Annotated in this window: 90 protein-coding genes and 2 pseudogenes (2 of these 92 running past the window's edge); 36 read left to right on the forward strand and 56 right to left on the reverse strand. The window is 67.9% G+C overall.

Annotated elements, in window-relative coordinates:
• The 23 genes and pseudogenes from fliF to I8J32_RS12870 form a co-directional block, all read right to left on the reverse strand.
• A protein-coding gene (fliF, locus tag I8J32_RS12760; RefSeq protein ID WP_200612781.1) for a flagellar basal-body MS-ring/collar protein FliF crosses the window boundary here: on the reverse strand, positions 1-1,055 show its 5' portion. 649 nt of this gene lie to the left of the window's left edge; the window shows 1,055 of its 1,704 coding nt (coding positions 1-1,055); it begins with the start codon at positions 1,053-1,055; its stop codon lies beyond the left edge, outside the window.
• A gap of 137 nt (positions 1,056-1,192) precedes the next feature.
• Positions 1,193-1,555, reverse strand: coding sequence for a flagellar hook-basal body complex protein FliE (gene fliE, locus I8J32_RS12765; RefSeq protein WP_200612784.1), 363 nt, complete (start codon positions 1,553-1,555; stop codon positions 1,193-1,195).
• Between the two features lie 96 nt (positions 1,556-1,651).
• A complete protein-coding gene (locus I8J32_RS12770) occupies positions 1,652-3,169 on the reverse strand; it encodes a sigma-54 dependent transcriptional regulator (RefSeq protein WP_200612786.1) in 1,518 nt (505 codons plus the stop codon).
• On the reverse strand, positions 3,166-3,546 hold the full coding sequence (locus I8J32_RS12775; protein WP_200612789.1) for a response regulator: 381 nt from the start codon (positions 3,544-3,546) through the stop codon (positions 3,166-3,168). Before I8J32_RS12775 ends, I8J32_RS12770 begins: the two co-directional genes overlap by 4 nt.
• Before the next feature lie 10 nt (positions 3,547-3,556).
• On the reverse strand, positions 3,557-4,951 hold the full coding sequence (rpoN, locus tag I8J32_RS12780; RefSeq protein ID WP_200612791.1) for an RNA polymerase factor sigma-54: 1,395 nt from the start codon (positions 4,949-4,951) through the stop codon (positions 3,557-3,559).
• 204 nt (positions 4,952-5,155) lie between these two features.
• On the reverse strand, positions 5,156-5,782 hold the full coding sequence (locus tag I8J32_RS12785; RefSeq protein ID WP_200613191.1) for a response regulator transcription factor: 627 nt from the start codon (positions 5,780-5,782) through the stop codon (positions 5,156-5,158).
• Positions 5,783-6,465: 683 nt separating this feature from the next.
• Entirely contained in the window at positions 6,466-7,050 is a 585-nt protein-coding gene (locus tag I8J32_RS12790; protein ID WP_245156331.1) for a PilZ domain-containing protein, read from the reverse strand.
• Positions 7,047-7,358: a hypothetical protein gene (locus I8J32_RS12795; RefSeq protein WP_200612793.1), complete on the reverse strand. Its 312-nt coding sequence runs from the start codon at positions 7,356-7,358 to the stop codon at positions 7,047-7,049. The genes I8J32_RS12790 and I8J32_RS12795 overlap by 4 nt, the downstream gene beginning before the upstream one ends.
• A gap of 8 nt (positions 7,359-7,366) precedes the next feature.
• Positions 7,367-7,756 carry a flagellar export chaperone FliS gene (fliS, locus tag I8J32_RS12800; protein ID WP_200612795.1) on the reverse strand — a complete coding sequence of 130 codons (390 nt, stop codon included), beginning with the start codon at positions 7,754-7,756 and terminating at the stop codon, positions 7,367-7,369.
• A gap of 7 nt (positions 7,757-7,763) precedes the next feature.
• Positions 7,764-9,107 (reverse strand): flagellar filament capping protein FliD, encoded by a 1,344-nt coding sequence (fliD, locus tag I8J32_RS12805; RefSeq protein ID WP_207526604.1) that lies wholly within the window; start codon positions 9,105-9,107, stop codon positions 7,764-7,766.
• Positions 9,108-9,339: 232 nt separating this feature from the next.
• Complete coding sequence (locus I8J32_RS17885; RefSeq protein ID WP_200612799.1) at positions 9,340-10,848, reverse strand: flagellin; 1,509 nt, start codon at positions 10,846-10,848, stop codon at positions 9,340-9,342.
• A 165-nt stretch (positions 10,849-11,013) separates the two neighbouring features.
• Positions 11,014-12,231, reverse strand: a complete 1,218-nt coding sequence (gene flgL, locus I8J32_RS12815) for a flagellar hook-associated protein FlgL (RefSeq protein ID WP_200612801.1) — start codon at positions 12,229-12,231, stop codon at positions 11,014-11,016.
• A 9-nt stretch (positions 12,232-12,240) separates the two neighbouring features.
• Positions 12,241-14,124 (reverse strand): flagellar hook-associated protein FlgK, encoded by a 1,884-nt coding sequence (flgK, locus tag I8J32_RS12820; protein ID WP_200612803.1) that lies wholly within the window; start codon positions 14,122-14,124, stop codon positions 12,241-12,243.
• A 3-nt stretch (positions 14,125-14,127) separates the two neighbouring features.
• A complete protein-coding gene (flgJ, locus tag I8J32_RS12825; RefSeq protein WP_200612805.1) occupies positions 14,128-15,171 on the reverse strand; it encodes a flagellar assembly peptidoglycan hydrolase FlgJ in 1,044 nt (347 codons plus the stop codon).
• A gap of 8 nt (positions 15,172-15,179) precedes the next feature.
• Positions 15,180-16,283: a flagellar basal body P-ring protein FlgI gene (locus I8J32_RS12830; protein ID WP_200612807.1), complete on the reverse strand. Its 1,104-nt coding sequence runs from the start codon at positions 16,281-16,283 to the stop codon at positions 15,180-15,182.
• Between the two features lie 9 nt (positions 16,284-16,292).
• The gene (locus I8J32_RS12835) at positions 16,293-17,039 is read right to left on the reverse strand and encodes a flagellar basal body L-ring protein FlgH (RefSeq protein ID WP_407060968.1); all 747 of its coding nucleotides are present in this window, start codon (positions 17,037-17,039) and stop codon (positions 16,293-16,295) included.
• Positions 17,036-17,821 carry a flagellar basal-body rod protein FlgG gene (gene flgG, locus I8J32_RS12840; RefSeq protein ID WP_200612813.1) on the reverse strand — a complete coding sequence of 262 codons (786 nt, stop codon included), beginning with the start codon at positions 17,819-17,821 and terminating at the stop codon, positions 17,036-17,038. The genes I8J32_RS12835 and flgG overlap by 4 nt, the downstream gene beginning before the upstream one ends.
• Positions 17,822-17,855: 34 nt before the next feature.
• Complete coding sequence (locus tag I8J32_RS12845; RefSeq protein WP_200612816.1) at positions 17,856-18,602, reverse strand: flagellar basal body rod protein FlgF; 747 nt, start codon at positions 18,600-18,602, stop codon at positions 17,856-17,858.
• A gap of 36 nt (positions 18,603-18,638) precedes the next feature.
• Positions 18,639-19,860 (reverse strand): annotated as a pseudogene (gene flgE / locus I8J32_RS12850) (flagellar hook protein FlgE).
• 86 nt (positions 19,861-19,946) lie between these two features.
• Positions 19,947-20,615, reverse strand: a complete 669-nt coding sequence (locus I8J32_RS12855) for a flagellar hook assembly protein FlgD (protein WP_200612822.1) — start codon at positions 20,613-20,615, stop codon at positions 19,947-19,949.
• Positions 20,616-20,644: 29 nt separating this feature from the next.
• On the reverse strand, positions 20,645-21,052 hold the full coding sequence (gene flgC, locus I8J32_RS12860; protein ID WP_200612825.1) for a flagellar basal body rod protein FlgC: 408 nt from the start codon (positions 21,050-21,052) through the stop codon (positions 20,645-20,647).
• 11 nt (positions 21,053-21,063) lie between these two features.
• Entirely contained in the window at positions 21,064-21,426 is a 363-nt protein-coding gene (gene flgB, locus I8J32_RS12865; protein WP_200612828.1) for a flagellar basal body rod protein FlgB, read from the reverse strand.
• Between the two features lie 131 nt (positions 21,427-21,557).
• A complete protein-coding gene (locus tag I8J32_RS12870) occupies positions 21,558-22,478 on the reverse strand; it encodes a chemotaxis protein CheV (RefSeq protein WP_200612831.1) in 921 nt (306 codons plus the stop codon).
• A gap of 132 nt (positions 22,479-22,610) precedes the next feature.
• On the opposite strand from I8J32_RS12870, the gene flgA reads away from it, so the two are divergent.
• The 4 genes from flgA to I8J32_RS12890 all read left to right on the forward strand — a co-directional run bounded on the left by flgA (position 22,611) and on the right by I8J32_RS12890 (position 25,304).
• On the forward strand, positions 22,611-23,303 hold the full coding sequence (gene flgA, locus I8J32_RS12875; protein ID WP_200612834.1) for a flagellar basal body P-ring formation chaperone FlgA: 693 nt from the start codon (positions 22,611-22,613) through the stop codon (positions 23,301-23,303).
• Positions 23,304-23,426: 123 nt separating this feature from the next.
• The gene (gene flgM, locus I8J32_RS12880; protein WP_200612835.1) at positions 23,427-23,738 is read left to right on the forward strand and encodes a flagellar biosynthesis anti-sigma factor FlgM; all 312 of its coding nucleotides are present in this window, start codon (positions 23,427-23,429) and stop codon (positions 23,736-23,738) included.
• A gap of 1 nt (position 23,739) precedes the next feature.
• On the forward strand, positions 23,740-24,081 hold the full coding sequence (locus I8J32_RS12885; protein ID WP_200612837.1) for a flagellar protein FlgN: 342 nt from the start codon (positions 23,740-23,742) through the stop codon (positions 24,079-24,081).
• Between the two features lie 44 nt (positions 24,082-24,125).
• Positions 24,126-25,304 (forward strand): ATP-binding protein, encoded by a 1,179-nt coding sequence (locus I8J32_RS12890; RefSeq protein WP_245156332.1) that lies wholly within the window; start codon positions 24,126-24,128, stop codon positions 25,302-25,304.
• Positions 25,305-25,319: 15 nt separating this feature from the next.
• On the opposite strand, the gene I8J32_RS12895 is transcribed toward I8J32_RS12890, so the two are convergent.
• Positions 25,320-27,059, reverse strand: a complete 1,740-nt coding sequence (locus I8J32_RS12895) for an EAL domain-containing protein (RefSeq protein WP_200612841.1) — start codon at positions 27,057-27,059, stop codon at positions 25,320-25,322.
• Between the two features lie 692 nt (positions 27,060-27,751).
• Here I8J32_RS12895 and I8J32_RS12900 point away from each other — a divergent pair.
• From I8J32_RS12900 to I8J32_RS12940, 9 genes are all read left to right on the forward strand, one after another.
• Entirely contained in the window at positions 27,752-29,608 is a 1,857-nt protein-coding gene (locus I8J32_RS12900; RefSeq protein ID WP_200612843.1) for a fatty acyl-AMP ligase, read from the forward strand.
• Positions 29,609-29,653: 45 nt separating this feature from the next.
• Positions 29,654-29,953, forward strand: coding sequence for an acyl carrier protein (locus tag I8J32_RS12905; RefSeq protein WP_200612845.1), 300 nt, complete (start codon positions 29,654-29,656; stop codon positions 29,951-29,953).
• Complete coding sequence (locus I8J32_RS12910; RefSeq protein WP_200612847.1) at positions 29,950-35,079, forward strand: SDR family NAD(P)-dependent oxidoreductase; 5,130 nt, start codon at positions 29,950-29,952, stop codon at positions 35,077-35,079. The genes I8J32_RS12905 and I8J32_RS12910 overlap by 4 nt, the downstream gene beginning before the upstream one ends.
• On the forward strand, positions 35,076-39,356 hold the full coding sequence (locus tag I8J32_RS12915) for a non-ribosomal peptide synthetase (protein ID WP_200612849.1): 4,281 nt from the start codon (positions 35,076-35,078) through the stop codon (positions 39,354-39,356). Before I8J32_RS12910 ends, I8J32_RS12915 begins: the two co-directional genes overlap by 4 nt.
• A gap of 155 nt (positions 39,357-39,511) precedes the next feature.
• Positions 39,512-40,456 carry an SGNH/GDSL hydrolase family protein gene (locus I8J32_RS12920; protein ID WP_200612851.1) on the forward strand — a complete coding sequence of 315 codons (945 nt, stop codon included), beginning with the start codon at positions 39,512-39,514 and terminating at the stop codon, positions 40,454-40,456.
• Positions 40,457-40,500: 44 nt separating this feature from the next.
• Complete coding sequence (locus I8J32_RS12925; RefSeq protein ID WP_200612855.1) at positions 40,501-41,133, forward strand: hypothetical protein; 633 nt, start codon at positions 40,501-40,503, stop codon at positions 41,131-41,133.
• 102 nt (positions 41,134-41,235) lie between these two features.
• On the forward strand, positions 41,236-43,614 hold the full coding sequence (locus tag I8J32_RS12930; RefSeq protein ID WP_200612858.1) for an efflux RND transporter permease subunit: 2,379 nt from the start codon (positions 41,236-41,238) through the stop codon (positions 43,612-43,614).
• Between the two features lie 10 nt (positions 43,615-43,624).
• Entirely contained in the window at positions 43,625-44,413 is a 789-nt protein-coding gene (locus tag I8J32_RS12935; RefSeq protein ID WP_200612861.1) for an outer membrane lipoprotein-sorting protein, read from the forward strand.
• A gap of 20 nt (positions 44,414-44,433) precedes the next feature.
• The gene (locus I8J32_RS12940) at positions 44,434-45,663 is read left to right on the forward strand and encodes a DUF1302 family protein (RefSeq protein WP_200612864.1); all 1,230 of its coding nucleotides are present in this window, start codon (positions 44,434-44,436) and stop codon (positions 45,661-45,663) included.
• Here the strand turns inward: I8J32_RS12940 and I8J32_RS12945 are convergent.
• A complete protein-coding gene (locus I8J32_RS12945; protein WP_200612867.1) occupies positions 45,657-47,042 on the reverse strand; it encodes an ATP-binding protein in 1,386 nt (461 codons plus the stop codon). The genes I8J32_RS12940 and I8J32_RS12945 overlap by 7 nt on opposite strands.
• Entirely contained in the window at positions 47,039-47,770 is a 732-nt protein-coding gene (locus I8J32_RS12950) for a response regulator (protein ID WP_200612870.1), read from the reverse strand. Before I8J32_RS12950 ends, I8J32_RS12945 begins: the two co-directional genes overlap by 4 nt.
• 195 nt (positions 47,771-47,965) lie before the next feature.
• Here I8J32_RS12950 and I8J32_RS12955 point away from each other — a divergent pair, with 195 nt between their 5' ends.
• Together I8J32_RS12955 and I8J32_RS12960 are read left to right on the forward strand one after the other, a co-directional pair.
• Positions 47,966-48,448, forward strand: a complete 483-nt coding sequence (locus I8J32_RS12955; RefSeq protein WP_200612874.1) for a DUF2147 domain-containing protein — start codon at positions 47,966-47,968, stop codon at positions 48,446-48,448.
• Entirely contained in the window at positions 48,448-48,990 is a 543-nt protein-coding gene (locus I8J32_RS12960; protein ID WP_200612877.1) for a redoxin domain-containing protein, read from the forward strand. Before I8J32_RS12955 ends, I8J32_RS12960 begins: the two co-directional genes overlap by 1 nt.
• Positions 48,991-49,125: 135 nt before the next feature.
• Here the strand turns inward: I8J32_RS12960 and I8J32_RS12965 are convergent, their stop codons facing one another.
• From I8J32_RS12965 to nirK, 13 genes are all read right to left on the reverse strand, one after another.
• On the reverse strand, positions 49,126-49,842 hold the full coding sequence (locus tag I8J32_RS12965; protein ID WP_200612879.1) for a sulfite exporter TauE/SafE family protein: 717 nt from the start codon (positions 49,840-49,842) through the stop codon (positions 49,126-49,128).
• Entirely contained in the window at positions 49,832-50,035 is a 204-nt protein-coding gene (gene ccoS, locus I8J32_RS12970; RefSeq protein WP_200612882.1) for a cbb3-type cytochrome oxidase assembly protein CcoS, read from the reverse strand. The genes I8J32_RS12965 and ccoS overlap by 11 nt, the downstream gene beginning before the upstream one ends.
• The gene (locus tag I8J32_RS12975; protein ID WP_200612885.1) at positions 50,032-52,491 is read right to left on the reverse strand and encodes a heavy metal translocating P-type ATPase; all 2,460 of its coding nucleotides are present in this window, start codon (positions 52,489-52,491) and stop codon (positions 50,032-50,034) included. Before I8J32_RS12975 ends, ccoS begins: the two co-directional genes overlap by 4 nt.
• Before the next feature lie 4 nt (positions 52,492-52,495).
• Positions 52,496-53,023, reverse strand: a complete 528-nt coding sequence (locus tag I8J32_RS12980; protein ID WP_200612888.1) for a FixH family protein — start codon at positions 53,021-53,023, stop codon at positions 52,496-52,498.
• A gap of 1 nt (position 53,024) precedes the next feature.
• Positions 53,025-54,566, reverse strand: a complete 1,542-nt coding sequence (locus I8J32_RS12985) for a 4Fe-4S dicluster domain-containing protein (RefSeq protein ID WP_200612891.1) — start codon at positions 54,564-54,566, stop codon at positions 53,025-53,027.
• Between the two features lie 13 nt (positions 54,567-54,579).
• A complete protein-coding gene (locus I8J32_RS12990; RefSeq protein WP_200612894.1) occupies positions 54,580-54,870 on the reverse strand; it encodes a hypothetical protein in 291 nt (96 codons plus the stop codon).
• Positions 54,867-55,817: a cytochrome-c oxidase, cbb3-type subunit III gene (gene ccoP, locus I8J32_RS12995; protein ID WP_200612897.1), complete on the reverse strand. Its 951-nt coding sequence runs from the start codon at positions 55,815-55,817 to the stop codon at positions 54,867-54,869. The genes I8J32_RS12990 and ccoP overlap by 4 nt, the downstream gene beginning before the upstream one ends.
• Complete coding sequence (locus I8J32_RS13000; protein ID WP_200612900.1) at positions 55,814-56,002, reverse strand: cbb3-type cytochrome oxidase subunit 3; 189 nt, start codon at positions 56,000-56,002, stop codon at positions 55,814-55,816. Before I8J32_RS13000 ends, ccoP begins: the two co-directional genes overlap by 4 nt.
• 3 nt (positions 56,003-56,005) lie before the next feature.
• Positions 56,006-56,638: a cytochrome-c oxidase, cbb3-type subunit II gene (gene ccoO, locus I8J32_RS13005; protein ID WP_200612903.1), complete on the reverse strand. Its 633-nt coding sequence runs from the start codon at positions 56,636-56,638 to the stop codon at positions 56,006-56,008.
• Positions 56,639-56,647: 9 nt separating this feature from the next.
• Positions 56,648-58,075 carry a cytochrome-c oxidase, cbb3-type subunit I gene (gene ccoN, locus I8J32_RS13010; protein WP_200613195.1) on the reverse strand — a complete coding sequence of 476 codons (1,428 nt, stop codon included), beginning with the start codon at positions 58,073-58,075 and terminating at the stop codon, positions 56,648-56,650.
• A gap of 925 nt (positions 58,076-59,000) precedes the next feature.
• Entirely contained in the window at positions 59,001-59,570 is a 570-nt protein-coding gene (locus I8J32_RS13015) for an SCO family protein (RefSeq protein WP_200612905.1), read from the reverse strand.
• A 74-nt stretch (positions 59,571-59,644) separates the two neighbouring features.
• The gene (locus tag I8J32_RS13020) at positions 59,645-60,421 is read right to left on the reverse strand and encodes a formylglycine-generating enzyme family protein (protein WP_200612907.1); all 777 of its coding nucleotides are present in this window, start codon (positions 60,419-60,421) and stop codon (positions 59,645-59,647) included.
• An 8-nt stretch (positions 60,422-60,429) separates the two neighbouring features.
• Complete coding sequence (gene nirK / locus I8J32_RS13025; protein ID WP_200612909.1) at positions 60,430-61,959, reverse strand: copper-containing nitrite reductase; 1,530 nt, start codon at positions 61,957-61,959, stop codon at positions 60,430-60,432.
• 536 nt (positions 61,960-62,495) lie between these two features.
• Between nirK and fabA the strand changes: the two genes are divergently transcribed.
• The 3 genes from fabA (at position 62,496) to I8J32_RS13040 (ending at position 64,675) form a co-directional block, all read left to right on the forward strand.
• Positions 62,496-63,011 (forward strand): 3-hydroxyacyl-[acyl-carrier-protein] dehydratase FabA, encoded by a 516-nt coding sequence (gene fabA, locus I8J32_RS13030; RefSeq protein WP_200612911.1) that lies wholly within the window; start codon positions 62,496-62,498, stop codon positions 63,009-63,011.
• A complete protein-coding gene (gene fabB, locus I8J32_RS13035) occupies positions 63,011-64,231 on the forward strand; it encodes a beta-ketoacyl-ACP synthase I (protein WP_200612913.1) in 1,221 nt (406 codons plus the stop codon). Before fabA ends, fabB begins: the two co-directional genes overlap by 1 nt.
• 141 nt (positions 64,232-64,372) lie before the next feature.
• Entirely contained in the window at positions 64,373-64,675 is a 303-nt protein-coding gene (locus tag I8J32_RS13040; protein WP_200612915.1) for a DUF2249 domain-containing protein, read from the forward strand.
• A 76-nt stretch (positions 64,676-64,751) separates the two neighbouring features.
• Here I8J32_RS13040 and I8J32_RS13045 read toward each other — a convergent pair whose 3' ends face one another.
• The 9 genes from I8J32_RS13045 to I8J32_RS13085 form a co-directional block, all read right to left on the reverse strand.
• On the reverse strand, positions 64,752-65,870 hold the full coding sequence (locus tag I8J32_RS13045; RefSeq protein WP_200612917.1) for a PLP-dependent cysteine synthase family protein: 1,119 nt from the start codon (positions 65,868-65,870) through the stop codon (positions 64,752-64,754).
• Positions 65,871-66,008: 138 nt separating this feature from the next.
• Positions 66,009-67,832 (reverse strand): pyridoxal phosphate-dependent decarboxylase family protein, encoded by a 1,824-nt coding sequence (locus tag I8J32_RS13050; RefSeq protein ID WP_245156333.1) that lies wholly within the window; start codon positions 67,830-67,832, stop codon positions 66,009-66,011.
• A 170-nt stretch (positions 67,833-68,002) separates the two neighbouring features.
• Entirely contained in the window at positions 68,003-68,677 is a 675-nt protein-coding gene (locus I8J32_RS13055; protein WP_200612919.1) for an alternative oxidase, read from the reverse strand.
• Between the two features lie 157 nt (positions 68,678-68,834).
• Positions 68,835-69,236 (reverse strand): SirB2 family protein, encoded by a 402-nt coding sequence (locus tag I8J32_RS13060; protein ID WP_200612922.1) that lies wholly within the window; start codon positions 69,234-69,236, stop codon positions 68,835-68,837.
• Between the two features lie 27 nt (positions 69,237-69,263).
• A complete protein-coding gene (locus I8J32_RS13065; protein WP_200612925.1) occupies positions 69,264-70,496 on the reverse strand; it encodes an NnrS family protein in 1,233 nt (410 codons plus the stop codon).
• Between the two features lie 123 nt (positions 70,497-70,619).
• Positions 70,620-72,947 carry a nitric-oxide reductase large subunit gene (locus I8J32_RS13070; RefSeq protein ID WP_200612928.1) on the reverse strand — a complete coding sequence of 776 codons (2,328 nt, stop codon included), beginning with the start codon at positions 72,945-72,947 and terminating at the stop codon, positions 70,620-70,622.
• 77 nt (positions 72,948-73,024) lie between these two features.
• Positions 73,025-73,783: a helix-turn-helix domain-containing protein gene (locus tag I8J32_RS13075; RefSeq protein WP_200612930.1), complete on the reverse strand. Its 759-nt coding sequence runs from the start codon at positions 73,781-73,783 to the stop codon at positions 73,025-73,027.
• A gap of 18 nt (positions 73,784-73,801) precedes the next feature.
• Positions 73,802-75,202 carry an oxygen-independent coproporphyrinogen III oxidase gene (gene hemN, locus I8J32_RS13080; RefSeq protein WP_200612933.1) on the reverse strand — a complete coding sequence of 467 codons (1,401 nt, stop codon included), beginning with the start codon at positions 75,200-75,202 and terminating at the stop codon, positions 73,802-73,804.
• A gap of 99 nt (positions 75,203-75,301) precedes the next feature.
• On the reverse strand, positions 75,302-76,144 hold the full coding sequence (locus tag I8J32_RS13085; RefSeq protein ID WP_207526605.1) for a glycyl radical enzyme family protein: 843 nt from the start codon (positions 76,142-76,144) through the stop codon (positions 75,302-75,304).
• A 147-nt stretch (positions 76,145-76,291) separates the two neighbouring features.
• Between I8J32_RS13085 and I8J32_RS13090 the strand changes: the two genes are divergently transcribed.
• Positions 76,292-77,131 (forward strand): Crp/Fnr family transcriptional regulator, encoded by an 840-nt coding sequence (locus I8J32_RS13090; RefSeq protein ID WP_200612939.1) that lies wholly within the window; start codon positions 76,292-76,294, stop codon positions 77,129-77,131.
• A 13-nt stretch (positions 77,132-77,144) separates the two neighbouring features.
• On the opposite strand, the gene I8J32_RS13095 is transcribed toward I8J32_RS13090, so the two are convergent.
• The 3 genes from I8J32_RS13095 to galE form a co-directional block, all read right to left on the reverse strand.
• On the reverse strand, positions 77,145-79,124 hold the full coding sequence (locus tag I8J32_RS13095; RefSeq protein WP_200612942.1) for a PAS domain S-box protein: 1,980 nt from the start codon (positions 79,122-79,124) through the stop codon (positions 77,145-77,147).
• Positions 79,125-79,132: 8 nt separating this feature from the next.
• On the reverse strand, positions 79,133-79,873 hold the full coding sequence (locus I8J32_RS13100) for a response regulator (protein ID WP_200613197.1): 741 nt from the start codon (positions 79,871-79,873) through the stop codon (positions 79,133-79,135).
• A gap of 507 nt (positions 79,874-80,380) precedes the next feature.
• Positions 80,381-81,475: a UDP-glucose 4-epimerase GalE gene (galE, locus tag I8J32_RS13105; RefSeq protein ID WP_200612945.1), complete on the reverse strand. Its 1,095-nt coding sequence runs from the start codon at positions 81,473-81,475 to the stop codon at positions 80,381-80,383.
• Positions 81,476-81,677: 202 nt separating this feature from the next.
• On the opposite strand from galE, the gene I8J32_RS13110 reads away from it, so the two are divergent.
• The 15 genes and pseudogenes from I8J32_RS13110 to I8J32_RS13175 all read left to right on the forward strand — a co-directional run bounded on the left by I8J32_RS13110 (position 81,678) and on the right by I8J32_RS13175 (position 99,794).
• The gene (locus I8J32_RS13110; protein ID WP_200613199.1) at positions 81,678-82,955 is read left to right on the forward strand and encodes a nucleotide sugar dehydrogenase; all 1,278 of its coding nucleotides are present in this window, start codon (positions 81,678-81,680) and stop codon (positions 82,953-82,955) included.
• Positions 82,956-82,957: 2 nt separating this feature from the next.
• A complete protein-coding gene (locus I8J32_RS13115; RefSeq protein WP_200613202.1) occupies positions 82,958-83,962 on the forward strand; it encodes an NAD-dependent epimerase in 1,005 nt (334 codons plus the stop codon).
• Between the two features lie 82 nt (positions 83,963-84,044).
• Positions 84,045-84,659, forward strand: a complete 615-nt coding sequence (locus tag I8J32_RS13120) for an XrtA/PEP-CTERM system exopolysaccharide export protein (protein ID WP_200612948.1) — start codon at positions 84,045-84,047, stop codon at positions 84,657-84,659.
• A complete protein-coding gene (locus tag I8J32_RS13125) occupies positions 84,656-86,239 on the forward strand; it encodes an XrtA system polysaccharide chain length determinant (RefSeq protein ID WP_200612951.1) in 1,584 nt (527 codons plus the stop codon). Before I8J32_RS13120 ends, I8J32_RS13125 begins: the two co-directional genes overlap by 4 nt.
• Positions 86,240-86,256: 17 nt before the next feature.
• Entirely contained in the window at positions 86,257-86,988 is a 732-nt protein-coding gene (locus tag I8J32_RS13130; protein ID WP_200612953.1) for a CpsD/CapB family tyrosine-protein kinase, read from the forward strand.
• A 58-nt stretch (positions 86,989-87,046) separates the two neighbouring features.
• Positions 87,047-88,312, forward strand: coding sequence for a porin family protein (locus tag I8J32_RS13135; protein WP_207526606.1), 1,266 nt, complete (start codon positions 87,047-87,049; stop codon positions 88,310-88,312).
• A 15-nt stretch (positions 88,313-88,327) separates the two neighbouring features.
• Positions 88,328-89,464, forward strand: coding sequence for a glycosyltransferase family 2 protein (locus I8J32_RS13140; RefSeq protein WP_200612958.1), 1,137 nt, complete (start codon positions 88,328-88,330; stop codon positions 89,462-89,464).
• Between the two features lie 410 nt (positions 89,465-89,874).
• Positions 89,875-90,495: pseudogene (locus I8J32_RS18115) on the forward strand (glycosyltransferase); the annotation flags it as partial.
• Between the two features lie 121 nt (positions 90,496-90,616).
• Entirely contained in the window at positions 90,617-90,886 is a 270-nt protein-coding gene (locus tag I8J32_RS18120) for a glycosyltransferase (protein ID WP_407061029.1), read from the forward strand.
• A complete protein-coding gene (locus I8J32_RS13150) occupies positions 90,876-92,045 on the forward strand; it encodes a glycosyltransferase (RefSeq protein WP_200612964.1) in 1,170 nt (389 codons plus the stop codon). The genes I8J32_RS18120 and I8J32_RS13150 overlap by 11 nt, the downstream gene beginning before the upstream one ends.
• 148 nt (positions 92,046-92,193) lie before the next feature.
• Positions 92,194-93,411, forward strand: a complete 1,218-nt coding sequence (locus I8J32_RS13155) for an O-antigen ligase family protein (RefSeq protein ID WP_200612967.1) — start codon at positions 92,194-92,196, stop codon at positions 93,409-93,411.
• A gap of 224 nt (positions 93,412-93,635) precedes the next feature.
• Positions 93,636-95,012 carry a hypothetical protein gene (locus I8J32_RS13160; RefSeq protein ID WP_207526608.1) on the forward strand — a complete coding sequence of 459 codons (1,377 nt, stop codon included), beginning with the start codon at positions 93,636-93,638 and terminating at the stop codon, positions 95,010-95,012.
• Positions 95,013-95,023: 11 nt separating this feature from the next.
• Positions 95,024-96,406 carry a phenylacetate--CoA ligase family protein gene (locus I8J32_RS13165; RefSeq protein WP_200612973.1) on the forward strand — a complete coding sequence of 461 codons (1,383 nt, stop codon included), beginning with the start codon at positions 95,024-95,026 and terminating at the stop codon, positions 96,404-96,406.
• Positions 96,407-96,480: 74 nt separating this feature from the next.
• Positions 96,481-97,071 (forward strand): serine O-acetyltransferase, encoded by a 591-nt coding sequence (locus tag I8J32_RS13170; protein ID WP_200612977.1) that lies wholly within the window; start codon positions 96,481-96,483, stop codon positions 97,069-97,071.
• A gap of 518 nt (positions 97,072-97,589) precedes the next feature.
• Complete coding sequence (locus I8J32_RS13175) at positions 97,590-99,794, forward strand: choice-of-anchor Q domain-containing protein (RefSeq protein WP_207526609.1); 2,205 nt, start codon at positions 97,590-97,592, stop codon at positions 99,792-99,794.
• A gap of 70 nt (positions 99,795-99,864) precedes the next feature.
• Here the strand turns inward: I8J32_RS13175 and I8J32_RS13180 are convergent, their stop codons facing one another.
• The 5 genes from I8J32_RS13180 to I8J32_RS13200 are packed head-to-tail and all read right to left on the reverse strand — an operon-like array spanning position 99,865 to position 114,027.
• Positions 99,865-100,629 carry a YdcF family protein gene (locus I8J32_RS13180; protein ID WP_200616390.1) on the reverse strand — a complete coding sequence of 255 codons (765 nt, stop codon included), beginning with the start codon at positions 100,627-100,629 and terminating at the stop codon, positions 99,865-99,867.
• A 3-nt stretch (positions 100,630-100,632) separates the two neighbouring features.
• Positions 100,633-102,150: an oligosaccharide flippase family protein gene (locus I8J32_RS13185; protein WP_200616391.1), complete on the reverse strand. Its 1,518-nt coding sequence runs from the start codon at positions 102,148-102,150 to the stop codon at positions 100,633-100,635.
• A gap of 38 nt (positions 102,151-102,188) precedes the next feature.
• Complete coding sequence (locus I8J32_RS13190) at positions 102,189-103,934, reverse strand: glucosamine inositolphosphorylceramide transferase family protein (protein WP_207526610.1); 1,746 nt, start codon at positions 103,932-103,934, stop codon at positions 102,189-102,191.
• Entirely contained in the window at positions 103,931-104,773 is an 843-nt protein-coding gene (locus I8J32_RS13195; RefSeq protein ID WP_200616394.1) for an alpha/beta hydrolase family protein, read from the reverse strand. The genes I8J32_RS13190 and I8J32_RS13195 overlap by 4 nt, the downstream gene beginning before the upstream one ends.
• Positions 104,770-114,027, reverse strand: a complete 9,258-nt coding sequence (locus I8J32_RS13200; protein ID WP_207526611.1) for a non-ribosomal peptide synthetase/type I polyketide synthase — start codon at positions 114,025-114,027, stop codon at positions 104,770-104,772. The genes I8J32_RS13195 and I8J32_RS13200 overlap by 4 nt, the downstream gene beginning before the upstream one ends.
• Positions 114,028-114,183: 156 nt before the next feature.
• Between I8J32_RS13200 and I8J32_RS13205 the strand changes: the two genes are divergently transcribed.
• Positions 114,184-114,597: a hypothetical protein gene (locus tag I8J32_RS13205; protein WP_200616399.1), complete on the forward strand. Its 414-nt coding sequence runs from the start codon at positions 114,184-114,186 to the stop codon at positions 114,595-114,597.
• 155 nt (positions 114,598-114,752) lie between these two features.
• On the forward strand, positions 114,753-115,343 hold the 5' portion of the coding sequence (locus I8J32_RS13210; protein WP_200616400.1) for a hypothetical protein. 210 nt of this gene lie beyond the right edge of the window; the window shows 591 of its 801 coding nt (coding positions 1-591); the start codon lies at positions 114,753-114,755; its stop codon lies beyond the right edge, outside the window.

The following is a 115,343-nucleotide window of genomic DNA, read 5'->3' on the forward strand; positions in this document are numbered from 1 at the left end:
GGCGTGCCAGCGGCCGGAGCAGGCGCGGCGGCCGCGCCGGTGGCCGCGGCCGGTGCGGTGGTGTTGGCGGCGGTCGGGGAGTTGCTCGCACTGCCGGGCACCCCCTGCGCCGGGCCCGTGGCCGCTGCGCCGGCGGCGCCGAAGGTGCCTGACTCGGAGACCTGCTCGCTGCGCACCATCGCGCTCTGCGGGGCGTAACGCTCGCTGGCTTCCTCGGTCTGGTTGAAGTCCATGTCCACGCTGACCTGCGCGCTGACGCGTCCATGGCCCGTCATCGGTTCCAGCAGTTCCTGGATGCGCTGCACGTAGACCGCTTCCTGGCGGCGCTGCTGCTCGAACTGCCGGGCGCCCTGCGCGTCCTCGGCACTGGCCTCGTCGCTGGAGAGCATGCGTCCGAACTGGTCGACGACGGTGACCCGCTCGGGCGCGAGGTCGGGAATGCTGGAGGCCACCAGGTGCACGATGGCCTGCACCTGGCCCTGCTCGAGCGTGCTGCCGCTGCGCAGTTCCAACACGACCGAGGCGCTGGCCGGTTCGTTCTGTCGCGTGAAGGCGCTGGGCTTGGGCAGGGCCAGGTGGACGCGGGCCTCGCGGACGGGGCGCAGCGTGCTGATGGTGCGGGCCAGTTCGGTCTGCAGCGCCTGCTGGTAACGCGCGTTTTCGATGAACTGGCTGGTGCCGAAGCCCTGGTCGCCCTGCATGGATTCGAAGCCCACGCCCTTGTCGCCCTGCAGGCCGGCTTCGGCCAGCGCCATGCGCGCGGCGGCGACCTGGTCGGTGGGCACGGCCAGCGCGCCGCTGGCCGGATCGATGCGGAAGGGGATCTGCGCGCCGCGCAGCAGCTCGGAGGCTTCGTTGCTGGACTTGGCGTCCAGCCCGGCCTGCACCGGCACGTAGTCGGGCTTCTGCGTCCAGAAGAACAGCCACAGGCCCACGGCGATCGTGGCCGCCACCAGCGCGATCAGGCCCAGCTGGCGCACCGCGGGAATGTCCTGCAGGTAGCCCAGGTCGCGTAGGCCGTTCGGGGTGCCCTTGGGAAGTGCGATGACGCTCATGGGATCGAAGGCCGGGAACGGGGAACGGGGAACGGGGAAACAGCACGGATCGCGGGACGCGGGACAGCGCCGGCAGGCGGGTGCGGCAATGGATCAAATGTGCGCATCTGCTTCCGTCCCCCGTTCCCTGCTTTTCATCAGATCGGCATGTTCATGACGTCCTGGTACGCCTGCACCAGCCGGTTGCGTACCTCGACGGTGGCGCGGAAGGCGACCTGGGATTGCTGCATGGCCACCATCACGCGGGCCAGGTCCGCGCGCGGGTCGCCCAGTTCGAAGGCCTGCTGCAGTTGCGCGGCGTTGACCTGGGTCTGGTTGACCTTGTCGATCGCCCCGGACAGCGTCTGCTGGAAGCCCGACGTGCCGGCGCTGTTGCCGATCGCGCCCGGCGCCGTCCCCGACGGGCCGATCGCGGTGCCGGCCGGCACATCGCCCGCGCCGCGTGCGCGCATTTCATGCGCACGGATCTGGGAGAGGATCGAGGAGATGGCGTCGGTCATGGCGTGGTCTGCAACCCGGAGGGCTTGCGATGACTAGGCAAGAGCTGTGCCAGAAGCCTCATCCGGACGCCGCCGGAAATCCGCCACCCGCCGGTGTCAGAAGCCCGCCGCCTGCCCGGCGGAGGCCGCCCCCAGTTCGCCGGCGCCGCCTTCGCGGTCGATCCCGTACTTGCGCAGCTTTTCCACCAGCGTCGTGCGGCGCAGGCCCAGCAGCGGTGCGGCGTGCGCGACGACCCCCTGGGTCTGCGACAGCGCGGCGCGGATCAGTTCCAGTTCGATGCCGGCCATGTGGCCGCGCAGGTCGATCCCCTGCGGCGGCAGGGTGGCGTTGGGCGAGTACTTGGAGGGATCGATGGCGCTGGCGGCCTGGTGGGCCGGCAGTGCCGCGGTTACGCCCACGACCGGCTGGGGCAGGGCGATCTGCGTCGGTTCCGGTGGCGCGTCGAACAGGCCCATCGGCATCGACGCGCGGTAGCGCGCGGGCAGGTCGGCCGCGCGCACGACGCCGCCCGGATGCAGCACCGCCATGCGCTCGAGCAGGTTGCTCAGCTCGCGCACGTTGCCCGGCCAGCCGTAGTGCTGCAGGGCGACCACCGCATCGGCCGCGAGCGCGACCTGGCCGCGGCCGGCGCCGGCCAGCTGGCGGGTGATGGCGTCGATCAGGTCCGGCAGGTCGGCGGTGCGCTCGCGCAGGGCGGGCATTTCGATCGGAAAGACGTTGAGGCGGTAGAACAGGTCTTCGCGGAAGTGGCCTTCGCTGATGCGCTCTTCCAGGTTGCGGTGCGTGGCGGCGATGACGCGCACGTCGCAGCGGATGGTCTGGGTGCCGCCCACGCGCTCGAAGCAGCGTTCCTGCAGCACGCGCAGCAGCTTGACCTGCATCGGCAGGCTCATGTCGCCGATCTCGTCTAGCAGCAGCGTGCCGCCCTCGGCCATCTCGAAGCGGCCCTTGCGCTGGGTCAGCGCGCCGGTGAAGGCCCCCTTCTCGTGGCCGAACAGCTCGCTTTCCAGCAGGTCCGGCGGGATCGCGCCGCAGTTGATGGCGACGAATGGCCGCTCGCAGCGCGAGGAGCGCGCGTGGATGGACCGCGCGGCCACTTCCTTGCCGGTGCCCGACTCGCCCAGGATCAGCACGGTGGTGTCGTGCGGGGCGACCTGGTCGATCATGCGGTTGAGCAGCAGCACTTCGCCGCTGCGCCCGGTCGGCCCGATCTGCGGGATCTCGCGGCGCACGTCGTCGTCCAGGCGCTTGAGGCTGGCGCGGCGCAGGTGGTCCTGCAGTTGCGCGCGGCGGATCGGGTAGGCCAGCGGCCACACGCTCTGCGGGTGCAGGCACGGGCGCCAGGTCGCGTCGGCCGGCAGGCCGGGCAGCTCCATCACCGGCGGATGCAGGGATTCGCGGGCCAGCCATTGGCTGAAGGCCTGCCAGCCCGCGCCGTCGCCGATGTCGCCGACGATCACCGCCATCCAGTCGCTGCCGCGCGCACGCGTCAGGTCCAGGTCCGCGGCGTCGGCGGCGATGCGCGGGGTGAAGTCCATGAACTCGAGCAGGTTCGCCACGTGTTCGGCGCGCTTCATGTCCTGGTCGACGATCAGGATGCGGGACTCGCTCATGCCTTGTTCTCCTGCGCCAGCTTCTCGAGCATCGGCAGCACGTCGTGGATGTAGGAAAGCTTGCTTACGAAACCGTCGGCGCCGGCGCGCAGCGCATGGGCGCGGTGCTCGCTGTCGTCGAAATGGCTGGCGATCACGATGAAGGGCGGCAGGTCCTGCGCCTTGATCAGCCGGGTAGCCTGCAGGCCGCCCATCTCGGGCATCGCCAGGTCCATCAGCACGACGTCCGGGCACAGCGTCTCGCACTGCGCGATCGCCTCGATCCCGTTGGAGGCGGTGCCCACGACCTCCACCCAGTCCAGGCGGCGCAGGTGCCGCATGGCGGCGGAGATGAAGCCGGCGTGGTCATCGACCAGCAGTAGTTTGAGTTGGCGCATGGGAAGGGCCTCAGGCACGGGCGAGGGCGCGCTGGCGCGCGCGGACCGGACCGATGGACAGCTGGTCGCGGTACTTGGCGACGGTGCGCCGGGCGATACGGATGCCCTGGCGGGCGAGCAGGCCGGCGATGACGTCGTCGGCGAGGGGGGCGTGCACGGGTTCGGCGTCGATCAGGCGCTTGACCATCGCGCGCACGGCCACGCCGCCGATCTCCGCGCCTTCCAGGCGCACCGCGAACAGGCGCTTGAGTTCGAACGTGCCACGCGGGGTCTGCAGGTACTTGCCGTTGACGATCCGCGATACGGTGGATTCGTGCATTTCGATGGCCTCGGCCACTTCACGCAGGGTCAGCGGCGCGATGGCCTCGTCGCCGCGTTCCAGGAAGCCGCGCTGCCGTTCGACCAGCACCTGGGTGGTGCGCAGCAGGGTGTCGTTGCGCATCGCCAGGCCGCGGACCAGCCAGCGGGCTTCGTCCAGCATGCCCTTGAGCACGGCATGGTCGCCACTGGCCCCGGACAGGGCGCGCTCGCAGTGCGGGGCGATCCGCACGCGCGGCGTGGTGCGGCTGTTCAGCGCGACGCGCCAGCTGCCGCCGGCATGCCATGCCACCACGTCCGGCACGATGTGGCCGTCGCGCTCCTGCGCCGGTGCTTCCACCGGATGCGCGCGCAGGGCCAGGATCAGCGCCACGGCGGCGCGCACATGGGTCGCATCGACGCCCAGTTCGGCGGCGAGCGCGGCTTCGTCGTGGGCCGCCAGCAGCGCCAGGTGGTGCACCAGGATGCGCTGGGCGAGCGTGCGCAGCGGGCCGTCGGGTTGCGTCATCAGCTGGGCGTGCAGGCACTCGCCCACATCGGCGGCAGCCATGCCCGGCCAGTCGCCGTGCAGCAGCCGCTGGCGGACGAGCTCCAGTTCCCGGGCAGGACGCGACAGCTCGGCCGCGCCCTGCGCGAGCAGGTCCTGGAGTGGGCTCTCGCCATCGGGCAGTTCGAGATAGCCGCGGTCGTCGCACCGGTCCAGCCACCAGGCGGCCATCGCCAGTTCGCAAGGGCGCCAGGTCAGCGCCAGTTGGTCCAGCAGGCGCACGCGCGGATCGCTCGAGCCTTCGTCGGCGATGCGGGCGGTGGCGTCATCGGTTTCGCCGGTGGCATGGCCCCCGGAGAGGAAGGCGGGATCGGGCAGCTCGTCCCAGGCGGCCATTTCCAGCGCGGCCTCGTCGGCTCCGCCGGCGTCTTCGGCCTCGTCTGCGACCTCCTCCTGCTCGAGCAGGGGATTGCGCGCCAGGGTCTGCTGCAGTTCCAGCTCCAGCTGCTGCGCATTCAGCTGCAGCAGCCGGATCTGCTGGAGCAGCTGCGGCGTCAGGTTGACGGCCTGGACAAGATTGGTGCGGATGCTGGTCTTCACATGTCCCCCTGATCAGCGTGCCGATCGCGTTGGGGAATCGTGAACTTTGCGTGACGGCTATCTAATCGGGGCAAACCCGGGGTGGACTAGGGGTTTTCCCTACACGCTGTCGTAATACTGACGCGGTTTGTCGCACCCGGCCCCGGCACGTCCGGAAGCGGCAGTAGGTTTGTGTTGGGATTCAGCAAAGTAAGCGGCCGTGCTTCAACGCCGGTCGTGCAGGCGCATGGCCACGCGCAGCAGCTCGACGGAATTCCGGCAGCCCAGCACTTCCATCATCCGCGACCGGTGCGTTTCCACCGTCTTCACGCTCAGCCCAAGATCGCCGGCGATCTGCTTGGTCGTGCGGCCGGCGCCCAGCGCTTCCAGGATCTCGCGCTGGCGCTTGGACAGTCGGTCGACGTCCCCATGCAGCGAACGTGCCTGGGGTTGCGCCTGGGGCGCGAACACCTGCGGGCTGAGGAAGGTGCGCCCGGCCGCTGCCGCACGGATCGCAACCTCCAGTTCCGCCGGCGCGGCTTCCTTGACCACGAAGCCGCTGGCGCCGCGCTGCAGTGCCTCGCGCACGTGCACGGAGTCGTCGTGCATCGACATGATCACCACTGCGATTTCCGGTCGCGCCACGCGCAGTTCGGCAAGTGCGTCGAAGCCGCTGCGGCCCGGCATGGTGACGTCCATCAGGATGACGTCGGGCAGTTCCTGCTTGGCGCGCAGCACGGCCTCGTCGGCGTTGCTGGCGTCGGCGACGACCTCGATCCCGTCAAAGGAATCCACGAGCCGCCGCAGGCCCGCCCGGACGAGCGTGTGGTCATCGCAGATCAGAACTCGCACCATGCGGACCCCCGGTCACTCCCTGTTGCCCGCCAGCTTACGGCCGCGGGGGTATTTCCGCGTTCACGGAGTGTGGCCGTATGGGGTGGGGTGCGATCGGGTCACCGTGGCCCTGCAAGTCTGCATGCCGCATGCAGGCCTGCCATCACCCGGGCAGGTGAAGCGGATCGGACCACGGGCCTCGCCGTGCCCCGCACGTTCGTCCCGACCGGCGCGAGCGTCCCGTTTCGGGACGCCGGCGTCCCATTCCCTGCGCGCGCGCGGGCCCACCTCCGCCCGACAGCTACCAAAATCGGGACGGCGGCGAGTCTTTTTTGGACGCTCGCGTCCAAATCCGGGACGCGCGCGTCCAAATTTTGCTCGTCGCCGGGCAAAAATCAGACGCGCGCGTCCAATTTCGGGACGGCGCCGTCCTGGTTCGGGACGCGAGCGTCCAAAATTTGGACGCGCGCGAGTCTTTTTCGGACGCGAGCGTCCAAAAATCAGTAGCTGGCGTCCCGTTTCGGGACGCGCGCGTCCAGATTTCGGACGCGCACGAGTCTTTTTCGGACCCGAACGCCCAGGAGCAGGAGATCGCGAATGCAATCCGGACCATGGCCGGATTGCCGGGGGTCGGGCATGGGGGACGCCGCGGGCGGCGCTCATCGACGCCGGGTTTCGGCGATGGCCGGCACGCGCGGCGCTCAGCGACGCCGCGTTTCGGCGATGGCCCGACGGTGGATGCGGAACAGGTGCCGTTCCAGGGCCGCTTCCAGTGCGGGAGGCAGGCTGTCGAAGCGCAGCCAGAGCTGCCAGAGGCCGTCCACCAGCTCGCAGGCGAGCACCCGCACGGGCAGGACCAGCGTCGAGGGCAGCCAGTCCACGGGCTGCACGCGCAGGGTTCCGACGCTGCCCGCGGGAACGGGGGTGTCCACGCGCAGGCAGGCGCCGCGGGCGGACCAGCGCAGCGGGAGCAGGGCGAGGGTGTCCTGGGCAGGCACGAGGCCGGCGACGAGCGAGGTCAGCAGGTCGAGCTTGGCTTCGAGCCGGTGCATGGTGTTGTCCGAGCCCGGCTCGGGCTCCTCGGAGCGCAGGCCGTCTTCGACGATGGCCAGCGCCCGCAGCAGCGCTTCGCCATTGGCGGCATCCACGCGCAGGCGCGCGCCGCTCGTGCTGCCGGTAAGGAACGCGGCGGGGCGCACTTCGTCGCACGCCAGGGCGTCGCCGAACAGGGCCTCGTGCGCCGCGGCCTGCGATGCAGTGGGGGCGCTGCCGACCAGGATGCTCACGCCAGTTCCCGCAGCCAGGCCCGGGCGCCGCGGTGATCGGCGTTGAGACGTTCCAGCGCGGTGGAAATCTGGCCGCGCGCGGACTGCAGTTCGCCCAGCAATGCACGCTGGGCCAGCAGCAGTTCCAGCCAGGGGCCGCGGTCGCAGGTGGCCCAGTCGACCTTGCGCAAGGCGTAGGCCAGCTCGTGCTGGTGCATGGCCAGCAGCTCGGCGGCCTGGGTCCACTCGCCGCTGTCGATCGCGTGACGGATCTTGTCGGCCGGCAGGTTGGGGACGGTGTTGCGGGCGACGTTCAAGGCAGCTTCCATGGACGTGCTCAGGCCGGGTCGGGCGCGATCGCGCGCCAGGCGGACTCGATGTCGCCGAGCAGGTCGTCGACCTCGCGCAGCGGACCGGCGTCGTTGTCCAGGTTGGCCGACAGCAGGCGGCGCTGGGCGTAGTCGTACAGGGCCTGCAGTCCGCTGGCGATCTCGCCGCCGGCGTCGAGGTTCAGCGCGCCGTTGAGGCCGCCGATGATCGCGCTGGCGTCGGTGATGGCCTGCGCCTTGCGCGGCAGGTCGCCGCGGTCCAGGCAGGCGATGGCCAGGCGCGCGCGTTCCCGGGCGCCGGCCAGCATGAGGCTGACCAGCTGGTGCGGGTTGGCATCCAGCACGGCGCTGGACACGCTGGTCTGCCGGTACTGGTTGGCTAGGTGGCGGGCGTGCATCGGAACCTCACAGACTGCTGAGCTGTTGTGAAAGGAAATTGCTGGTGTTCTGCAGCTTGGTGACCATCGCGTCCAGGGCGGTGAACTGGGCGCGGTAGCGCGCCTCCACCTGGGTCATGCGGAAGTCGAGTGCGTCGCGCTGTTTCTGCAGCGATCTGGTGCGGTTTTCCAGGCCGTCGCTGCGGCTGTCGATCATGCCGCCGTCGTCGAGCAGCCGATCCAGGGCCGCGTCCAGGCGGAACGCCATCGTGCCGTCGCCGCTGCCGAACAGGCGGGCGGCCACGCCCGGGTCCTTGGCCACCGCGGCATCGAAGGTGGCCTCGTCGAGCTTGAGGGTGCCGTCCTTGTTGATCGTGATGCCGAGCGACTTGAGGTCGGTGATGTTGTCGCTGACGATGTCGCGCAGCTCGCGGCTGGCGCCGCGGACCATGGCGTCGCCATTGAGCGCGGCCGCCACCTGGGTGCTGGTGTTGTAGGCGGTGGTGGTGCCGATCGCACCCATCGCGCCGTTGTAGGCGTTGACGAAGGACTTGGCGGAGGACCGCTGCGCGGACGGATCGCTGGCGATCTTCAGCTCGCGCGTGGTGCCGGGCTCGGCCTTGGTGAGCGTCAGGCTGACGCCGCCGATCAGGTCGGTCAACGTGTTGCTGGAACTGGTCCGCTCGATGCCGTCGACCTTCACGATCGCGTCGGTCGCCGGTGCGGCCACCGTCATCTGCGTGGCCGCGGGCGGCTGGTAGGCCAGCGCCGACAGCCCGCCATCGCCGCCGCTGGCGGCGATCTTCAGCGCGCCGGCGGAACCAGAATCCACGGCGTTGAGCACCAGGTGCGCGCCGTCGTCACCGGTGACGATGCTGGCGGTGACCGTCTTGCCGCCGGCCGTGGCATTGATGGCATCGCGGATGCCGGCCAGCGTGTTCTTGCCGGCGCCGATCTCGACGCTCAGCGTGGTCTCGCCAGCGGTCAGCGTCAGCGTGCCGGTGCCCACGACGGTGTCCGCCTTCGCGAACGCCCCCGAAGCCACGCGCTGCGACGAAGCCAGTGCGCGAACCTCGACCTGGAACTGTCCGACCGCCGAGCCCGCGGTCGCGGTGGCGGTGAAGTTGTTGTCTGCAGGCAGGGTGACCTTGCGGGCCTGTGCGGCGTCCTTGGAGGACAGCGCGGCCACGGCCGTGCGCAGGCTGGAGAACGAACTGCGCAGGGTGCCGATCGCCGAGATCTGCGCCTGCAGCTGGCGACTGGTGCGGTCATGGCGCGCGTCGGTCGGCGCGCGATCGGCCGAGACCAGCTGCTGGACGATCGTGGCGACGTCCAGGCCGCTGCCGATGCCGCCGCTGCTTATGCCGGCCATGAGGACACCCGGTCAGAAAAAAGTCCCGCCCAGGCGGCCGCGAAGGACTCGATCGACGGGCGTGGAGCGGGTCGGTCGGAGCGCATGGCGGGGGCCTCGGCGGGAGGGATGGAAATGCGTGTTGCCAATTGCGTGCTGCGAAGTTGGAGCCAATCGCGTGCGATCTGAAAAGCGTCTTGCGTGCCGCGGAAAACCACCGGGCGCGGGAAACCCCGCGCCCGGCGTGGAGCGCTTAGCGGAGCAGGCCGAGCACGCCCTGCGGCGCCTGGTTGGCCTGGGCCAGCATCGCGGTACCGGCCTGCTGCAGGATCTGGTTGCGGGTCAGCTGGGCCGATTCCTTCGCGAAGTCGGCGTCCTGGATCCGGCTGCGGGCAGCCGACAGGTTTTCCGAGGTGGCCGACAGGTTGGCGACGACCGAGCTGAAGCGGTTCTGCACGGCACCCATGTTGGCGCGGGCGGTGTTGATCGCGCTGAGCGCACCGTCCATGGCCAGCATCGCGGCATCGGCGCCGGAAACGGTGGAGATGTCCAGCGAACCAAAGCCGGTCTGCGCGGTGCCCGGGACGACGGCGGTCGTGCCGGTGCTCAGGCCGGTCTGCTGCGTCACGGTCGTGCCGCTGCTGCCACCGATGACGATGTCGCTGTTCGAGGTCAGGCTCAGCGCGCCGCTGACGACCGAGGCGGTGACGCCCGTGGTGCCGGTCTGCGCGTTGATCGCCGTGGTCAGGTCGCTCAGGCGGGTGGTGGCATCGGCGGCCGCGCCGACGGTGATGTCGGTGCCGTTGATGGTGAACGCACCGGCGCCGACGGCCGAGAAGCTGGCCGAGACGGCCGGGGTGCCGGCGGTGACGGACACGTTGCCGCCCAGTTCGGCGCCCGCGCTGTCGGTGATGGTCACGGCGGCGCCGGTGTTGCTGAAGGACAGCGTGCCGGCGACCGAGTCGTCGATGGTCAGGCCGGTGATGCCTTCGGCATCGATGGCGGCCTTGACGTTGGCCAGCATCGCGTCCTTGCCTTCGGCGGCGGTGGTGGCCGTCGTGGTCGCAGCCACGGTCACGGTCGCGCCGTTGACGTCGATGTCGAAGGTGTCGTAGTTGAAGCCGTCGGCGTTGGTCGGGGCAGCGAAGCTGGCCGTCGACAGGGTGCCGGTGCCGTTGACGGCAGCCGAACCGCCGCCGCCGACCGGAGCGGCGCCCGCCACGGTGGCCGGGCCGTCCACGCTCGTCCAGCTGCCCAGCGAAGCGGAGCTGGCGTTGGCGATGGCGGAGATGTTGATCGTCTCGCCCTGGTTGGCGCCGACCTGGAAGGTCTGGTTGGCGAACGAACCGTCCAGCAGCTTGACGCCGTTGAAGTTGGTGGTCGAGGACACGCGGTCGATTTCGGCCTTCAGCTGCTGGGCTTCGGCGTTCAGCGCGGCGCGGTCGGAGGCGGAGTTGGTGGCGTTGCGCGACTGGACGGCCAGCTCGCGGATGCGCTGCAGGTTGTTGCCGATCTCACCCATGGCGCCTTCGGCGGTCTGGGCCAGCGAGATGCCGTCGTTCGCGTTGCGGGCGGCCTGGTCCATGCCGCGGATCTGCGTGGTGAAGCGCTGCGAGATCGCGAGGCCGGCGGCGTCGTCCTTGGCGCTGTTGATGCGCAGGCCCGAGGACAGGCGCTGCAGGCTCGTGGCCAGTTCGCCGCCCGAAGCGGACAGGTTGCGCTGCGAGTTGAGCGACATCACGTTGGTGTTGATGACTTGCATTTTGGCGGTCTCCGAGAAGTTTGGATCCGGCGGCACGAAAGCCTGGGCCGGCTATCGCAGGGTGTTGGCTGATGGCCCGCGCCGCTGCTGTGAGGGATAACGGCAAGGCTTTGTCAAGCTTTAGTGCCGGGATCGATCGAAGAACCGTCCGATCGGCTGAACGGGTCAGCCGAGCTTGTCGAACAGCGAATTGCCCTGGATGCGCAGCATCGTTTTCTGCGCCGCTTCCAGTGCGGTCAGCTGCAGGGTGAGGCGGCTGGCGGCCTCGGCGTAGTCGACGTCGCGCAGGTGCGACAGCGATTGCGCCAGTGAGATGTCGGTGCCTTCGCGCACGTCGGATGCCGTGTCCAGCGACGCCAGCCGGATGCCGGTGGAAGAACGCACGGCAAGCATGTGGTCCTGGGCGGTGCCCAAGTCACTGATGGCCGCGCCCACGGCGTTGTCGCGTTGCGCCATCCCGGACGGGGTGACGGCCGGTGCGTCCAGTGCGTCGGCCAGGCCCTGCAGGGTGGCGAACACGTCGCGCACGGGCGCGCGCTCGACCGTGAAGCGATCGTTGGCGGCGGGCGCGCCGGTGAGTGTCAGCTGCACGCCCGCGCTGGAGATCGTCGTACTGGCGCTGCTGGTCGGCGCGGCGTAAGTGCCGGTCGCGATGGTGGCGCCGGTGTCGTCCAGCACGCGGTAGGCGTCGGGCGCGGTGAACTCGACGGTCAGCCGGCGCCCGGCCCACGCGGTGGGATCGCTGACCGAGGTGGCCTGCAGCACGCCGTTGCCCGCGTTGGACGCGGCGGCACTGCCACGCACGAGACCGTCGCCGGTGCGCACGCGCAGGAACACGTCACTGCCAGGATCGGTGTCCTGCAGCGACAGGTCGGGCGCGACTTCGACCTGGTTGCGGCCATCGTCGCCGGCGTAGACCACGCTGCCGGCGCTTTCGGTGAACGGCACCACGCCATCGCGGTTGCCCGCGAACAGGCGGCGTCCCGTGCCGTCGTCGCGATTGGCGATGCCTAGCAAATCGGCGCGGATCGCCCGCAGGTCGTTGGCGATGGACTTGCGGTCGGCCGCGGACAACACCGGGCTGTTGGCCTGGATGGCCAGTTCGCGTGCGCGCACCAGCTTGTCGTTGACTTCCGACAAGGCCTGTTCCTGCGAACGCAGCCGGTTCTCCAGCAGTCCGGCATTGGCGCCGAACTGTTCCAGGCGCGCCACCGCGTGGTCCAGGCGTTGGGCCTGCGCCATGCCGGACGGATCGTCGGCCGCGCGCTCGAGCTTGTTGCCGGTCACCAGCTGCCGCTGGGCACGGGCGACGTCATCCTGCCGTTTCAGCAGGCCCTGCAGGCCCTGTTGGTAGAGGGCGGCGGTGGAGATGCGCAGTGTCATGGCGGACCCTTATCGGCGCACGGCCGAAAGCAGTGTCTGGAACATGTTGTCGGCGGTGCTGATCACCTGCGCGGCGGCCTGGTAGGCCTGCTGGAAGCGCAGCATGTCGGCCGCCTCCTCGTCCAGGTTCACGCCACTGACGGATTCGCGTTCGGCCGCGATCTGGCCATGGATGGCGGTCTGCGCCTCCAGGCCCAGTTCGGCGTGGCGCGCATCGGTGCCCACGCGCGCCGTAAGTCCGGCCAGGCCGTCGGTGAGCGACAGGGCGCCGCCGTCCAGCAGGCGCTTCTGGTCCATCGCACCGAGCGCACGCGCATTGGCGTTGTCGCCCGAATGCGCGGGCGTGCGGGCGAGGGTGAAGCGGTCGCCGGCGGCGGGTTGGCCGCTCAGTGCGACCGACCAGCCACCCGCGGCATCGGCGATCGCCGAACCTGCGGTGTAGGCATAGGGCCCGGCACCGTTGACGGTGTACTGCGTGTCGTCGATGAACTCGATGGTCGCGCCGGCAAAGCTGCCGAAAGCGGCCGCGCTGGTGACCTGCGTGGCGGCGATCGTGGCGGTGCCGAGGTTGGCCGGGTCCGTGTTCGACTGCAGGGGCCCGGCGGCGGCGATTTTCGCCGGATCCGCGAGCACGACCTGCAGCGTTCCCGCGCTGCCGCGGGTCGGCGACAGATTGAAGCGATCGCCGACGCCGGGCGCGCCACCGACTACGAGGTCGACGCCATCGACGCGCAGGGGATCGGCCGCGGTGCCGCTGCCCGTGATCGGCACGGCGGCGCCGGTGTCGGTCCGCGTGGCCGTCCAGCTGCCGTCGAAGCGCAGCACCAGGTCGTTGCCCTTGAGCGCGGAGGGATCGCCTACGGACGCGGTGAGGGTCGCGTTGCCGGCGTTGGCGGCGTGCGCTGCCAGGGAGGGGCCACCGATGGCGAACACATCGCCGCCCGGTGCCCCGTTGTAGTCCACGCCGGCACCATGGGCGGCGTTGAACGACTGGGCGAACGTCGTGGCCATCCGGCCCAGTTCCGCGCGCGCCGGATCCAGCACGCGGCCACGGAATTCCAGCAGGCCGCCCAGTTCGCCGGTGACCGCGCTGGCCGACAGCTGGACCTTGCCGCCACTGCCTTCCAGGGCCAGTTGCATGCGGTCGGGCTGGTAGGGATCGGCCACCGTGCTCAGCTGCATGGCGCGGTTGCCCAGCACCAGCGCCTGGCCACCGGCGGTGAAGACATTCAGCGCCCCGTCGTCCTGCGCCACGGTGGTGCCGCCCACGAGGGATGCGAGCTGGTCGATGCGCATCGCGCGGGCATCGAGCAGGTCGGGCGAGGCGTTGCTGCCGGCCGTGGCGATATCCCCGTTGAGGCGGGCGATCTCGGTGGCCAGCTGGTTGGCGTCGCCGACCTTGCCCTGCAGGCGCGTGTCGACTTCGTTCTCCAGCGTGTTGAGTTGCGAGTCCAGCGAGCGGAACCGCGCGGCGAGCGTCTGTCCCGCGCTGAGCATCTGCGTGCGCGCGACGTTCGAGGTGGGGCTCGCGGTGACCGCGTCGGCGGCGGTGAAGAAGGCGGCCCACGGGCCCGAAACGCCGGTGGCGCCGTCGGAGACCAGGGCGTCGATGCGGTCGGAGAGCGTGGACAGCTGCGAGAGCCGGCCCAGTTCGCCGCTGCTGTCGACCTGGCGCGCGAACACCAGGCCGTCGGCGAGCCGTTGCAGCGCGGAGACGTCGACGCCCTGGCCGACGTAGCCGGGGCCGACCGACTGGCCGGGACGCGCGGCCAGATCGACGCGCTGGCGGCTGTAGCCCGGCGTCGCGGCGTTGGCGACGTTGTGGCCGACAGTGCCCAGGGCGCGCTGGAAGGCGAGCAGGGCGGAACTTCCGGTGCTGAGGATGCCGCTCATCGATTAGCCCCTGGGCACGGTGGAGTGTGAGGCGGTGGCGACCGCGGTGCCGGGCATGGCCACCGCGGGCACGGCCGCCAGCGCGCGGTTCAAGGTGGCGCCATTGGCGATCGCGGTGATCTTGGCCGCGTACGAAGGATCGGTCGCGTAGCCGGCCTTCTGCAGCGCGCTGGCGAAGCGCTGCGTGTCGTCGCCGGTGCCGCGCGCACCGGCGTACCGGTCCTTGCCGAGCAGGCGCGCATAGTCGGCGAAACTGTCGGCGGCCGAACCGTACGCGCGGAAGTCGGCGCGCTCGGTGTGGCGCACGCCGTTGGTGAATTCGTGGGTGCTGGCGCTCATGCGCTGCCCGCTCCAGCGCGAGCCGGCCTTGATGCCGAACAGGTTGTGCGAAGTCTCGCCGCCGCGCTTGACCAGTCGCCGGCCCCAGCCGGTTTCCAGCGCCGCCTGCGCGACCAGTGCCTTGGCGGGAACGCCCAGTTCGGCCGCGGTCTTCTGCGCGTGTGGCCAGATCGAACGCACGAAGGCTTCCGGGCTGCTGCAGTCCAGCGGGGCGTTGGGGTCGCAGGCCGGCTGCGTGGACGGCGCCGGCGGCGTGTCGAAGGTGGGTGCCACGGCTGCGAAGGCAGGCATGGACACGCCGCTGCGCGTGGGTGCCAGCGCCAGCGGGGATGCGGACAGGTCCACCGACACCGGTGCCGCCAGCGGCATCGGCGCTGCCGGCCTGGCCAGCGGCAGGAAGGTGGGCGACGACGGCGTCGTCGTGGCGGACGCGGCCTGCTGCGTCGACCGCTCCAGCTGACGGACGATCATCGGCGCCAGGCCCAGGCCACGGCCCTTGCCCAGTTCGCGGGCGAGCTGCTGGTCGTACATCTCGCGATAGGTCGTGTTGCCGCCGAGCATCGGATCGCCCGGCGTGGCGCTGCGCATCGACTTGATCAGCATCTGCGCGAACTGGGTTTCCAGCTCGCGCGCCGCCTGCTCGATGCGCGAACGCGAAGAGCCCTGTGCGGGCTCGAGTGCGATGGCGTGAGTGGAAGGCAGACGCATGGCCGTGCTCAGATCACCTCGAGCTCGGCGCGCAGCGCCCCGGCGCGCTTGAGCGCTTCCAGGATCGCGACGATGTCGCCGGGGCCGGCGCCGACGGCATTGATGGCACGGACGATGGTTTCCAGCGACGTGCCGCCGGGGAAGAGGAACATGCGGCCGCCCTCCTGGCTGGCCTGCACGTCCGACTGCGGCCTGACCACGGTGCGGCCATCGGCAAACGCCTCGGGCTGGCTGATCTGCGCGCCCTCGGTGATCGAGACGGTGAGAGCGCCGTGGGACACGGCCGCCGGCAGCACCGTCACCTGGCCGCCGACGACGACGGTGCCGGTGCGCGCACTGACGATCACCTTGGCCGCGGCGGCGCCGGGGCTGATGTCCAGCGATTCGAGCTGGGCGAGAAACGCGATGCGGTCGCCGGCAGGCGGCGCCACTTCAATGGTGACGCCGTCCAGCGCCCGGGCGCGGCCCGGGCCGAAGGTGGCGTCGATCGCGGCGACGATGCGCGCGGCCGTGGTGAAGTCGGCGTCGTGCAGGTTGAGCGTGACCGCGCCGTTGCCGGTGCTGCTGGCCACCGCGCGTTCGACGATTGCGCCGTTGGGAATGCTGCCGCCGTTGGGGGCGTTGACCGAGATCTTGGAGCCGTCGCGGCCCGCGGCGCCGAAGCCGCCGACCACCAGTGTGCCCTGGGCGATGGCGTACACCTGGCCGTCGGCGCCGCGCAGCGGGGCCATCAGCAGGCTGCCGCCCCGCAGCGATCCGGCGTTGCCGATCGACGATACGGTGATGTCGATGGTCTGGCCGGGCTTGGCGAATGCGGGCAGTTCGGCCTGGATGGCGACGGCCGCGACGTTCTTCAGTTGCGGATTGACGCCGGGCGGAATGGTGACGCCCAGCTGGTCGAGCATGGTCTTCAGGCTCTGCACCGTGAAGGGCGTCTGGCTGGTGCGGTCGCCGCTGCCGTCCAGACCCACGACCAGGCCGTAGCCGACCAGGGGATTGCCGCGGACGCCGGCCACCTGGGCCAGGTCCTTGATGCGCTCGGCATGGGCTGGCGCGCAGGCGAGCAGCGCCGTGGCCGCGAGGGTGAGGAGTGTCGCGATGGATGCACGCATGTCGCGTCCTCAGTAGGGGAAGGCGGCGGAGTTGAAGAAGCGGCCCAGCCAGCCCATCGCGTTGGAACGGGCCAGCGTGCCGCGACCGCCATAGACGATGCGTGCCTCGCCCACCCGATCCGAGGTAATGCGGTTGTCGGGACCGATATCGGCGATGCGGACGATTCCTTGAACCTGGACGAGTTCGTCGCCCTGGTTCAGGCGCACGCGCTTCTCGCCGGCCACGCGCAGGTTGCCGTTGCCCAGCTGTTCGACCACGGTGACGGTGATGTTGCCGGCCAGCTGGTTGCTCTGCGCGCTGTCGCCGGCGCCGGCGAAGTCGCGGGTGCCCTCGATCTCGGCCTGCAGGATCGGGTTGCCGTTGTAGGTGACGTTCCGGCCGAAGATCGTGGGCGCCGCCAGGCCGACGCCGGCGTCCTTGGTGACGGCGGTCTTGGCATTGGTCTTGGCGCGGGTGTTCTCGATCAGGACGATGGTGAGCAGGTCGCCCAGCTCGCGCGCCTTGCTGTCCTGGAACAGGCGCATGCCGCGCTGGCCCGTGCCGCCGCCCGCCTGGGCATTGGCGAAGATCGAACCGCCGCCGTCGCCGGCGGTCGGCGCCGCCGCCGCGGGCACTTGCACCGCCGGGGTTTGCGCCACCGGCTGTACCTGCTCGAAGGGGCGCACGTCGCCGACGATGCTGGCGCAGCCGGACAGGGCGAGCAGGGCAGTGGCGATTGCAATCGCCTTGGCAGCGTTCATCACGGCACGGCTCACAGGTTGTTGTTGAGGAAGCCGAGCATGGAGTCGGTGGTCGAGATCGCCTTGGCGTTGGTTTCGTAGGCCCGCTGCGTCTCGATCATCGACACCAGCTCCTCGACGACGTTCACGTTCGAGCCTTCCAGCGCGCCCTGCACCAGCAGGCCCGCGCCACCCTGTCCGGGCGCGCCGCTCTGCGCCGGGCCGCTGGCGCCGGTCTCGATGTAGAGGTTCTCGCCCTTGGCCTGCAGGCCGGCGGGGTTGACGAAGTCGGCCAGCGTCAAGGAACCGACTTGCACCGCCTCGGCCTGGCCGGCGATCTGCACGCTGACCGTGCCGTCGCTGCCGATGGTCACGCTCTGGGCGCCCTCGGGCAGCTGCAGTCCAGGCTGCACCGGGTAGCCGGCGTTGGTCACCATCTCGCCCTGCGCGTTGATCTGGAAGCTGCCATCGCGGGTGTAGGCGCTGCTGCCGTCGGGCAGCAGCACCTCGAAGAAGCCGCGGCCGTTGATGGCCACGTCCAGCGCGTTGCCGGTCTGGTTGAGGTTGCCCTGCGCGAACTGCTTGGCGGTGGAGGCCACGCGCACGCCGGTGCCCGTGGACAGGCCGCTGGGCAGCTGGGTCTGCTCGGAGGACGCGCCGCCGGGCTGGCGGACGGTCTGGTACAGCAGGTCCTCGAAGCTGGCGCGGTCGCGCTTGAAGCCGGTGGTGTTGGTGTTGGCCAGATTGTTGGAGATGACCGCCATGCGCGTCTGCTGCGCGTCGAGGCCGGTCTTGGCGATCCACAGAGCCTGGGTCATGGCGGTCTACTCGGAAGAAATGAAGGGGTGGAACTCAGCGCGAAGACAGCAGGGTGTTGGCGGCCCGCGCGCTCTCGTCACCGCTGTGCAAGACCCGTACCTGCATCTCGAACTGGCGGGCGAGCTGGATCATCGACACCAGCATTCCGGTGCCGTCGACATTGCTGCCTTCCAGCACGCCGGCGGTGAGCACGCTGCCGGAGGCAGGTGTCGGGGCCGGGGCGCCGGGTGCGGCGTGCATCAGGCCGTCCTCGCCGCGGACGAGGTCGCGGGTCTGGGCGGCGACGATCTGCAGGCGCCCGGCGTTGGCCATCGTGGAGGCGGCCTGGCCCTGGGGCACGATCGAGACCGTGCCATCGCCGCCGATCTGCACCGAGTCATGCGGCGGGATCGACATCGGCGCGCCGGACGCATCCAGCACGGGCAGGCCGCTGCCGGTGGTGAGAAGGCCGTTCTGGCTGACCCTGAGGTCGCCGGCGCGCGTGTAGGCGACGCCGCCTGCGCTGTCCTGCACCGCGAGCCAGTGGCCCGGCTGCAGGGCGACATCCAGCGCGTTGCCGGTGGTCGTGATCGCGCCGGCGGCGCCACTCACGCCCATCGACTGCCCGATCGTGGCCACGCGCGAGGGCAGCCCCGGCCCGGCGACCGGCGCGGCCACCGTGCCGGTCAAGGTGGCCTGGAAACCGACCGTGTCGGCATTGGCCAGGTTGTGGGCGACCCCGGCCTGCGCGCGCAGCGTGGCGCTGGCGCCCGTCATCGCGATGTAGAGACTCTTGTCCATGACCGTCCGCCTGCTCTGTTGCTAGCCGATGTCGAATCAGCGGATGTTGATCACGGTCTGCGTGATCTGGTCCTGCGTGGAGATCATCTGCGCGTTGGCCTGGAAGTTGCGCTGCGCGGAGATCATGTTGACCAGCTGCTCGGTGAGATCGACGTTGGATGCTTCCAGCGCGCCGCCCTGCACCAGGCCCAGGTCCGAGGACCCTGCCGCGCCGCGACGCGGCTGGCCGGATTCGAAGGTCTCGGCCCAGGCGTTGTCGCCCACCGGCTGCATGCCCTGCGGGTTGGCGAAGCTGGTCAGCGCCACCTGTCCCAGCGCGGTCGACACGCCGTTGGTGTAACGGGCATTGACGATGCCTTCGCTGGACACTTCGATGCCGGTGAGCTGTCCCGTGGCGTAGCCGTCCTGCACCAGCGCGGCGACGCTGAACGCGTTGCCGTACTGGGTGGAGTTGCCCACGTCCAGGGTCACCGCCATCGGCACGGCGCCGGTGGGCGGCGTGTACGGGGGCAGGGTGATGCGGCCATTGGCCGGCGTGGTCATCTGGCCGGTGGCGGAGTACTGCAGGGTCTGCGGTCCGCCGACGTCGACGCCGTCGATCTGCGACTGCACCTGCCATTCGTTCGGATTGGCCGTCTTGACGTAGTACAGCGACTGCGTGTGCGACGCACCCAGCGAGTCGTAGACGGTCAGGGACGTGGTGTAGTTGTAGGTCGTCGGGTCCATGGCGTCGAAGGGCGTGCCGGTCGGCGCGCTGGCGTTGGCCGGCAGGTTGGTGCCGACTTCGACCTCGCCGGTGGCCTGCGGCGGCGAATCACCGCTGGCCAGCTGCAGGTCGGCCATGCGGCCGGTGTCGAAGCCCGCGCCACTGGCATTGGGCAGGAACACCTGCAGGCGCTGGTTGGCCGGGTTGACGACGTAGCCGTTGCGGTCGGTGCCGAAGTTGCCGGCGCGCGAATAGACCATCGAGCCGCCATTGGACAGGGTGAAGAACCCTTCCCCCCGACAGTGCCAGGTCCAGGGAGCGACCGGTGAAGTCGACGTTGCCCTGGCCGAACTGCTGCGCCACGCGCTCCAGGCGCACACCGGCGCCGATCGCGTTGCGGGACAGGCCGGCGCCGGAGATGGCGAAGACGTCGCCGAACTCGGCCCGCGACTGCTTGAAGCCGGTGGTGTTGGCGTTGGCGATGTTGTGCGAGGTGACGTTGAGGTCGGCCGAGGCCGCGTTCATGCCACTGAGCGAGATGCGGAAACTCATTGCGATTCCCCTTGGGCCGAGTGTTGGCGTGCTGTTGCTGAGGTGGAGCGTGCTGCGGTGGAGCGTGCTGTTCTGGTGCACCGGCGTCAGCCGATGCGGCGGATTGCCGACAGCGGATGGCTGCCGAGGCCGGCGAGATTCAGGACCAGGCCGTCGGCGCCGATCGACACGCTGTCGACGTTGGCCTCGACGCTGACGGCCAGCGCTTCCACGTTGCTGCCGGAACCGGCGCTGGCGCGGATCGTGTAGCGGCCGGCGCCGGCCACATCGCCGGCATCGTTGCGCCCGTCCCAATGGAAGTCGGTGGCGCCCGCCGTGGCGGCCTGCACCGTCATCGTGCGCACGGTGGCGCCGCTGGCATCGACGATTTCGAAGGTGATCGGGCCGGCGGAAGGCGCGGTGACCTCGCCGTCGACCTGGGTGCCGGCCTGCAGTTCCAGCGTGGACACCTCGATGAGGGCGTCGTGGCCGACCAGCGCGGCGGCGCGCAGCGCCTGGTCGGACTCCATCACGTTGGCGACGGCGCCCATGGCGTTCTGCATGCGGTCGATGCCCTGCACGGTGGAGAACTGCGCCAGCTGGCCCAGGAACTGGGCGTTGTCCAGCGGCTTGAGCGGGTCCTGGTTCTTCAGCTGCTCGGTCATCAGGCGCAGGAAGTCGGCCTGGCCAAGCGAGCTGTTGCGCGCAGTGGCCGTCGATTCGAGGCCCAGCGCGGCGTAGGTGTTTTCCGTGCCGGCTTTGGTGATCACGTTCATGTGGGGTCCGTGTGCGGGAGCGGGGGCCGTCAGCGGCCCATGTTCAAGGTGGCCAGCGCGAGTTCCTTGGCGCTGTTGAACACCTCGACGTTGGCCTGGTAGCTGCGCGAGGCCGAAATCAGGTCGACCATCTGCGCGACCGGATCGATGTCCGGGGCGTAGACGTAGCCCTGGGCATCGGCAAGCGGATGGCCGGGCTCGTAGCGCTTGAGCGGCGCGGCCGTGCTCTCGGTCACTTCCTCCACCTGCACGCCGGCCAGCGCGGGGTTGCCGGCGACCGGTTCGGCGGAGAACACGGGCTGCTTGGCGCGGAATACCGCGTTCGGATCGCCGGAGATGGAATCGGCGTTGGCCAGGTTCGAGGCGACGGTGCTCAGGCGTACCGACTGGGCATTCATCGCCGAACCGGCGACATCGAAGATAGGAAGGTTGCTCATGTCCGGACTCCCTACTGGCCGGTGATCGCGGTCAGCATCGAGCGCACTTTCGATTCGATGAACGAAAGCGAGGCGCGGTACTCGAGCGAAGCCTGGGCGAAGGCCGCGTTCTCGCGGTCACCGTCCACCGTGTTGCCGTCCAGGCTGGGTTGCGTGCCGGCGCGCGTGAATCGCGAGCCCTCCGCGGCGGCCGTGATGGCGTCGCCTCCGGCTCCTGCGCCTGGTTGCAGGGCGGCATTGAGGGCGCCGTTGAAGTCGAGGTCCTGCGCCTGGTAGTTCGGCGTGTCGGCGTTGGCGATGTTCGCGGCCAGCAACTGCAGGCGATGCTCGCGCAACGCCAGTGCGGTGCCATGGATGCCAAGGAAGTCGGACATGGATGCCCTCCAGGAGCGGTTGTCCTGGTGAGGCAAGGCGTGTGCCAGAGGCCGGGGTGGTTCAGGCAGGTGAGGGCGGCCGTCGCCCGGCGACTACGGTCGAGCTGACCTTCAGGGGCCCCGGCGTGACGCTAGGCGGCCGCGCCGATGCGCGCCGCGACACGCTGGGCGAGCTCGCGCTCCGAATATTTCGGGACGAAGTCGTCGGCGCCGACCCGCTCGACCATCGCCTGGTTGAACACGCCGGACAGCGACGTATGCAGCAGCACGTGCAGGCCACGCAGGGCGGGGTCGCGTCGGATTTCCGTCGTCAGCGTGTAGCCATCCATGGCCGGCATCTCGATGTCGGAGATGACCATGGCATAGCGTTCCTGCGGCGGCTGGCCACCCTGCGCCAGCGCCTGGAGATGCTCCAGCGCCTGGCGGCCATCGGAGAGGAGCATGGCCTCGAGACCCAGCTGGTTGAGCACCGCCCGGATCTGGTTGCGGGCCACGCGGGAGTCGTCCACGACCAGCACTTCGCGGGGGCCCGGGCCCGCGGGGAGCGCGTTCAGCGAGCCGATGTCGCTGCAGCGCGGGGCGGATTCGGCCAGCACGCTTTCCACGTCGATCAGCTGGATCAGCTCGCCCTGGTGGCGCGTCACGCCGGTCAGGTAGCGGCAGTCGCCGCCCAGTTCCGGGGGTGGCTGGATGTGTTCGACCGCGATGTTCACGATGCGGTCGACGCTGCCCACCAGGAAGCCCTGCACCGAGCGATTGAACTCGGTCACCACCAGGTAGCGCGGGTCGAACTGCGGGTCGGCGGCGTGGCCGATCGCGCGGGCGAGATCGAGCACGGGCACGCTGCGGCCGCGGACGTCGGCCGCGCCGACGAAGGCCGGTGGCAGCGAGGGCAGGGTGAACAGGGCCGGGCGCGGGAGCACTTCCTGCACCTTGAATACGTTGACGCCAAAAAGCTGACGCGAAGCGAGCCGGAACAGCAGCAGCGCCAGCCGGTTGTGGCCGGCCAGGCGGGTGCGCTGGTCGATGCGGTCGAGAAGGTCCTGGCTCATGCCCCGCGTCATCGGCGCGGCCGGACGATCCTTGAGTGCGGCCGACCGCGGCCGGAAGCGGCTGTCGATGTGAAGGCACGGTCCTTGCACAGTCTTCCACGAGCCTTCCGCAACGCCGAGCAGCGACGACCGATGCGTCCCTCCACCACCAAGTCCCGCCACGGCGGCGAGATCGCCGCACTGGCCCTGCTCGCGATCGCGGCCGCCGCCGCGGCGCGCGGCGCGGAGCCGGAGATGCAGTCGATGGAAGAAGTGCGCACCGTCGCCATCGCCGCGATGGGTGCGCAGCCCGATCAGGCGCAGGCGACGATCGCGGCCGGGCTGCGCCTGCGACGCTGTGCGCAGCCGCTGCAGGCAGTGGCCTCGAGTGCGCGCATGGCACAGGTGCGCTGTGGCGACGTGCCGGGCTGGCAACTGTATGTGCCGGTGCGGATACGCCAGGAAGCCCAGGTGGTCACCCTTAAGCGGCCCGCCGCAGCCGGCGTGCCGATCACCGCCGACCAGCTGGTCGTGCAGCGCCGGGACGTCGGCGGCGCCGCCGCTCCGGCATTTACCGACCCGGCGCAGCTGATCGGCCAGGTGCCCAGTCGTGCAATGGCTCCTGGGGTGATCCCGACCCAGGCCGATATCGCGGTAGGCACGCCGTTGCGCCGCGGCGACCCGGTCATGCTCGTGGCCCGTCATGGCGGCGTGGAAGTGCGGATGGAAGGGCGCGCCCTGGGCCCCGCCCAGGCGGGAGGACGGATTTCCGTCGAGAACACCGCCTCCCACCGGGTCCTGCGCGGCCGCCTGGCGGGGGACGGGCTGGTCGAACTGCTGCCCTGAGCGGCTTCCGGCCACGTCCGCGGCAGATCTGGACCGATGCCGGCGACGGCGTCGGAATTCTGGCTCAAGTTCCCTGGGGAGGGGCCGTTACAGTGCTCGACCGAGTCATCCCAGGAGCGTGTCATGAGCCACAAGATCGACGGCGGCCTCCCGGCCGTCCGCCCGCCCGAGTCCAGCCAGACCAGCGCCATCAGCCGTGCCGGTTCCGAGCGCGGCCAGGCCGTGGGCGCCACCGCGCCGACCGACAGCGTCCGTCTCACGGGCGAAGCCGAGGGCCTGCAGGCCCTGGGTCGCCAGCTGGGCACCAGCCCCGCCGGGATCGACCTGGCCAAGGTGCAGTCACTGCGGGCCGCCATCGCCGACGGCAGCTACCAGATCGACGCGGAGCAGATCGCCTCGCGCATGATCGACCTGGACCGCCAGCTGGGAGGCTGACATGAGCGCGACCGCCGTGCATCCGCTGGAAGCCCTGGAACAGGCGCTGGGCGCCGAACGCCGCGCACTGCTGGAGCATGATGTCGACGCCCTCCTGAGTTCGACCGCGGCCAAGCTGGCCGCATTGCAGCGGGCCGAACAGCTCGCTCCCGACGAAGCGATGATCCAGCGCCTCACTGCTCTGCGGGCGCTCAACCAGGACAACGGCGTGCTGCTGGCGCGTCGCCGTCGCGAAGTGGGCTGGGCGCTGCGTCACCTGGGCCGCGTGGAGTCCGCGGGCGTGTACGATGCCAACGGGCATTCGGGTGCACGGCCGATGGCACGCAGCCTCGGGACAGGATGATCGACGACACCAGCCGACTCAAAGACAACGCGGATCACTGGGCCATGGACCTGGTCGACACCGCCGCGATGCTGGTCGACGGCGAAGGCCGCCTGATCCATGCCAATCCCGCCAGCCATGCGCTCGCGCGCCGCATCGATCCGTCTGCCGATCCGGCCGCCGATCCGCAACGCCTGCTGGCCTTGATCCAGCCCTCCAACTGGAACGACGCGCTCGCCACCGGCCGCTGGAGCGGGCAGGTCGACGCAGGCCCGCTCCGCCTGGGGGTCCGCCTGTACACCACGGCCCGCGACGGCCGCGCGCGCAGCCTGCTTACCATGGGCGAACTGAGCGGCGGGGTGACGCCGGAGTTCGAACTCCAGCTCAGCCGCGAAGAACTGCACGACACCGCCCGCCGCCTGGCCGGCACGCAGGAGCAGCTGCTGCAGTCGGAGAAGATGGCCTCGATCGGCCAGCTCGCCGCCGGCGTCGCGCACGAGATCAACAACCCGATCGGCTACGTGCACTCGAACCTGGGCACGCTGCAGGAATACCTGACCGCGCTGATGGCCCTGCTCGAGTGCCACGAGGCCGCGCTGCACGCCGACGACCCCAAGGCGTGGCGCGCCGACGTCCAGGGCAAGCGCGAACGCCTGGACATCGATTTCATCGTCGGCGACCTGCCCAAGCTGCTGGAAGAGTCGCGCGAAGGCATCGAGCGCGTCACCAAGATCGTCCAGGACCTCAAGGATTTCTCGCGCAGCAGCGGCAGCGGGGAGCCGATGCGGCTCGTCGACCTGCACAAGGGGCTGGAATCGACGATCAACATCGTCTGGAACGAGCTCAAGTACAAGGTGCAGCTCGAGCGGCACTACGGCAACCTGCCGCCGGTGGAGTGCCATCCATCCGAGATCAACCAGGTGCTGATGACGCTGCTGATCAATGCCGGGCAGGCCATCGACAATCGCGGCACGATCACGATCACCACCGGCTGCGAGGCAGGCGAGGCCTGGATCAGCGTCGCCGATTCCGGCTGCGGCATCGCGCCCGAAGTCCTCGGCCGCATCTTCGAACCCTTCTTCACCACCAAGCCCATCGGCCGCGGCACGGGCCTGGGGCTGGCGGTCGCCTACAACATCATGGCCAAGCACCATGGCCGGATCGAGGTCAGCAGCAAGCCCGGCGTGGGGAGCGTGTTCCGGATGGTGCTGCCGGTGCGGCAGCCGGTGTCCCATTCCGCCTGATGCCGGGGCACCGGCTCAGTATTCGTCTTCCGAACTGCCGCTGCGCTCGTCGTGCGCGCGGAACGCGGCCTGGATGTGGTCGCGCAGTTCGTCGTCGTTCCAGGGCTTGGTCAGGAAGCGATAGATGGCGCCGCGGTTGATGGCTTCGGTGATCGTGGCCAGGTCGGTGTAACCCGACAGCACCATCCGGATCGTGTCCGGATACATCTCGCGGACGCGGCCGAGGAACTCGGTGCCGTCCATGTCGGGCATGCGCTGGTCGGAGACGATGACCTGCACTGTGTTGCTGGCCAGCAGGTCGAACGCCTCCTGCACGCTGCTGGCGATGAGCAGCCGGTAGCCATCGCGGCGGAAGAGGCGGACGAGCGACCGCAGCACGTTGTCCTCGTCGTCGAGCAGCAGCAGCGTGCGTTCGGGCCGGGTGCTTGCGAACGCCTCGGGCAGCAGGAAACGCCGGCGAATCAGTTCAGCCACGTCCTGGGCGGGCCGCGGCGGACTGAACAGGTGGCCCAGGAAGAAGTCGCAATGGTTGCGCCGCAGGAAGTTGAGCTCCGCTTCGGTCTCCACGCCCTTGGCCGTGACCTGCATGCCCAGCCGATGCCCCATCGCGATGATGCCGCGCACGATCGCGGCCGTGCGCGGATCGCTGGTGACGTTGTGGATCAGGGTGCGGTCGATCTTGAGCCGGTCGAGCGGGTACTGCGCGAGCGCCGCCAGTCCCAGCCCGCCCATGCCGAAGTCCTGCACCGTGATGCGCGACCCGAGACCGCGCAGCCCGCTGATCGCATCGTGCACGTTGCGGGCATTGAGCGCGAGCACGCTTTCGGAAATCTCGAACTCCATGGCCGATCCGGGAATGCCGAAACGGTGGAGCAGGCCACCGATCAGGTTCACGCAATCGGAGCGCAGCAGCATGGGGTTGGCCAGGTGCACGGACATGTTGAGGTAGTCCAGGCCCTGGGCACGCCACGCGGCCAGTTGCTCAACGGCCCGGTGCACGACCCAATAGCCCAGGCGTGCCGACATGCCGCTACGCTCGACCAGGTCGAGGAAATGGTTCGGGCGCAGCAGGCCATGTTCCTTGTTATGCCAGCGCAGCAGCACACTGACCGCGTCGATGCTGCCGTCATGCGCTTTGACGGTCGGCTGGTGGTACAGCTCGAACTCGTCGTTGCCGATCGCCTCCACCACGCTGCGCGAGAGCTGTTCGACGGTGTCGCCGGAACGCTCCTGCAAGGCGGACAAGCCGATGCCGTTGCGCCCTTCACGCTTGGCCACGCGCACGACCTGGTCGGCCCGCGCCAACAGCGAGGCGGCGTCCTGGGCATCGTCAGGATAGACCGCAATGCCGATCGACAGGGTCACGCGCAGGACATAGGGCGGGATGGAGAGGGGTGTCTCGAATGCATCGCGCAGGCGCTCGGCCAGCACCAGGCCGTCAGGCTCCTCGCCCCGGTAGCCCACGCCCGCCAGGAACTCGTCGCTCCCAAGCCGCCAGAGCCACGCACCGGTCGGCATCGCTTCCTGCAGCCGCTGCGCGACGGCCGCCAGCAGCTTGTCTCCCACCACTTCGCCCATGCTTTCATTGATCGCGCCGAGACGGTCGATATCCACATGCAGCAGAGCGACCCGGCGTCCGGTGGCGCTGGCCGCGGCCAGACCGGCAGGCAAGCTGGGGCCGCCGGCGCCCAGGCGATAGACGGCCGTGGTCGGGTCGAGCGGAATGCCACTGTGCGGGTCGAAGGGCGGGTTCATCGCCCACAGCATAGACGGTCCGGTGGAGGCGCCCGGTGGAGGCCCCGGATCACGGCCGGGTTGCCTGAGCCGTGGCGCGCTCGCGATGCAATCAGGGGCGGGATGAGCAACGTGCCACCGGCAGGGCGCGCATGTGTGGCTATGTGACGCAGGTCTGGTTCAGTGAAGATCGCCGGGGAGACGGGAGGCGTTCGTGCGACCAAATGTGTACGTGAAATATTGGCGGATGGCCAATCCTGCAAGAGGGACCTCCGTCGCGGCACGACGGAGCCATCATAAACCCCTTGAAACAGGGCCTCCAGGTGGCCGGTCGGTCATTTGTATCTCAATGTGTCGAAATGTATCGAATTGTGCACGACACAGAAATGTAGAAGACGCCATAGTAGACTCGTCACGCAACACGACAATCGGGATCGCATGACGCATGCAGCGTTGTTGATGCAAACAACGTTGCCGGATTCGCCGCCGCACTGCGTTGGATATCAGTACACAGACAAGGACGGTTACACGATGGACGCACGGATGCCACTTCAATACTGAGTAATGGACGATGCAACGCAGGGGGCCTTCCGTCATCCGGAAGTTGAACTGCCCTCGGCACCGTTCTCCCTACTGATCTCGATGCCAACTGGGCCTGGATGCTTCCGCCCCAGTCCGCAGATGTCACTTTCTGACCACAAGGAGTGAGGGTCATGGTCGTTGCTGCGCGTGAAATTCCCGATTCCAACCTGAGCTCGATCTCGAGCGCCCACCCGGACGCCGCCACCAACTGGGTGGACCTGCTGCTGGATCGTTCCGTGCACCGGCAGCATTCGCCGGTCTATACGTTCCTCGAGAATGGAGAGGACGCCGCGGAGACGATCAACTACGGCGAATTCTGCGATCGCGTCCTGGCCCTGGCGGCGCGGCTGCGCCTGCACTGCGCTCCGCGCGACCGCGTGCTGCTGCTGTATCCGCCGTGCATCGACTACATGGTGGGCTTCTTCGCATGCCTGTGCGCGGATCTCGTCGCGGTCCCGCTGTTCCCGCCACGCAGCGCCAAACACAACCTTCGGATCGAAGCGATCGCACGCGACTGCCGGCCGCAGGTCGCGCTCTATTCCTCGCGCCGCCAGGCGCACCGCCACGCTGCCATCGCCGAGCAGCCCGCGTTGGCCGCGATGCAGTTCATCTGCAGCGACGACGTCGCGCTCGGCGAAGCGGCGCAATGGGCCCACCCCGGTGTGGGGGCGGATGCGATCGCGTTCCTGCAATACACGTCGGGCTCCACTGGCCTGCCCAAGGGCGTGATGGTCAGCCACGCCAACCTGCTGCACAACCAGCGCATGCTGCAGGCGAGCTACCAGACCAGCCAGGACACCGCGCTGGTGAGCTGGCTGCCGATCTACCACGACATGGGGCTGATCGCGAAGATGCTGGCCTCGGTCTGGCTGGGGAGCCACGCCGTCTTCATGACGCCGGCCGTTTTCCTGCAGCGCCCGTTCCGCTGGCTGCAGGCCATCAGCCGGTATCGCGGCTATCTCAGTGGTGGCCCCAATTTTGCGTTCGACCTGTGCGTGGACAAGGTCACTGAAGCGCAACGGGAAGAACTCGATCTTTCCAGTTGGAAAGTGGCCTTCAGCGGCGCCGAACCGATCCGCCTCGGATCGCTGGAACGGTTCGCCAGAGCCTTCGCCCCCTGCGGCTTCGAGCGCCGGGCCCTGATGCCCTGCTATGGCCTGGCCGAGGGCACCCTCATGGTGTCGGGTGGCACGGCGGGACAGCCGCTGATAAGCAAATATGTCGACAAGGCCGAACTCACCCATCGACGCATCGCCGATGCCGCCGGCCGGGCCGGTCAGCCCATCGTGGCCTGCGGTCACACGCATGCAGACCTGGGTCAGGACGTGCGGATCGTGGACGAGGTGTCGCACCGGACCTGCGAGGCAGGCACGGTCGGCGAGGTCTGGGTAAAAGGGCCCAGTGTCGCGCAGGGCTATTGGGGGCGCGTCGAACAGAGCCTGGAAGTCTTCGATGCGCATGTCGCCGAGTCGGGAGAGGGCGGCTTCATGCGCACCGGCGACCTGGGTTTCATCGCTGACGGACAGCTGTACATCACGGGCCGGATCAAGGACGTGATCATCGTCCGCGGCTCCAATCACTATCCGCAGGACCTGGAAGCCACGGTCGAATCGACGGATCCCGCGATCAACGCCGCTGGCGTGGCCGCATTTGGATTCCGCGACGAATGCAGCGACGAAGAGCGCGTATGCATCGTCGCCGAGATCGCCCGCACCAGCCTGCGCAAGGTCGACATGCCGGCGCTGGTCCAGGCCATCCGGCGCAGGGTCCTGGAGACGCACGAGATCGTGGTCAGCGATGTGGTGCTGATCCGTCCGAGCAGCCTGCCCAAATCCAGCAGCGGCAAGGTGCAGCGCAGCCTCTGCCGTGAACTGTACCTGGCCAACGAGCTTGCCCTCGCTTACGGGCAGGCGCCAGGCGACGAGTCGATGCCGAGGTATGCGCCGGCACCGGCTGCCGCGCGCGTCGCCGTGGCGGAGAACGGTTAGCCCGCCGCCTGTAGCCCAGCGTCCCCCACAACAAGGAATTCAAGGATGGATGGAACACTTTCTCCGCCCGTCGCGGAGGCTGTTACGCGAGCGTGGGAGTCGATCGCCGGAATCGAGCGCTGGATCTGCGCGCACATCGCCCGCGCGACCCGGATGCCGGAGTCGGACATCGAGGTCGGACAGCCGTTTTCCCACTACGCGCTGGATTCGGTTGCCACGGTGGAACTCACGGCGGACCTGGAGGACTGGCTCGAACTGCGCCTGCCGCCGACCCTGCTGTGGGACTACCCGACCGTCGCGGCGCTCGCGCGCCACCTGCATGGACTCAAGGCACACACGCAATGAAGAGAGCGACCATCGAGCCGATCGCGATCGTGGGCATGGCCTGCCGCTTTCCGGGCGCCGCGTCCCTGGCGGAGTTCTGGCAACTTCTGAGTGAAGGGCGTGACGGTGTCGGCGTGGTGCCTGGCAGCCGCTGGAATGCGGACGCGGTCTATGACGCCGATCCGAAGGCCCAGGGCAAGACCAATACCCGGCACGGCGGCTTCATCGCCGATATCGACCAGTTCGATGCGGCCTTCTTCGGCATCACGCCCCGCGAGGCCGGCCAGATGGACCCGCAGCAGCGCATCCTGCTGGAGCTGGCCTGGGAAGCGCTGGAAGACGGCGGCATCGCACCGGCCACCCTCGCCGGAACCGACGCGTCGGTGTTCGTCGGCGCCATGACGAACGACTACTTCCGGCACCAGGTAGGGGGCGAGTTCCAGCGGATCGACGTGCACACCGGCTCCGGCGGCGGGATGTGCATGCTCGCCAACCGGCTCTCGTACCACTTCGACCTGCGCGGGCCGAGCGCGACCGTCGATACGGCGTGCTCGTCGTCGCTGGTGGCGGTGTTCCAGGCCTGTCAGAGCCTGTGGACCGGGCAGTCGCGCCTGGCGCTAGCCGCGGGTGTGAACGTGATGCTCGATCCGGCCATCAACGTGTTCTATACCAAGGCGGGCCTGTCCGCGCCGGACGCGCGTTGCAAGACATTCTCCGCCGCTGCTGATGGTATCGGCCGAGCGGAGGGCGCCGCGGTCGTGGTGCTGAAGCCACTGAAGGATGCCTTGGCCGACCGCGACCCGATCTACGCGATGATCCGCGGCGGCGCGGTCAACCACGATGGACGCAGCAACGGCCTGACGCAGCCGAACCGCTGGGCGCAGGAACAACTGCTGCGGCAGGCGTTCCAGCACGCGCGCGTCGATCCGCGTGAACTCCAGTACGTGGAGCTGCACGGGACGGGCACCCTGATTGGTGACCCGATCGAGGCGAACGCGCTGGGTACCGTGCTGAGCGACAACGGCGAGCGCGACGCGTGCCTGGTGGGTTCGGTCAAGACCAACTTCGGCCACCTCGAAGCCGCTGCCGGCATAGCGGGGCTGATCAAGGTCGCGCTGGGAATTGCCGAAGGCGCGGTCCCACCGAGTCTGTGGTTCGACGAGCCCAACCCGCATATCGACTTCGATGCATTGCCGCTCCGGGTCAACACCCGCCTTTCGCCATGGGAAGCCATCGACAGCAGGCGCGTGGCAGGGGTGAGTTCTTTCGGGCTCGGCGGCTCGAACGCGCATCTGGTGCTGCAGTCGGCACCTGCGCCGCGCGCGCCTGCGCGTCGCAGCCGGGCAACCGGACTGCAGTGCCTGCTCCTGAGTGCGCGTTCGCCAGCCGCGCTGCGCGCGAAGGCGAAGGCCGTCATGCGTTGGCTGCAGGACCACCCTGACGCCCCAATGCCGGCTGTCTGCGCGACCAGCCTTCGGCGGACAGGCATCCATGAGCACCGGCTCGCGCTGCTGGGCGACGATGCGGCGTCGATGATCGACGCGCTGAGCGCAGCTGGCATGGACCGGGTGCACCCGCGTGTCCTGCAGGACCGATACCGGCCCTCGCAACATGCGCTGGTACTGGCCGTGCCGGAGCTGGCGGTCGTCGACTGGAACGTGCTGTCCGGTGTCGCGGCGCTGCCGAAGGCACGGGAAGCGTGGACAGCGTGCCGCAACGTGTTTGGCCGCCGGAAGACGGCGTTGCCGGCAGTGGATGCGCTGGACGCGAACGTGCGGGTCACCATCAATGACCGTGCCTTCAGGGCCTGGCACTTCTCCGCCCAGTACGCGCTCGCTCGCCAGATGCTGGAGGGCGCGCAGCAACTGGAGGGCGTGTTCGCCGACGGACTGGGCCAGCTGGCCGTGCTCTGTGCGGCCGGTGCCATCGAGTTGACGGAGATTCCGGACCTCCTCGACGCTGAAAGCCCGTCGTTGGAGCTCGATGCCAGCTTCGCCTATCCGATGCGGTGCGAGTTTTCCTCCGGCTGCGACCCGCGCGGGATCGCTCTGGACCATCGCGGCGATGGCGCATCCTGGCAGCTGAGATTGGGGCGCTCATCGCTGTGTGGCGCCGATGTTGTCGTGCTCGGGCCTCTCCCGGCGTTCGCCGCGGAGGGTGAAGCACAGTTCCACCCCCAGCCGTCGGGCGATGGCTGGGTTCGGGTTTTCGCGCAGCTGGCCATGCGCCATGCGCTCGTCTGGCGTGCCTGGGCCGAAGATGAGGGCTTCGTCCGGCTACCGTCGTATCCCTGGCAGCGGGAGTCGTACTGGTTGGCCCCGATGGACGCTTCACCGGCTGGCGCGACCCCCGCGCGGCCGGCGCCTGATCAGGGAGACTCGCTGCTGGGCGCGCGACTCGACGCGCCGTCGCCCGCCTGGACGCGCACGCTCACGCCAACGAAGCTTGCGTACCTGCGCGACCACCAGGTGCAGGGTGCGCTGATCCTGCCCGGCGCCGGTTATGTCGAACTCGGCCTGGCGGTGCACGCCGCCGTGCGCGGCACGCTGCCCGCATCGCTCGCCGGATTGGAATTCCACAGCGCGCTGGTGATTGACCCAGCCTCGCCGCCGGCGATGCACGTCTCGCTGGACGAGGCCGCGGGCACGTACTGCGTGCACAGCCGCCAGTCCGCCGGTTGGGAGGTCCATGCACGTGGCCATCTCGCATCGGAAGCCGATGCGCCGGTGCGCATCGATCTGCCTGCGCTTCGCGACCTGCACTCCCGGCATGTTGACGCACAGGCGCATTACGCCGACATGGCGGAGCGCGGGTTCGGTTACGGGCCGGCGTTCCAGGGCATGCGCGAACTGTGGCTGTCGGCGGACGGTGAGCGAGCACTGGCGCACATCGAACGCCCCGGCGTGCTGGGGCCTGTGGGTGAAGACGATCGCCTGCATCCGGCCCTGTTCGACGCATCCCTGCAGTCGATGCTGGCGACACTCACCGCACGCGGGGACCGCGAGCTCTACATCCCGACGGGGATCGAGCAGCTCAGCTTCTACCGCCCGGCTCCTGCCAGCTTCTGGTGCCACGGTGGACTCCGGCAGGCAGGGCAGGGACGTATCGAAGGCGACATCGTCCTCTTCGACGATACCGGTGAAGTGATTGCACTGGCCCGGGGCGTGAGGGCGCAGGCCCTCACGCGGGGCAACCGATCCGACGTCCCGCGAGCCGATGACGTGTTCCTTGAGTGGGATTGGCAGCCGCAGTCGGCAGCGACCGGAAGCGTCGGAGGAAACTGGATTGTCATGGGCCCTCCTGCGCGGGTGCCTGCACTGGCCGAGGCGCTGTTCCCTGCGGGAGCCGATGGCGTCGTGCGCGTGGAGTTGGCTGACAGTTACAGCAGGAGCGGGACGTCGGCTTTCAGCGTGGCGCGGAACAGTCCCGCAGACATTGAAGCCGTATTGCAGGCTCTTGATGGTGATTCGTTCGCTGGTCTGGTCTATGTCGCCGAGGAGGCTGGCGGCGCGCAGGTGGGCGGGGCATCCCTGGTTCCCGTCGCCCAACACGAATCGCTGCTGGCGCTGATCCGGGGGCTGGCGCACCGCGGCCGCGCGTGCCGCCTTGTCGTGGCGACACAGGGGCTGCTCGCCGTCGACGCCGTGGACGCGGGCGCTGCCCAAGCCATGGGCAGTTGTGGCCATGCGCCGATGGTGGGCCTGCTGCGGGTGGCGACGAACGAGTACCCGCAACTCAAGCTGCGACTGGTCGACGCTGCTCCGGACGTGACGCAGCCCGCTCTGGCACAGGAAATCCTCAGTGATTCGCCCGAAGACGAAGTGGCACTGCGTGCGGCCGGCCGTTTCATACCGCGTTTGCGTGGCCTGCCATCGAGCGCGCTGGCGGCGCGGGCCGGGGCAATCGTCCGCAAGGACGGTACCTACCTGATCACCGGCGGCTACGGCGGTTTCGGTCTGGAACTGGCGAACTGGCTGGCGCGGGAAGGGGCGACCAATCTCGTGCTCGTCGGCCGAAGCGGCGCGGTCACGCCCGCGGCGCTGCAGTGTCTCCGGGATCTGCGCGCCCAGGGAGTGTCCGTGCTCGAGGCACGTGCCGATGTGGCTGATGAGGCGCAGATGGCCGAACTGCTGCGAAACCTGCGCCGTGACCTGCCGCCTTTGAGGGGCGTCTTCCACGCAGCCGCCGTGCTCGACGACGCGCCGCTGGATCAATTGCGGCCTGATCAGATTGCGCGCGCGATGGAAGCCAAGGCTCGCGGGGCTTGGCATCTGCACCGGATGACGCAGTCCGATGAGCTGGACCATTTCGTCCTGTTCTCCTCCATCGCATCGCTGCTGGGAGGTGCAGGGCAGGGGTCGTATGCCATGGCCTGCGCCTATCTCGACGCGCTGGCGCGCTACCGCCGCCTGCGCGGCCAACCGGGCCTGTCACTCAACTGGGGTGCGCTGGCCAACGTGGGCATGGCCACGCGCTTCGGCGATGTGGGGCGCTACCTCGGCGGCACGGGTGTCTTGATGTTCGACCCTGCCGAAGCCATGCACCTCATGGCGTCCGCGCTGAGGTGGCCGCGGGCCGAACTCGGCGTGGCACGCATGGACTGGGCGCAATGGGCGCGCAGCTATCCCGCGTGGGCCGCTTCACCGAAGTACGCCGGGCTGGTGGCCGGCCTGCCGCCCCAGGACGCGTCGATGACCGCGGTGCGCGCGGACCTGCTCGCGCTTGCCGGGCCGGCCCGCACTAAGCACATCGTCGAGGCCCTGGCCACGCTGCTGGCCCAGGTGATGGAGGCTGAGGCCAGCGACATCGATCGCGGCGTGCCGCTGCCGAGCCTGGGTCTGGATTCGCTCATGGCGATGGACGTTGTGGTCGGCATCGAGGACAGCTTCGGGCTGAAGGTTCCCATGCTGATGCTGATGAAGGGCACCAGCCTGAACCAGCTGGCCGAACACGTCAGCAGCAGCCTGGAGGACGCCACAGACGCCGACACGGTCGCCGCCGCTCCATCCGGCCTCGTACTCGACCAGCTGCCTGAAACCCTGGACCTCGACGAGGCCGAGCGCCTGATCGCCCGGCTCGGGGAACTGGCTGACAACGACGTGGAGCGGCTGCTCCAGCAGATCATGCATGCAGAGGAATCCCGATGAACCCGGTAGTCGAATCCCAGGACACACCCCGCACCGATGGCCTCACTGATCGCCGCGCACTCCTGGCCGAGGCATTGCGCAGGAAGGCACGCCAGCACACCGTACTCTGCCCGCTGTCGCATGGGCAGAAGGCCTTGTGGTTCTTGCATCGCAGCGCGCCGGACAGCTGCGCGTACCACGTGTCCTTCAGTGCGCGCATCCGTTCCGTCCTGGATATCCAGGCCTTGCGACGCGCGTGCCAGGCGCTGGTCGATCGTCACGCCGCTCTTCGCGCCGTGTTCCACCTGCGCGACGGGGAACCCGTCCAGGAGATCGCTGGCGATCGCGAGGTGCTGTTCCGGGTGAGCGACTGCTTCGGCCGCAACGGCAACGAACTGCACGACCGCGTGCAGGCCGCCTACCGTGAGCCCTTCGACCTCGAGCGGCAGCCGCCGTTCCGTGTCGACCTGTTCCGCTGCGACGCGCAGGAGCACGTGCTGCTCATCACGGTCCATCACATTGCCTACGACGCCTGGTCGCTCTGGCTCAATCTGGACGAGCTTGGCCAGTTGTACGCGGCGGAGATTGCCGGGCGGGCGCCTGCGCTGCCCGTGCTCGAATGTTCGTATCGTGACCACATCAATCGGCAGGCGCAGATGCTGGCCGGCCCGGAAGGCCAGAAGCTCTGGCGGTTCTGGCAGTCGGAACTGGCCGGCGAGCTTCCCACGCTGGTGCTGAACACCGATCGTCCCCGTCCTGCCGTGCAGACCTATGCGGGTGCGTCTCTGCGCTTCGCGATGGGCCCGTCGCGGTCGGCGCGCGTGCGCAAGCTGGCGCAGAGCTGCGGAGTCACGCCCTTCGTGCTGCTGCTGGCGGCCTTCCAGGTCCTCTTGCACCGCTACTCGGGCCAGGACGAGATCATCGTCGGTTCTCCGACCACCGGGCGGGGGGATCCGCAGATGGCCGCGGTTGCCGGCTACTTCGTCAATCCCGTGGTGCTGCGCGCGAATCTGGCCGACAACCCCGCCTTCAACGACTTTCTCGAACGCGTGGCGCATACCGCAATCAGCGCGATGCAGCACCAGGACTTTCCGTTTCCGCTGCTGGTCGAACGCCTGCAGCCGCGACGGGATCCGGCGTTTGCGCCCCTTTTCCAGGTGTCCTTCGTCTACCAGAAGCCGCAGCGGTCCAGCGGCGCGATCGACTGGCTGGGATGGACCAGCCAGCCCGGTAGCCGCGTGTGCTGGGGCGGACTGGAGATCGAGTTCTTCGACCTGCCGCAGCAGGAGGGCCAGTTCGATCTCGAGCTGGAAGTGCTCGATGCGGGCGAGGAGCTGCATGCCTCGTTCAAGTACAACACCGACCTGTTCGACGTCCAGTCGCTGATGCGGATGGAGTCCTGCCTGCTGGCGCTGCTGGACGGCATCTGCGACGACCCGGCCCGACCCGTGCGGCAGCTGCCGCTGATGCCCGCCGATGCGATGGCGGCACTGGGGAACCTGCTTCCGCGAGTGCCGAGCAGACCTGGCGACGCCCGGTGCCTGCATCGCATCTTCGAAGAGCAGGTATTGGCCACGCCGGATGCCGTCGCCATCACCGACGGCGACAGGCAGGTGACGTACGGCGAACTCAACGTGCATGCCAACCGCCTGGCGCATTACCTGATCGGGCAGGGCGTCGGACCCGGGACGCGCGTGGGACTGTGCCTGGAGCGATCCTGGCGCATGCTCGCCGCGATGCTCGCGACCGTGAAGGCGGGCGGCGCATACGTGCCGATCGCACCTGAGGCACCGCAGGAGCGCAACGTCTTCATCCTGCAGGACAGCCAGGCCACCATCCTGCTGACCGAAAGCGCCGTCGGTACGGCCCTGGCGCAGGGTTGTGCCCAGGTGCTCTACCTGGATCGCGAGTCGGAGCAGCTCGCCGGCCAGTCCAGCATCAATCCGGACCTGGACATCACTGTCGAGGACCTGTTGTACGTGATCTACACCTCGGGTTCGACCGGCAAACCCAAGGGCGCGCTGGTCACCCACTTCAACGTCGCCCGGCTGTTTACCGCGACCGACGCCTGGTTCCGGTTCGACGGCAACGACGTCTGGACGGTTTTCCACTCTTTCGCCTTCGACTTCTCGGTGTGGGAGATCTGGGGCGCGCTGCTCCATGGTGGCCGCATGGTGATCGTGCCGTACCTGGTGTCCCGCGCACCGGAGGAATTCGTGGCACTGATGAATGCGCAGGGGGTAACGGTACTGAACCAGACCCCGTCGGCATTCCGCCAGTTCATGGAAGCAGAGCAGCGTGTCCCGCTCATCGCGGGCTCGCCGCTGCGATGCGTGGTCTTCGGCGGAGAGGCGCTGGACCTGCGCATGCTGTCCGCGTGGTACGCGCGACACGACGAGGCCCACCCGCGCCTGGTCAACATGTACGGCATCACCGAAACGACGGTGCACGTCACCTATCGCCCCCTGGGACGGGCGGACGTGGATTCCGGCAGGAGCGTGATCGGCGAGCCGATCCCCGACCTCCACGTGCACGTGTTCGACGAGGCCCTGCAGCCTGTGCCCGAAGGCGTGCCTGGCGAAATGTTCGTGGCCGGCGACGGGCTGTGTCGCGGCTACCTCGACCGGCCGGAACTGACGGCGCAGCGCTTCCTGACGCGCAGGCGCTCCGATGGCGGCCAGATGCGCCTGTACCGCACCGGCGACCTGGCCCGGCGCATGCCGGGTGGGGACATCGAATACCTTGGCCGGGTTGATGACCAGGTCAAGATCCGCGGCTTCCGCATCGAGCTGGGCGAGATCGAGGCTGCGCTGTCGTCGCATCCGGAAGTGGCGGCATGCGTGGTGGTCGTCCGCGAAGACGATGGCGACAAGCGCCTCGTGGGCTATGTGGTGGGGCCGGCGAGTGCCAGCAGCGCGCCCTCGACTCCCGGCCTTCGCGACCACCTGATGTCGCGCCTGCCCGAATACATGGTGCCGACCGCGTTCGTGGCGCTGGACCGGCTGCCGCTCAACTCGAACGGCAAGATCGACCGCCGGGCGCTGCCTGCGCCTGTGCTTGAGCGCGACGTCCGCGACGGAGGGTTCGTGCCACCGCGCGATGCCATCGAGCATCGGATCCAGGCGCACTGGGAAGCGGTGCTCAAGGTGCATCCTGTCAGCGTCCGCGACAACTTCTTCGAAATCGGCGGGCATTCCCTGCTCGCGGTCAACCTGATCACGCGCCTGGAGCAGGAATTCGGCCTGTCGATGCCCATGGCCACGCTGTTCCGCCGGCCCACGATCGAGCAGCTGGGCCAGCTGCTTCGCGACAATCCCGACACCGCAGGCTCGTCTCTGCTGGTGCCCATCCAGCCCCAAGGCGAGGGTCGGCCCTTCTTCTGCGTGGCGGGCGGTGGTGGCAGCGTGGCCTACTACTATCCGCTTGCGCAGCAGATGGGCAGCGCACGGCCGTTCTTCGGGCTGCAGGCTGTGGGCCTGGACGGGGACTGCGAACCGCTGACCAGCGTCGAAGCCCTGGCCCAGGCGCACCTGGCCGCCATCCGCTCCGTCCAGCCCCGCGGACCGTACCTGCTGGGTGGGCACTGTTTCGGCGGCTCCGTCGCGTTCGAGATCGCACAGTGCCTGCGACGCGAAGGCGAGGAGGTGGAACGCCTGGTCCTGATCGACGTGCCCAGCCGCTATCTGGAGGGCATGGATACCGCGCAGCCGGATGACGCTGCGTGGATCGCGCGGTTGGCTGCCATCGTCCGCGAGTCCTCTGGCACCGACCTGCAACTCACGCAGGAGCTGCTGCGTCCGTTGGATCCTGCGGACCAGCTCGCGCTGCTGAATGAGCGCATGCAGGCCGCCGGTTTCATGCCGCCGGGCGCCGATGTCGCCAAGGTCAGGGGCCTGTTGCGCGTGTTCGTGGCCAATAGCCTGGCCCGCTATTCGCCGCGGGACGTCCTCCCCGTTCCCATCGCCCTGTTCCGTGCCGGAGAACATCATCCGGACTACGACTTCACGCCCGCCGACGATCCGGGCCGTTCCATCGCCCATTCCACCCTCGGCTGGCAGGCCATGTCCTCGCAGCCAGTGGCGGTGCATGTCGTGCCGGGCAACCACATCACGATGCTGTCGCCCCAGCACGCCGCGGCGCTGGCGCAGGGCGTGGCCGAAGCCCTCGCCGGGCCCTCCGGCAGCGGCAAGGGCGTGCCACGGCCCGTCCTGCTCGGCGAGCCGACGCAGGACGAGTGGATCTCCCTGGTCCCCGACGCCCGCGAACGGCAGGAACGTGCCGCGCGCATGGAAGGCTGACCGCGGCAGGACGACGCGGCATTCCCCCGAATCACCACGTACGGCCGGCCGGCGCCGCAACCGGTCGCCGACGCCTTCAGCTTGCGGCATGCAGCAACCAAGGAGTGTCAGAAATGAAAAGGATCTGGAGTTCAATGCGAGTGGCGGTGTTGGCCATGGCCGCCTGCCTCGTGCCCGCCGCCGCTTCGGCGGCGCCACCGGAAGAGCTCATCATCATCAGCGGCTCGCTGTCCGACGTGGGCAACTACTACGCGGTCCACGGTTCGTTCGGCCCCCCGTTCGCTGACAACCGCAGCACCAACGGTCCCAACCTGGACGACTACTTCGCCGAGCTGCTGCATTTCGACAACAAGCCATCGATGCACCTGATCGGTCCGGTGCTCGGCAACAACTTCGCCGTTTTCCAGTCGCTCGCCCGTGGCCATGGACCTGAAGACCTGCCGGCGCAGATCCAGGCGTACCTCAACTCGCACGGCGGCCGCGCCAACCCGAAGGCGCTGCATCTGCTGCTGATCGGCGGCTCGGACGTCATCGACGCGCTGCTCAACCCGAACGACACGGCTTCGTCGCAGATCCTCGACCAGACCGTGGCCGGCATGGAAAACGCCCTGCGCACACTGGTCAACTCGGGTGCGAAGCGGATCTACGCGCCGAACTTCACCGACCTGGGCTACACGCCTTACGCGCTCAAGACCCATTCGGTCGCCCGCGCCACCCGCATCAGCCGCGAGTACAACCGCAAGTACGCGGCCATGCTCGACCGCTTCGAGCGCCGCCTGCACCTGCAGGGCCGGCACGACGTGGAGCTGATCCGCTGGGACTTCTTCGCCTATACCCACCGACTGTTCCGCCACATCGAAGACTTCGGCTTCACCAACTCGACCCAGTCGTGCATCGACCTGATCCCGAGCGGTGGCTGCCAGCTGGATCGATTCGTCTTCCTCTCGGACTTCTTCCCGACCTCGCGTACGCACCAGCTGTTTGCCACTGCGATGGCGCAGAACCTGATCGATCGTGACCGCTGCCGCGACAACAACGGCCGCTTCGACACCAAGGGCGTGTGCCGCAACCTGCTCACCGGCGCGGCGATGACTCCGTGAGCTCGACTTCGACTCTCTTCGATATACAGACACCGGAGATCCGCATGAGCAAGGCACAACGTGGGACGCGTCCGGCACGCATGGTCCTGGCGACCCTGGCCATCCTGGCCGCGACAGGCAGCGCCGCGCAGGAAGGGCAGGGCAGCACCCAGGCGCATGGCGCTGCCGCCCTTCACGGCGCCTATGGGTTCTCGCTGTCCCAGAGTTGCGTCCGTACGCCGTTCCAGGCACCGCCGGCTGCCGGCTTCGATCCGGCCACCAAGCAGTTGCTGGTCAATGGCGAGTTCGTCAGTGGCTTTGGCAGCGGCGTCCTGCGCTTCGGACGCGACGGCGTGGCGACTCTCGAGGACGGCCTGATCACCGAGATCACCTCCAGCCAGGTGGCGTCGGCGCAGACGCCGGTTTCGCCGGGAACGCGATTCGAATGCGTCGGCCGCCACAGCGTGTCGGTGGGCAACCGGGTCGCCGTCAAGCTCACCTGCGAGGCCGCGGCCCCGCCAGGCCTGCGCGTGGTGATCGATCCGGTCGAGTTCGAAGGCTTCGTCGGCGCCGGTCGGACCCTGAACCTCAATACCGTCAAGCGTGACCTGCATACCGTGACCGTCTACAGCGGCGCCACGGCGCTGCAGCAACGGCAGCGCGTGTGCCTGCAGAGCCTGACGCTCAACAAGCTGTAAGCAAAAGACCTGCGACGCTGCGGAACGTCCGCAGCGTCGCAGGATTCCATATGGATCCGTTGCCCAGGGCGCGAGCCCTGAGGTTTCGCACGCACGGGACGAATGAACGTGATCAAGTACCTGCTGGAACTCCATGCCCGGTCTGTCGTCAGGCACCGTTGGTGGATCCTCGTCCTGGGCCTGCTGGCCACCCTCGCGCTGGGCGCGCAGATCGGCAGCCTGCGCATCAACAACGATCCGGACCTGTGGGCACCGCAGAACCACGAGTTCACCCGCACGACCCGCGAACTGGAGCGCGTGTTCGGCGGCCGGAACTTCACCATCATCGGCCTCTACCCGACGTCCGGGGACGTCTATCAGCCGGGCATCCTGAAGAAGGTGCAGGCGATCCAGCAGGCGATCGAGGCGATGCCGCAGGCGGTGCGGCGAAATGTCGTCAGCCTCGGGGCGCGACGGGTCAAGGACATTTCGGCGACCAGCGAAGGCATGGCCGCGCGGGAGATGCTCGACCCCATCCCGACGACGCCGGCGGAATTCGCAGCGCTCCGGCAGGCCGTCGCCCGCAACCCGATCTACATCGACGCGTTGGTGTCATCGGATGGGCGCGCCGCGGCCATCGTGGCGGATTTCACAGTGGATGGCCGCGATGCCGCGTACGCGCCCCTGCATGAGCGAATCCAGGAAGTGCTGGCACCGCACCGCGACGCGACCGTCGAGATCGTGGTGGGTGGGCAGCCGGTCAATGCCGCGCACCTGGAGATGGCAATGCAGAAGATGCCGGTGTACTTCGGCATTGCATTCCTGATCATCCTGGCGGTCCAGTATTTCGCATTCCGAAGCGTCCAGGGCATGGTGCTGCCATTGGCGACCGGACTGCTGGCGGTGGTCTGGGGGCTGGGCACGATGGCGCTGGCCGGCGTGTCGATGGACGCACTGAACACGACCACGCCGATCCTCATCATGGCGGTGGCCACTGGCCACTCCGTGCAGATACTCAAACGCTATTACGAGGAGCTGGCCCTACGTGCACCCGGGGCCATCGACCTGCGCCAGGCCAGCCGCGAGGCCGTGGAGGCCTCCCTGCGACTGGTAGCGCCGGTCATGGCGATCGCCGGCTTGATCGCGGCTGCGGCCTTCTTCTCCCTGCTGGTCTCCGACGTGGAAATGATCCGCAACTTCGGCCTGTTTGCCGGGTGCGGCATCCTGGCGGCGATGGTGATCGAACTGACGATCATCCCGGCGCTGCGCGCAATCCTGCCGCCGAAGCTGCCGCCCGCACTGCGTCGCCAGGATGTCCTGGACCGCGGGCTGGCCCGGCTCGGAGTGTGGCTGACCGATCCGCGGCATGCCCGACGCGTGGTGGGGGCCTGCCTGGTAATGCTCGCCGTCGTCTCGCTCGGCGCCTTGCGCATCGAGGCCGACAGCAGCTTCAAGCAATACTTCCAGCCCGACAGCCCGGTGCGGCAGGCGGACGCCCGCTTGAACGCCAGTTTTGGCGGTACCGATTCAGTGGCGTTCCTGATCGAAGGGCCCACGCCCGACAGCATGAAGGATCCCCGCGTGCTGCTTGCGATGAGGCATCTGCAGGACTTCCTTGAGGCACAGCCGCATGTGGGCAAGACCCAGTCCGTCGCCGACCTGCTTGCGCGGATGAACCAGGCGATGCACGGCGATGATCCGTCCCGGAACAGCGTGCCCACCGCGCCCAACCTCGCCGCCCAGTACCTGTTGCTGTACTCGCTCTCCGGCGATCCCGAGGACTTTGACAACCTGGTCGACGCGTCCTATCAGCGTGCCGTGGTGTGGGCGTACCTGAAGACCGACAGCACCACCTACGCGCTGGACCTGTACCAGCGCAGCCTGCCCCTGATCGCCCGGGAGTTCCCGCCCGGTTTCAATGTGCGGCTCGGCGGAAGCCTGCCGCAGACCGTGGCGTCGAACGAATCGCTGGTCGCGACCAAGACCTCGAACATCCTTCAGATCGCGTTGATCGTGTTCGTCCTGTCGAGCCTGGCCTTGCGCTCGCTGGTGGGCGGGCTGCTGGTCGTCGTGCCGCTGGCCGCCATCGTGCTGATGAACCTGGGCCTGATGGGATGGCTGGGCGTGCCGCTGGACATGGGTACCGCCTCCATCACTGCCATGGTCACCGGCATCGGCGCCGACTACGAGATCTACATGCTCTACAGGCTGCGCGAGGAATACCGGCGCCACGCGGACCTGGACGGCGCACTGCAGAGGTCGCTGGCGACGTCAGGCAAGGCCGTGCTGCTGGTGGCCATCTCCATTGCCGGAGGCTATGCGGCGCTGCTGATCTCGGACTTCGAGTTCTACCCCCGGTTGGGCTCGACCATGATGATCACCATGGGCGCGAGTGCCGTGCTGTCGCTGCTTTTCCTGCGGGCCATGGTGGCGCTGATCCGCCCGCGCTTCATCACCGGCGTCACCGTTCCGGTCGGCGCCCTTCCAGTTTCCACGTCCTGAGGACCGCGGCATGAACTTTCGCCTTTCTTCACTCCCGTTCGCCCTCGTGCTGGCCTTGTTCGCCACGTCGGCCCACGCCCTCGATGCGTCCCAGATCATGGAGCGCAACTTCGCGGCGACCAAGGTCAGCGGTTTCACCGGCGAGGTCACCCTCAGCCTGGTGAACGCCCGCGATGAGAAGCGCGTGCGCCGGATGTCGGTGCGGTCGCGCCTGCGCGAAAACGGGATCGACTCCGCCGTGCTGACCCGCTTCGGCCAGCCCGCCGACATCAGGGGCACCGGTTTCCTGCAGATCGAGAACGGCGCGGCGGACGACGACATCTGGGTCTACCTCCCGGCGCTGGGCAAGACGCGCCGCCTGGCTTCCAACAACAAGCGCGACAGCTTCTTCGGCACCGATTTCGCCTACGGCGACATCCTCCTGCCGGCCGTCGACGAATACGAGCACAAGCTGCTGCGCGAAGAGGCCGTCGATGGGGCCGATTGCCACGTCATCGAATCGCGTCCCCGGGAGGCCAGGACGCGCGACGACACCGGCTATAGCCGCAAGATCAGCTGGGTTGACTCCCGCACGTTCGTCGAGCGGAAGGTCGAGTATTACGACACGCGGGACAAGCTGCTGAAGACCCAGCTGACGTTCGACGTGAAGCCCGAAGAACCCGGCCGGTTCATGCCCATGCGCCGGCAGATGACCAATCACCAGACCGGGCACCGGACGCTCTACCAGTTCGACCGCTTCGCCGTGGAAAAGGCGCTCAAGGAGTCGGACTTCAGCGTGCGCCGGCTCGAATCGAACTGACCGCGATGCGGGCTTCGGCCATGAGATTGATGGCGCCGCTCGGCATCGTTGCGGCGCTGGCTTCTCCAGCAGCGGCCTTCGCGGCGGATCTCTCCGGTTCGCTGCGGCTGTCGTACTTCTCTTCCTCGAGGGACCTAGATGACGTCCGTGGGGTCCAGGCACTGACGGGCGAGATCGAATGGAAGCAGGACATCGGCCCGGCGCATCGGCTGGAAGTGAAGGGTCGCTCGACGCTGTTCGGGCATGGCAGCCTGGCGCGTACCCGCACGCACTGGAGTTCGGCGCTCTGGCACGCACGGTTCGAGCATGCGGACCTGCGGTTGGGCCAGCAGAAGATCCGCTGGGGCAAGGCCGACGGCATCAACCCGACGGACTTCTTCACGCCGGTCGACTACACCACCGTGCTGCCGCTGGAGGACGACCGCTATCTGTCCGTGCCAGCCGCCCGGTTGGACCTGCATCTGTCCGACGTGGACTCGCTGTCGATGGTGGTTGGCGACGGTTTCACCCCCTCACGCATTCCCTGGCCGAGGCCTTCACCGGTCACCGTCCGGGACGACGAGCCGGACGCCGGCCAGCTCGGCGCCCGGTGGACCCACACCGGCGAGCGCCAGGACTGGTCACTGTCGGCGTTCCGCGGTCATTCGACGCTCCCGTTGCTGCACGCGCAGGAACCAGGGTCGCCCGGCGAAACGGATCCGGACTTCGTCCGCCACTACGCCCGCGTGCAGGGCTTTGGCGTCGATCTGGCGCGCAGTGTGGGCGCTTTCGGGTTCCGTGCCGAACTGGCGTATGTCGTGCCCCGCGGTTACAACGCCAGGCAGTCAATCCGGTCCAACTGGCACCTGGTGGCGGGGGTCGATCGATCCTTCCCTGCGTGGAATTTCAACGTCCAGGCCGTGGTGCGGCACACGCCGGACTTCGAGCCCATCGACGGAAACCTCCCGGACGCCGTGCGCTTTGCCGCCCTGCAGAACGGGTTGATCCACGGCCAGCAGGCGCGCTGGGTGCATGGCATGACCGCGCGGGTGGCGGCGGACTGGCGTAACGACACCCTGCAGACCGAACTGCTCGCCGTCGCCCAGTTCTCGCCGGACAACTACCTGCTGCGGCCGCTGGTGACCTACGCATGGTCGGACCGCGTCAAGCTCCGGGCGGGCGCGGAATACTACCGAGGGCCGGCCGACACCTACTTCGGCGCGTTGGAGCGCAACCGCACCGCGTTCGTGGAGTGGCAGCTGTTCTATTGACGCCGTCGCACCGGGTGACCACGCAGGAAGACCTGCGCCTCCAGGCCGCCACCCGGACGATTGGTCAAGGTGAGCATGCCACCCAGGGCATTGGTGAGCTGCTGCGCGATCGCGAGCCCCAGGCCGGAACCGCCGGTCTCGCGATTGCGGGACCCTTCGATCCGGTAGAACGGCTGCAGTACGGCCTGCATCTCGCTGGGCGGAATGCCGGGTCCGCGGTCCAGGACCCGGATGACCACGCCGCCCGCGGCCGACCGCGCCTCCACTTCTGCGTCCAGGCCAAACTTCAGGGCGTTGTCGATGAGGTTCACCACGATGCGGCGCAAGGCATTGGGGCGGGTGGTGAAAGGCGCCTGGATGCTTCCTGACAGGCGAACGGGCCGGCCTGCGCTCGTGTAGTCGTGCACCAGGCTGTCGAGAAGCGCGTCGAGATCGATGCGGCAGGCCGCCTCGGTGATCCCTTGGCCGTCGCGCGCATAGGCGATGCCGTCCTGGACCAGGACCTGCATGGCGTTGAGGTCGCCGTGGAGCTTGTCGCGCAGTTCCGCATCGTCGAGCAGGTCGGCACGCAGACGCATCCGCGTGATCGGCGTCTGCAGGTCGTGCGAGATCGCCGCGAGGATCTGCATGCGCTCCTTGAGGTGGTCCACGATGCGCCGCTGCATCGAATTGAAGGCGCGTGCGGCGCGCACGACTTCCAGCGAGCCGGTTTCCGACAAGGCGGGGCCGGTGAGGTCGGGGCCCAGCGTATCGGCCGCCTCGGCCAGGCGTGTCAGGGGCCGTGTCACCCAGCGCACCGCGATCCATCCGCACACCGCCAGCAGCAGCAGTTGCATCACCAGGGCCGTCACCATCCACGGCGACAGCGGCACGGGTTGCAGTGAGAATTCCAGCGTGAGCGGCGCGCCGTCGCTCAGCCGCGTCTGCAGCAGCAGGCGACTGGTGTCACCACCGGACTGCGTGGCCTGGACCTGGTAGTCCGCACCCAGCGCCTGGGTGATGGTGTTGGCGATCTGCCGCGCCACTCCCGACCTGATCGCACCGCCCGGGGCCACCGCGCCCAGCGTGTAGCGGTAATTGCGGCGATCCAGGCGTTGCAGCCATTGCGGCCGCGCCTGCGCGGGCTGCTGCTCGAGGATCGCCACGGAACTGGCCACGTCCTTGCCGACGTAGCGGATCATCATGCCCAGCGAGCTCTGGGTCCGCTCGTAGAAGACCAGTCCGAAAGACACGATCTGCGCCACCACCAGGCCGGAGATCAGGATGAGCATCAGGCGGCCGAACAGCGACCGCGGCAGGAGCCGGAATCCTCCCCGACTCGTTCGCACGCTGGCGTTGGGAGCGTGCAGGGGATTGGCCTTCAGCGTGGTGGCACTCATGTCCGCACCTCCACCGATTCGGCGAATACATACCCCTCGTTGCGGACCGTCTTGATGTAGCGCGGTTCCCGCGCATCCTCCTGCAGGCGCTGGCGCAAGCGGCTCACCAGCAGGTCGATGGAGCGGCAGTACGTGTCCGAATCGCGTCCCTGGGTCAGGTTGGCCAGTTGCTCACGGTTGAGCACCCGGTGCGGGTGGTCGAGGAACACGCGGAGCAGCCGGTATTCGGCGCCGCTGAGCGAGACCAGCGTGCCGCTGGGATCGAGCAGGTGGCGTGCCCCGATGTTGAACAGCCAGTCACCGAAGGCCAGTTCGTGCGCCGGCTCGGTGTTGTTGAGGTTGGGCGGCAGCATCCGCGTGCGTCGTAGTACGGCGCGGATTCTCGCCAAGAGTTCGCGTGCCGCAAATGGCTTGGTGAGGTAATCGTCCGCGCCCATCTCCAGCCCCAGCACGCGTTCGGTCTCCTCGTTGCGTGCGGTCAGCATCAGGATGGGGGTGGCCTTGGCGGCATTGGCGCGCAGGTGGCGGCACAGCGCCAGGCCGTCCTCGCCGGGCAGCATCAGGTCGAGCACGATCAGGTCGATGCGGTTCAGGCCCAGCACCGAGCGCATCTGGCGTCCGTCCGGAACGGTCGTGACGCGATAGCCGTTGCGCTCGAGGTATTTGGTCAACAACTCGCAGATGTCGCGGTCGTCGTCAACGATGAGGATGTGGTCCGTCTGCTCCATGCGCTTGCTCCCTTGATTCCATTCCATGCCACCCAGCGGGAAGCCGGAGCCTCCACACCATCCATTGTGGACCCTGCGATCGGCTTTTTTGTATCGCCATGTATCCGTGGCGGCGCTGGATACACAACGGTGCAGAGGCGCGAATCGGCTCGCCTATGATCCGCCCATCTTCCCTGGCAGGACATGGAGCACGTCATGAAACGAGCCAAAAAGGCGGTCATATCCGCGCTGGCCATCGGGTTGTCGGTGGGAGCGGTGTGGGCTGCGGTGTCATCAAGGCCCTCGCCGGGCGTCGATCCCCGGGCTGCGCTGGGCCGCTGGCTGACCGAGAGCGGCAATCTCGAGATCGAGATCGCGCCCTGTGGCCCATCCCTGTGCGGGACGGTGGTGGCGGTCCGCTCGAACCGGTCCATGGGCGCGCCGGACAAGGAAATGAAGCCAGTCGACACGCGGTCCCCGATGGGCATGAAGATCCTCCACGGCTTCGTCCCCACCGCTGACGGGGCCTGGGACGGACGCATCTACAACCGCGAGAACGGCCGGACGTATGATTGCCTGATCACGCCCATGGCACCGGACCGGCTGAGCGTCCGCGGCTACAAGTTCCTCCCGCTGCTGGGCAAGAGCCAGGTGTGGACCCGGCTGGCGGCCGTTCCTCCCCCTACGGGAGCGCCATGATGACCGTGAACTTCTCGCTTCGGACCGTCACGCGCGTCCTGTTGGCGATGGGACTGGTCGTGATCGTCGGGCTTTGCGGCTGCGTGCGAAGTTCCTCGGCGCATGCCTACGGCCCCGCACCCGAATTCATCGGGATCGAGGGGTGGATCAACTCACCGCCACTGTCGATCGAGGGGCTGCGCGGCAAGGTGGTGCTGGTCGAGTTCTGGACGCACCGCTGCATCAATTGTCTGCACGTGCTCCCGCATACCGTCCAGTGGCATGAGCGTTACAAGGATCGCGGTCTGGTCGTGGTGGGTATCCACACGCCCGAGACGGAAGAAGAAGGACAGGTGCCGGCCCTGCAGGCGACGATGCGCGAACTGGGCGTCACTTTCCCGGTGGCGCTGGACAACCGGTACGCCACCTGGGATGCGTACCGCAACCAGTTCTGGCCCGCCTATTTCCTGATCAACCGGGAAGGCGAGATCGTGCGCAAGCACGTGGGCGAGGGCGACTACGGGGAAACCGAAGCGGCCATCGTCGCATTGCTTGAAGGATGACGTGGCTGGAACGCCTTGGCCTGCCGCTGCCAGCGATGCCTGCGGACCGGGCGCGCGTGTCGAAGCAGGCCGCAGCGGCGGGTGCGAACGCGTCGGCGACTGCGGCCACGAGGGCGATGCGACACACGCTGGCCGCTACGCGACCTGGCACCCCAGCGCCAGCAGTACGCCGCGCATCACCGGCACGTGCAGCAGCCAGGGCGCCGCGACCGTCAACACGCCGCAGATCATCAGGACCGAAGCGAACGCCATTCGCCAGCTGCCACGCTGCAGGCGCTGTCCCAGTCGCGCGCCCGCCCAGGTCAGAGGCAGCATGACCGGCAGCGTTCCCAGGCCGAAGGCGAGCATCGTCAACCCTCCCGCCGGTGCACTGGCCTGAAGCCAGGCGGCGGCCAGCAGCGTCGTGCTCAGCCCGCAGGGCATCCAGCCCCACAGCATGCCCAGTGCCATGCGCTTGCCCGGCGTGTTGGCCGGGAGCAGGCGGCGCTGCAACGGCCGCAGCCATTGCCACAACCGGCTGCCCGGCATCCGCAGGAAAGCCAGTCGCCCCTCGCGATCCAGAAGCCGCAGCGCCGCGAGCACCAGGACGGCGCCTACGGCGGCGCGTAGCCCCATCCCAAGCGCCGGAATGCGGGCCAAGCCCAGCAGCGTGTGGCCCAGCCCACCGGCGATCGCGCCCGCGGCCGCGTATCCCAGCACGCGCCCCAGATTGGGCTGCAAGGCCACCCACCACCCGCCGCGCTGCTCCAGGGACAGGCTGGTCGCGATTCCTCCGCACATGGCCGCGCAGTGCGCCCCGCCCAGCAAACCGGTCAGCAGCGCCCCGCCAATGACCAGCCAGTCAATCGACATGGCTGCCACCCTGTGCGTGCGGGGCCTGGGAGGTCGCTGCTGGCGGATGTGCGCTCGGATCTTCGACCAGGATGTCCAGCGCCGGCGTATCCAGATCGTCGAACTGGCCGCGGCGGACCGCCCAGGCGAAGGCCCAGATGGCAACAGCGAGCAGCAGCAGGCTCAAGGGGATCAGCAGCAGCAGGATGCTCATGCCGGGCCTCCGCGGGACAGTCGCAGGGCGTTGAGCGTGACCGTGAGCGACGACAGCGCCATACCCAGCGCAGCCAACCACGGCGTCACCAACCCCATGGCCGCCAGCGGCAAGGCGACCACGTTGTAGGCGATGGCCCAGGCGAAGTTCTGGCGGATGATCCGGCGCGTGCGACGTGCCAGATCGATCGCCGCCGGTATGCGCGCCAGTGCCGGCACGCTGAGCACGAAGTCCGCGGCCTGGTGGGCGAGGGGTGCACCTTCGCCGATGGCGAAGGACACGTCGGCGCCAGCAAGCACGGGCGCATCGTTCAGGCCGTCGCCGACCATCGCCACCACGCGCCCGGCGTGCTGCAGGCCCCGGACCTGATCGAGCTTGGCCTCCGGTGTCTGCCGCGAGTGGGCGCTGTCCAGCCCCAGCGCGGCCGCGAACCGCGCGACCGCCGTCGCGGCGTCGCCGCTGCACAGGTGCAGGGCCAACCCCTGGGCGCGCAGTTGCCCGATGGCCTGGGCGGCGTCGGCGCGCTCGCGTTCGGTGATGAGGAAGCGCGCGACGCGCCGGCTGCCCTCAGCCAGCCAGATCGCCCCATCGTCGTCGCCCCCGCCGGCAAACGCCGACGTTCCCAGGCGCCAGCGCCGGCCTTCAACGATGCCTTCGATGCCGCGACCGGCGACGGCCACGACGCCAGCGGCGGTCAGGGCTTTCGACCACGGCGCCGAGTGCGACGACAGCGTCGATCGGCAGGCCTGCGTGAAGGCTGCAGCGAGCGCGTGTCCGCTATCGCGCTCCAGTGCGGCGGCGATGCGGATCGCCCGCACGCGATCGAAACCGTCGAAGGTCTCGACCTCGCCCAACGATGGACTGCCATCGCTCAGCGTGCCGGTCTTGTCGAACACCACGTCGGTGGCTGCGGCGAGCCGCTCCAGCGCCTGGGCCTGCACCGGCAGCACGCCGATCCGCGCCAGCGCGCCATGCGCGGCGGCGAGGGCGGCGGGCACCGAGAGCGACAGTGCGCAGGGGCAGCTGATGACCAGCAGGGCGAGCGCGACCTCGAACGCCCGCGCGGGCTGGTACTGGAGCCACGCCAGGTATACGGGCGCGGTGGCCAACAACAACGCCACGACGAAGGCGGCCGCGATGCGGTCGGCCTTCCGGGCCACTGCCGGCCGGTGTTCCTGGGCGCGTTCCACCAGGCTGGCCAGTTGCGACAGGCGCGTGCCGCCCCCGGTGGCGGTGATGCGGATCCGGGCCGCCTGTTCGCGGCAGACGCTGCCAGCGAAAACCGGGGCGCCGGCACGCTTGCGCACGGGAAGCGGTTCGCCGGTGAGCAGCGATTCCTCGAAACTGGCCTCGTCGCTGAGCAGGTCGCCATCGGCAGGGACGGCTTCGCCGGCCGCCACGCGGGTGATCTCGCCCGTACGCAACGCACTCACGGGCACCATCTCGGAATCGCCGTCGGCGTTCTCGCGCGTGGCGAAGGCCGGCCGGGCCCGGGCGAGGGCGTCGACCTGGGCCGACGCCCGGCTGCGCACGCGCTGTTCAAGCATCCTCGCCGCCAACAGCAGGAACACGAACATCACCGCGGCATCGAACCAGACATGTGCGCCGCCGCGCACCGTCTCGACGACGCTTGCGCCGTAGGCCAGCAGGGTCGAGGTCGCAATCAGCGTATCCATGCCCAGTCGCCGGTGCCGCACTTCACGCCAGCAGCCGGCCAGGAAGGGCCAGCCGGCATAGAACACGACCGGAGTGGCGACCAGGAAGGTCACCCACCGCAGGAAGTCGCGCATCGGCATCGACATGGAGCCGGTGGTGTCCAGATAGGACGCTTCGGCGAACATCATCGCCTGCATCGCGCCCAGTCCGGCCACGCCCAGCCGCAACAGCCAGCGTCCGCGTTCGTCGCGCCGTGCACGTTCGCGGGCCTCGCCCGTGGCCAGCCAGGGCCGATAGCCCAATGCCGCCAGTCGTGCGAGTGGTCGGGACAAGGGCGTGACTGCAGGGTCCCAGGCAATGCGGACGCGCCCGGTGACCGCATTGGCGGTGACTTCGAGCACGCCGGGTTCACGGGTCAGCGCACGATCGACCAGCCATGCACATGCGGCGCAGCGCATGCCGTCGGTGAGCAGGGTCAGCTCGCGTCCGCCCCGGATGTTGCGTGCATGCTCGGCCAGCACTTCCTCGCGGTCCCACAGGGTGAGATCTGCGGCGGCCAGCGCGGCGGCATCGGGGGCGACGCGACCCGCCGGCGCGCTGCGCAGCCGGTAGTAGTCCTGCAGGTGCGCATCGCGGATCCAATGGGCGGCGGCGGCGCACCCGTCGCAGCAGAACGCCTGTTCGACCCCGTCCATCTGCAGTCGTGCGGGGCTGGGTGGCAGCGCCTCGCCGCAGTGGTAACACCCGCCGCGGGTCGCGGGAGCCGGCTCGACCTGCAGGAATTCCGCGACGACGGCCATGGCGCTACTCGGGAAGCGCCGGTCGCAGGTAGGCGGCCTGCTGCCCCGACCGCCAACGGCCCTGCAGGCGCCAACGGCCTGCAGTGGAACCGAGCTCAGCGTTCCAGTCGTGTGTCAGGTCCAGGCCGCCAGGCGCCAGCCAGCCATCCTCTGAAGGTGCCAGCAAGAAGCGCCGGTCTTCACCGGCGTGCGTGGGATGGTGGAGCGCCAGCGACAGCGGTCTGCCACGATCGAATGCGCCCTCGACGGGCAGCACTTCGATCGCGTCCTTGCCGATGCGCACCACGGCACTGAGCCGCAACTGCCGTGCCCGGTCATCCGGGCCCAGGTCCGTGTCCTGCACCTGCGCCGTGCGCCGCACGGTGTCGGCGACCGCATCGACGTTGCCGGACGATCGCCAGGCGACGGCCAGCAGGCCGGTGGTTGCGACGACCGCCAGCAACGGGATGGTGGCGACCAGCCACACCATCGGCTCGCGCCAGGCGGATCGCGCCGGTTCATTCTGCTGGTGGAGGTGGTCTTGACGGTTCATATCACATGGGTCCGAAGAAGCTGCTCTCGACGGTGGCCTGGGCAGTACCGTCGGTGGCGCGGATGTCGAACTGCAGCTCGCGTCGCCCGCCCGTGCCGGCGGGGGCGTGAACCGTCAGTGGCACGGCGACGACTTCGCCGCCCGCCACTTCCACCGGCGCCAGCGGCTGCAGTTGCAGTTCGCCGGCCCCGGCATGCAGCGTCACTGTGTAGCGCTGGGCGCGCTCGGTCTTGTTGACGAGCTTGAGCGTGTAGCCATTCTCGATGCCGTCCGCGCTCTCACGATAGAGCGCGTTGCGGTCGCGCAGGATCTCGGCGATCACCGGCGTGCGCGTGCCCACTCCCCAGGCGAAGCCCCCCAGCAGCACCAGCAGCAACGCGCCGTACACGAAGATCCGTGGGCGCAGGACACGGGTGGGGCGGCCGTCGATGGCATTCTGCGTCGTGTAGCGGATCAGGCCCTTGGGATAACCCATCCTCGCCATGACATCGTCGCAGGCGTCAACGCAGGCGCCACAGGCGATGCACTCGTACTGCAGGCCATTGCGGATGTCGATGCCGACCGGGCAGACCTGCACGCAGATGGTGCAGTCGATGCAGTCGCCCAGTTCCTCCGGCGCGAACTTCGGCAGCGGGGCGGCTTCCGCTGCGTCGAAGGTGATCGTGCCGCCGGCCTTCATCCGGTTGTCCGCGGCGGTCGGATGCCGATCCGCCCGGAACACGTAGTCGTAGGCGATGAGCTTGTCGAGCAGGCCACGGCCACGCTCCAGCACGCTGCCGAGCCCCCGCCGGCGCGGGCCGCGCGGTTCACCGCGCATGGGGTCGTAGGCGATCAACAGGGTGTTGCGGTCGAACATCGCGCTCTGGAAGCGCGCATAGGGGCACATGTACTTGCACACCTGCTCGCGCAGGAAGCCGGCGTTGCCCCAGGTGGCCAGTGCGTAGAACAACACCCAGAACGACTCCCAGCCGCTCCACGCGAAGGGCACCAGACGCGACCCCAGGTCCGTGATGGGCGTGAAGAAGCCCACGAAAGTGAAACCCGTCCACAGCGCGAACACCGCCCACAGCAGGTGCTTGCTGCCCTTGCGCAGGACCTTGTTGCGCGACCACGGGGCGGCGTCGAGCTTGATGCGTGCGCCGCGGTCGCCCTCGGTCCAGCGCTCCATCCAGAGGAACACTTCCGTCCACACGGTCTGCGGACAGGCGTAGCCGCACCACAGGCGACCGGCCAGCGCGGTGAAGAAGAACAGCGCGACGCCGGCGATGATCAGCAGCAGCGCCAGCAGCACGAAATCCTGCGGCCAGAAGGTCAGGCCGAACACGTGGAACTTGCGCGCGGGCAGGTCGAACAGCACGGCCTGGCGCCCGTCCCAGCGCAGCCACGGGAAGGCGTAGAACATGCCCAGCAGCCAGACCACGGCTACCTTGCGCCCGGTATCGAAGCGTCCCTTCACATCGCGCGGATAGATCTTGCGTTCGCTGACGTAGAACGATGTCTCCGCGTCCGCCAGGGCAATGTCGATGGTCTTGTTCAAGGCCATTGCAGGTCTGCCGTCATGGCAATGCGCGGTTGAACCGGCTGGCGGGCCGCAGGAGGATCCAGGTGAACAGGCTCGACGAGGCCGTGGCCAGCCAGAACATGAAGAAGCCGATGCTGTAACCCAGTCCCCTGCTGATGTCGATCGACGGGAACGTCATGTCGCGCAGCGTCAGCGGGTCGACGAAGGCGAAGAACACCATCGTCGCCACGCCGGCGGCGAAGAAGCTCGGCCACACGATGGCGCCGATGCGCTGGGCCAGCGGCCGGACGGGATGATCGAACGGGGGCGGGGCAAGCTCGCTCATCGTGCAGCTGGTCCGTTGGTGGGAGCGGCGCCCGGGGCCTCGCCGTGGGACAGTGACCACACATAGGCCGCCACCAGGCGCGCGCGCGTCTCGCCCAGCAGCTGCCGGTGTGCCGGCATCGATCCGTGGCGTCCCTTGGCGATGGTCTGCACGAGCGACTGCTTGCTGCTGCCATACAGCCAGTAGTTGTCGGTCAGGTCCGGCGCGCCCATGGTCGTGTTGCCCTTGCCATCGATGCCATGGCAGGCCACGCAGATGCCCTCGTACAGCTTCTTGCCCTGTGCCGCCATGTAGTCGTTGTAGAGCGGCGCATCTGGCTGCGACAGCGTACGCACGTAGGCGGCGACGTAATCCACCGCGTTCTCGCCCCCCATCCCGGTGAGCACGGTGCCCCATTCGGGCATCACACCCTCGCGGCCGTCCAGCACGGTTTCCAGCACGCGGTCCGGCGTGCCGCCCCAGTGCCAGATGTCATCGGACAGGTTGGGATAGCCGATGGCGCCCTGCGCCGAGGAGCCGTGGCAGGTGGCGCAGGTGTTGCTGAAGATCGAGCGCCCCAGTTTGCGCGCGGTCGGATCGGCGGCCAGTACGTCGATGGGTTTGCCCTTGAAGGGCGCGAAGGTGGTCTCCAGCCGCGCGTCGTCGCGGGCCTTGTCCTGGGCGTGTTCGCCCGCCGAACTCCAGCGCCCGTACCCGGCGAAAGCGCCCATCCCGGGGAACCAGAAGAGGTAGCCGATGGCGAACGCGATCGTCAGCCAGAACAGGTTGATCCACCACCTGGGCAGCGGCTTGTTGTACTCGGTGATGTCGCCATCCCAGATGTGGCTGGTGTCTTCGGGCTTCGGGTCGCCCGGACGCCGCTTCGCCGTCCACCACAGCAGCCAGCCGCAGCCGCCGATGTTGAGGACGACCAGCGCTATGACGAACCATGACCAGCCGCCGCTCATCGAGCGTTCTCCTGCCATTTGCGATCGACCGGGGCCTGGTGGAGCAGAGCCTGGTCGAGCGGATCCTCATCAAGCGGCAGGCGTGCCGCCTCGTCGAAGTACCTGCGCCGGCGGGGGCTCCAGGCCCACGCCCAGCCCGCGATGAACACCACGAGCAGGATGGCGGTCACGATGCCGGACACCATGGCTCAGCCTCCCCTCGGTGCGTGCTTGCCGAGCGCCTGCAGGTAGGCGACTACGGCGTCCAGCTCGGTCTTGCCGGCCACGTCGGCCTGCGCCTGCCGGATCTGCGCGTCGGTGTAGGGATCGCCCAGCCGTTGCAACGCGGTCATGTGGGCGGTGATCTGGCGGCCATCGATCCGCGCCTCGGCGAGCCAGGGGAAGCTGGGCATGTTGGATTCGGGCACCACGTCGCGCGGATTGAGCAGATGCACGCGATGCCAGTCGTCGGAGTAGCGGCCGCCGACGCGCGCCAGGTCCGGACCGGTGCGCTTGGAACCCCACTGGAACGGCCGGTCGTACACCGATTCGCCCGCCAGCGAGTAATGCCCGTAGCGTTCGGTCTCGAAGCGCAGGGTGCGCACCATCTGCGAATGGCAGTTGTAGCAGCCTTCGCGGACGTAGATGTCGCGGCCAGCCAGCTGCAGGGCGGGGTAGGGCTTCACGCCCGGCAGGGGCTCGATCGCCTCGGCCTGGTACATCAGCGGGACGATTTCGGCCAGGCCGCCGAAGGACACCACCACCGCGATCAGCACCGCCATCAGGCCGATGTTCTTCTCGATCTTCTCGTGCGCGTTGCCGCTGGACTTCTTGTCGCTCATGGGGATTCCTCAGGCGCGCGCATTGCCGATGTCGGGGACGAGCACCGGTTGCGGTGCGCGGACGGGAGCGGTGGCGAACGTCTTCCACGTGTTGACCGCCATCAGGACCATTCCGGCCAGTACCAGCACGCCGCCGCCCATGCGGACCAGGTAGTAGGGATACGTGGCGTGCAGCGCTTCGACGAAGCTGTAGGTCAGCGTGCCGTCGGCATTGGTGGCGCGCCACATCAGGCCCTGCATCACGCCGGCGATCCACATGGAGGCGATGTAGAGCAGGACGCCCAGCGTATGCACCCAGAAGTGGGCGTCGATCCAGCGCGTGGAGTACATCGATTCGCGGCCCAGCAGGCGGGGCAGCAGCGAATAGATGGAGCCGACCGAGATCATGGCCACCCAGCCCAGCGCGCCGGCATGCACGTGGCCGACGGTCCAGTCGGTGTAATGCGAGAGCGAATTGACCGTCTTGATCGACATCATCGGTCCCTCGAAGGTGGCGATCATGTAGAAGCTGATCGCCACGATCAGGAACTTGAGGATCGGGTCGGTGCGCAGCTTGTGCCACACGCCCGACAGCGTAAGGATGCCGTTCATCGCGCCGCCCCAGGAGGGCGCTAGCAGGATCAGCGAGAACACCATGCCAACCGACTGCGCCCAGTCGGGAAGGGCGGTGTATTGAAGGTGGTGGGGGCCGGCCCACATGTACACGGCGATCAGTGCCCAGAAATGCACGATCGACAGCCGGTATGAGTAGATGGGACGTCCCGCCTGCTTGGGCACGTAGTAGTACATCATCCCCAGGAAGCCGGCGGTCAGCATGAAGCCGACGGCGTTGTGGCCGTACCACCACTGGACCATCGCATCGACCGCGCCGCTGTAGACGGAATACGACTTCCCCCATCCGGCCGGGATGGCGATGTTGTTGACGATGTGCAGCAGCGCGATGGCCAGGATGTAGCCGCCATAGAACCAGTTGGCCACGTAGATGTGGTTCACGCGCCGCCTGGCGATCGTGCCGAAGAACAGCACCGCGTAGGACACCCACACGACCGCGATCAGCAGGTCGATCGGCCATTCCAGCTCCGCGTATTCCTTGCCCTGCGTCAGTCCCATGGGCAGCGTGATCGCGGCGGCGACGATCACCGCCTGCCAGCCCCAGAACACGAAGGATGCCAGCCGGTCGGAGATCAGCCGAACGTGGCAGGTGCGCTGCACCACATGCAGGGAGGTGGCGAACAGCGCGCTGCCGCCGAAGGCGAAGATCACCGCGTTGGTGTGCAGCGGCCGCAGGCGGCCGTAGTTGAGCCACGCAATGCCTTCGAACAGCGTCGGCCAGAACAGCTGCGCCGCGATCAGCACGCCCACCCCCATGCCAACGATGCCCCAGACCACGGTGGCAATCGAGAACTGCAGCACGACCTTGTCGTTGTAGTAGCCCATAGCGGCGCCGTTGGGCGCCAGCGGGGCGGATGCCGGACCGGCAGCCGATCCGCCTGCCGGCGCATTCGTGTCGTAGGTCATGGGAAGGGACACAGGTGGGGTCGGCCTATTTTTCCCGCGGTGCAACAAGGCGATCTTGATCTGGATCAAGTGTGTTGCGTCCGCCGCTGGCTTCCTGGCGGTCCTGCGGGCTGGCGATTGCGGGATCCGCCGTGGCCGCTGCGCTGGCCTCCCTTCGGCGGTAAACAGGGAAACCGTGGGCCCGGGGATATGGCGGCATCTGGGCGGAGCGTTTCCAGGCCGCTCCCGACATATCGCGGCATATGCCTGGAGGGTTTCTGGGTCGCTCCGGACATATCGCGGCACGTGTCGGGAGGGTTTCTGGATCGCTCCGGCCATATCAGGCCATATGTCCGGAGGGTTTCCGGAACGCTCCGGACATATCCGGCCATATATCCGGAGGGTTTCCGGAACGCTCCGGACATATCAGGCCATATGTCCGAAGGGTTTCCGGAACGCTCCGGACATATCAGGCCATATGTCCGAAGGGTGTCCGGAACGCTCCGGACATATCGGGCCATATGTCCGAAGGGTTTCTGGATCGCTCCGGCCATATCGGGCCATATGTCCGGAGGGTTTCCGGAACGCTCCGGACATATCAGGCCATATGTCCGAAGGGTTTCCGGAACGCTCCGGACATATCGGGCCATATGCCCGGAAGGCTTCCGGACGCTTCGGCCATAGGGCGGGATCTGCCCGTAGATGGCCCGCAGTTCCAGGCCCCTTCCCTGCGAAGCGGGAGAAGGTCGGGATTGGGGCGGACGCTGGCGGCGTGCCGGATGAGCCTGCAACCCGGGCCACTCCCCAAGCCTCCCCGCTGCGCAGGTTGCGCCAACCCTCTGCTGGCGCAGGGGAGGAAGAGGGATTACGGCGTGGCCGCTGCCCGAACGGCGGCCAGGAATTCCGGGTCAGGCACGCTGCCCATCTGCTCGGTACGGGCAAGGATGCGACCGTCCCTGTCGAGCAGGACCAGGGCGCTGGTGTGGTTGAACTCGCCGTCTGCGAGTTGGCGGTAGCGGATGCCCAGCACCCCGGCCACGGCGCGCACGTCACCGGCTGGTGGCGCGGCCAGCGTCCACCGCGTCATGTCCAGCTTGCGCTTGTCGACGACGGCCTTGAGCGCAGCCGGATCATCACGCTCCGGGTCCATGCTGATCAGCAGCACGCCGATGTGCTGGCGTTGCGGGGCCGTGAGCCGCTTGTCGATCGCTTTCCCGGAATCCACGATCAGCGGACAGATGTACTGGCACGACGTGTAGAACATCGCCACGATCTGCGGTTGGCCGCGGCGGCCGCGCCAGTCCTGTTTCGCACCGCTGTGGGTGGTGAGCAGCAGCGGCAGCTGGTAGACCGAATCGCGCGGCAGGGGCGCGGCATCGCGTCCGGACGCGGCCAGGCTGGCCGAGCCGAGCAGCGTGGCGAGAGCGCCGATCATCAAACCGACCACCCGGCGCCGCGCTGCCGTCCGCGCGCGCGAAGGGGCTGGAAAGCGCGGGTCTGGCGTCTGCATCAGCGTGCACTCCTGGCGCAGCGGAATCCGAGATTGGCGGTGGTGTTGGCGCCTTCCAGCGAGGACAGCATGGCCACCCGCATCAGCACGGCGTAGTTTTCGCGATCGTCCATCGACAGCGCTCCGGCGCCGCAGAACTTGGCCTTGTCGGCGTCGCCCTGGTTGCGGTTGTCACCAGACACCAGCAGCGAGGAATAGTCGTCGGTCCATTCCCAAACCAGCCCGTGCAGGTCCTGGACGCCCCAGGCGTTGGCTGTCTGCAGCCCGGCGCGGGGCAGGGCCTGGTTGGAGGGACGCGAGTACCACGCCAGGATGCGTTCGCGCCATGCGGGGTCCTTGCGGGCGTCCTTCCTCGTCTCGTCGGCGGCCGCCGCGTATTCCCATTCCGACCACGTCGGCAGCCGGGCGCCGACGGATTCGCAGTAGGCGTTCGCCGCGAACCAGCTCACCCAGACCACCGGCTGCTCGGGAAGCGCCGCCGGGCCCAGCCGGGTCGGCGATTCCCAGTGGGACAGGTAACGGGCTTCGGCGAACACGCCGGCTACGTGGTTCCGCTGCCACTGCGGCAGCCTTGTCACGAAGTCCAGGAACTCGGCATTGGTGACCGGCCTGCGCATGAGGGCAAACGGCTTGATGCGCACGCCATCTTTCGCGTCCTCGTACTTCAATGCGGATTGGAAGCGACCGCCCGGCAGCCCCGCATACCGCGCAGCCCCGTCGCCGGCGAGGCCGGCGAGGGGCAACACGAGCAGGAGCAGGGCCGCGAAGTGGCGCATGGCGAGCGTCAGTGGCCGCCGGAGGCGTTGGAGGGCTTCTGCTGGCGGATGGCGGCCGCCTCGGCCTTGGTGACCCGGCCACCGGGATTGCCCCAGCTGTTGAGGACGTACGTGGCGATGTTGGCCACCTCGTCATCGGTCAGCTGGTTCATCGGCGGCATGTTCGAGTCGTAGTCCTTGCCATTGACCTTCACCGGACCAACCAGGCCATGCAGGATCGCGGTGGGCACGCGCTTGGTGTCGCCCGCGATGTAGTCGGACTTGGCCAGCGGCGGGAATACGCCTTCCATGCCCTGACCTTCGGGCTGGTGGCAGGTCGAGCAGGTCCCGGCGAACAGGGCCTTGCCGGCATTGATCTGCTCTTCGACGGAAAGGTCGCCGGCCTTCGCCGATGCCGCCGCGGTGGCCACCGCCTGCATGTTGGGCTGTGCCCGATCGCCCAGGTAGACGTAGTCGACCTCCTTCCCGGAATAGATCGCCTTGTTGTCGGCGCCCTCGGCCTTGAGGATCGCCAGCGCGCCCTTGTTGAAGGCGCGGAAGATGGAATGGTCGACCAGCACGTAGCTACCCGGTACCTCCATGTGGAATTCCATCATGGCCGCGCCGCCGGCGGGGATCAGCGTGGTCTGCACGTTTTCCTGGAACTTCGTGCCGCCCTCGTACCACACCTTGTCGAAGATCTCGCCGATGACGTGGAAGCTGGAGACCAGGTTCGGTCCCCCGTTGCCGACGTACATGCGCACCGTGTCGCCCACCCGGGTGGCCAGCGCCTTGTCGCCGGTCAACGCGCCCTCGCTGCCGTTGAACAGCACGTAGGTCGGGTGCTCCTCGATGGCCTTCTCCATGTCGAAGGGCTGGTGCCCCTTCTCGCGGTACTTGCCGGTCGTATAGAAGTCGCCCTGCATCACGTAGAACTCCTTGTCGACCGGTGGCATTCCCTGCGGCGGCTCGATGAGGATCAGGCCGTACATGCCGTTGGCCACGTGCATGCCAACCGGCGCGGTGGCGCAGTGGTAGACGTAGAGGCCTGCGTTGAGGGCCTTGAAGGTGAAACGCGAGGAGTGGCCGGGTGCCGTGAAGCTCGATGCCGCGCCGCCACCGGGACCGGTGACGCCGTGCAGGTCGATGTTATGGGGCATCTTCGATTCGGGCATGTTGCGCAGGTGGAACTCGACGGTGTCGCCCTGCCGCACGCGGATGAAGCTGCCGGGCACGGTGCCCCCGAAGGTCCAGAAGGTGTAGGTCACGCCTTCGGAAATCGGCATCTCCTTTTCGACCACATCCAGCTCGACAATGACCTTGGCCGGCGCCGTACGGCCCGTGGCCGGTGGCACCTGTGGCGGCGAAGTGAGGACGGCCTTCACCGGCGCGCCCTGTGGTGGTCCGAAGTCGCCCTTGCGCGAACCGCCGGTTTCGCCGTCCCCCGCTGTGGCCTGCGAGGCATCGGTGTCGGCGTTGTCGGGCTTGCCGGAGCTGCAGCCAGCCAGCGCGAGCGCGGCCACCACGGCAAGGGCAAGAAGTCGGGTCACCTGTTTCATGGATTTCCCCTTTCCTTTCCTGGAGGGCCCGGATGGGCCATTGCGGAAATCGTGGAATCGCACGCCTGGGGCGGTGTTGATGCAGATCAAGCCCCGGGGAGCGTGCCATCGACTCCCGTATGGCGGCTTGATCTGCATCAAGGTCGGGGCCGGGCGCGCGGAAGCCTGGCAAGCAGTCCGGAAGCGATCGGTTCCATGTCGACGCCCGGGATGCTCCCAGCTCGCGCTGGCCGCCGCGATCGGCGATGGCGCCCATTGCGGATCATGGGTCAGTCCGTCGGGGCCGGGCATGTGTGCCGGCGGCGGGCATCAAGCTGCATGGCTGTCCGGGAATCTGAACCGGTCGCGCCTGATCCTGCCAAGTGCGGCCACCGTTGGCCACGCCGAAGCTGCAACCGCGATCCGCCCGCGTGCGCGTCTTTCCGGCCAGCATCTGCGGCTCCATTCGCCAGCGCATGGGATCCGCATCTTGATTTCCGCCGTTGCAGAACGGAAATCCTCGGGCACACTGCGCAGATTCTTCCAAGGCGTTACCCATGTCACGGCCTGCTTCACTCGATACTCAACAGTTGATCGAATGCGCCAACGGCGCGATGTTCGGCCCCGGCAATGCCCGGTTGCCGGCCCCGCCGATGCTGATGTTCGACAGGATTACCCGGATCGACGAGAAGGGCGGCGCGTTCGGCAAGGGACAACTGGTCGCTGAACTCGACATCAGGCCGGACCTGTGGTTCTTCGCCTGTCATTTCGAAGGTGACCCGGTGATGCCCGGTTGCCTGGGGCTGGACGCCATGTGGCAACTCGCCGGCTTCTACCTGCCGTGGCTGGGCGAGCCCGGCCGCGGCCGCGCCCTGGGCGTAGGCCAGGTGAAGTTCACCGGCCAAGTCCTGCCCACCGCGAAGCTGGTGCGTTACGAGATCGATGTACGCCGCGTCATGCGCGGCAAGCTCGCGCTGGTCATCGCCGATGGCCGCACCTACGTCGACGACCGGCTCATCTACGAGGCCGAGGGGCTGCGGGTGGGGCTGTTCCAGTCCACGGAGGGTTTCTGATGCGGCGCGTCGTCGTCACAGGCATGGGCGTCGTGTCGCCGCTGGGCAATGACGCGGCCACCGTCAGCCAGGCGTTGCGCGAAAGCCGCAGCGGACTTCGTGTCGTCGCCGAGCAGGTCGAACGAGGGCTGCGCAGCCATGTGGGCGGGGCCTGCGACATCGACCTGGACACGGCGATCGATCGCAAGCTGCGGCGTTTCATGGGCGACGCGGCCGCATATGCGTATGTCGCCATGCGCGATGCCATCGCCGACGCCGGGCTGTCGGAGGAAGCCGTCCGCAGCCCCCTCACCGGACTGATCGCGGGCTCCGGCGGCGGCTCGCCGCAGTGGCAGATCGAAACCGCCGACCTGCTGCGGGAAAAAGGCGTTCGCCGCGTCGGCGCGTTCATGGTCCCGCGCACGATGTGTTCGACCGTGTCGGCGAACCTGGCCACCGCCTTTGGCATCCGCGGCGTCAGCTATTCGTTGTCGGCGGCCTGCGCGACCTCGGCCCATTGCATCGGAGCGGCGGCCGACCTGATCCGCCGGGGTGCCCAGGACATCGTTTTCGCCGGTGGCGCCGAGGAACTGCATTGGGGCATGACTTGCCAGTTCGACGCGATGGGCGCGTTGTCGACCAAGTACAACGACACCCCCGAACAGGCGTCGCGACCCTACGACGTCGGCCGCGACGGCTTCGTCATCGGTTCCGGCGCCGGCATGCTGGTGCTGGAGGATTACGAACATGCCCGCGCCCGCGGTGCAACCATCCATGCCGAACTGGTCGGCTATGGCATCTCCTCGGACGGCGCGGACATGGTGGCGCCGAACGGCGAGGGCGCGGTGCGCTGCATGCGCATGGCGCTGCAGGGCCTGGACGGGCAGGGTGTCGGCGACATCGACTACCTCAATACGCACGGCACGTCCACGCCGGTTGGCGACGTCGTTGAACTGGAAGCAGTGCGCGGCGCGTTCGGTGCCGGCATGCCGCCGCTGTCGTCCACCAAGGCCCTCACCGGACATTCGCTCGGTGCGGCGAGCGTGCATGAGGCGATCTACAGTCTGCTGATGCTCCAAGGCGGATTCATGGCCGCGTCGGCGAACATCGAAACCCTCGACCCGCGTGCCGAGGGATTCCCGGTGCTGAGGGAGATGCGCGAAGCGCCCCTGCAGACGGTGATGTCGAACAGCTTCGGCTTCGGCGGCACCAACGCGACGCTGGTGTTTTCGCGCGCGTGAATCCGTGCGTGATCCCGCGCGGCCTCCGGCACGCGCGGCACGCAATGAGCCAGGCATGAAATCCTTCGTCGCCTGACCCAGGTCAATCGCGTCGGTGCGCCCGCCGTGCATGCTGGACTCCCAGCATCCCGAGGGCTTTTCATGAACATGGCCTCCACCCCGGCGGAGCCGGTCCATCCGTTCGATGCGCGCGGAATCGGCAAGCGCTTCCGTCACGCCGCAATCTTTGGGGCGCTCGATGCGCTCCATCCCGGCGAGACGATGCGCTTCATCAACGACCACGATCCGCTGCCGCTGCTGGCGCAGCTGCGCGAGCGCTACGGCAAGACGCTGATGATCGAGTACCGCGCCCGGGAATCGTTCGCGGTCATGATCGACTTCACCGTCGCCGCGGGCCGGCCTGGGGACGATACCGGCAGCGGATGTTGCGGCGCCTGTGGCTGATCAGAATCCCGCGGTCTGCGGTGCGCTGCGTCGGCGAGCGCCAGGCCGGCCGCGTCTTGAAGGCATCGGCGCGCCTTCAAACCATCCTCAAGCCCGGTGTTGCCACGTAGCGGGCCAGCGCACGCTGCCCGGGCTCCGGATCGATCCCGCGCGCCCGTAGCCACCCGGCGTCGAAGAGTGTCTGCTCGTAACGGCTGCCGCGATCGCACAGCAGGGTGACGATGCTCCCGCCCAGGCCGCGATCGCGGAGGGTTTCGGCCAGGCGCAGGCAGGCGATGAAGTTGGTGCCTGACGAGCCGCCGTATCGGCGCCCCAGCAGCTCCTCAAGCAGCCACGCGGCGGCGATGGATTGCTCGTCCTCGACCTCGATGACGTGGTCGACCACGTCGAACACGAAGCCAGGTTCCACCCGGGGACGACCGATGCCCTCGATCAGGCTCGGCTGGCTGGCCCGCGCCTCCGGATCGCGCAAGCGCCAACCGTGCGCGAAGGCGCCGCCCGCGGGCTCGGCCACGCAAAGCTGCGTCGACAGACCCCGGTACCGGAGGTACCTGCCGATGGTGGCCGAGGTTCCTCCAGTGCCCGCGCCGCACACGATCCAGGCCGGTTCGGGGTACGGCTCGCGCGTCATCTGATGAAGGATCGACTCGGCGATGTTGTTGTTCCCGCGCCAGTCGGTGGCGCGTTCGGCCAGATTGAACTGGTCGAGATGGCAGGCCCCGCGCGAGGCGTGCCACGCGGCGCGCGCATGGACCTGGCTGGGCTCATCCACCAGATCGCAGGCGCCCCCCAGCGCCTGCACATCCGCAATCTTGCGCGGTGAGGTGCATGCCGGCATCACCGCCACGAACGGAAGCCCCAGTTGCCGGGCGAACCATGCCTCGGAAATGGCCGTGCTGCCCGACGATGCATCCACCACGACCTGGCCCTCGCGCAGGCGGCCGTTGCACAACGCATACAGGAACAGTGACCGCGCCAGTCGATGCTTGAGGCTGCCAGTGGGATGTGCGGCTTCGTCCTTCAGGTACATCGTGACGCCAGGAAACGCTGGCAGATCAAGCCGTAGAAGGTGCGTGTCCGCCGACCGCATGGCTTCCTGCTCCAGGATTGCCAGGGCCCTGCGGGTCCATTGGCGATCTGCCGCCGGATCGGGCGACACCGCGCGCGGGGCATCAGGGAAGCAGGAGCGGGACATGCTCGAGCTCACGCCAGTGCGCGCACGCGCGCGGCGAGGTAGTCGAAGTAGAGGTCGATGTAGCTGATGCCGTTCTCGGCATCGATGAGATACGGATTCATCAGGGTGTGCCTCAAGATCACCAGCCGGTCGTCCTCGTCATCGAAGCTGTCCGGTTCGAGCTTCAGCTGTGTGCAGATGCTGCAGATCCCCATCGCCGGCGAACTGCGGACGCAGGGTCGTGATCGACCCGAAGAACTCCTTGACCTGCAGCGGCCGGCTCGGATCGCACCGGAGTTCCTCGTGCAGTCGGCGCACGAATGCGTTGGCAGTGCGGACGTCGGAATTCCCGGCGGGATTGAGGGCAAGGCAGACCAGGTTGCTGTCCGGCGCGAAAGGCACGCAGGCGTGGACCACGTCAGCCAGTTCGGCGGCGAACCGCAGGGCGCGGGCATGGAACGCCTCGGCGGCGAGTACTGTCTGCCTCGGCAGCAGGCCGAAGTTGGCGTGGTCCAACGGCAGCACGCGGTGGGTGACGTAGACCGCGGCGGCGGAGGCGCCCGGCTTGGAGCCTTCGGGAATGAACTGGCCCAGCCGCCGATAGCGCGCCATGTAGTCGCCGGCGCTTTCGCCATCGAACACATAGTCGGCATTCTCCGCGAGCAGTGCCATGGCTCGATGGTCGCGGCAGATGAAGGCGCCCGCGCCGTAGGGCAGGTAACCGAGCTTGTGCGGATCGACCGTGACCGAATCGGTCGCCCCAAGCGCCGCGAAGGCCGCATGGACCTCGGGCCGGGGAAAGTGGCGGAAGCCCGCGGAGACCTCCTCACGGCTGCGCAGGCTGCCGTCGGCGTTGCGGAACAGCGTCGCCAGATAGCCGCCCCAGGCGCCGTCGACATGCACGCTGAAACCCAGGCCACGCGCCTGCGCGGCATCGCGGGCCGCCACCACGCGATCGACCGGATCGATGGTGCCGTACTCCGTGGTGCCCAGCACCGCCACCGCCATCAGGATGGGCTGGCGTTGGTGCCGGCAGCGCTCGACTGCGTCGTCCAGCGCGTCGGCATCCAGGCGCATGCCGCATCCGGGCAGCAGCTCGAGCTGAGCGCTTCCCAGACCGAGGAGCTTCATCCCTTTGCTCCAGGAGTAATGCGCCGTGATGGGCGCCAGCACGCACGGCGGCGAGAGTTCCGGGTGGCGGGCGAAGAAACCCGTCAGCCCGAGCGTCTCGATCCGTTGCTCCTCCACGCGTGACTGCCAATGGCGGCGCCGTGCGGAAGGCTGCGTGGCGAGCCACCGTTGCCAGCGGTCCAGGAGCGCGATCGCGCCCGCCGGGCCCGTGTTGAAGGCCTGCCAGTCGTTGCGTGGCACGTCGATATCGGGTACGCGTGCCGCGCGCAGCGCCACCGGGAACGCCTTCAATGCCAGCGCGAGCCGCAGGGCCTGGTAGTTCGCCAGGGTGCCGCCGGAGGTCAGGTGCCCGAACGCGCAGTCCTCACGGGCGGGATCATCGGGGTAGCCCAGCATGCGGGCCAGTTGCAGTCCGGCGCGCACTTCCATCTCGACGGTGACGGGCGCTGCGTCGTCGCTGACGTTGTTCGGGTTGTAGGGCAGGGTGAGCATCTGCGCCGCCAGGCCCGGCAGCAGGAGATCCGACGCCATGTGCCCGATGTAGCGCGGGCTGTGGAACGGCACGGACTTCTTCAATGCCGCCGACAGCGCGTGCAGCTCACGCCGCATGCGCGCTTCGAAGGCCTGGTAGCCAGGCTGCTGGGAAGCCCGCGTGGAGATCGCGGGCGGGTCGTCGGGATGGAAATTGCGCCGCCAGAAGACGTGGTCGCGGAGGAACTCGACCACCATTTTCTCCAGCAGGGAATCGTTCTCGCCATACGGACCCAGGAAGCAGGCGTCGAGCATGTCACGGCCAGGAGGCGGATCGGGGCGTTTGGCGCGGTCGCGCACCGCCGCCAGCGTGAAGGGCATTTCAGTCTCCGGGCCATGGGCCGCTGCGCGACACAGATGTGTCCAATGCCAGCGTAGTGCGCGCAGGATGGATCGCGTTGATGCAGGTCAAGCGGGCCGTATCGCGTGCCGTAACGAGCGTGGGCGCCTTCCGGCGCACACGAATGCAGCCTGCCGTCGTCAGCCTGGGATCATCCGGCAAGGCGTGCGCGCGTCGACGCGGGTCGCAGCTCGTCGGCGAAGCCGTGGTTCACGTCCCGGTGGCCGGCCTCGTCGGCGCGCACCGCGAGCACGACGTCGCGCAGCCGGGCATCGTCCGGCAACTGCCAGTAGTCGCGGGCAATCTTCGGCGCCGGCACGTTCTCGACGCGTCCGCTGTCGATTTCCTGCAGATACTGGCTGTAGCTCACCACCGCCTGTTCCTCGAAGTAGCCGACCAGGCGATGGGCCGTGCGCGGCGACAGCAGGTACAGCATCAGGAAGAAGGTGAAGAAGCCGGCCTGCGAGACGAGCACCAGCGCGCGCTCGAGCCAGTTGGGCCGCGCGATCTCGATGAAGGTCATCAGGTGCATCCTTTCGTTCTCGGCTTCTTCCATCAGCGTGCGGATCCAGCCGTGGTCGTCGCGCATCCACCTCAGGCAGCGCAGGTGGACGAGGGCCGCGCCCACCAGGCCCGGTACTGCCGCCACCGTTTCCAGCACGATGGCCCGATTGCCGTAGCGCTTGGCGAAGAAGGTGTCGGCCAGCAAGCGCAGGCTGCGGGTGATGCCCAGGGCGATGCGGTCGGACCAGTCGCGGCTGTCGTGGTGGATGTCCAGTTCGACGAGGTCGGGTGTCTGGACGACAGGGGTAATCAGGGCGTTCATGGCAGGTGGACCTCGCGTCAGTGCAGCCTGTTGACTGCTTGACGAAAAGGCTACGCCGCCGGCTCGTGGCGCCCTTGATGTGGATCAAATCCGTCCCCGCGGATTCCGCGGGCGGGCAGGCTGGGCTGAAGCCTTCAGGCGCAGCGGCCGGTTTCAATCAGCCGGCCCACCACGTATAGAACCCGAGAGGATGGTGGGCGCGGGCGACCGAGTAGATCGCGGCGAACGTGAGCAGCGCGCCCACGTAACACAGCACCTTTTCCCGCCGGCTCTTCGCGCGCCTCATGGTCATCACGCCCAGAACGACATAGATCACCAGCAGGATCAGTTTGAAGATCAGCCAGCCATTGGCGAACACGGCGCCGGGCAGGATCGTCAGCAACATCAGCGCGGCGGTCAGCAGGGCAGTGTCGATGGCGTAGCTGGCCCACTTCACCGGCAGGGATTGCGGCCAGTGCGCACCCAGCAGGACGAAGGCCCCACGCACGGCGAACAGCGACCCGCTCAGCAGGGCGATGAAGATATGGAACTGCTTGATCTGCGGGTAGAACGCGATCATGGCGTCTCCGGGACTGGAAGGTTTGGGTCAGCCCGGCTTGCCGTCGGTGCGGGGGGACAGGTAGATCCGCCCGAGCCAGATCACCCAGGGCGTCAGCGCGATCAGCCAGCCGATGGCGGCGATGGCCTGCATGCGCATTCCATCGGCGCCGAACTCCGCCGCGATCCGGATCAACGTGACCCCTTGGATGAGGGTAAAAGCGAACCAGGCCGCGCCCGGCATGACCAGCGCGCGGCCCGAGTGTCCCTGGGTAACGCGCGTGACCATCGCGATCAGCACGCTGCCGAAGAAGCCGACGAAAAGCGCATGTGCCGGCGCGCGGCCCAGCGCGTAAACCCCGGTCTGGAGGTACGCGATGCTCTGCGCGGCATAGAGCAGGAATGCCGCGGGCAGCCAGGCCAGCCCGAGGAAGAGCACGGTCAGCAATGCCGGCTTCTTTCCGCGCGGCCACCAGCGGTACCAGAGCACGACCGCGAGGAAAAGCAGCGGCAGGTCGACGATCCAGAGCCACGCGTAGGCGTGGACCAGTTCAAGCGCCAGGTGCGCCAGCACGAGCGCCCAGAAGGCCGCCAGCAGCCACAGCGGCCGCCACGGTGTGTAGTGGGCGACCACGTTGCCAGTGAAGAACGGGAACATCCGGTGCGCCACCGTCAGGTACATCGGCAGCAGGAAGCCGAAGGTGCCCACCTTGATGCTGGCGAACGCCCACAACGGCGAGCCGCCGAGCAGGAAGACGGTCCAGGCGGCGAGGCCCAGCAGCCCGAGGATCAGGGCACCGAAGCAGGAGCGCGCGTGCCACGTGACGCCACGTTCCCGCCAGAGCAGCGGCGCCAGCGTGAAGACGCCAGCCAGCCAGCCCGCGAGCGTCATCAGCACGCCCACCACGATGCCGGCGTTCCAGCCCGGCGCTCCCAGCAGCGTCGCCAGTTGGCCCCCGAACAGTCCCAGTCCGACCGGCAGGTAGCGCCACGGTTCGAACTCGCGCAGTCCCATCCAGCGCGGAAACACGGTGAGCAGGAAGCCGAAGATGAAGCTGGCGAGCATCTGGTACTGCATCACGAACGCGTGCAGCCAACCGGCGTACACCTCGGGCTGCGGCATCTGCAAGACCGGCCATCGCGCGGCGACCAGCCAGGCAGCCCACCACAGCATTGCCAGCGCGACGTTGCTGGCGCCCACGAAGAACATCAGCCGGTGCGGGGCGCGGGCCAGCAGGCGGGGCGAAAAGCTGGAGGCAGGGAGATCGCGATCGGTGTGCATGCGGCCAGTTTGGGCGAGGCGCCTGGACGGCGCGTTGATCCATGTCAGCTGTGGCGCGGGGTCGTCGGCAAAAAGTAAGGGGCGAGGCGGGATCGCCTCGCCCCCGTTTGGAATGGACGGTGGTCAGAGGTCCGCGTGGTCCACATCACCTGCGAGTACGGGCAGGGGGCGGGGGGCCACCCACAGGCGGAACATGAACCAAGCCAGCGCGATTGCGCCCACGCTGAACACCGTGTCGCCCGGCACGCGCATCCACACCAGCATGTCGACGATGGGCTTCTGCATGAATTCGGCCGAACGGGCATAGGCGTAGCCGTGTTCGATGGCGGCCAGCAACTGCATCGTGCCCAGTGGCAGCAGGGTGAACACGGCCATCATCGCCAGCCCGATGTTGAAACACCAGAACGCGACCTTCAGCGCACGCGTGTCCCATACCATCTGTCCGCGCAGCCCTCGCATGCAGAACAGCACCAGGGCGATGCCGAGCATGCCATACACGCCGAACAGCGCGGTGTGGCCGTGGAGCGGGGTCAGATTGAGGCCCTGCATGTAGTACAGCGAGAGCGGCGGATTGATCAGGAATCCGAACAGCCCCGCGCCCACCAGGTTCCAGAACGAGACGGCGATGAAGAACATGATCGGCCAGCGGTAACGGACCATCCACGGCGTCGCCTTGCCGAGCTTCCAGGTGTGGTAGGCCTCGAAGCCGATGTAGGCCAGCGGCACCACCTCCAGCGCGCTGAAGCTTGCTCCCAGCGCCACGACGGCGGTCGGGGTGCCGACGAAGTAGAGGTGGTGCAGGGTGCCCAGCACGCCACCGGACATGAATACGATCGTGGCGAACAGCACGGCGGTGGTGGCCGACTTGGCCTGGATCAGGCCCAGTCGGGTGAAGATCAGTGCCATGACCGCCGTGGCGAAGACCTCGAAGAAGCCTTCCACCCACAGGTGCACCAGCCACCAGCGCCAGTACTCGACTTCCGAGATATGCGTGTGCTCGCCCCACATCAATGCGGCGCCGAAGAACAGCCCGATGCATACCGTGGACAGGAACAGCAGGCCCACGATCGACTTGGTTTCGGTGTGCGGTCCCCGCAGTACGGGCCAGAGTGCGCGGCCGACGAGGGTGAGCCACAGCAGCAGCCCTACGAACAGGAACCACTGCCAGAAGCGGCCCATGTCGGCGTATTCCCAGCCCTGGTGGCCCCACCAGAAGTTCAGGTCCAGGCCCAGCTTCTGCATGACCGCCAGCCACTGGCCGGCGAACGAACCCACCACGATGAGCAGCAGGCAGACGAACAGGAAGTTGACGCCGAGCCGCTGGAATCTGGGTTCATGCCCGGACAGTGCCGGTGCGATGTACAGACCTGTTCCCAACCAGGCCACGGCGATCCACAGCACGGCCAATTGCGTGTGCCACGTTCGGGTGATGGAGTAGGGCAGCACGTCGGACAGCATGAAACCGTAGGCCTGCTGTCCTTCGACCTGGTAGTGGGCCGTCATCGCGCCCAACAGGATCTGCGCCAGGAACAGCGCCAGCACGACCCAGAAATACTTCGCGGTCGCACGCATCGACGGTGTCACGCGCAGCGCCGCCATCGGGTCGCTGGAGGGGATTCGGTGCGGCACCTCGTGCGCGTGCGTGCGTGCATGATGCCAGCCGAGCAGGCCGATGCCGCCCAGCAGGAAAAGCACACTGAAGGCCGACCACAGCCAAAGCGGCGCGGGAGGTGCATTGCCGACCAGTGGCTCGCTGGGCCAGTTGTTGGTGTAGGTGACCTGCTTGTCCACCACGCCGCCGGGTGACGGCACCATGGCGTCGCCGATCTCACGGGGACGCTCGGTGGTGGCCGCCCAGGCAGTCCACCAGAAGAACGCGGTGAGCGCGCGGCGGTGCCCGGCGTCCGGCACCGTGTTGTTCTTCATGGCATAGGCTTCACGCAGCGCCTGCGTGCTCGGGTCGTTTCCGAACAGGCTTTCGTAATGCGCGGCTACGTTAGACAGCGCGGCGATCCTGTCACGCTGCAAGGTGATCGTGCCGGTGGCCGCGTCGTAGGTGTTGGCGCGCATCATCTGTTCCAGACGCCCACGCAGGGCCGCCTGCTGCTCGGCGGGCAACTGCGCATACGTCGCCGCGCCACCTTCTGCACGCGCCCACAGGTCGAGCACGCCCATCGCCTCGCGGTGCAGCCAGTCAGCGCTCCAGTCCGGCGCGACATAGCCGCCATGCCCCCAGATCGAGCCCAGCTGCATGCCGCCCATGGACTGCCATACCTGGCGTCCGCGCTGGATGTCGGCGCGGGTGTACACCGTCTGGCCGCTTTCGCTCACCACGCGCTCGGGCACCGGTGGCGCGGCGCGGAAGATCTCCGTGCCGGCCCACAGCAGTACCGCGAACGAGGCGATGAGCAGAGTGGCCAACCCCAGCCACAGCTTCTTCGTGTTGCTCATGACTTAGCTCCCAGTTGAACTCGAGCATGCTCGGCTACAGTGCGCCGGCGTGCCTTGATGCACATCAAGGCGCCGGTTCAGTCGCGCAGCACGGGGGTTGCAAGCGCGTCGAGTGCGTCGCGTTCGAGGATCTCCAGCTCGCGGCGCTCCACGCGCAGCAGGCCGTCGGCCTGGAACCGCCGAAGCACGCGGCTGACGGTTTCCGGCGCCAAGCGAAGATAGTTGGCGATGTCGGTGCGGGCCATGGTCAGGGCGAAGCGATTGGGCGAGAAGCCGCGGGCGCTCAGGCGCCGCGACAGCCCCACCAGGAAGGCGGCCATGCGCTGGTCGGCCGACCAGTCGCCGGCCAGTAGCGCGGCCCGTCCGATGTCCCGGCTGAGCAGGCGGAACAATTGGCGCTGCAGGCCGGGCAACTGCGCGGCCAGCAGGGAGATCTTGGGGAAGGAGAACCTGCAAAGCATCACCGTGTCGAGCGCGATTGCATTGCACGGATAATGGTTGCCGTCGATCGCGTTGAGCCCGATCACTTCGCCGGGGAAGTGGAACCCGAGCACGTGCTCGCGGCCCTCCCGATCGATGACATAGGTCTTGACGGTGCCGGCGCGAACGGCGGCGATTGCTTCAAAAGGATCGCCTTCGCGGAAGATGTGCTCGCCGGCATGGAAAGGTCCGACGTGTTCGACCAGGACGTGGAGATCCATTAGTGCGCTCTTGTCCATGCCTTCGTCCAGGCAGGCCTGCGAGAACGCGCACGTGGAACAAAAGTGCATCGCGTCGCCGTCATTTGCGAGCGTCCGCGTGTCGGTACGGGGGAAGGGCAGCGGTGTGGCCGACATGTGCTTTTCCGGATCCGGTCAGATCGCGCGCGAGAAGTGCGGAGCCGCGGTGGCGGCCGGCTGCTCGATGTAGCGGTCGAAGCACATCGCGATGTTGCGCAGCAGCAGCCGACCACGTCGCGTGACCTTGATCCGGTCGGGCTCAACGCGCACCAGACGGTCGTCGACGAGCGGCTGCAGGCTTTCCAGCGAGCGGGCGAAATAGCTCGCGAAATCGATCGCGTAGCGCCGCTCCAGTGCGGCCACCGGGATTTCGCCCTGGCACATCAGTTGCTGGATGAGGTCCGCCCGCAACTGGTCGTCCTCGGTCAGGCGCATGCCGCGGAAAACCGGCAGGCGACCTTCGTCCAGCGCGGCTTCCCAACTGGGCAGGTCCCGGGGATTCTGGCTGAAGCTGTCGCCGATATGGCTGATCGAGCTGACACCCAGCCCGATCAGGTCGCTGTCGGCATGGGTCGTGTAGCCCATGAAATTTCGGTGCAGTCCACCTCGCTGCTGGGCCTGAGCCAGTTCGTCATCCGGAAGCGCGAAGTGGTCCATGCCGATGTAGACATAGCCCGCAGCGGCCAGTTTCTCGATCGCCGCCTGCAGCAGAGCCAGCTTGGTTTCCGGGTCCGGCAGGTCTTCGGCGACCATCTGCCGTTGGGCCTTGAACAGCTGGGGCAGGTGCGCGTAGCTGTACACGGCGATCCTGTCGGGGCGCATTTCGACGACGGTATCCAGCGTTGCGGCGAAACCGGCAAGAGTCTGCCTGGGCAGGCCATAGATCAGGTCGACGTTGACAGACCGGAAGCCGCTGGCCCGGCAGGCATCGATCACCGCGCGCGTCTCCTCGACGGACTGCATGCGGTTAACTGCGGCCTGGACTGCCGGATCGAAGTCCTGCACGCCCAGGCTGGCCCGGTTGAACCCGATGTCGGCAAGTTCGGCGATCTCTGCCGGCTTGATGAAGCGCGGGTCCAGTTCGATGGAGATGTCCCGGTCCTTGGCCGCCGAGAAATGGAACTGCCGGTGCAGCGCGTCGACCACCTCGCGCAGCTGCGCAGGTGTCAGGAAGTTCGGCGTACCGCCGCCGAAGTGCAGCTGGATGACTTCGCGGTCGCGGTCGAACAACTGTGCGGTCAGCGCGATTTCACGATACAACCTGGCCAGATAGCCGTCCGAACGCGACTTGTCCCGCGTGATGATGCGGTTGCACCCGCAGTAGAAGCACGGACTGGTGCAGAAGGGCACATGTACGTACAGGGACAGCCGCCGCGGAATGGGATCCCCATTGCTGGCGGTGGCCGCCTCCCGCAACTGCGCTTCGCCGAAGCCGGCGTGGAACTGTGGCGCAGTCGGGTAGGAGGTGTAGCGCGGCGCGGGCTGGTCGTAGGAACGCAGCAGGTCCGGATCGAAGGTGGGTGCGTCGGTGTTCATGCCTGCAGGTTAGGTGTGCCGGCGGATCACGCCTTGACCTGGATCAACCGCCCTTCGTGACTGACCGGCGGGCTCAGACTGCGCTGGCGAAGAGACGGGTCACGCCGGGCTGATGCGGCCGGGAACCTCGTCTGTCGCGCTGGAGTGTCCGATGTGCCAGGGCGGGGTGTCACCGCCGGGGCCGTCCTCGATCGGCAGATCGATCAGCGCCTGCATCGACTTGCAGATGGCTTCGCGGGCGATCGCTGTCGCCTCGTCGTTCAGGGCCCGCGCCTGCGCTGGATCGAGCGCGTCACTACTCCCGTTGGCGAGGCGGGCCAGCAGGGGATGTCGCTGGATGGCGGTGAGTGGGGCATGCCGCAACCCGCATCGGCGGGCGCGTTCCACCACGGTTTCGCCGACGCCATGTGCGCGCCAGTGCGTGGCCAGCGCCTGCGTCACCTGGACGGAGGCCGTCGGGCCGCGTTCCTCGGCCAAGTCCGTCGATCCGCGCAGGCAACCCTCTGCCACCGCCAGGGCCAGCGTGCGCGCCAGTTCCCGGGCGTGAGGGCTGGTGTAGACCAGGCCCAGCTTCATGAGGGCATCGTCGAAACCGACCACGCCGATGCGCAGCCCCTCGCCGCCACGCAGGGCCCCGGAAAGCACGGCGTCGTCGAGCAGCCGCACGGCAAGAGTAGCGGTGTCCGCGCATAGGTTCCGATTGAAGCGGGCGCCCGCGCCGAAAGCGACCTCCACGAACGAGGAGGCGTTGAGCGCAGCGGCCGGAGGTCCGTCGGCGGCGGCGAGGTGGGTGGTTCCGAGGCATCGCAGCAGCCGTTCGTCTGGCAGCAATCGCCAGCGGCTGAACGCGTCGATGTAACGATGGGCCCACAGGGGGGCCTGCGTCCCGTTGACCGCGGCCACCGTGTCGGCGACCCGCCGCCAGGTGTCGTCGATCGTCACGTCGCGCAGGACGCCGTCCGCACGCCAGCGGAACCAGGCATCCCAGGTTTCTACGGCGATGGGATCGGTGAAAGGGGTGGCTGCAGGCACGGGCTGAACCGGTAAGGCCGACAGCCGCCACTGTCCCCGCTGTGGGCCGGACGAGTCTTGATCGAAGTCAACCCGGGCCGCGGGGGAGGGCGACTGTTACAAACCGTTACCGGGCTGGCATCGTCCGGTTTCACGCGGTCTTTATCGTGCGCTGCAACTTCAGGAGAGGTGGCGGCAATGCTTGACATCAGCGTGTCCAGCTTCGAGGCGATTGCGTCCTCCAGTGTCGAGTCCACTTGCGGCCCCGGGATGCAGCGTGAATACCCGTTGGGTCTGGAACAGCTCCTCCAGGCGTTGCCTCTGAAACGGCGCCGGCTGAAGGCCCGGGAATACCTGTTCCGGGCCGGGCAGAAGCGCGAGTCCCTGTTCTTCGTTCACGCCGGCTTTTTCAAGACCTGCCTGAGCAGTGCGGACGGACGGGAGAAGATCACCGGTTTCCGCATGCGCGGCGACCTGCTGGGCATCGACTCGCTGGACATGGACAGCTACGCGTGCGATGTGATCTCGCTCGACGTGGGAGAAGTCTGGGAGCTGCCGGTGGACCGCCTGCGCGACCGGTTCCCGCACTTCCACGAGCGTCTGACGGGATTGCTGGCCGGTGAGATCCGCCGCGACTGGGGCTGGATGCTGGCGCTGGGCACGCTTAGCGCTGAGCAGCGGGTGATCGCGTTCCTGCTCGATTTCGCCGCCAGGCTGGAGCACCTGGGATTCAGCGCCCGCTCGCTGATGCTGCACATGACCCGCGCCGAGATTGGCAACTTCCTGTCGCTGCAGCTGGAAACCGTCACGCGGGCGTTGTCGCGACTGCAGGCGGCGGGCCTGATCGCCGTCGACCGCCGCGAGATCCGTATCCACGATGCCGCGGGCCTGCAGGCGATGATGGCCGGCCCCCACTGAGCCGCCAGCGCGCCTACACCAGCCGGGACACCAGGCAGCGCTGCAGCGCGGCGGCCAGCTGCTCGCGCTGGTACGGCTTGCGCAGCAGCTCGATGTCCTCCGATTTGTCAGAGGCTTCCACCGCTTCGTAGCCGGAGGTCAGCAGGATGGCCAGTTGCGGGCGCTGCCGGCGGGCGGCAAGCGCAAGTTCCTTGCCGTTCATGCCCGCGCCCAGCATGACGTCGCTGAAGAGCACGTCGATGGAAGGCTCGCCAGCCAGGCGCTGCAGCGCAGCCGCCGCGTCGGCAACGGCCTCGACTCGGTAGCCGAGCGAGCGGATGAACGCCGACGCGATGCTGCGCACTTCAGGCTCGTCCTCGACCACCAGCACGCGCTCCCCCTGTCCCGACGAGAGTCCGGTGGACGGCGGCGTGGGTTCATCCCTGGCCGTCAGGGCGGCCGGCAGGGCCAGTTCGACGCGAGTGCCGTAACCCAACCGGCTGTTGACGTGGAAGTAGCCGCCGCTCTGTTCGACGAAGCCGTACACCATGCTGAGGCCAAGTCCGCTGCCGCGGCCCATTCCCTTGGTCGTGTAGAACGGCTCGACCGCACGCGCCAGCGTCTCAGGCGTCATGCCCATGCCGGTATCAGTCACCGAAAAGACGATGTAATGCCCAGGCTTTGCCTTCGCCCTCGCCGCGTCGGCCGTCACCCAGCGCTCCTCCACGGCCAGCGTGATGTCACCGCCGCGCGGCATGGCATCGCGCGCGTTCAGCGCCAGATTCAGCAATGCTGAATCCAGCTGCGAGGCGTCGGCATAGACGGCGGGAATGTCATCGGGCCATTCCACTTTCAGGCGGATGGTGTCTCCGAGCGTACGGCGAAGCATCAGCTCCAGATCCCGCAACAGGGTGGCAGGCATCAGGGCGCTCGGACTCAGGCGCTGGCGGCGGGCGAAAGCCAGCAGCTTGCCCGTCAGCTCGGCTCCGCGACCCACCGAGCGTAGTGCGCTGGCAATGAGTTCGGACGCCTCGGGCTGCTGGCCGCATTCCATCTCCAGCAGTTGCAGGCTGCCGGACATCACAGTGAGCAGGTTGTTGAAATCGTGGGCGATGCCCCCGGTGAGCTGGCCGATAGCATCCAGCCGCTGCGAGTGCGCCAGTTGTTCCTCGGTCCGGCGTCGCTGCATGAGTGCGGCCAGCAGGTTGGCGGTGGATTGAAGCAGATGCAGGGCGTCGTGGTCGAAACGACGCGGCTCCTTCGACCAGGCGATCAGCGCCCCCTGCGGCCGGGCGCGGTCCACCAGGGGCACCACGGCGGCGCTGCCGCCCGTGCCCGCAAGCAGCGGGAGCGCGTAACCTTCGCGGCTGGCGTCCTCGCCCTCGATCACCTTCGCCGCGCCGTGGGCGATGGCGACCTCGATTTCCTGCAGTTCGTGCGAATCGAGCAGGCTGGGGTCGAAACCCGCGGCAGCCCGCAGATCCAGGTCTCCGTGTTCGCGCAGGAAGGCGAGGGCGACGGCTTCGATGCCGAGCGCATCTGCCAGCAGCAGGGGTAGTCCGGCGACCACGAGGTTCTCGTCGGCCGACTCGAGCGCCTGCTGTCCGATGCGGGCAACCAGCGCGTCGTAACGTGCGCGGATCAAGGCCTGGCGGGCGCGCTGGGTTTCGGAAATGTCGCGGATCGAGGCGAGGTAGCGCAGGCCTTGGTCTGTCTCCAGCGGGCTGAGCGCGATCTCGACGGGAAACTGCGCACCGTCGCGGCGCTGGCCCACCAGGGCCATGCCGCTTCCGCCCATCGGACGGGTGCGTGGCGAGGACATGTAGGCTGAGCGATGAGAATGGTGGCGCTCGCGCACGCTGGAAGGCATCAGGTTTTCGATTGGAAGGCCGACGAGCCCACCCTCGGGATAGCCGAACAGTTGTTCGGCCTGGCGGTTGGCCATCTCGATGCGACCGGACCCTTCGACGACGACGAGCGCATCAGGGACGGTGTCGAACAGCTGCGGGAACATCGACGGGTTCACAGTGGCCGCACCGCCGGCGCGAACAGGTAACCCGCGCCTCGCACGGACTTGATTACGGCCGGATTGGCCGGGTCGCGTTCGAGCTTGCGCCGCAGGCGGCCAATCTGGACGTCGATGGCGCGGTCGTAGGGCCCGGCGTCCCGTCCGTGGACGGCGTTCATCAACTGGTCGCGAGTGAGCACCTGGTGCGGACGCTCTACGAAGGCCAGCAGGAGGTCGAACTCGCCGGTGGTCAACGCGATCTCGCCGGCGTGGCCGGTCAGGCGGCGGGCGGGAACATCGAGCTGCATGCCGTCGAACGCGAAGCCTCGCGGCTTGGTCACGGGCGTGGTGACTGTCTGCGCGCGCCGGAGCACCGAGCGGATCCGCGCCAGCAGTTCGCGCAGGTCGAACGGCTTGGTGACGTAATCATCCGCGCCCAGTTCCAGGCCCACGACCCGCTCGACCGATTCGCCCCGGCCACTGACGATGATGACGGGGCCATGCCACTGCTTGCGCAGGTCGCGGATCAGCGTCAGACCGTCTTCGTCGGGAAGCCCCAGGTCGAGCAGGATGATGTCGATGGCCTGGGCAATAATCGCGGCGCGCGCCTCGCGTCCGTTCCCTGCGACGCTGACACGCAAGCCCTGGGTGCCCAGATAGCGTGACAGGAGCGCGGCGACCTCGACGTCGTCATCGACGACCAGAACGTGGGGAGATGCGGTTTCCAGGCGTGTCTCCGGCGGTGGCGACTGCAGGCGGCATGGTACCGCAGGCAGTCAATTCGCCTCGAGCGCGGCGTCCAGGTAGGGGCAGGGGCCGGACTTCGACCCGGCAGGCATATGCATGCGGCCCGCCCGGGGCGACTTCGGTTGGGGCTCGTTGGCCTGATGAGGCTTCCGGCTTCGCAATGCGGCCCGCTGTGTTCGGGGCAGCGGTCGATTCGCAAGTCGGCCCCGCGGCACTTCAACTGGTAAACGATCTGCCCGGCGCCAACTACGCAAGAAGCTTGAACAAGAAGCTTCGAGATCCGGTTCAGTCCTGTTTCGGCATTCGTAATGGTGGCGGACGCAACGCGTTCGGATACCAGTCAAGCAGTACCGCGACTCAGACCGAGGACGGCGGCGGGGATCTTCGAGAGGTTTCGACGAAAGGGGCCGGCTTCGCGCTGCTGGACCCAGTTCCGTGGGATAGCGTACTTCGCATAATGTATATTATGTACATATCCACTGGGCTTCACCCAGGCGAGCCCTCAAGATCCACCCTCACGCCGTCGGCCTGTCCTCGAGTGCCGGTGCCGGCTCGCGCTTTCCGGTCCTGACACGGGTCGGCTCTTCGTATCCGGCCGGATTCAGCGACTGCCATCGCCACGCGTCCCGGCACATGTCGCGGATGTCGAGTCCCGTTCGCCAGCCCAGCAAGCGGTTGGCCATGGCCGGATCGGCGTAGACCTCGGCAACGTCGCCGGGCCGGCGGTCGACGATATCGTAAGGAATGTGGCGGCCCGAGACCTCTTCAAAGGCGTGCACCAGTTCCAGCACGCTCACCCCACGGCCCGTGCCCAGGTTGACCGTCAGGCTCGCATCCCGCCGAACCAGGTAGTCCAGCGCCGACACGTGGGCAGAGGCCAGATCGGTCACGTGCAGGTAGTCCCGCACGCCGGTGCCGTCAGGCGTCGGGTAGTCGCCGCCAAAGATGCTCAATCTGCGACGTCGCCCCGCAGCCACCTGGCACACGTAGGGCATCAGGTTGTTCGGGACGCCAGTCGGATCCTCGCCGATCAACCCGGACGGATGCGCTCCGACGGGGTTGAAGTATCGAAGGATCGCGGCCCGGAACGTCGCCCTGGCCGTGCACAGGTCGCCGATCAGCTGCTCCATGACCAGCTTGGTGCGCCCGTAGGGATTGGTCACGTCCAGACGCGAGGACTCATCCACCGGCACCCGTTCCGGGTCCCCGTATACCGTGGCCGACGAGCTGAACACCAGCCGGTCGACCTGCGCTTCCTGCATCGCCTGCAGGAGGTTGATCGTGCCGCAGATGTTGTTGTCGAAATATTCCAGCGGCCGGACGCAGGACTCGCCAACGGCCTTGAGGGCGGCGAAATGCATCACCGCATCGAACCGGTGTCTGGAAAACAGCCGCGTCAGTCCGGCCCGGTTGCGCAGGTCCACGCGAACGCATTCGATCGGCGAGCCGGTGATGCGCTGCAGGCGCAGCAACACGCGCTGGGAGCTGTTGGCGAAATTGTCGGCGACGACGACGCGGTGGCCTCGCTCGACCAATGCCACGCAGGCGTGACTGCCGATGTAGCCCGCGCCACCGCACACGAGAACGCTCTTGGGTGCCTGGTCCGCCATCAACGCCCCCGCCCATGTGATGCCATCTGCTTGGGAGAACGCGGAAAGCTTCCATGGTCGTCCAGCCGGTGCAGGTCCCCCCTGCCCCACGGTCGCCTGTCCGTGAACAGGCTCGATTGGCGTTAGCCATTGCACGGTGCCGCAACCGCGCGCATTCGACCAAGTCGTTCCGAGGGAGGCTCGCTTGGCAACCACAACCCCCCTGGCCAGTCTGGACCAGGCCCGTGTCGCCGTGATCGGGCTGGGCTATGTAGGCCTGCCGCTCGCCGCTGCGTTTGGCAGGCACTTTCCGACCGTGGGCTTCGACATCGACGCCGCACGCGTGGGCCAGCTCAAGGCCGGCCACGACCACACCCGCGAACTTTCGCCAGAAGGCCTGCGAGAAGCCGACAAACTTGAATTCAGCAGCGACCCTGCAGCTCTCGCAGGCTGCAACGTGTTCATCGTCACGGTGCCCACGCCGATCGATGAATACAAGCGTCCGGACCTGCACCCGCTGGAGTCGGCCAGCCGGACCGTCGGGCGCGCCATCGGGCGCGGCGGCATCGCGATCTACGAGTCGACGGTCTATCCGGGCGCGACCGAGGAGATCTGCATTCCCATCGTGGAGCGCGAGTCGGGCCTGGTCTTCAACCAGGACTTCTACGCCGGTTACAGTCCCGAGCGCATCAATCCCGGCGATCCCAAGCACCGGCTGGAGACCATCATGAAGGTCACCTCGGGCTCGACCCCCGAAGCCGCGGCATTCGTCGACGCTCTCTACACAAGGATCATCAATGCGGGCACCCACAAGGCCTCCAGCATCCGCGTGGCAGAAGCCGCCAAGGTGATCGAGAACATCCAGCGCGACGTCAACATCGCGCTGATCAACGAATTGGCGCTGATTTTCCACCGCATGGACATCGACACGCACGAAGTCCTCGAAGCCGCCGGCACCAAGTGGAACTTCCTGCCGTTCCGGCCGGGGCTGGTAGGTGGCCATTGCATCGGCGTGGATCCCTACTACCTCACTCACAAGACCCAGCAGATCGGCTACCACCCCGACATGATCCTGGCCGGGCGCCGTATCAACGACGGCATGGGCAGCCATGTGGCGCGGCGCGTTATCAAGCTCATGCGCCAGCGCAACCACGACATGAACCAGCCTCGCGTGCTGATACTTGGGCTGGCATTCAAGGAGAACTGCCCGGACCTGCGAAACACCAAGGTGATCGACATCATCCGCGAGCTGCGCAGTTTCAACGCGACCGTCGACGTGCATGATCCCTGGGTCGACGCGGGGCTGGCGCAGCACGAATACGGGGTGGAGCTGGTCTCCGAACCACAGTCCGGACAGTACGACGCCGTGGTGCTCGCGGTGGCCCATGGCCAGTTCATCGACATGGGCGCCGACCGCATCCGTGGCTTCGGCGCGCCCAATGCCGTCCTCTTCGACGTCAAGCGGGCCCTGCCGCGGGCGCAAATCGACGGGTGCCTGTAGCCATGCGCGTGCTGGTCACCGGTGCTGCAGGATTCATCGGCTCCAGCCTCAGCCAGGTGCTGCTGGAACGCGGCGACCAAGTCCTCGGCCTCGATAACCTGAACGCCTATTACGACCCGCGCCTCAAGCAGGCGCGGCTGGACCGCCTGCTGCCGTACAAGAACTTCAGCTTTGTGCGTGCCAGTCTCGAGGACCGCCCTGCCGTGGAAGCGGCCTTCGATTCCTTCGGGCCCCAGCGCGTGGTCAACCTGGCCGCGCAGGCCGGCGTGCGCTATTCGCTGGAGAACCCGCAGGCCTACGTGGACAGCAACATCACGGGGTTCCTGAACATCCTGGAGGCCTGCCGGCACCGCCACGTCGAGCACCTGGTGTACGCCTCTTCCAGTTCCGTCTATGGCGCGAACCGGAAACTGCCGTTCTCGGTCGAGGACAACGTCGACCATCCGGTGAGCATGTACGCGGCTACCAAGAAGGCCAACGAACTGATGGCGCACACCTACAGCCACCTGTTCGGTCTGCCGACCACCGGGCTGCGCTTCTTTACCGTTTATGGCCCGTGGGGCCGGCCGGACATGGCGCTGTTCCTGTTTACCCGGAAGATCCTGGCAGGCGAACCGATCGAAGTGTTCAACCACGGCCGCCACAGCCGGGATTTCACCTACATCGACGACATCGTGGAAGGCGTCGTGCGCACGCTGGACCAGGTGGCGGCGCCCTCGCCCGCCGCCGATGGCCCGGCTTCACCAGCCACCTCGCACGCACCCTACCGGCTCTACAACATCGGCAACCACCAGCCAGTGGAGCTGCTTCGCTACATCGAGGTGCTCGAGCAGTGCCTGGGCCGCAAGGCCGAGCGCCGGCTCCTGCCGCTGCAGCCGGGCGACGTCCCCGACACCTGGGCCGATGTCGAAGCCCTCAGCCGCGACGTGGGCTACCGCCCCGCCACCCCGATCGAGGTCGGCGTGGCCCGTTTCGTCGAGTGGTACCTGCAGTATCACGGCGGCTGACAGGCAGACCGACTCACCCATCGGGTTGGCCGGCCGGCCTGACCCTCGGCGTTGTTCAGTAGGGGTCAATTGGAGAATTGCCATGCGTGTCGCGTCTGCCCTTTGGGCCTTGTGCCTGACCGTCCTGCTTTCCAGCTGCGCGTCTTCCCCCAGCCTGATGTCGGGCACGCCACCGGCACCGCCGGCCGCCGACGCCTATCTGATCGGCGTGGACGACATGGTTCAGGTATCGGTGTGGCGCAATCCGGAACTGGGGGTCACCGCACCCGTCCGGCCGGACGGCATGATTTCCGTGCCGCTGGTCGGCGATGTCGTTGCAGGCGGCCGTACGCCCGATGACGTGGCCAAGGACCTGCAGGCCAAGCTGGGTGCCTACGTCCGTGAGCCCCAGGTGACGGTCATCCTCACCGAACTGCGCAGCCACGAATACCTGTCGCGCGTCCGCGTCACCGGAGCGGTCCGCCAGCCAGTCTCCATTCCGTACCGGCAGGGCATGACGGTGCTCGATGCGGTGCTCGCCGCCGGCGGCATCACCGAATTCGCTGCCCCCGACCGTTCCAGCCTGCACCGCAAGACGGGCGACAGCGCGCAGGCCTACGGCGTGCATCTGGACAGCATCCTCAACAACGGGGACCTGAGCACCAACTACAAAGTGGCGCCGGGCGACGTGATCACGGTTCCGGAGCGGCTGCTGTGAACAATGCGTACCGGCAACTGCCAGGCCCCGGGCCCCAGGCCCTGCCGGCGCTCACCCTGCTGCCGCTTGCATACCGCGAGTTCCGCCGGTACCTGCTGCCGCTGGCGACGATCTTCGCGGTCGTGGCGTTGTTCTTCCTGGCGTGGGGCCTGATCAATCCGCCTTCGTACAAGTCCTCGGCCACCGTCCTGGTCCAGGACAACGCGCCGGTCACCCCGCTGCTGGAAGGCCGCGCCGCCGCGCCGTCCGACGCGGCACGGGTCACCATCACCCGCGAAATCCTGTTCGGCCGTCGCGTGATGGACGACGTCCTGAAAGCCGGCGGCTGGAAGGAAGGCGAGCTCAGCCCCCTGGAAAAAGACCAGACCATCAAGTCCATCATCGGCCGCACTGAGGTCGTCGTGACCGAACGCACGCAGGTCCGCTCCACGGATCCCAAGCTGAGCGTGGTCAAGATCACGTACACCGACTCCGACCCCCAGCGGGCGTACGCCGTCGCGAAGCGATTCTCGGAGGCGCTGATCGAACAGGTCCTCGCATCCAAGTCGCAGGCCAGCGAGTCGGCCTATCAGTTCATCGACGCGCAGGTCGAGCAATACCAGAAGTCACTGGCCGAGGCCGACCGGAAGCTGCGCGACTACCGTTCCTCCAATCCCGATGCCCTGCCCGGCGTCGACACCGACGTGGCGGCCCGGATAGGGGAACTGCGCCGCGCGGTCGACAATGCCAGCATGGATCTGGCCGATGTCGGCGCCCAGGAAGGCCAGGTGATGAGCCTGCTTTCCCGCGAAAGCCCTGTCTCCACCATCTCCCGCGCGACCCAATCCAACATGCAGGTGGCGGGACTACAGGCTGAACTCGACAAGCTCAGGCTGAGTTACACCGACCAGCATCCCGACGTGGTTCGGCTGCGCAACCAGATTCGCGACGCCCAGTCGCAGGCGCGTTCGGCAGGCGGCGGCTCCACCGTGCTGCCCGGCTCAACGCCGTCGATGAATCCCGTGTACACGCAGCTGCGGTCGCAGCTGGCGGAGGTCCGCCGCCAGGGTGCCGCCGCGGCCTCACGCGTCGCCACCGCCCAGGCGCTCCTGCGGCAGGAACTCGACCGCAGCCGCACGATGCTGGGAACGCAGGGTGAAGTGGATGCATTGACGCGCGCGCACAACGTGAACCGCGAGATGTACGAAGACCTGCTGACGCGCCGCGAGAACGCGCGCGTGTCGATGAGCCTGGATGCCGACGGCCGCAGCCTGGGCTTCCAGATCCAGGAACCAGCCTCGGTGCCGCTGCAGGCCAGCGGGTTGCGCCTTGCGCATTTCGCGATGGCCGGACTCGCCCTGGCTGTCGCCATTCCGCTGCTGCTGTTGTCGATGGTCGTCAAACATGACCCGCGCGTGCGCGTGCCCCTGCAGATCGAGCGCGAAGCCGGCCTGCCCGTGCTGGGAACCATCCCGCTGCACCTGTCGCAAGCACAGACCATCCAACGCACCCGGCATATCAAACTCGGGACGGCGCTGTTCGCGGCCGTCCCGGCGCTCTACATCCTCGCCTACCTGCTCAGAATGGCGGACGTCCTGTGAACCAACTCCACGATCCCATGGCCGACCAAGTGCCCTTGAACCAGGCCCCGGACGACAACCGGCAGGTCGTGCGCCGAAGCGAACCTCTGTCGCTGACGCCGGCGCAACTGGCCGAACGCGCCATCATCCCCTACGTGGATGGCGCCAACCGACAGCTCGTCGACTCCTTCCGCGAGCTCCGTACACGTCTGCTGGCCACTTCAAACGACAACTTCATCACCCTCATCGCCCCTGTCACCGAAGGGTGTGGTGGCGGCTTCGTCGCCCGCAACCTCGCACTTGCGATGACATTCGACCAGGCCCGCTCTTCACTGCTGATCGACTGCAACCTGCGTCAGCCGTCGCAGCATGCGGCGATGAAGATCGACACGCCGCGCGGTGGTCTCCTCGACTATCTCGAGAACCCCGATGCGACCGTCGAAAGCATGATGTACAGCACCGGGATTCCGCGACTGAGCCTGATTCCCGCGGGACGATCGGGCCTCGGTGGCATGGAGATCGAGCACTTCTCTTCGTTCCGCATGCGACTGCTGCTGGATTCGCTGCGCAGCAGCCACGCCGATCGCTACATTTTCCTCGACGGCCCGCCCACATTGGGCGCGCCCGATGCACGGATGTTGTCGGAGCTGGCGGATGTAGTGGTCCTCGTCGCGGGCTATGGGCGCAATACCGTGGCCGATATCACTGCCGCCGCCGGAAATTTCGATCCGCAGAAATTTGCCGGCGTGGTGTTCAATGAAAACGGCTGACAGTGACAAGGCCCCGACGCGTCGCCTCCGCCGGCGCCTGACCGCCATCCATGTCGCTTTGCTCCTCGCGGGGCTGGCGGGCAACGCCCACGCAGCGCGCCTAAACTACCAGATCGAACTGTCGGGGCTGTACAGCGACAACATCGACCTGAGCGAGGATGACCAGAACACGGAAACGGTACTGATCCCCCGCCTGCTTTTTGACTTCAAGGAAGAAGGTTCGGCGGTCGAGGTGGAGGCCCGCGGCCAGATCGAGCGTCGCCGCTACCTGCAGAATCGATACGACAACGAGACTCGCGCCGAATTTGCCGGGCAGCTCAACTGGACGGTCATCCCGCAGCGCCTCCATTTCGTGGCGGAGGACTACCTGACCGAGGAGCCGATCAATTTCCGTGATGGCCGTTACCCCGGCAACCTGCAGAGGGTCAACATCTTCATCGCCGGGCCCAGCCTGTTCGCCAGGATGGGGCCGGCCACGCAGTTCCAGCTCGACCTTCGCGCCGCCGACAGCCAGGCCGAAGTGGCCACTGGATTCGACGGCAGCCGCTATATCGCCGCCGCGGTGCTCCAGCGCGACATGACGCCCACCACGACGGGCTCATTCCACCTGACGACGACCAAGGCGCAGTTCGACGATGTGACAGAAGCCGTGGACTTCAAGCGCCATGATGGCTTCGTCCGACTGCAGGGACAGCGTCGCGACACCGAGTACGAGTTGGACCTGGGTTATTCGCGCCTGGATCGCGAGCTCGCGGACGACGAATCGATGACCATTTTCCGGGCAACGGTTCAGTCCCAGCTGAGCTCGCGCAGCCGCCTTCGATTCCGTCTCCGGCACGAGTTCTCCGATGAAGTGCAGGACATGGTCGTACGCCTGAGCGATCCCGATGAAGCGCTGATTCCCGACCTGCTGGACGTGTCCTCGTCACTGGTGAGCGCCGGCGTTTACGAGCAGCGCGCGGCTGAACTGGATTATCGCTACACCGGCGAACGGGTGATGCTGCGGCTGCGTCCGATCTACCGGCGGCTGAGCTACCTCGACCGGACCGATGCCGACCGCAGCGAACGAGGCATCTTCTTCCAGGCGGACTATCGGTTGCGTCCGCTGGTCACCGTGTTCATCGGCGGGTCGTTCCGCAAGCGCGACTTCGATTCGATCGACGAGCGCGACCACGATCGCGTCATTCGCGTCGGCTTCGACCAGCAGTTGAGCCGACATTGGGGCTGGCGCGCCGAGGCGCTGAGGAACGAGCGCGATTCCAACCTGCCTGACCCGCGCTACAAGGAGAACGCGGTACAGGTGACCGTCTGGTGGAAGCGCTGACGGCGCGGGGGTGCCATGCTCGAAATCCTGCTCTGGGCCGCGCTGCTGCTGCTTGCCTACATCTACGCCGGCTATCCGCTTCTTGCGATCGCCCTCGCCCGCATCCGTCCGCGTCCCACGCGCAAGGCGCCCCCGACTGCGACGGTGACCGTGATCGTCACCGCGTACAACGAACAGGCCAGCATCGAACAGAAGCTGCGCAACGTCCTGGCCCTGGACTACCCGCGTGACCGGGTCGATGTCATCGTCTCCTCGGATGCATCCAGCGACGCCACCGACGAGCTCGTGCGCGGATTCGGTGCGCCCCAGGTGCGTCTGCTGCGCGTGGAAGGGCGCCTGGGCAAGACGGCATGCCAGAACGCCGCGGCCGCCGTCGCCACCGGAGACGTACTGCTTTTCACCGACGCCACGACGCGTCTGGAAGCGCACGCGCTTGGCGAGATCTGCAGCAATTTCCAGGACCCCTCCGTGGGCTGCGTGGCCGGCCGCCTCACCTACGTCGCAGCCGGCGACGACGCAACCGGCAAGGGCGGAACCTCGTACTGGAACTACGAGACACGCCTGCGCATGGCCGAAAGCGCGCTGGGCTCGCTGATTGGCGTCTCGGGCTGCCTGTACGCGGTCCGGCGCTCGGCCTACCGCCCTATTCCGCCGGATCTCATCAGCGATTTCGTCACTGCGATGGTGGTCCGCGGTCAAGGCCTGCGCACGGTGCTCGAGCCGGCGGCCGTGTGCTACGAGGACACGCTGGACCGGCCCGATCGCGAACTGTCGATGCGCGTGCGGGTGGGCATCCGAAGCCTGGTGGCCCTCGCCAGCCAGAAGGAGTTCCTCGATCCGCGCCGCTATGGCGCATTCGCATGGCAGCTGTGGTCCCACAAGGTGCTGCGCTACCTGTCACCGGTGTTCTGGGCGGTGGCTCTGCTGGCCAACGCAGCACTGGCCCTCCAGGGGCGCTACGTGTGGATGCTGGCGATGCAACTGGCGCTTCTGGTTGCAGGACTGCTGGGGTTCACGCCATTGCGTGGAGCCGCAAAGTCGCGATGGCTGGCCCAGCCCTACTACTTCGTGCTCACCAACGTAGCGTCCGCGCTGAGCCTGTTCAGGTATCTGCGCGGCGAACGGATCGTCACCTGGACGCCGCTGCGCTGAGGCAATCGCTCTGAATCGCAGGCAGCCGGGTGGCCTCGACTGGCCGTCGCCCCTGCCCCGAACCGTTTGCACTTACACCAGGATTCGAGCTGATGACCATGGAGTCGCGGGCCAACAATTTCCTGTCGATCCACGACGGCCTGCCGCAGACCACCTCGCAGGCGGCTGCCGCGGCACTGCGGGGACCGGCGGTGGCTGACGACCTGCGCCGCGTGGTGTACGTGGTATCCCAGTTTCCCAGCTGGTCTGAAACCTTCATCGTCCGCGAGATCCTCGCGCTGATTGAAACCGGGGTTGACGTCCGGATCGTTTCGCTCAAGCGTTCGGGCGAAGCGATGGTCCAGGCGGACGCGGCGACACTGCTCGAACGCGTACACCAGTCCGCAGCGGCGCTGCCGACGACCGTGGAGATGGTGCGCGCCCTCGCCAGGCATCCTCTGGCAGTCGCGGCCGCGGCCACCGCCATCGTGGCCGATACCTGGCGCACGCCCTCGGTGGCGATCAAGTCCATCGGTACCCTCATCCGGGGCCTGTCGCAGCTGCGCTGGCTGCAGGCGTTCGATCCCCAGTTCATCCATGCCCACTGGTCGACCTACCCCGCCACGGCCGCATGGGCGCTGTCGCGGATCATGGGCCGGCCGTTCGGATTCACCTGTCACGCCCATGACGTGTTCCGAAACCAGCAGATGCTGCCGCGCAAGATCCGCGACGCCGCGCTGGCGGTGACGATCTCGCGTCACAACGTGGACTGGCTCGGCGATAACGTCAGTGCCCTGGCCGCTGAAAAGCTCAAGGTGATCCATTGCGGGGTGGACCTGCGGGAGATCCCGCTGAACATGGCCGGACGCGCGGAACACCGGATCCTGGGCGTCGGTCGGCTCTCGCCGGAAAAGGGCTTCCACACCCTGGTCGACGCGCTGGCGCAGTTGCGTGACGATGACGTCCCGTTCGAATGCACGCTGTTCGGAGAAGGCCCTGCCCGCGCGGCCTTGCAGGAGCAGATCAACCGGCTTGGCCTGCAGCGTGACATCGTGCTGGCCGGAGCCCAGCCGCAAGAGGCGGTGCGTGCGGCCCTGGCATCGGCGACCGTTTTTTGTGTTGCCCTGCGAAGTGGCTCCCAACGGCAGTCGCGATGGCATTCCCGTCGCGTTGATGGAGGCCATGGCGGCCGGTTGCCCGGTCGTGAGTTGCCCGGTCTCCGGCGTTCCGGAACTGATCGGTCACGACGTCCACGGCCTGCTCGCCGGCGAGGCCGATCCAGCCTCGCTCGCCCATGCGCTGGAACGGCTGCTGCTCGATCCGGCGTTGCGCACCCGCCTGGCCGGTGCCGCCCGGCAAAGGATCGAGGTGGAGTTCGACGCTCGCAAGGAGGCCCTGCGGCTGCATCGTCTGATGCGCAAGGCGGTGGAAGATGCGGCGTGACCGGCTGTTGATCGTCATCGACGGGATGGAGGTCGGTGGAAGCCAGCGCCAGGTCCAGCAGTTGCTGCATGGGCTGGACCGTCGCCGCTGGGAACCGGAACTCCTCTATTTCCGCAGCCCGTCCTTCCTCGTCGACGAGATCGCGCGGGACGGGGTCCGCGTGCATTGCATCCGCAAGCGGCATCGCGTCGACCTGCCCTTTCTGTGGGCCTACGCGAGGCTGCTGCGCGAGCGCGACTACGCACTGATCCACGCGTTCTCGCTGACGGCCGAGCTGGCGTCGGTCTTTGCGCGTGCCCTGGCGCGCCGTCGGCCCGCGCTGGTCGCTTCCGAGCGCAGCTTCGCGCTGGACCGGCCGCGCTGGTTCTGGTGGCTCAAAGGTTTTGCGATCGGACGGAGCGCGGCGGTGATCGCCAATTCGCGCGCCGGCGCCCGTGCCACTGCCCAACGCACCGGGATGCCGGATGCGCGGTTCGATGTCGTGCCCAATGGTGTCGCCCTGCCCCAGGTCATCAGCCCCGACGAACGCGCCGCCTTGCGCCATGAGCTTGGCGTGGCGGAGGAGCAGCTGCTGGCCCTGTTCGTGGGGCGGCTGGTGCCAGTCAAGAATCTGCCCAGCCTCATCCGTGCGCTGGCCGCGCTCGAGCCGGAGCAGCGTCCACGCGTCGCTCTGGCGGGCGGTGGTCCGGAGCAGGACGCGCTTGAGCTGCTTGCGGCCGACCTGGGCGTGGACGCCAACCTGGTCTTCCTCGGTGAACGCACCGACGTGCCGCGCCTGCTCCAGGCGGCCGATTACCTGGTGCTGACCTCGCACTTCGAAGGCCTGTCCAATGCGGCGCTGGAAGCGATGGCCGCCGGCTGTCCTGTGATTGCCTCGGCCGTCGGCGGCACGCCGGAGCTCGTGGACAACGGCCGCAGCGGATTGTTGTTTCCACCGGACGATGCGCCCGCGCTGGCCGCCGCCATGGCGCGCATGGGCGACGCGGAACTACGCCGCCGCCTGGCGCGCGGCGCCACCGCACACGTGAACGCCCACCACAGCGGAGGAGCACTGGCCGCAGCCACCAGCGCGGTGTACGAGCGCTGCCTGCGCGCGAAGGAGTACGCGAAGAACACAGGGGTAGCCGGTCCCGAACCCGTGCAGGGGCCTGCAAAATGAATCCCTTCCCCTCCCGGGCCTGCAAAGCTGCGGATGCGCTTCGATGATGCGGCTGTTCCTGGCCATTCCGATCGTGATGCTGCCCAACACGGCGCACTTCCCGCCGGATGTCGCCGTGGGTACGTCGGTCGCCCTGCTGGTCATCACGATGCTGCTGGGCCAGCGCGATCCGGACCACCTGCAGGCGCGCCCGCCGTTCCTGATGCCCCCGCTGATCGCCCTGTTCTTCGCCATGCTCGTCGGATTCATCGCGGCCCACTGGCAGGACCTGTCCGATCTGGGCAAGGACCTGCGCGAGGCCAAGGTCGCGGTCCTGTTTCCACTGCTCTACCTGGCCTACCTTCGCTGCGGGCTGGACCTCAAGCGCACGCGCCAGCTGATCGTGCTGGTGCTGATCGTTGCGGTAGGCGCAGGGTTCGAGGCGGTGCTGCAGGGGCTGAAATTCGACCTTGGGACATTCTCCGAAACCCAGCGCGCCACCGGCCCGTTTGGCGATATCAAGATGGCCAACCGGGCTGGCGTCTTCTTCGCGATGTTCCTCCCGATGCTGGCCGCCATCGCCCTCCAGCCGGGCCAGACCCGGCGCATCCGCTGGGTATGCTTGCTGGGCTGCTGCGTACTGGCCAGCGCCATCCTGCTGACCTATTCACGTCAGTCCTACCTGATCGGCCTGTTCACACTGATGATCGTGCTGGTGTGGCGGAGCATCCCGATGGCGCTGCTGGCGGGCGCGCTGGTCATCGGCGGTGCGGCGACGCTGTTGCCTGGCAGCGTGGTCGACCGGGTGGAGCAGACGCAACAGGTGGATGCGAGCGGTTCGGTGTCCTTCGATGTCAGTACCACGAGCCGGTTCACGATCTGGAACGGCACCATCGACATGCTGCAGGACCATCCGGGCGGCGTTGGACTGGGACGGTTCAACGAACATATCGGCATGTATTCCAGCTTTGCCGGAAAGGATGCGCACAACGGTTTCCTGCTGACGCTGGCCGAGTGCGGCCCGCTCGGCCTCCTGGCCCTGCTGTGGGTGTTCTGGCGCCTGTGGCGGCTGACCCGCATGCTGCGCAACTCGCCCGGCGCGACGCGGCCGGAAACGCGCGCATTGGAACTCGGCTTCACCCTGGTGGTGGTGGCGATGGCCTTGGGCAACATGTACGGCAGCCCGTTCTTCGACAGCCTGATCATGGCCAATTTCTGGATTCTCTGCGGCCTGATGGAACGCTACGGCAACATCAAGTTGCACGCAGCGGAGCTGGTGGCCGCGCATCACCTGCCGCCGCGCCCGGAGCGGCCAATGGGCCTGGAGTTTCCGCTGGCTGGGCGAGCGCTGCCCCGATTGTCGATATCCAAAGCGCTGCGGCGTTGACCGTGCTCCCATCCAGGAAAGCGCCCGCCATGGACAACCGCCTGCGCCCAAGCAACTCCCGCAACCCATCCACGCAGCAGGGGGGAATCCGTACGTCCTTCGCAGCGTGGCCTGTCGCCGGACTGTTGTGCCTGGTGACCGGTAGCGCGTCCAGTCTGGAGCCGTGCCGCGCTGCACGTCTGGGCAAGGCCGACATACCTGTCGCGATCGCACCAAGCGCGGGTATGACGACTTACTACGTCCGCCCGGACGGGGGCGATGCCTCGCAGTGCGACGGCCGTACCGATTCTGCGTATTCCGGCAAAGCCCGCGGCTGCGCGTGGCGAAGCCCAGCCGTCGCACTGCCCGCTTCCGGCCGGGCCCGCATCAAGGGCGGCGACACCCTTCGCATCGCCTCCGGCACTTACGACATCGGCGAGGATGGCGCCATGCAGCCCATTCCGAGCGGGCCTGCGGCTGCCGCTCCGACACGCATCATCGGCAAGGCCGGCGCGAAGCTCGTAGGTACGCATGGCATCCATCGCGTACTCAACCTGGATGGAAGTTCGAACGTCGAAATCGGTCATCTTGAAATCACCGACGACAGCGATTGCGTGCACAAGCACGCCGAACCGCGTGTGGCCTGCACGCCGGCAATGCCCTGGGCGCGGGTCGGCCTCTACGCGCGCCGCTCGCACAACGTCTGGCTGCACGACCTGGACATCCACGGCATGGCGGCTCGTGGCATCAACGCCGGCGGCCTGCGCGACTGGACGCTGGAACGGGTCAGGCTCAACCGGAACGGCACCGCAGGCTGGGACGGCAACGTCGAGGATGCCGAGCCCAACTCAGGCCGGATGATCTTCCGCGACATCGAGATCGGCTGGAACGGGTGCGGGGAAAGGGTGGCCACTGGTGAGCCCTGGGCCTGCTGGGCCCAGCAGAGCGGCGGCTACGGCGACGGGCTGGGGACCACGCGGACCGGCGGGCAATGGGTAATCGAGGACGCCCACGTCCACCACAACACCTCCGATGGCCTGGACCTGCGCTACATGGATGGCGCCGACAGCACGCGCGTGACCTTGCGCCGGATCCACGCGGTGGCCAATGCGGGCAACCAGGTCAAGGTCAAGGGCAATGCGCTTGTCGAGGATTCCGTGCTGGTGGGCCACTGCAGCTACTTCCGCAAGCGCTTCTTCATGAAGCCCGGCGACCTGTGTCGCGGCGACGGCAGCACCCTGCAACTGGTGATGACCGGTCACGACACCGCGACCGTCAGGCACAACACGATCGCCGGTGAGGGCGCGGCCCAGATCGGCCACAGCGAAGGCGATGCCAGCGACCACATCCAGGTGAGCGACAACCTGGTCATCGGGTTTCCCAACGCATTGCGTCCGGGCAACCAGAGTGCCTTCAACGCCGGCAAGTCGCCGGCCCGTCGCAGCCTCTCGGGCAACCAGGCCTGGGACGTGGCGCAATGCCCGGACGGGGCGTCGTGCGGACAGAACCCGAAACTGAGCGTGATGAAGCTGGACGCATTCAACGCCCGTCCCCTGCCCGGAAGCCCGGCGGCAGGCAAGGTGGGCGCCCCACCCTGCGGAACGCCGGCGGCACGGCGATAACGGAGACTAGCTTGGGCCTGGCCGACAGGATCTACGCGAAACTTCCAGAACGTGGGCAGGAAGTCGCTGCGTCCGCGTTTGGACTCTATCGCCACTGGCTGCGGTCGGGGCCGGGCTACGGTGATCAGGTGCGGGCCTGGCGGGAGCGCGACGCGTGGACGCCGCCCCAGTTCTCCTCCTACCAGACCGAACAGCTGCGCACCCTGCTCGGCCAGGCTGCGGACCATGTTCCCTACTATCGCCAGACCTGGGATGACGCGCTCAAGCGAGCCGCGCGTGCAGGCAATCTGAGTGCGTTGCCTTTGCTGGACAAGGATCCGATCCGCCACGCCCCCCAGGCCTTCGCGCGCGAGGATGTGCGGCCGCTCATGCGTTATCGCTTCCTCACCAGCGGCTCGACCGGCACCCCCGTTACCACCCTGTGGACGGCGCGCGAGGCGCGAGAGGCACGCGCGCTTCGGGAAGCGCGGTCGGCCAACTGGGCGGGGGTCTCGTTTGATGAGCCCAGGGCAACGTTCTCCGGCCGCATTGTCGTGCCGGATCCGCATAGTCCCGGTCCTTTCCATCGCTTCAACCGGGTCGAGAACCAGGTCTACTTCTCCGCGTTCCATCTGTCGCGGGAGCATGCCGACCAGTACGTCGACGCGCTCTGGCGACACCGCGTGGTCTGGCTGACCGGCTACGCGGTTTCCTACTACCTGCTGGCGCGGCACATCCTTGACCGCGGTCTTGAAGTGCCCGAACTCAAGGCCGTGATCACCACGAGCGAAAAGCTGACCAGCAAGATGCGCACGGTGATGGAAGCGGCGTACCGGTGCAGCGTGTATGAAGAATACGGGACGGTGGAGAACGCGGTGTTCGCCAGCCAGTGCGCGCATGGGCGGCTGCATGTCAGTCCGGATGCCGGCGTGGTGGAGATCCTCCGGCATGACGGCAGCCCGTGCGATCCAGGTGAGCCTGGCGAGATCGTCGCCACCGGGTTCGTGCGGCGGTACCAGCCCTTCATCCGATACAGGGTCGGCGACGTGGCGGCGTGGAATCCGCGCCCGTGCACCTGTGGCCGCCACATGCCCGTACTGCAGGAAATCGTCGGGCGCGTCGAGGATGTTGTGGTGGGGCCGGATGGCCGCGAGATGGTCCGCTTCCACGGCATCTTCGTCGCCCAGGACAATCTGGTCGAAGGCCAGATCATCCAGGAAGCCCTCGACAGGATCCGCGTGAAGGTCGTCGGCACCCCGGCCTTCGGAACAGCCGATGCCCTGGAGATCGAGAAACGCATCCGGCAGCGCCTGGGAGACGTCACCGTCGTCGTCGAGAAAGTTGAAGCGATCCCGCGATCGGCCAATGGGAAATTCAAGGCCGTCGTGTCGCTGATCCAGGCGGCCCGCCGATGATCCAGCCGCAGACCGACCCAGGGGCGCCGCCCGTCCTCGATGGCGCGGCCGCTCCGTCCGCCGACTCCGGCCCCATGGGATACGCGCAATACCGCTACCTGGTCCTTTCGGACCTGTATCGCATCACCGGTTCCGGCCGCTGGCGCGTGCTGCCGCGCTACCTGTTCCACGGCGAGTCCTATCGCTACAACTTCTGGCTGCGCACCAGCCGGTATGCGCGACACCATCCGTGGCTCAGGTTCTGCCTGTACCCGATCGCACGACTGCTGCTGGGGCACCTGACCTACAAACTGGGCATCTCCATACCCGTCGATACCCGGATCGGCAGCGGCTTCTACATCGGTCACTTCGGCGGGATCGTCGTGAGCCAGAAGGCGGTCATCGGCCGCAACTGCAACATCTCGCAGGGCGTCACCATCGGCCGTGCGAACCGCGGCCGGAACAAGGGCTACCCGGTCATCGGTGACAACGTGTACATCGGTCCGGGCGCGGTGATCGCGGGCTGCGTGCGGGTCGGCGACAACGTGGCGATCGGCGCGAACTGCGTGGTGACCACCGATATCCCGGACAATGCCGTGGTCGTCGGCGTGCCCGGTCGGGTCATCTCCCTCGAAGGGTCGCAGGGTTACGTCAATCGGACCGACTACGACGACAAGATCCCCTAGCGATCTTCGTCCCCGGGCAAGCCCGATCCATCCACTCTTGTTACCAAGGGCGTGACGCCTCCGGTGCCGCCCCGCATCGGCGTGCCCGGTCCGTGAACGGACGAGTCAGCGGCGCTGGCTCATCAACAAGCACGGGCAATTCCCGTGCCGCCTTCCTGCGTGACGGCCCCGCGTCGTTGGCACGGCGCATTCCCGGCTCATCAATACTGGCTCACGCTTTGGACCCCTGATTTGGCGGGGTCAAAAAAGTCGAATCGGCCATGCCGGGCAGATGTTATCGGGGATTAACAACCCTCTCCCCGTTCAGCATTTCACGTACTCGACCCTTCGCTGAACAAATCAGCCCCTATCGCACTCTTGGGCGTCTGTGGACGCAGTCGGTCCACTCCTGACGCGTGAAGGCGGTGCGAAGTGTGCGCACTCGCACAAAAGCCCTCCCCCCCCTTCCCTACAGTCCGCTCCGGCTCGAGGGAGGGGCCACCCCATCGCCAATAACGATTACGGAGTTTCCAATCCTAATGTCAGTTTCCATTCGCGGCCGTAAGCTGCCCAAGGTTGTTCTCTCGTTCGTTCTGCCGGCCATCGGGCTTGCCGCCTTCGGGTCCGCGAACGCATCCACTTTCTACGTCCGTGCCGACGGTGGCGACGCCGCCCAGTGCAACGGTCGCGCCGATGCTGCCTATCCGGGCAGCGGCACCGCGCAGAACTGCGCCTGGAAGAATCCCAACATCGCCCTGCCCAACTCGGGCTCCGCGCGCATCGCTGGTGGCGACACCCTGATGATCGGCGCCGGCAGCTTCCAGATCGGCAGCGGCGGCTACATGCAGAAGGTCCCCAGCGGCACCACGACCGCGAAGACCCGCATCCTCGGCAAGGCCGGCACCAAGCTGGTCGGCGTCGCCGGCACGCATCGCGTGATCAACCTGGACGGCAGCTCGAACGTCGAGATCGGCAACCTCGAGATCACCGACAACAGCGACTGCGTCTACAACCACTCCAATTCCGCCGCCGCCTGCACCAGCTCCATGCCTTGGGCGCGCGTGGGCGTGTACGCCGCTGCCTCGAGCAACGTGTACCTGCACGACCTCAACATCCACGGCATGGGCAAGAACGCCTTCAACGCGGGCGGCCTGAACAACTGGACGCTCGAGCGCGTCAAGATGAACAAGAACGGCAGCGCGGGCTGGGACGGCAACGTCAGCTCCGGCGGCTCCAACTCCGGCGCGATGGTGATGCGCGACATCGAGATCGCGTGGAACGGCTGTGGCGAGAAAGTCGCCACGGGTGAGCCGTGGGCGTGCTGGGCGCAGACGACCGGCGGCTATGGCGACGGCTTCGGCACGGTCGACACCGGCGGCCAGTGGCTGATCGAAGACGCCTTCATCCACCACAACACCTCCGACGGCCTGGACCTGCGCTACATGGACGGCGCCGACGGCACGAAGGTGACCCTGCGCCGCATCTACTCGGTCGCCAACGCCGGCAACCAGGTCAAGGTCAAGGGCAACTCGCTCATCGAGAACTCGGTGATGGTCGGTCACTGCACCTACTTCCGCGGCAAGTACTACATGGCCGAGGCCGATCTGTGCCGCGCGTACGGCAGCTCGGTGCTGCTGATCCTGACCGGCAACGACGTCGCCACGGTGCGCCACAACACCATCGCCGGCGAAGGCGATGCGCAGATCGCCTATGGCGAAGGCGCTTCGACGGACAAGATCTACATCCAGAACAACCTGGTCGTCGGCTTCCCGTACTACGCCAGCACCTCCACGCAGACCCTGATGACGGCCGGCGGCGCGCCGGGTTCCAAGTCGCTCACCGGCAACATGGGCTGGAAGGTCCGTACCTGCCCGACCGGCACGACCTGCACGCAGGATCCGAAGCTGACCAACATGACGCTGGCGTCCTTCGATGCCGAGCCGCTCACCGGCAGCCCGGTGGTCGACAAGGCGCCGATGATCAGCGCCGTGGCAACCGACTTCCTGCTGCAGAAGCGTCCGTCCGGCGCCGCGAATGACATCGGTGCGTATGAAAAGCAGGCTGGTGGCACCACCACGCCCTCGACCTGCACCCGTGCGGCGCCGACCCTCAACATCACCGGCCCGGCCACCGCGGTTGCCGCCGGTACCACCAACACCTACTCCGTCAGCCTGAAGAACAACGACAGCAGCGGTTGCTCCACCACGACGTTCGCCCTGGCGCGCAGCGTGTCGTCCGGTCTCACCTCTTCGCAGTCGGCGTCGGCCCTGGCGCTGGCCCCCGGTGCGACCGGCAACGCCACCGTCACCGTGACCTCGCCGATCGGCGCCATCGCCGGCACCTATCCGATCGGCATGGGCACCAGCAGCGGCGTGGGCAGCGTCCACACGGCCAGCGATTCGGCCACCTACTGGGTTGCGGCGAGCACGTCGACCTCGACCCTCACCGAGACCCTGCGCACCGACAAGACCAGCTACCTGGCCGGTACCAAGGTGTGGATGAGTGCCCGCGTGATGAAGGGTGGCGTGGCGGTCAAGGGTGCGACGGTGACGTTCACCGCCCTCAAGCCCAATGGCATCAACAAGGTCGTCCTGACTGCGGTCACCGATTCGCAGGGCTACGCCCGCAACAGCTTCACGTCGGGCACGGGTCCCAGCTCCATCGGCACCTACCAGCTGTCGGCTGCGGTGTCCTACGGCGGCGCGAGCAAGACGGCGACCTCGACGTTCTCGGTCTACAAGTAAGCAACGCTTCACCGCACCACTTCAGAGCCCCGGTATTTCCGGGGCTCTTTTTTTTGCGCGCCAGGCCCTGTCAGGGCGATGCCGGGGCTGCGTCACGCCGGGTGCGCCACCGGTAATAGGCCAATCCCGCCCATTCGTGCAAGGCATCCTCCGCGTTGCCCAGCGCGCTGGTGCGCGGTACCAGCGCCCACGGCAGACGCGAGGGCAGCCGGCGCGAGTCGGCGCCCAGTGCGCACACCTGGAATCCGGCGCGTGCAAACGCCATCCGGGCGCGCGGCATGTGGATCATCGAGGTCACCAGCATGATGCGCGACGGCAGGCGTGGCGACTGTCGGGCCGCCTGTTCCGCGTTGCTCCAGGTATCCATCGATCGCGTCTCCACGCGCATGGATTGGGGCGGCACCCCGAGTGACTGCGCATAGGCCGCCATCAGCGCGGCGACGGGAATGGCGCCAGGACGGGGAGCGCCGCCCTGCACCACGAGGCTGCGTCCGGCCTGCGCCCGCCACCAGTCCACCGCCCGGTCGATCCTGCGGCGGCTGGACAGGTTGAGTGCAGCGAAATCGGTGTCACTGCGTGCCCAACCCTCGACGCCGCCGCCCAGGACGATCGCAGTGGAAGGTGGCGCGAGGGAACAGGCCGCGTCGTCGGCCAGCGGCCGCTCAAGGGGCGCGACCAGGCGGTTCGCCCCGAACGGCGTCATCGCCGCGACGGCCGCCACGGCCAGCAGCGCCGCGCCCGTCAGCAGCCAGGCCCGGCCGCGAGGCCACCAGGCCAGCCCGGTCAGGACGACGGCAACCAGCAGCCATGCCAGTGGCGAAAGGAACCAGGCCATGGTTCAACGCGACGACCTCAGTGCGGTCAGCATCTCCCGAAGTTCCCGGTCCAGCGCGACAACCGGCAGTGCGTAGAGTCCCAGGAACAGCAGTCCCGCGACGCACAGTCGTAACCAGGTGTTCTGCAGGCCGAACAGATCCGTGCCCAGCGCCACCAGCAGCAGCAGCGCCAGGCACGACAGCGACAGCAGGACGGTGCGAGCCCTGGGCAGGCGTGCGAGCCCCCGCGGGCAGGTTGCGAACTGGGCGGCGATCAGGGCCGCATAGCTGATTGCCGTCGACCAGGCGGCGCCCATGTAGCCCATGCGAGGCACCAGGATGATGTTCATGACGACATTGAGCATGGCCGCGCCCAGGGTAATCGCCAGCACCTGCAGCGTCCGCTTCTTGAGCTGCAGGCCGTAGTTGGCGATCGCGAACCACGCGTACATCGAGATGGTGACGCCCACGATGATGAACACCGGGCCCGACGCGGCCTTGCCCGGACCGCTCAATGCCACCAGCAGGTCGTGTCCGGAAATGAGCAGCATGCCGACGATGGCAACCACCGCATAGGTCATGGGCAGCAGGACCCGCCGCTTGAGCGCACGCACTGCACCAGCGCCACCGGTCTCATAGGCCCGCATGACCACTGGAGTGAAAGCCTCGGACAGGGTGACGTCGATGAACACGTTGAGCTGCATCGCCAGGGCGTACCCGATCGCGTAGATGCCGACGGCCGCGAAGTCGTCGGTCAGGTGCTTGAGAAGGACGCGGTCCATGTTGGCCAGGACGCTGAAGGCGATCTCGTGCGCCATCAGTGGCAGTCCGTACACCAGGCCATTGCGCAGCGCCTGCAGGTCGACCGCGTCGCGGGAAACCTGAAGGTGCCGGTAGAGCCATTGGGCCAGCCAGGCCAGCAGCAGCACCGCCGCGATCATCTTGCCGCCGTACACCGCCAGCGCTGACTGCTGTACCAGGATCACAGCGCCAAGCACCAGCACCAGTTCCAGCATGCGGCCGACGATGCGCGTCGTCATGACGATATCGGACCGCTCGCTGGCGCGGACCACCATCTGCGCGATGCTGGTGACTGCCAGCATGGGGATCAGGATCAGCGCACACCAGAACAGCGGCGAGAGCGAGCCGCCACCCGTCGACGACCACAGGGCAATTCCCGTTACCGTCAGCCCCCACAGGACGCCGGACAGCATCAACGGTAGCAGGACCATGTTGGTGCCGAACGCGCGCTGTTGCTGCGCGTTCCCCTCGTAGGGATAGAAACGCACGATGGCGTGGGGAGTCCCGAGCTTCAGGATGGCCACGCCCAGCAGCATCAGGGTGTCGTAGTAACGCAGGATGCCGAACTGCGTGTTGTCGAGCAGGCGGGTGAGGATCGGGAAGGAGATGAACCCCGCCAGCATCACCATCCCGTTGGAGAACGAGTAGCGCAGGTAATGGGTCGCAATGCCGGGCCGAAGGCGAGCCGGCGCCACGGTCCCTTCGATGCTTTCCTGGGCAAGCCCCGCCTGTTCGTTCATTCCGTGCTTCCGTAGTGGACCTGGAGGAAAGTCATCCATCACCGCGGTGGCGTGCCGGGGTGCGGAGGACTGGGGGCCGCCAGGGGGTGTACCTGCGGGAGCGCCTGCGCGGGCGGCTTCATCGCCTGCATTCCCTCCCCGTCCGCCGCGTCGAGGACGTGGAGATAGGCCATTCCATTCGGCGGACGACCGAGCACGTCGAGCACCTCGATGCCGCCGGCCGCGTTGTAGGTGTGGCATCCGTCGACGCTGCGGGTCAGGAACGGAGCCAGCCGGGCGAGTGGTCGTTCGCGATAGACGTCCGGGCCCAGCGCCAGGACTTCGTTGAACACCACGGCGTTGCCGTAACCCGGCCCGCAGTCCTGCGCCGGCCGGATGAGACGGTCACGATGCATGAACAACTGTCCCGCCATTCGCGCGCGCCGGACATCACAGACGATCGGCGAAGCCGGATGCGGTCGGTATGGGCCCTCCAGCCGTTCGGATACGAACAGGAACAGCTCGTCGCACGTGTTGTTGCGGTTCTCCGCGACGTTGGCGAACAGGTACCAGTGGCCCTCGTGGTGATACAGCGTCGGGTCCACGCAGGTCCGTCCCGTGACGAGGTCATGGACGCGCTGCCACTGCATCGGGAACTCGGTGGCCCGGTACAGGCTGACGCGCTTGTCATAGCCTGATTCGACGGTCATGTACCACTGCCCTTCCCACTCGAAGACCTGCGGGAACGACAGATGACCCGGCTCGTCGAGCACGGTGCCCAGGCGTCGTGCGCCGCCCTCGACCAGCTCCACGCAGGCAATGTTGGCTTTGCGCCGCCGCGGATCCTCCATCTCCTCGACGAAGATCAACTTGCGTCCTGGCGCCATGGCCATGAACGGATCACCCCACCAGCCCTTCGGGGCCTTGAGCAATGCGTGCGATCCGATCATCGGCGCGTCGGGGTCCAGCATCGATCCGCCCAGGCGCAACACGAGCGTCCAGCCGATACGACCATTCCTGCGCCAGCCCGTCAGCCACCGCGGAGACGCCCGCATGGTCGCCCACAGCCCGCGCAGGCCGGCGGCGCGCCCGGCTTCAGGCTGCCCTTGCAACTGGACAGTCGACACGCAGTGCCGCGCGGTGTCCACATAGCCCGCCGCGAGCTTGTGCAGGCCGCGCAGCAGCAAGGCCGGCAGCTTGCGGAAGGCATCTTCGCGCTGGATGAGGAACGAAGTGTGCCGGGTCTTGCCCCAGCTGACCGCCAAGTCCACCGGACTGCCCGAGGGCTGCTTGAGGACCAGGGCCATCTGGGTGGCGGACTCGCCGCGCACCATCGGCCCGAGCAACGCCAGACCGGCGTGGCGAGGATCGACCAGTGCAGGATCCAGGACCCAGCATCCGCGCGGGGTATTCCCCGCCAGCGTCGCGGCCCAGTCGTGCCAGCCGATCAGGATCACCAGGTCGGGCTTCAGTGCATCGACCCGCGCCGACAGCGACTCCTGCGGGGTGAGGACGTCACCCGGCATCGTGACGGGCGCAAGGCTGCGGTTGCCCCGCAACAACAATCGCTCGAAAGCCACTAATCCGCGCACGTCCCATGCCACAGCATGCGCCGCGGGCAAGGTGAGTTCCGGCGAGGCCAGCGTGGTCAGTTCGAGCCAGTCGTAGCCGCAGGCCAGTCCGCGGAATGCCTCGATCCATTCTGGCACTTGTGGCGGGCCAACCATCACCACGCGCAGCGGGCGAACCAGTCCGTCGGGCGAAGGATAGAGCGGGCTGGCGACGGTGGAGGCGGCGGCATTCATGCCGGCGGTCGTCCGCGCAGGTCAAGCATCCATTGCGTCACCGTCTGCATCAACCGTTCCCTCTGTGCCGCGCTGAAATAGGTGTGGTCGCAGTCCGGCCAGTGATGCAGCGTGACGCGCGCATCGCGCACGACCGGGCCGAACGACCATTCGAACTGACGCGGATGCAGGAAGCGGTCCGCATAGCCGCCGCTGAAGATCCAGAGCAGGCGTACGTCGCGGGCGACAAGCGCGGCGAACTGTGCTCGCGCCTCGGACTGCGTGGGCCAGGTACGGAAGGCGGCGGAATCCAGGCTGGCATTGCCGCGCAGGCGGCCGGGCATCTTGCGTGCAAACCGGCGCCACTCGCGTGGCAGTCGCCGCAGCAGGGACAGGATTCGCGCATAGCGGTGCCAGGGCCCCGCGAAGCACACGCCATCGAGCAGCAGCACGGCATTGACGCGGGCGTCGGCATTGGCGGCTTCCCAACCGGTATCGGCGGCGCTGCAGATGCCGCCCACGGCAAAACTGCGGCAGCCGTGCATTGCTTCGAGCTGGTTCATGGCGGCCACCGTCGCCTGCGTGGCATCGCAACTGGGCATGCGTGGCGCTTCACCCACACCGGGAATGTCGTACCGGAAGCTGCGGATCCCGTGCTCGGCCAACCGCTGCGCCAAGAGGAAATGCAGCCGGAACGGCCCCATGCGCGGCTGCAGGCCGGCGCTGGGAAGCAGCAGCGTGGGTCCGGTGCCGGCGACGCCGCTCAGCACGCCGGTGAGCTGCCCACCCGGCCCGAACCGCACGAACACATCGCGGGCCGCGAGCGCTTCAGGGCGCACGGCGTCGATGACAGCGCTCATGCCGCGGCCTCCGAGTCCATGGCCTGGCCCAGTTCGACGACGAGGTCGCGTACTTGGGGGGTCAGAAAGAAGGTGGCATCCATCGCCGCGCCGAGGTTGAACACCGGCGCGTTGTCGGGCAGCTGGACGACGCGCGTGGTCCCGCAGGGAAGCAGTTGCTCCGCCGACGGCTCGCGGGTGACCAGCCACACGGGCGTGGCGCTTGCGCCCATCTGCACGTCCAGTGGCCTGGCGAGCTCGGCGCGCAGCGCAGGCGACGCCGCAAATCCCATCAGCTGGCCATCGGAGGGATCCGTGGCGCGGGCAATGCCCGGCTGCGGCGGCGGTCGAAGGGAACGCTCCTGTTCGTCGCCTTGCATCAGTTCACGCAGCCAGTTCGCGCCATCGACAATCGGTTCCCACAACACCACGAGATCGGCAGCGGTGCCGCGCTGCTTCCAGGCGCCCAGCACCAGCGCACTGCCGCGCCAGCAGAGCAGGACGACGCGTGTCACGCCCGTGGCTTCGCGCAGTTCCGCAATAGCCTGGTCGAGGTCCTGCTGCATGCTCGCGAAATCGACCTGCGCACCGTCGCCGTCCGAATCACCCGTGCCATGGAAATCGAAGCGCAGGCAGGCCAGCCCGAGGGCCGAGAGCTCACTGGCCACTTCAGCCAGGAAACGCTTCGAGCGCGGTAGTTCGTGGAACAGAGGCGGCACCAGCACGACGCCGGTGCGCGCCGTCCCTTCTGCCCCATGCAGCGCGGCGTACAGCCGGCGCGAGGCAGGACCCATCCAGCGGGGCTCCCAGTCGCCGATGCTCATCGCGATCGTCCCGTGCCCGCCCGGGGGTGCGTGCCGGTCGCGTTCATGGGCTTTGCGCCCGCCCGAACAGCCGTCGCAGGCCGCTGCTGATCCGTCCGCCCATGCCAGTGGCCTGCGCGGGCGATTCAACCGGTGCGGGCAGATCGCCGGCCACCTCTGGGACAAGGTCTGCGCGCCCAGGCGGATCAGCTTGATGCGATGTCCCGTATCGCGCTCGACCCGCACGGCCATCTGCACGGCGAGCATCGAGTGTCCTCCCAGTTCGAAGAAGTTGTCGTCGGGACCGGCCTGGGTTCCCAGCAGTTCGGTCCAGATGTCCGCCAGGTAGCGGACGCGAGGGTCGGCTGCCGCTCCGGTCGCGTCGGGCGAGAGCGCAGGAGCGCCCTCCTCCCGCGCAACCGGCGGCGGCAGCGCGTTCCGGTCGATCTTGCCGTTCGGCAAGAGCGGAATGGTGTCGAGCACGACGAAGTGCTGCGGCAGCATGTACGCCGGCAACAGGTCGCGCAGGTGCGCGCGCAACGCCGACTCGTCGAGCGTGGCGCCGGGCTGCGCCACCAGGTAGGCGACCAGGCGCTGGTCGCCAGGCCGGTCTTCGCGCACGATCACCATGGCGCGCGCGACGTCCTCGCGCGCGGCCAGGTTGGACTCGATCTCGCCCAGTTCGATGCGATAGCCGCGCACCTTGACCTGGTGATCCAGCCGCCCCAGGTGCTCCAGGTTGCCGTCCGGGCGCCAGCGGGCCCGATCACCGGTTCGGTACAGCAGCGGCGCGATGGCGCCAGTGGGCACCGGCGCCGCGAAACGGTCCGGCAGGAAACGCTCGGCCGTGAGTTCCGGCCGCGCGAGATAGCCCTTGGTGACGCCCTCGCCTCCGATGCACAGCTCTCCCGGCACACCGAAGGGGCACGGTTCGCCTTGCCCATCGAGGATGATCACGCGGGTATTGGCGATGGGCCGGCCGATGTGGATGTCCGGCGCTTGTCCACTCGAGGGTGGCAGGACACGCGCACAGGTCGACCAGACCGTGGTTTCGGTGGGGCCGTACACGTTCCAGAGCGATCCGCAGCGCGAAAGCAGCGCCAACGCCAGGTCCTGCGGCATCGGTTCGCCGCCGCACAGTGCCTTGAACCCGGGCGCGCCGGGCCAACCGGCATCGATCAGCAGCCGCCAGCTGGAAGGCGTGCCCTGCATGACGGTCGCGCGGCTGTTCTCGAGCAGGGCGCGCAACGCGGCGCCATCGACCGCCGCCTCACGATCGGCAAGCACGATCTGTGCGCCCACGGTCAACGGCAGAAGCAGCTCGAGCACCGCGATGTCGAAGGAGAGCGTCGTCACCGCAAGCAGGCGGTCCCCCGCGGCCAGGCCCGGCTCGGCGCGCATGCTGGCCAGGAAGTTGGACACGGCCCGGTGCGGCACGATGACGCCCTTGGGCCGCCCCGTCGAACCGGATGTGTAGATCACGTAGGCCGGGTCTTCGGGTTGCGCGCCGCACTCGTCGTGCTCCAGGCGATGCGCAGGCGCCTGCGCCAGCGTGGCGGCGTGCTCGTCGAACAGGAAAACCGGCCGACCGCGCAGGTCGAACCGCGGCGCATGCGCCCGGGTGGTCAGCAGCATGGCCAGGCCTGCGTCGGCGGCCATGTAGGACAGGCGTTCCGGCGGGAATTGCGGATCCAGGGGTACGTAGCCGGCACCCGCCTTGAGGATGCCCAGGAGGCCGGCCAGCATGTCCACACCACGATCCAGGGCCAGGCCAACCAGCGCACCGCGACGGATTCCGTGGCTGCGCAGCACGTGCGCGACGCGATTCGCGCGCGCCTCCAGATCGGCATATTCCAGCGCCACCGTTCCGGTGCTCACCGCAATCCGGTGCGGGGCGCGATCGCACTGCACTTCGAAATGCTGGTGCATGCCGCGCTCACGCTCGAAGGCGACGGGCGCCGGATTGAGCGCGTCGAGTTCGGCGCGTGCGACGGCATCGACCAGCGGGAGGCGTCCGGACGGGACACTCTCGCGTTCAACCGCGGCACGCAGCATCGTTTCGAGGGCGCGCAACCAGCGCCGCACGGTCTGCGGATCGAACAGGTCGGTGTTGTACTGGCACTCCAGCCGGAGCTGGCCGTGGCTCTGGACAGCGTTCACGAACAGCTCGAAAGTCTCGAAGCTGCGCGGATTGCTGTCGAATTCCATCGCCACTCCCGGGAACGCCCCGCACTCCTGGTCCAGCGCCTGGTCGAGGTTGAACAGCACGCTGACCAGCGGCATGCGCGCGGGATCGCGCCGGACTCGCAACTTCCGCAGCAGGGTCCCGAATGTGTAGCGCTGGTGTTCCAGCGCATCGAGCAACATGGCCTGGGCGCCTTCCAGCGACTGCGCGTAGCTGCGCTGCGGGTCGATCTCGAAACGCAGCGGCAACAGGTTGACGCAGTGGCCGACCAGTTCGTCCTCGCCGACCACCGGCTGCCCGGCCGCCGCGATCCCCACCACGACTTCGGGTTGTCCCGACAGCCGCGACAACAGCATGGCGAATCCCGTCAGCAGCGTCGCGAACAACCCGCTGCCGCCGCGGGCGCCGAGCCGGCGCAAGGCGGCCAGAAGCTCGGCATCCAGGATGTGGTCCTCGCGGGCCGAGGCGAAGCTGCGGTGAGGCGGGCGCGGTCGATCGGTCGGCAGGTCCAGAACGGGCACGCCGCCGCTGAAGCGGGACAACCAATACGCCTCGTCGGCGGCGTGGGACGGGTCGGACTGGTGGCTGATTTCAGCGAGCGCGTATTGGGCATACGAGGGGCTGGCGGTGGTCACCGCGGGCATGGCACCGGTCCGGGCCCCGTACAACGCGCCGAGTTCGCGCACGATCACCCACCACGACCAGCCGTCGCAGGCGATGTGGTGCGCAGTGAGCAGCAGCAGATGCTCTTCCGGCGCCAGACGCAGCAGTTCCGCGCGGAACAGCGGGCCGCTGTCGAGCGCGAACGGCGTCTCGACCGACAGCCGCAGTCGTTCGTCGACGATGGCCTGGCCAGGACCCGCCTGCACACAATCGATCACGGGCATCGCAACGCGGGTGTCTGCCAGGACGTGCAGCGTGCCGCCGTCGGGGCCGATGCTCGAGCGCAGCGCGTCATGGCGATCGACCAGGTCTTGCAGGGCTCCGTGCAGGCACGTTACGTCGAGCGCGCCCTCGAAGCGGAGCGACATCGAAAGATTGAAGGCGAGCGACGCCTCGCGGCCCAGTTGGTCGGCCAGCCAGATCTCGCGCTGCTGCTCGGTGGTCGCAACGACGCCGTCCGGGAAACCGGTCGGCAGCGTCGACGTGGCCGAGGCAGGTTCATCGGAACCGACCGTTTCACTTACGTCCTGCTCCACCACAGCTGCTGGCGCGGACTGAGGCGCAGCGGCCTGTCCCGACACGAGCGCCAGCTGTTGCTGCAACAACTGCATCTGCTGCTCGATCAGTTGCAGCGCCAGCTCGCCGCCACCGCCGCCGGCACCCGTTGCGCCTGCCGACGCCGGTTCTGTCGCGGCGGCAAGTCCGGGGGGCGGCGCGGATTCCGCCGGCAGCAGCTCATCCAACGCGGCGGCCAGACGATCAAGGCTGCCGTACTCGCCCATCAGCTGCCGGAAGGTCACCTTGGCGCCGAACGATTTGTGCACCTGAAGCGCGACCTGCGTGAGCATCAGGCTGTCGAGGCCCAGTTCGATGAAATTCGCCGCCGAGTCGTCGGGGCTGATGCTCAATCCGGAGACATCCTCGAACATGGCCGACAACTGGCCCACCAGTCGGGTCCTGCGGTCGACAGCGAGGTCGCCGCGCGGCGCCGCCGCAGTTTCGACCGTGGCCGGTTCCGGTACCGGGACCTCCTGGTGGGACTCGGCGCCGGCGCGTTGAGCGGCCGGGTGGAGAACGACGTTGCTGCCAGCGGCCGGCATGGCGTCCACCCAGTAGCGCTGCCGTTCGAATGGATATGTCGGCAGGCGCAGGCGGGCCCGCACGTGGCGCCGGTCGAAAGCCGCCGGATCCAGCGCGATGCCCCGTGCCCAGAGCTGGCCGGCCGCCAGACGGAAGCTGGCCACTTCACTGGCCGGCGTGTCGGCCAGGGTGGCGACCGCGGTCAGGCGATGCTGCTGGATACCAGGATGCTGGCGGGACAGTCCGCTCAACGTGGCCCGGGGCCCGACTTCGAGCAGCACGCGCGATGGCACGTCGAGTACCTTCGCCAGCGCCGCGGCGAAACGCACGGGCTCGCGCAGGTGCGAGGCCCAGTAGTCGGCGGAAGTAGCCTGCTGCGCATCCAGCCAGTCGCCGGTAGCGGTCGACACGATGGGAATGCGGGGCTCGCACAGCGTGAGCATCGCCACCGCCGCGCGGAACGGCCCCACCACAGGCTCCATCATCGCCGAGTGGAACGCATGCGAGGTCCGCAGCGCGCGACATGCAATACCGTCGGCTTCCAGCCGGGACTGGAAAGTCGCAATGGCTTCAAGCTCGCCCGATACCACGCAGCTGCCGGGCGCGTTCTCCGCGGCGAGCGACAGGTCGCTGGGCAGCCGCGCGAGCAGGTCGTCCAGCGGCATCCGGACCGACAGCATTCCACCGGCCGGCTGCGCCTGCATCAGGGCGCCGCGCCGGGCCACCAGGCGCAGCGCGTCGGGAAGCGCCAGCACGCCGGCCAAAGTTGCGGCGACGAATTCGCCGACGCTGTGGCCGATCATGGCGGCAGGTGTCAGACCATGACTCATCCATGCCTGCGCCAGGCTGTACTCGATCACGAAAGTCGCCGGCTGCATGATCGCGGTCGGCAGCAGCGCTTCGGGATCGTCCGAGAACATGGAATCGCGAAGATCGATGCCCAGTTCCGCCGAGAGCACGTCGGCGCAGGCATCGAAAGCTGCGCGGAACGCCGGTTCTGACTCGTACAGGGCGCGTCCCATGCCCGGATACGTGGCGCCCTGGCCGGGGAACAGGAACACCACATCGCCCTCGCGCGCCGGACGCCCGCGCGTGGTGGCCGCGGCCTCGGGGCCACGCAACTGTGCGAGCGCACCCGCAACGTCGTCCGCGACGAATGCGAGGCGATGCGGGAACGCCTTGCGACCCACCGCCAGCGTCCAGGCCACGTCCGCCAGGCTGCATCCGGGGTCGGCTTCCAGATGATCGGCCAGGCGCGCGGCAGCGCAGCCCAATGCCGCCGGTGTGCGTGCGGACAGCACCATCAGGTGCGGGCCGGAGCCGGGCTCCGACGCAGGCATCGGGGGCGCTTCCTCCAGGACGACATGGGCATTGGTGCCGCCCACGCCGAAGGAACTCACGCCGGCCCGCCGCGGCTCGCCCCCGTTGGCCGGCCAGGCACTGGCCGCGGCGTTGACGACGAAGGGCGTCGCGGGAAAATCGATGGAAGGATTGGGGGCCTGGAAGTGCAGGCTCGCCGGCAGGCGCTGTTCGGCCAGTGCGTACGCCGTCTTGATGACGCCCGCCGCGCCCGCGGCAATCACCAGGTGGCCCACGTTGCTCTTCACCGATCCGATCCGGCAGAAGCCGCACTCGTCAGTGCCGCGGCGGAAAGCGCGCGTCAGACCTTCGATCTCGATGGGGTCCCCGACCGGCGTGGCCGTGCCATGCGCTTCCACGTAGCCGATGCTGCGCGGGTCCACGCGTGCGCGTTCGTGGGCCATCGCGATCACGGCCGCCTGCCCTTCGCTGCTGGGCGCGGTGAAGCTGGCCTTTCCGCCACCGTCGTTGTTGACCGCGCCGCCGCGGATGACCGCGTAGACGTGGTTACCGTCGGCCACGGCGTCCGACAGGCGCTTGAGCAGCACGATCGCCGCGCCGTCGCTGAATACCGTGCCCTGCGCGTTAGCGTCGAACGTGCGCGTGTGGCCGTCGGGCGACAGCATCGCGCCTTCCTGGTGGAAATAGCCGCTGCGGGGCGGACAGGTCACGGTGACCCCGCCTGCCAGCGCCATGTCGCAGTGACCCAGGCGCAGGCTGTCCATGGCCTGGCAGATTGCCACCAGGGACGTCGAGCAGGCGGTGTGCACGCTGATTGCCGGCCCGGTGAGATTGAGCTTGTGCGCCACGCGGGTGGCGATGAAGTCCTTCTCGTTGTTCAGCATCACCTGGAATGCACCGACCTTGTCGACGAGATCCGGATGCGCCGCCACGTGACGCTGGTAGTAGCTCGCATTGAACATGCCGGCGAACACGCCGACAGGCCCGGCCGTCGCATCGGGCACGTGCCCGGCGCGTTCCATGCACTCCCATGCCAGTTCAAGGAAGATCCGCTGCTGCGGATCCATCAGTTCGGCCTCGCGCGGCGGGATTCCAAAGAACGCCGCGTCGAACTGCTCCACGCCATCGATCACGCCACGTGCGCGGACGTAAGCCGGGTCATCGCGTTCCTGGGAACTGACCGAGGGGTCGAGGTCGTCCGGACCGAAGAAGGTGATCGAGTCATGGCCATCGCACAGGTTCCGCCAGAACGCTTCGACGTCCGCGGCCCCGGGAAAGCGCCCGGCCATGGCGACAATCGCGACCGGCTCGAAATCCTGACCCTGGGTGGCCCGTTGCGCCGCGCTGGCCATCCGCGCCGGCTCGATGGCGGCCTCCCCGCGACCCTGCAGCGAAGCGGCGAGCGTGGCCGCGGTGGGGTGGCGGAAGAGCACGGACGTGGGGATTGCGCGAACCGGTTCACCCGCACCGTCCTGTCGCAGGCGTTGCAGCAGCCGCGCGCCCGACAGCGAGTCGCCACCGAGTTCGAAGAAATTGTCGTGCCGCCCCACGCCATCGATGCCCAGCACCTCGCCCATGGTGGTGCACAGGGACTGCTCCAGTGCGCCCACGGCGGGCTCGAATGCGCAGGCCAGCTCGGGCCGCTCCCTCGCCGGCGCCGGCAAGGCGCGACGATCGAGCTTGCCGTTCTCGGTCAGCGGCAAGGCGTCGAGCTCGACGAAGGCACTGGGCAGCATGTAGTCGGGGAGCAAGGTGGACAGGTGCGCACGCAGCGTCGCCGGGCTGGCCGGTGCGTCCTGCGGCACGACGTAGGCCACGAGCCGGGCTTCGCCACCGGCGCCGTCGTCTCGGGCGATCACCGCGCATGAGCGCACGGATGGATGGCGCGCCAGCACACTCTCGATCTCGCCCGTCTCGATGCGGAACCCACGGATCTTGACCTGGTGGTCGCTGCGCCCCAGATATTCGAGGTCGCCATCCGGCAGGCGTCGCGCCAGATCCCCGGTCTTGTACAGGCGCTCCAGTTCGCCCGTTGGCGATTTCCACTCGAAGAAGCGCTGCCCGGTGAGGTCCGGGCGATTGAGGTACCCGCGCGAAACACCTGCCCCCGCGACGTGGATTTCCCCCACCTCGCCCACCGGCACCGGCGCGAGCGTCGGGTCGAGTACGAACAGGCGCAGGTCGGGTATCGGCTCACCGATCACGCTGCCGGCATTGCGTTCCAGGTCGGCGCTGGCAATGGGCCGGTAGGTGACATGGACGGTGGTTTCGGTGATGCCGTACATGTTGATCAGGCGCGGGCGCTGGTCGCCGTGACGGTCGAACCAGGGCCGCAGCATCTGCAGTTCCAGGGCTTCACCGCCGAAGACGACATGCCGCAACGAAAGCTCGGTGGCTGCGCGACCGGACGCCTGGTCGGCGTGGATCAGGCTGCGGAACGCCGATGGCGTCTGGTTGAGCACGGTCACGCCCTCTCGCACGAGCAGGGCGTGGAACTGGTCCGGCGAGCGGCTGGTCAGGTACGGCACGACGACGACACGGCCGCCATGGATCAACGCGCCCCAGATCTCCCATACCGAGAAGTCGAAGGCATGCGAATGGAAGAACGTCCACACGTCGTCCGGGCCGAAGTCGAACCAGTGCTGCGTCGAGGTGAACAGGCGCGACACATTGGCGTGCGTGACCTGGCAACCCTTCGGCTTGCCGGTCGAGCCGGAGGTATAGATGACATAGGCCAGGTGTTCGGGGCGCGCGAGCGGAACCGGGTCGTCGACCGGCTGTTCGGCGAAGCCCGCACTGTCGCCGTCCAGCAGCAGTGTCGGCACGTCCGTCGCAGGGAGCGACGAGCGCTGTCCCGACGAAGTGAGCAGGACCGCGGGGCGCGCGTCCTCCAGCATGAACTGCACGCGGTCGGGGGGATACGTCGAGTCGACCGGCAGGTACGCCCCACCCGCCTTCAGGATGCCCAGCAACCCCACGACCATATCGAGCGAGCGCTCCAGCCCGATTGCCACCAGCGTCTCGGGCCCGACGCCGAGGTCGCGCAGTCGATGGGCGACCTGGTTCGCGCGATGGTTGAGTTCGCGATAGCTCAGGCTGGCGCCGTCGCAGGTGACGGCGACCGCATCGGGCCGGCGGGCGGCCTGCTGCTCGATCAACTGGGGGATGCATGTACCGGCATCGGAAGCGTCATTACGAACGGGCCCGTCGGATTGCTTGTTCATTCCACCCCCGCGATGCCCAGCCGCCACCCTCCGTCATGGTGTCCAGACCAAGCGTCCCTGATGTGGTGATTAACGCCGTGGGGGTATCCATGCGGCCACGCACGTTGCGCGCGCCAGCGTCCGGTCGCGCTAGGATGGGCGCATGGACGGTGCCCGATGAAACCCGACCTGACGATGCTGTACTCGGAACTGGGACTGCGGCCGAACTGCAGCCTGGCCGAGTTGCAGCTCGCCTATCGCCGCAGGATTTCCGAGTTGCAGTCCGACCGCACGGCAGGCAGCGTTCCCGCGCCGGAGGTTACCGCCGTGCTGCGCGACCTCATCAGCCTCTATACCACCGCGAGCCGCTTCCATCGCCGCTACGGACGCCTGCCCGGCGCCGCGCCGCAGCGCCAGGGTGTCGGCCACATCGTGTATGGCGGCCCACGGCGCGCCCCCACGGACGACGCAGACCAGCCCAGCGCCGATGCGTCTTCGTCCCGTTCGCCGGTGGCGCTGGGCGCGGCTCTCACGCTGCTCGTCCTGCTGTTTGCGCTGCTGGCGCTGGCCTCCGGGGACTGGCTGCACTGAAGCGGTGCACTTCACGGCCGGTACGCCGCCTGTTCGCCGTTGGTCCCTGCAGGAAGGCACCGGTCCCGTCCGTTGGGCCTGGTTTTACGCCTCAAGGATGACGGCCACGGGCCCATTGCGGCCGCACCGCCACCACTACTACAGGCAGCACTGCGATGGCCGACGCGAGAAAGATCGTGGTGGACCCTTCCGCCGTCGCATGGCGGCTGGGCCTGATGGCCGCGGTGCTCGTGGTGACCAGCATCGGCATGCAGATGTACCGCCTGGCCGCCGGACGGGACCAGGTGCCCGGGCTGGCCTGGGTCACCTTGGACGGCGAACACAACATCCCCGCGCTGTTCTCCACCCTGCTGCTGCTCGCCGCCGCCCTGCTGCTGGCACTGGTTGCCAGACTGGCGCGGGACGCCAAGGCCGGCGATGTGTCTAAGTGGGTGCTCCTGGCGCTGGGGTTCTTCTTCATGGGCATCGATGAGTCGATGTCGGTGCACGAACGCCTGATCGATCCGATGCGCAACCTGCTTGGCGGCCGGGAACTGGGCATCTTCTTCTTCGCCTGGGTGGTCCCTGCGATCGTCCTGGTCGGCGGCCTTGCGCTCTACTTCCTCCCCTTCGTGTTTCGGCTGCCGCGCACGACCGCGGTCGCCTTCGTGGCATCGGGCGCGCTCTATCTGGGTGGCGCCCTGGGCGTGGAGCTGGTGGAGGGCTGGTGGCGCGAAGGCCATGGGCACGTGAACGTGATGTACCAC

This window comes from Lysobacter solisilvae (genome assembly GCF_016613535.2).
Taxonomy (GTDB): domain Bacteria; phylum Pseudomonadota; class Gammaproteobacteria; order Xanthomonadales; family Xanthomonadaceae; genus Agrilutibacter; species Agrilutibacter solisilvae.

Bases quoted from the DNA above. Each gene is read 5' to 3' on its own strand.
- I8J32_RS12985 (WP_200612891.1), bottom strand. From the start codon at position 54,566: ATGGCCTTGAACAAGACCATCGACATTGCCCTGGCGGACGCGGAGACA.
- I8J32_RS12885 (WP_200612837.1), top strand. From the start codon at position 23,740: ATGAGCGCGACCGCCGTGCATCCGCTGGAAGCCCTGGAACAGGCGCTG.
- nirK (WP_200612909.1), bottom strand. From the start codon at position 61,959: ATGAAACAGGTGACCCGACTTCTTGCCCTTGCCGTGGTGGCCGCGCTC.
- flgM (WP_200612835.1), top strand. From the start codon at position 23,427: ATGAGCCACAAGATCGACGGCGGCCTCCCGGCCGTCCGCCCGCCCGAG.
- I8J32_RS12795 (WP_200612793.1), bottom strand. From the start codon at position 7,358: ATGGAAGCTGCCTTGAACGTCGCCCGCAACACCGTCCCCAACCTGCCG.
- galE (WP_200612945.1), bottom strand. From the start codon at position 81,475: ATGGCGGACCAGGCACCCAAGAGCGTTCTCGTGTGCGGTGGCGCGGGC.
- hemN (WP_200612933.1), bottom strand. From the start codon at position 75,202: ATGAACACCGACGCACCCACCTTCGATCCGGACCTGCTGCGTTCCTAC.
- I8J32_RS12960 (WP_200612877.1), top strand. From the start codon at position 48,448: ATGACCGTGAACTTCTCGCTTCGGACCGTCACGCGCGTCCTGTTGGCG.
- I8J32_RS13190 (WP_207526610.1), bottom strand. From the start codon at position 103,934: ATGAATGCCGCCGCCTCCACCGTCGCCAGCCCGCTCTATCCTTCGCCC.
- I8J32_RS13015 (WP_200612905.1), bottom strand. From the start codon at position 59,570: ATGATCGGCGCTCTCGCCACGCTGCTCGGCTCGGCCAGCCTGGCCGCG.
- flgA (WP_200612834.1), top strand. From the start codon at position 22,611: ATGCGTCCCTCCACCACCAAGTCCCGCCACGGCGGCGAGATCGCCGCA.
- I8J32_RS12990 (WP_200612894.1), bottom strand. From the start codon at position 54,870: ATGAGCGAGCTTGCCCCGCCCCCGTTCGATCATCCCGTCCGGCCGCTG.
- I8J32_RS13205 (WP_200616399.1), top strand. From the start codon at position 114,184: ATGAAACCCGACCTGACGATGCTGTACTCGGAACTGGGACTGCGGCCG.
- I8J32_RS12830 (WP_200612807.1), bottom strand. From the start codon at position 16,283: ATGCGTGCATCCATCGCGACACTCCTCACCCTCGCGGCCACGGCGCTG.
- I8J32_RS13070 (WP_200612928.1), bottom strand. From the start codon at position 72,947: ATGAGCAACACGAAGAAGCTGTGGCTGGGGTTGGCCACTCTGCTCATC.
- I8J32_RS12870 (WP_200612831.1), bottom strand. From the start codon at position 22,478: ATGAGCCAGGACCTTCTCGACCGCATCGACCAGCGCACCCGCCTGGCC.
- I8J32_RS13130 (WP_200612953.1), top strand. From the start codon at position 86,257: ATGGCCGACCAAGTGCCCTTGAACCAGGCCCCGGACGACAACCGGCAG.
- fliS (WP_200612795.1), bottom strand. From the start codon at position 7,756: ATGCACGCCCGCCACCTAGCCAACCAGTACCGGCAGACCAGCGTGTCC.
- fliD (WP_207526604.1), bottom strand. From the start codon at position 9,107: ATGGCCGGCATAAGCAGCGGCGGCATCGGCAGCGGCCTGGACGTCGCC.
- I8J32_RS13050 (WP_245156333.1), bottom strand. From the start codon at position 67,832: ATGCCCTTCACGCTGGCGGCGGTGCGCGACCGCGCCAAACGCCCCGAT.
- I8J32_RS12925 (WP_200612855.1), top strand. From the start codon at position 40,501: ATGAGCAAGGCACAACGTGGGACGCGTCCGGCACGCATGGTCCTGGCG.
- flgC (WP_200612825.1), bottom strand. From the start codon at position 21,052: ATGAGCAACCTTCCTATCTTCGATGTCGCCGGTTCGGCGATGAATGCC.
- I8J32_RS13115 (WP_200613202.1), top strand. From the start codon at position 82,958: ATGCGCGTGCTGGTCACCGGTGCTGCAGGATTCATCGGCTCCAGCCTC.
- ccoP (WP_200612897.1), bottom strand. From the start codon at position 55,817: ATGAGCGGCGGCTGGTCATGGTTCGTCATAGCGCTGGTCGTCCTCAAC.
- I8J32_RS12855 (WP_200612822.1), bottom strand. From the start codon at position 20,615: ATGAACGTGATCACCAAAGCCGGCACGGAAAACACCTACGCCGCGCTG.
- fliE (WP_200612784.1), bottom strand. From the start codon at position 1,555: ATGACCGACGCCATCTCCTCGATCCTCTCCCAGATCCGTGCGCATGAA.
- I8J32_RS12950 (WP_200612870.1), bottom strand. From the start codon at position 47,770: ATGGAGCAGACGGACCACATCCTCATCGTTGACGACGACCGCGACATC.
- I8J32_RS12945 (WP_200612867.1), bottom strand. From the start codon at position 47,042: ATGAGTGCCACCACGCTGAAGGCCAATCCCCTGCACGCTCCCAACGCC.
- I8J32_RS12980 (WP_200612888.1), bottom strand. From the start codon at position 53,023: ATGAACCGTCAAGACCACCTCCACCAGCAGAATGAACCGGCGCGATCC.
- I8J32_RS12900 (WP_200612843.1), top strand. From the start codon at position 27,752: ATGGTCGTTGCTGCGCGTGAAATTCCCGATTCCAACCTGAGCTCGATC.
- I8J32_RS12920 (WP_200612851.1), top strand. From the start codon at position 39,512: ATGGCCGCCTGCCTCGTGCCCGCCGCCGCTTCGGCGGCGCCACCGGAA.
- I8J32_RS12910 (WP_200612847.1), top strand. From the start codon at position 29,950: ATGAAGAGAGCGACCATCGAGCCGATCGCGATCGTGGGCATGGCCTGC.
- I8J32_RS13060 (WP_200612922.1), bottom strand. From the start codon at position 69,236: ATGATCGCGTTCTACCCGCAGATCAAGCAGTTCCATATCTTCATCGCC.
- flgK (WP_200612803.1), bottom strand. From the start codon at position 14,124: ATGAGCGGCATCCTCAGCACCGGAAGTTCCGCCCTGCTCGCCTTCCAG.
- I8J32_RS13045 (WP_200612917.1), bottom strand. From the start codon at position 65,870: ATGTCCCGCTCCTGCTTCCCTGATGCCCCGCGCGCGGTGTCGCCCGAT.
- I8J32_RS18120 (WP_407061029.1), top strand. From the start codon at position 90,617: ATGGAGGCCATGGCGGCCGGTTGCCCGGTCGTGAGTTGCCCGGTCTCC.
- flgL (WP_200612801.1), bottom strand. From the start codon at position 12,231: ATGACACTGCGCATCTCCACCGCCGCCCTCTACCAACAGGGCCTGCAG.
- I8J32_RS13180 (WP_200616390.1), bottom strand. From the start codon at position 100,629: ATGGCCTGGTTCCTTTCGCCACTGGCATGGCTGCTGGTTGCCGTCGTC.
- I8J32_RS17885 (WP_200612799.1), bottom strand. From the start codon at position 10,848: ATGCAAGTCATCAACACCAACGTGATGTCGCTCAACTCGCAGCGCAAC.
- I8J32_RS13185 (WP_200616391.1), bottom strand. From the start codon at position 102,150: ATGAACGAACAGGCGGGGCTTGCCCAGGAAAGCATCGAAGGGACCGTG.
- fabA (WP_200612911.1), top strand. From the start codon at position 62,496: ATGTCACGGCCTGCTTCACTCGATACTCAACAGTTGATCGAATGCGCC.
- I8J32_RS12965 (WP_200612879.1), bottom strand. From the start codon at position 49,842: ATGTCGATTGACTGGCTGGTCATTGGCGGGGCGCTGCTGACCGGTTTG.
- I8J32_RS13075 (WP_200612930.1), bottom strand. From the start codon at position 73,783: ATGTCGGCCACACCGCTGCCCTTCCCCCGTACCGACACGCGGACGCTC.
- flgG (WP_200612813.1), bottom strand. From the start codon at position 17,821: ATGACCCAGGCTCTGTGGATCGCCAAGACCGGCCTCGACGCGCAGCAG.
- I8J32_RS13020 (WP_200612907.1), bottom strand. From the start codon at position 60,421: ATGCGCCACTTCGCGGCCCTGCTCCTGCTCGTGTTGCCCCTCGCCGGC.
- I8J32_RS12775 (WP_200612789.1), bottom strand. From the start codon at position 3,546: ATGCGCCAACTCAAACTACTGCTGGTCGATGACCACGCCGGCTTCATC.
- I8J32_RS12845 (WP_200612816.1), bottom strand. From the start codon at position 18,602: ATGGACAAGAGTCTCTACATCGCGATGACGGGCGCCAGCGCCACGCTG.
- I8J32_RS13040 (WP_200612915.1), top strand. From the start codon at position 64,373: ATGAACATGGCCTCCACCCCGGCGGAGCCGGTCCATCCGTTCGATGCG.
- I8J32_RS13140 (WP_200612958.1), top strand. From the start codon at position 88,328: ATGCTCGAAATCCTGCTCTGGGCCGCGCTGCTGCTGCTTGCCTACATC.
- I8J32_RS12930 (WP_200612858.1), top strand. From the start codon at position 41,236: ATGAACGTGATCAAGTACCTGCTGGAACTCCATGCCCGGTCTGTCGTC.
- I8J32_RS13095 (WP_200612942.1), bottom strand. From the start codon at position 79,124: ATGTTCCCGCAGCTGTTCGACACCGTCCCTGATGCGCTCGTCGTCGTC.
- ccoO (WP_200612903.1), bottom strand. From the start codon at position 56,638: ATGAGCGACAAGAAGTCCAGCGGCAACGCGCACGAGAAGATCGAGAAG.
- I8J32_RS13175 (WP_207526609.1), top strand. From the start codon at position 97,590: ATGTCAGTTTCCATTCGCGGCCGTAAGCTGCCCAAGGTTGTTCTCTCG.
- I8J32_RS12915 (WP_200612849.1), top strand. From the start codon at position 35,076: ATGAACCCGGTAGTCGAATCCCAGGACACACCCCGCACCGATGGCCTC.
- flgB (WP_200612828.1), bottom strand. From the start codon at position 21,426: ATGTCCGACTTCCTTGGCATCCATGGCACCGCACTGGCGTTGCGCGAG.
- flgJ (WP_200612805.1), bottom strand. From the start codon at position 15,171: ATGCGTCTGCCTTCCACTCACGCCATCGCACTCGAGCCCGCACAGGGC.
- I8J32_RS12955 (WP_200612874.1), top strand. From the start codon at position 47,966: ATGAAACGAGCCAAAAAGGCGGTCATATCCGCGCTGGCCATCGGGTTG.
- I8J32_RS13195 (WP_200616394.1), bottom strand. From the start codon at position 104,773: ATGAGCGCTGTCATCGACGCCGTGCGCCCTGAAGCGCTCGCGGCCCGC.
- ccoN (WP_200613195.1), bottom strand. From the start codon at position 58,075: ATGGGCTACTACAACGACAAGGTCGTGCTGCAGTTCTCGATTGCCACC.
- I8J32_RS13120 (WP_200612948.1), top strand. From the start codon at position 84,045: ATGCGTGTCGCGTCTGCCCTTTGGGCCTTGTGCCTGACCGTCCTGCTT.
- I8J32_RS12975 (WP_200612885.1), bottom strand. From the start codon at position 52,491: ATGGCCGTCGTCGCGGAATTCCTGCAGGTCGAGCCGGCTCCCGCGACC.
- I8J32_RS13170 (WP_200612977.1), top strand. From the start codon at position 96,481: ATGGGATACGCGCAATACCGCTACCTGGTCCTTTCGGACCTGTATCGC.
- I8J32_RS12935 (WP_200612861.1), top strand. From the start codon at position 43,625: ATGAACTTTCGCCTTTCTTCACTCCCGTTCGCCCTCGTGCTGGCCTTG.
- I8J32_RS12905 (WP_200612845.1), top strand. From the start codon at position 29,654: ATGGATGGAACACTTTCTCCGCCCGTCGCGGAGGCTGTTACGCGAGCG.
- I8J32_RS13160 (WP_207526608.1), top strand. From the start codon at position 93,636: ATGACGACTTACTACGTCCGCCCGGACGGGGGCGATGCCTCGCAGTGC.
- I8J32_RS12940 (WP_200612864.1), top strand. From the start codon at position 44,434: ATGAGATTGATGGCGCCGCTCGGCATCGTTGCGGCGCTGGCTTCTCCA.
- ccoS (WP_200612882.1), bottom strand. From the start codon at position 50,035: ATGAGCATCCTGCTGCTGCTGATCCCCTTGAGCCTGCTGCTGCTCGCT.
- I8J32_RS13150 (WP_200612964.1), top strand. From the start codon at position 90,876: ATGCGGCGTGACCGGCTGTTGATCGTCATCGACGGGATGGAGGTCGGT.
- I8J32_RS13155 (WP_200612967.1), top strand. From the start codon at position 92,194: ATGCTGCTGGGCCAGCGCGATCCGGACCACCTGCAGGCGCGCCCGCCG.
- I8J32_RS12890 (WP_245156332.1), top strand. From the start codon at position 24,126: ATGGACCTGGTCGACACCGCCGCGATGCTGGTCGACGGCGAAGGCCGC.
- fabB (WP_200612913.1), top strand. From the start codon at position 63,011: ATGCGGCGCGTCGTCGTCACAGGCATGGGCGTCGTGTCGCCGCTGGGC.
- I8J32_RS12895 (WP_200612841.1), bottom strand. From the start codon at position 27,059: ATGAACCCGCCCTTCGACCCGCACAGTGGCATTCCGCTCGACCCGACC.
- I8J32_RS13055 (WP_200612919.1), bottom strand. From the start codon at position 68,677: ATGAACGCCCTGATTACCCCTGTCGTCCAGACACCCGACCTCGTCGAA.
- I8J32_RS13200 (WP_207526611.1), bottom strand. From the start codon at position 114,027: ATGAACAAGCAATCCGACGGGCCCGTTCGTAATGACGCTTCCGATGCC.
- I8J32_RS13065 (WP_200612925.1), bottom strand. From the start codon at position 70,496: ATGCACACCGATCGCGATCTCCCTGCCTCCAGCTTTTCGCCCCGCCTG.
- I8J32_RS12770 (WP_200612786.1), bottom strand. From the start codon at position 3,169: ATGAGCGAGTCCCGCATCCTGATCGTCGACCAGGACATGAAGCGCGCC.
- I8J32_RS13000 (WP_200612900.1), bottom strand. From the start codon at position 56,002: ATGGTGTCCGGCATCGTGACCGCCATCCTGCTCGTGGTGTTCATCGCG.